The sequence below is a fragment of the Spirosoma harenae genome (assembly GCF_054776975.1).
Window position 1 is genome coordinate 230,686 of record NZ_BAAHBD010000054.1, and the last position, 115,343, is coordinate 346,028.

At 46.7% G+C, this 115,343-nt stretch carries 91 protein-coding genes and 1 tRNA gene (2 of these 92 only partly in view); 43 read left to right on the top strand and 49 right to left on the bottom strand.

The window, feature by feature from the left end; translation table 11 throughout:
- On the top strand, positions 1-363 hold the 3' portion of the coding sequence (locus ACYVE4_RS33195) for an RNA polymerase sigma factor (RefSeq protein WP_461044721.1). 210 nt of this gene lie to the left of the window's left edge; only the last 363 of its 573 coding nucleotides appear in the window; its start codon lies beyond the left edge, outside the window; its stop codon occupies positions 361-363.
- Here the strand turns inward: ACYVE4_RS33195 and ACYVE4_RS33200 are convergent.
- The 3 genes from ACYVE4_RS33200 to ACYVE4_RS33210 form a co-directional block, all read right to left on the bottom strand.
- Positions 355-1,827, bottom strand: a complete 1,473-nt coding sequence (locus ACYVE4_RS33200) for a TonB-dependent receptor (RefSeq protein WP_461044722.1) — start codon at positions 1,825-1,827, stop codon at positions 355-357. The genes ACYVE4_RS33195 and ACYVE4_RS33200 overlap by 9 nt on opposite strands.
- Positions 1,828-2,024: 197 nt before the next feature.
- The gene (locus tag ACYVE4_RS33205; protein ID WP_461044723.1) at positions 2,025-3,467 is read right to left on the bottom strand and encodes a S41 family peptidase; all 1,443 of its coding nucleotides are present in this window, start codon (positions 3,465-3,467) and stop codon (positions 2,025-2,027) included.
- 175 nt (positions 3,468-3,642) lie between these two features.
- Positions 3,643-4,017: a hypothetical protein gene (locus ACYVE4_RS33210; protein ID WP_461044724.1), complete on the bottom strand. Its 375-nt coding sequence runs from the start codon at positions 4,015-4,017 to the stop codon at positions 3,643-3,645.
- Between the two features lie 343 nt (positions 4,018-4,360).
- Between ACYVE4_RS33210 and ACYVE4_RS33215 the strand changes: the two genes are divergently transcribed.
- The gene (locus ACYVE4_RS33215) at positions 4,361-4,717 is read left to right on the top strand and encodes a nuclear transport factor 2 family protein (protein WP_461044725.1); all 357 of its coding nucleotides are present in this window, start codon (positions 4,361-4,363) and stop codon (positions 4,715-4,717) included.
- Positions 4,718-4,813: 96 nt separating this feature from the next.
- Here ACYVE4_RS33215 and ACYVE4_RS33220 read toward each other — a convergent pair whose 3' ends face one another.
- The 4 genes from ACYVE4_RS33220 to ACYVE4_RS33235 all read right to left on the bottom strand — a co-directional run bounded on the left by ACYVE4_RS33220 (position 4,814) and on the right by ACYVE4_RS33235 (position 12,813).
- A complete protein-coding gene (locus tag ACYVE4_RS33220) occupies positions 4,814-9,229 on the bottom strand; it encodes an SdrD B-like domain-containing protein (protein ID WP_461044726.1) in 4,416 nt (1,471 codons plus the stop codon).
- Positions 9,230-9,635: 406 nt separating this feature from the next.
- Positions 9,636-10,685: a sensor histidine kinase gene (locus tag ACYVE4_RS33225; RefSeq protein WP_461044727.1), complete on the bottom strand. Its 1,050-nt coding sequence runs from the start codon at positions 10,683-10,685 to the stop codon at positions 9,636-9,638.
- Entirely contained in the window at positions 10,682-11,731 is a 1,050-nt protein-coding gene (locus ACYVE4_RS33230) for a sensor histidine kinase (protein ID WP_461044728.1), read from the bottom strand. Before ACYVE4_RS33230 ends, ACYVE4_RS33225 begins: the two co-directional genes overlap by 4 nt.
- 317 nt (positions 11,732-12,048) lie before the next feature.
- The gene (locus ACYVE4_RS33235; RefSeq protein ID WP_461044729.1) at positions 12,049-12,813 is read right to left on the bottom strand and encodes a hypothetical protein; all 765 of its coding nucleotides are present in this window, start codon (positions 12,811-12,813) and stop codon (positions 12,049-12,051) included.
- Between the two features lie 578 nt (positions 12,814-13,391).
- Here ACYVE4_RS33235 and ACYVE4_RS33240 point away from each other — a divergent pair.
- From ACYVE4_RS33240 to ACYVE4_RS33255, 4 genes are all read left to right on the top strand, one after another.
- Positions 13,392-14,015, top strand: coding sequence for an RNA polymerase sigma factor (locus tag ACYVE4_RS33240; protein WP_461044730.1), 624 nt, complete (start codon positions 13,392-13,394; stop codon positions 14,013-14,015).
- A gap of 12 nt (positions 14,016-14,027) precedes the next feature.
- Positions 14,028-14,699, top strand: a complete 672-nt coding sequence (locus tag ACYVE4_RS33245) for a hypothetical protein (protein ID WP_461044731.1) — start codon at positions 14,028-14,030, stop codon at positions 14,697-14,699.
- 443 nt (positions 14,700-15,142) lie between these two features.
- The gene (locus ACYVE4_RS33250) at positions 15,143-15,601 is read left to right on the top strand and encodes a hypothetical protein (protein ID WP_461044732.1); all 459 of its coding nucleotides are present in this window, start codon (positions 15,143-15,145) and stop codon (positions 15,599-15,601) included.
- Between the two features lie 283 nt (positions 15,602-15,884).
- The gene (locus ACYVE4_RS33255) at positions 15,885-18,566 is read left to right on the top strand and encodes a CHAT domain-containing protein (protein ID WP_461044733.1); all 2,682 of its coding nucleotides are present in this window, start codon (positions 15,885-15,887) and stop codon (positions 18,564-18,566) included.
- Here ACYVE4_RS33255 and ACYVE4_RS33260 read toward each other — a convergent pair.
- Positions 18,493-19,200, bottom strand: coding sequence for a hypothetical protein (locus ACYVE4_RS33260; RefSeq protein WP_461044734.1), 708 nt, complete (start codon positions 19,198-19,200; stop codon positions 18,493-18,495). The two genes, ACYVE4_RS33255 and ACYVE4_RS33260, sit on opposite strands and share 74 nt — an antisense overlap.
- A 29-nt stretch (positions 19,201-19,229) precedes the next feature.
- On the bottom strand, positions 19,230-19,784 hold the full coding sequence (locus ACYVE4_RS33265; RefSeq protein WP_461044735.1) for an RNA polymerase sigma factor: 555 nt from the start codon (positions 19,782-19,784) through the stop codon (positions 19,230-19,232).
- A gap of 184 nt (positions 19,785-19,968) precedes the next feature.
- Between ACYVE4_RS33265 and ACYVE4_RS33270 the strand changes: the two genes are divergently transcribed.
- The 3 genes from ACYVE4_RS33270 (at position 19,969) to ACYVE4_RS33280 (ending at position 21,923) form a co-directional block, all read left to right on the top strand.
- Positions 19,969-20,166 carry a hypothetical protein gene (locus tag ACYVE4_RS33270; protein ID WP_461044736.1) on the top strand — a complete coding sequence of 66 codons (198 nt, stop codon included), beginning with the start codon at positions 19,969-19,971 and terminating at the stop codon, positions 20,164-20,166.
- Between the two features lie 126 nt (positions 20,167-20,292).
- Positions 20,293-21,219: a hypothetical protein gene (locus ACYVE4_RS33275; RefSeq protein WP_461044737.1), complete on the top strand. Its 927-nt coding sequence runs from the start codon at positions 20,293-20,295 to the stop codon at positions 21,217-21,219.
- A gap of 29 nt (positions 21,220-21,248) precedes the next feature.
- Positions 21,249-21,923, top strand: a complete 675-nt coding sequence (locus ACYVE4_RS33280) for a hypothetical protein (protein ID WP_461044738.1) — start codon at positions 21,249-21,251, stop codon at positions 21,921-21,923.
- A gap of 11 nt (positions 21,924-21,934) precedes the next feature.
- Here ACYVE4_RS33280 and ACYVE4_RS33285 read toward each other — a convergent pair whose 3' ends face one another.
- Positions 21,935-23,557: a M48 family metalloprotease gene (locus tag ACYVE4_RS33285; protein WP_461044739.1), complete on the bottom strand. Its 1,623-nt coding sequence runs from the start codon at positions 23,555-23,557 to the stop codon at positions 21,935-21,937.
- A 159-nt stretch (positions 23,558-23,716) separates the two neighbouring features.
- Here ACYVE4_RS33285 and ACYVE4_RS33290 point away from each other — a divergent pair, with 159 nt between their 5' ends.
- The 4 genes from ACYVE4_RS33290 (at position 23,717) to ACYVE4_RS33305 (ending at position 34,273) form a co-directional block, all read left to right on the top strand.
- Positions 23,717-26,944, top strand: a complete 3,228-nt coding sequence (locus tag ACYVE4_RS33290) for a tetratricopeptide repeat protein (protein WP_461044740.1) — start codon at positions 23,717-23,719, stop codon at positions 26,942-26,944.
- 331 nt (positions 26,945-27,275) lie between these two features.
- Positions 27,276-29,339, top strand: a complete 2,064-nt coding sequence (locus ACYVE4_RS33295; RefSeq protein WP_461044741.1) for a caspase family protein — start codon at positions 27,276-27,278, stop codon at positions 29,337-29,339.
- Between the two features lie 82 nt (positions 29,340-29,421).
- Complete coding sequence (locus tag ACYVE4_RS33300) at positions 29,422-31,161, top strand: OmpA family protein (RefSeq protein WP_461044742.1); 1,740 nt, start codon at positions 29,422-29,424, stop codon at positions 31,159-31,161.
- 124 nt (positions 31,162-31,285) lie between these two features.
- A complete protein-coding gene (locus tag ACYVE4_RS33305) occupies positions 31,286-34,273 on the top strand; it encodes a CHAT domain-containing tetratricopeptide repeat protein (protein WP_461044743.1) in 2,988 nt (995 codons plus the stop codon).
- 138 nt (positions 34,274-34,411) lie between these two features.
- Here ACYVE4_RS33305 and ACYVE4_RS33310 read toward each other — a convergent pair whose 3' ends face one another.
- The 9 genes from ACYVE4_RS33310 to ACYVE4_RS33350 form a co-directional block, all read right to left on the bottom strand.
- Complete coding sequence (locus tag ACYVE4_RS33310) at positions 34,412-35,146, bottom strand: hypothetical protein (RefSeq protein ID WP_461044744.1); 735 nt, start codon at positions 35,144-35,146, stop codon at positions 34,412-34,414.
- 18 nt (positions 35,147-35,164) lie between these two features.
- Positions 35,165-36,478, bottom strand: a complete 1,314-nt coding sequence (locus ACYVE4_RS33315; RefSeq protein WP_461044745.1) for an OmpA family protein — start codon at positions 36,476-36,478, stop codon at positions 35,165-35,167.
- Between the two features lie 123 nt (positions 36,479-36,601).
- On the bottom strand, positions 36,602-38,299 hold the full coding sequence (locus ACYVE4_RS33320; RefSeq protein WP_461044746.1) for a PKD domain-containing protein: 1,698 nt from the start codon (positions 38,297-38,299) through the stop codon (positions 36,602-36,604).
- Positions 38,300-38,433: 134 nt separating this feature from the next.
- Positions 38,434-38,910 carry a hypothetical protein gene (locus ACYVE4_RS33325; RefSeq protein ID WP_461044747.1) on the bottom strand — a complete coding sequence of 159 codons (477 nt, stop codon included), beginning with the start codon at positions 38,908-38,910 and terminating at the stop codon, positions 38,434-38,436.
- 93 nt (positions 38,911-39,003) lie between these two features.
- Positions 39,004-39,618, bottom strand: a complete 615-nt coding sequence (locus ACYVE4_RS33330; RefSeq protein ID WP_461044748.1) for a histidine phosphatase family protein — start codon at positions 39,616-39,618, stop codon at positions 39,004-39,006.
- Between the two features lie 46 nt (positions 39,619-39,664).
- Positions 39,665-40,105, bottom strand: a complete 441-nt coding sequence (locus ACYVE4_RS33335; RefSeq protein WP_461044749.1) for a hypothetical protein — start codon at positions 40,103-40,105, stop codon at positions 39,665-39,667.
- A 279-nt stretch (positions 40,106-40,384) separates the two neighbouring features.
- Positions 40,385-41,497, bottom strand: a complete 1,113-nt coding sequence (locus ACYVE4_RS33340; RefSeq protein ID WP_461044750.1) for a serine hydrolase domain-containing protein — start codon at positions 41,495-41,497, stop codon at positions 40,385-40,387.
- Positions 41,498-41,527: 30 nt separating this feature from the next.
- Positions 41,528-41,776 carry a helix-turn-helix domain-containing protein gene (locus tag ACYVE4_RS33345; RefSeq protein ID WP_461044751.1) on the bottom strand — a complete coding sequence of 83 codons (249 nt, stop codon included), beginning with the start codon at positions 41,774-41,776 and terminating at the stop codon, positions 41,528-41,530.
- Positions 41,777-41,779: 3 nt separating this feature from the next.
- Entirely contained in the window at positions 41,780-42,436 is a 657-nt protein-coding gene (locus ACYVE4_RS33350) for a DUF2975 domain-containing protein (protein ID WP_461044752.1), read from the bottom strand.
- 365 nt (positions 42,437-42,801) lie between these two features.
- Between ACYVE4_RS33350 and ACYVE4_RS33355 the strand changes: the two genes are divergently transcribed.
- The gene (locus ACYVE4_RS33355) at positions 42,802-43,449 is read left to right on the top strand and encodes a hypothetical protein (protein WP_461044753.1); all 648 of its coding nucleotides are present in this window, start codon (positions 42,802-42,804) and stop codon (positions 43,447-43,449) included.
- A gap of 25 nt (positions 43,450-43,474) precedes the next feature.
- Here the strand turns inward: ACYVE4_RS33355 and ACYVE4_RS33360 are convergent, their stop codons facing one another.
- Positions 43,475-44,623, bottom strand: a complete 1,149-nt coding sequence (locus tag ACYVE4_RS33360) for a glycoside hydrolase family 43 protein (protein WP_461044754.1) — start codon at positions 44,621-44,623, stop codon at positions 43,475-43,477.
- A gap of 46 nt (positions 44,624-44,669) precedes the next feature.
- On the bottom strand, positions 44,670-45,149 hold the full coding sequence (locus ACYVE4_RS33365; protein WP_461044755.1) for an FKBP-type peptidyl-prolyl cis-trans isomerase: 480 nt from the start codon (positions 45,147-45,149) through the stop codon (positions 44,670-44,672).
- 161 nt (positions 45,150-45,310) lie between these two features.
- Between ACYVE4_RS33365 and ACYVE4_RS33370 the strand changes: the two genes are divergently transcribed.
- Positions 45,311-45,673, top strand: coding sequence for a hypothetical protein (locus ACYVE4_RS33370; RefSeq protein WP_461044756.1), 363 nt, complete (start codon positions 45,311-45,313; stop codon positions 45,671-45,673).
- 394 nt (positions 45,674-46,067) lie between these two features.
- On the opposite strand, the gene ACYVE4_RS33375 is transcribed toward ACYVE4_RS33370, so the two are convergent.
- A complete protein-coding gene (locus tag ACYVE4_RS33375) occupies positions 46,068-46,340 on the bottom strand; it encodes a hypothetical protein (protein WP_461044757.1) in 273 nt (90 codons plus the stop codon).
- A 204-nt stretch (positions 46,341-46,544) separates the two neighbouring features.
- Here ACYVE4_RS33375 and ACYVE4_RS33380 point away from each other — a divergent pair, with 204 nt between their 5' ends.
- From ACYVE4_RS33380 to ACYVE4_RS33435, 12 genes are all read left to right on the top strand, one after another.
- Entirely contained in the window at positions 46,545-47,900 is a 1,356-nt protein-coding gene (locus tag ACYVE4_RS33380) for an SWIM zinc finger family protein (RefSeq protein WP_461044758.1), read from the top strand.
- Between the two features lie 9 nt (positions 47,901-47,909).
- Complete coding sequence (locus ACYVE4_RS33385) at positions 47,910-49,469, top strand: DUF5691 domain-containing protein (protein WP_461044759.1); 1,560 nt, start codon at positions 47,910-47,912, stop codon at positions 49,467-49,469.
- Between the two features lie 73 nt (positions 49,470-49,542).
- Positions 49,543-50,622, top strand: coding sequence for an ATP-binding protein (locus ACYVE4_RS33390; protein WP_461044760.1), 1,080 nt, complete (start codon positions 49,543-49,545; stop codon positions 50,620-50,622).
- Positions 50,619-52,940 carry a DUF5682 family protein gene (locus ACYVE4_RS33395; protein ID WP_461044761.1) on the top strand — a complete coding sequence of 774 codons (2,322 nt, stop codon included), beginning with the start codon at positions 50,619-50,621 and terminating at the stop codon, positions 52,938-52,940. The genes ACYVE4_RS33390 and ACYVE4_RS33395 overlap by 4 nt, the downstream gene beginning before the upstream one ends.
- Positions 52,941-52,953: 13 nt before the next feature.
- Complete coding sequence (locus ACYVE4_RS33400; RefSeq protein WP_461044762.1) at positions 52,954-55,998, top strand: DUF4132 domain-containing protein; 3,045 nt, start codon at positions 52,954-52,956, stop codon at positions 55,996-55,998.
- Positions 55,995-57,179 (top strand): VWA domain-containing protein, encoded by a 1,185-nt coding sequence (locus ACYVE4_RS33405; protein WP_461044763.1) that lies wholly within the window; start codon positions 55,995-55,997, stop codon positions 57,177-57,179. The genes ACYVE4_RS33400 and ACYVE4_RS33405 overlap by 4 nt, the downstream gene beginning before the upstream one ends.
- A gap of 670 nt (positions 57,180-57,849) precedes the next feature.
- On the top strand, positions 57,850-61,836 hold the full coding sequence (locus ACYVE4_RS33410; RefSeq protein WP_461044764.1) for a hybrid sensor histidine kinase/response regulator transcription factor: 3,987 nt from the start codon (positions 57,850-57,852) through the stop codon (positions 61,834-61,836).
- Positions 61,837-61,969: 133 nt separating this feature from the next.
- Positions 61,970-62,761: a response regulator gene (locus ACYVE4_RS33415; RefSeq protein ID WP_461044765.1), complete on the top strand. Its 792-nt coding sequence runs from the start codon at positions 61,970-61,972 to the stop codon at positions 62,759-62,761.
- A 22-nt stretch (positions 62,762-62,783) separates the two neighbouring features.
- A complete protein-coding gene (locus ACYVE4_RS33420; protein ID WP_461044766.1) occupies positions 62,784-64,646 on the top strand; it encodes a sensor histidine kinase in 1,863 nt (620 codons plus the stop codon).
- Between the two features lie 414 nt (positions 64,647-65,060).
- The gene (locus ACYVE4_RS33425) at positions 65,061-66,164 is read left to right on the top strand and encodes a shikimate dehydrogenase (protein ID WP_461044767.1); all 1,104 of its coding nucleotides are present in this window, start codon (positions 65,061-65,063) and stop codon (positions 66,162-66,164) included.
- Positions 66,161-67,525 (top strand): NAD(P)/FAD-dependent oxidoreductase, encoded by a 1,365-nt coding sequence (locus tag ACYVE4_RS33430; protein WP_461044768.1) that lies wholly within the window; start codon positions 66,161-66,163, stop codon positions 67,523-67,525. The genes ACYVE4_RS33425 and ACYVE4_RS33430 overlap by 4 nt, the downstream gene beginning before the upstream one ends.
- An 18-nt stretch (positions 67,526-67,543) precedes the next feature.
- Complete coding sequence (locus tag ACYVE4_RS33435; protein WP_461044769.1) at positions 67,544-68,782, top strand: DUF418 domain-containing protein; 1,239 nt, start codon at positions 67,544-67,546, stop codon at positions 68,780-68,782.
- 30 nt (positions 68,783-68,812) lie between these two features.
- Here ACYVE4_RS33435 and ACYVE4_RS33440 read toward each other — a convergent pair whose 3' ends face one another.
- Together ACYVE4_RS33440 and ACYVE4_RS33445 are read right to left on the bottom strand one after the other, a co-directional pair.
- A complete protein-coding gene (locus ACYVE4_RS33440) occupies positions 68,813-69,973 on the bottom strand; it encodes a hypothetical protein (RefSeq protein WP_461044770.1) in 1,161 nt (386 codons plus the stop codon).
- A 207-nt stretch (positions 69,974-70,180) separates the two neighbouring features.
- Positions 70,181-70,561 (bottom strand): hypothetical protein, encoded by a 381-nt coding sequence (locus ACYVE4_RS33445; RefSeq protein ID WP_461044771.1) that lies wholly within the window; start codon positions 70,559-70,561, stop codon positions 70,181-70,183.
- 191 nt (positions 70,562-70,752) lie between these two features.
- Here ACYVE4_RS33445 and ACYVE4_RS33450 point away from each other — a divergent pair, with 191 nt between their 5' ends.
- Positions 70,753-74,916: a hybrid sensor histidine kinase/response regulator gene (locus tag ACYVE4_RS33450; protein ID WP_461044772.1), complete on the top strand. Its 4,164-nt coding sequence runs from the start codon at positions 70,753-70,755 to the stop codon at positions 74,914-74,916.
- Between the two features lie 366 nt (positions 74,917-75,282).
- Here ACYVE4_RS33450 and ACYVE4_RS33455 read toward each other — a convergent pair whose 3' ends face one another.
- A complete protein-coding gene (locus ACYVE4_RS33455) occupies positions 75,283-75,621 on the bottom strand; it encodes a winged helix-turn-helix transcriptional regulator (RefSeq protein ID WP_461044773.1) in 339 nt (112 codons plus the stop codon).
- 100 nt (positions 75,622-75,721) lie between these two features.
- Between ACYVE4_RS33455 and ACYVE4_RS33460 the strand changes: the two genes are divergently transcribed.
- A complete protein-coding gene (locus tag ACYVE4_RS33460) occupies positions 75,722-76,465 on the top strand; it encodes an SDR family oxidoreductase (protein ID WP_461044774.1) in 744 nt (247 codons plus the stop codon).
- A 209-nt stretch (positions 76,466-76,674) separates the two neighbouring features.
- On the opposite strand, the gene ACYVE4_RS33465 is transcribed toward ACYVE4_RS33460, so the two are convergent.
- Genes ACYVE4_RS33465 through ACYVE4_RS33480 form a run of 4 tightly spaced genes read right to left on the bottom strand, consistent with a single transcriptional unit; the run spans position 76,675 to position 79,193 of the window.
- Complete coding sequence (locus ACYVE4_RS33465) at positions 76,675-77,583, bottom strand: helix-turn-helix domain-containing protein (protein ID WP_461044775.1); 909 nt, start codon at positions 77,581-77,583, stop codon at positions 76,675-76,677.
- A 16-nt stretch (positions 77,584-77,599) separates the two neighbouring features.
- Entirely contained in the window at positions 77,600-77,944 is a 345-nt protein-coding gene (locus ACYVE4_RS33470; protein ID WP_461044776.1) for a hypothetical protein, read from the bottom strand.
- A gap of 20 nt (positions 77,945-77,964) precedes the next feature.
- The gene (locus ACYVE4_RS33475; RefSeq protein WP_461044777.1) at positions 77,965-78,414 is read right to left on the bottom strand and encodes a DUF2147 domain-containing protein; all 450 of its coding nucleotides are present in this window, start codon (positions 78,412-78,414) and stop codon (positions 77,965-77,967) included.
- Complete coding sequence (locus ACYVE4_RS33480) at positions 78,411-79,193, bottom strand: SDR family oxidoreductase (RefSeq protein ID WP_461044778.1); 783 nt, start codon at positions 79,191-79,193, stop codon at positions 78,411-78,413. The genes ACYVE4_RS33475 and ACYVE4_RS33480 overlap by 4 nt, the downstream gene beginning before the upstream one ends.
- 239 nt (positions 79,194-79,432) lie before the next feature.
- On the opposite strand from ACYVE4_RS33480, the gene ACYVE4_RS33485 reads away from it, so the two are divergent.
- Positions 79,433-79,858, top strand: coding sequence for a S41 family peptidase (locus ACYVE4_RS33485; RefSeq protein ID WP_461044779.1), 426 nt, complete (start codon positions 79,433-79,435; stop codon positions 79,856-79,858).
- A 576-nt stretch (positions 79,859-80,434) separates the two neighbouring features.
- On the opposite strand, the gene ACYVE4_RS33490 is transcribed toward ACYVE4_RS33485, so the two are convergent.
- The gene (locus ACYVE4_RS33490; RefSeq protein WP_461044780.1) at positions 80,435-86,302 is read right to left on the bottom strand and encodes an amino acid adenylation domain-containing protein; all 5,868 of its coding nucleotides are present in this window, start codon (positions 86,300-86,302) and stop codon (positions 80,435-80,437) included.
- A gap of 340 nt (positions 86,303-86,642) precedes the next feature.
- Entirely contained in the window at positions 86,643-87,068 is a 426-nt protein-coding gene (locus ACYVE4_RS33495) for a YybH family protein (protein ID WP_461044781.1), read from the bottom strand.
- A 530-nt stretch (positions 87,069-87,598) separates the two neighbouring features.
- Between ACYVE4_RS33495 and ACYVE4_RS33500 the strand changes: the two genes are divergently transcribed.
- Both ACYVE4_RS33500 and ACYVE4_RS33505 read left to right on the top strand, forming a co-directional pair.
- On the top strand, positions 87,599-87,994 hold the full coding sequence (locus ACYVE4_RS33500) for a hypothetical protein (protein WP_461044782.1): 396 nt from the start codon (positions 87,599-87,601) through the stop codon (positions 87,992-87,994).
- Positions 87,991-88,221, top strand: coding sequence for a helix-turn-helix transcriptional regulator (locus ACYVE4_RS33505; protein WP_461044783.1), 231 nt, complete (start codon positions 87,991-87,993; stop codon positions 88,219-88,221). The genes ACYVE4_RS33500 and ACYVE4_RS33505 overlap by 4 nt, the downstream gene beginning before the upstream one ends.
- A gap of 218 nt (positions 88,222-88,439) precedes the next feature.
- On the opposite strand, the gene ACYVE4_RS33510 is transcribed toward ACYVE4_RS33505, so the two are convergent.
- The 3 genes from ACYVE4_RS33510 to ACYVE4_RS33520 form a co-directional block, all read right to left on the bottom strand.
- A complete protein-coding gene (locus ACYVE4_RS33510) occupies positions 88,440-89,270 on the bottom strand; it encodes an NAD-dependent epimerase/dehydratase family protein (protein ID WP_461044784.1) in 831 nt (276 codons plus the stop codon).
- A gap of 73 nt (positions 89,271-89,343) precedes the next feature.
- Complete coding sequence (locus ACYVE4_RS33515) at positions 89,344-90,198, bottom strand: AraC family transcriptional regulator (protein WP_461044785.1); 855 nt, start codon at positions 90,196-90,198, stop codon at positions 89,344-89,346.
- A 393-nt stretch (positions 90,199-90,591) separates the two neighbouring features.
- Positions 90,592-91,380: an SDR family oxidoreductase gene (locus ACYVE4_RS33520; RefSeq protein ID WP_461044786.1), complete on the bottom strand. Its 789-nt coding sequence runs from the start codon at positions 91,378-91,380 to the stop codon at positions 90,592-90,594.
- A gap of 128 nt (positions 91,381-91,508) precedes the next feature.
- Between ACYVE4_RS33520 and ACYVE4_RS33525 the strand changes: the two genes are divergently transcribed.
- The 9 genes from ACYVE4_RS33525 to ACYVE4_RS33565 all read left to right on the top strand — a co-directional run bounded on the left by ACYVE4_RS33525 (position 91,509) and on the right by ACYVE4_RS33565 (position 100,404).
- A complete protein-coding gene (locus ACYVE4_RS33525) occupies positions 91,509-91,868 on the top strand; it encodes a winged helix-turn-helix transcriptional regulator (protein ID WP_461044787.1) in 360 nt (119 codons plus the stop codon).
- 384 nt (positions 91,869-92,252) lie between these two features.
- Positions 92,253-93,287, top strand: a complete 1,035-nt coding sequence (locus ACYVE4_RS33530; RefSeq protein ID WP_461044788.1) for a CAP domain-containing protein — start codon at positions 92,253-92,255, stop codon at positions 93,285-93,287.
- Between the two features lie 178 nt (positions 93,288-93,465).
- Positions 93,466-93,762 carry an antibiotic biosynthesis monooxygenase family protein gene (locus ACYVE4_RS33535; protein ID WP_461044789.1) on the top strand — a complete coding sequence of 99 codons (297 nt, stop codon included), beginning with the start codon at positions 93,466-93,468 and terminating at the stop codon, positions 93,760-93,762.
- 592 nt (positions 93,763-94,354) lie between these two features.
- Positions 94,355-95,578, top strand: a complete 1,224-nt coding sequence (locus tag ACYVE4_RS33540) for a nucleotidyltransferase domain-containing protein (RefSeq protein ID WP_461044790.1) — start codon at positions 94,355-94,357, stop codon at positions 95,576-95,578.
- On the top strand, positions 95,571-96,026 hold the full coding sequence (locus ACYVE4_RS33545; RefSeq protein ID WP_461044791.1) for a hypothetical protein: 456 nt from the start codon (positions 95,571-95,573) through the stop codon (positions 96,024-96,026). The genes ACYVE4_RS33540 and ACYVE4_RS33545 overlap by 8 nt, the downstream gene beginning before the upstream one ends.
- A gap of 14 nt (positions 96,027-96,040) precedes the next feature.
- The gene (locus ACYVE4_RS33550) at positions 96,041-97,063 is read left to right on the top strand and encodes a CBASS cGAMP-activated phospholipase (RefSeq protein WP_461044792.1); all 1,023 of its coding nucleotides are present in this window, start codon (positions 96,041-96,043) and stop codon (positions 97,061-97,063) included.
- Between the two features lie 10 nt (positions 97,064-97,073).
- Positions 97,074-97,916 carry a GGDEF domain-containing protein gene (locus ACYVE4_RS33555; protein ID WP_461044793.1) on the top strand — a complete coding sequence of 281 codons (843 nt, stop codon included), beginning with the start codon at positions 97,074-97,076 and terminating at the stop codon, positions 97,914-97,916.
- Between the two features lie 237 nt (positions 97,917-98,153).
- A complete protein-coding gene (locus ACYVE4_RS33560) occupies positions 98,154-99,587 on the top strand; it encodes an AAA family ATPase (protein WP_461044794.1) in 1,434 nt (477 codons plus the stop codon).
- Positions 99,574-100,404, top strand: coding sequence for an HNH endonuclease (locus ACYVE4_RS33565; RefSeq protein WP_461044795.1), 831 nt, complete (start codon positions 99,574-99,576; stop codon positions 100,402-100,404). Before ACYVE4_RS33560 ends, ACYVE4_RS33565 begins: the two co-directional genes overlap by 14 nt.
- A 134-nt stretch (positions 100,405-100,538) precedes the next feature.
- Here ACYVE4_RS33565 and ACYVE4_RS33570 read toward each other — a convergent pair whose 3' ends face one another.
- From ACYVE4_RS33570 to lipB, 14 genes are all read right to left on the bottom strand, one after another.
- Positions 100,539-100,739 carry a hypothetical protein gene (locus tag ACYVE4_RS33570; RefSeq protein ID WP_461044796.1) on the bottom strand — a complete coding sequence of 67 codons (201 nt, stop codon included), beginning with the start codon at positions 100,737-100,739 and terminating at the stop codon, positions 100,539-100,541.
- Entirely contained in the window at positions 100,726-101,820 is a 1,095-nt protein-coding gene (locus tag ACYVE4_RS33575; RefSeq protein WP_461044797.1) for an ATP-grasp domain-containing protein, read from the bottom strand. Before ACYVE4_RS33575 ends, ACYVE4_RS33570 begins: the two co-directional genes overlap by 14 nt.
- A 255-nt stretch (positions 101,821-102,075) precedes the next feature.
- The gene (locus ACYVE4_RS33580; protein ID WP_461044798.1) at positions 102,076-102,348 is read right to left on the bottom strand and encodes a hypothetical protein; all 273 of its coding nucleotides are present in this window, start codon (positions 102,346-102,348) and stop codon (positions 102,076-102,078) included.
- A gap of 37 nt (positions 102,349-102,385) precedes the next feature.
- Entirely contained in the window at positions 102,386-103,177 is a 792-nt protein-coding gene (locus ACYVE4_RS33585) for a DNA-primase RepB domain-containing protein (protein ID WP_461044799.1), read from the bottom strand.
- A gap of 257 nt (positions 103,178-103,434) precedes the next feature.
- A complete protein-coding gene (locus ACYVE4_RS33590) occupies positions 103,435-104,865 on the bottom strand; it encodes a DNA primase family protein (RefSeq protein WP_461044800.1) in 1,431 nt (476 codons plus the stop codon).
- Between the two features lie 76 nt (positions 104,866-104,941).
- The gene (locus ACYVE4_RS33595; protein ID WP_461044801.1) at positions 104,942-105,247 is read right to left on the bottom strand and encodes a hypothetical protein; all 306 of its coding nucleotides are present in this window, start codon (positions 105,245-105,247) and stop codon (positions 104,942-104,944) included.
- The gene (locus ACYVE4_RS33600) at positions 105,247-105,507 is read right to left on the bottom strand and encodes a helix-turn-helix transcriptional regulator (protein ID WP_461044802.1); all 261 of its coding nucleotides are present in this window, start codon (positions 105,505-105,507) and stop codon (positions 105,247-105,249) included. Before ACYVE4_RS33600 ends, ACYVE4_RS33595 begins: the two co-directional genes overlap by 1 nt.
- A gap of 81 nt (positions 105,508-105,588) precedes the next feature.
- The gene (locus ACYVE4_RS33605; RefSeq protein WP_461044803.1) at positions 105,589-106,419 is read right to left on the bottom strand and encodes a hypothetical protein; all 831 of its coding nucleotides are present in this window, start codon (positions 106,417-106,419) and stop codon (positions 105,589-105,591) included.
- A gap of 62 nt (positions 106,420-106,481) precedes the next feature.
- Positions 106,482-107,693 carry a phage integrase SAM-like domain-containing protein gene (locus tag ACYVE4_RS33610; protein WP_461044804.1) on the bottom strand — a complete coding sequence of 404 codons (1,212 nt, stop codon included), beginning with the start codon at positions 107,691-107,693 and terminating at the stop codon, positions 106,482-106,484.
- A 201-nt stretch (positions 107,694-107,894) separates the two neighbouring features.
- Positions 107,895-107,966, bottom strand: a tRNA-Arg gene (locus ACYVE4_RS33615).
- Positions 107,967-108,047: 81 nt separating this feature from the next.
- Positions 108,048-110,516, bottom strand: coding sequence for a ribonuclease R (rnr, locus tag ACYVE4_RS33620; RefSeq protein WP_461044805.1), 2,469 nt, complete (start codon positions 110,514-110,516; stop codon positions 108,048-108,050).
- A gap of 70 nt (positions 110,517-110,586) precedes the next feature.
- A complete protein-coding gene (locus ACYVE4_RS33625; protein WP_461044806.1) occupies positions 110,587-111,324 on the bottom strand; it encodes a 3'-5' exonuclease in 738 nt (245 codons plus the stop codon).
- 20 nt (positions 111,325-111,344) lie between these two features.
- Positions 111,345-111,749 carry a hypothetical protein gene (locus ACYVE4_RS33630; RefSeq protein WP_461044807.1) on the bottom strand — a complete coding sequence of 135 codons (405 nt, stop codon included), beginning with the start codon at positions 111,747-111,749 and terminating at the stop codon, positions 111,345-111,347.
- Positions 111,750-112,505, bottom strand: coding sequence for a lipoyl(octanoyl) transferase LipB (gene lipB, locus ACYVE4_RS33635; RefSeq protein WP_461044808.1), 756 nt, complete (start codon positions 112,503-112,505; stop codon positions 111,750-111,752).
- A 95-nt stretch (positions 112,506-112,600) separates the two neighbouring features.
- Here lipB and ACYVE4_RS33640 point away from each other — a divergent pair, with 95 nt between their 5' ends.
- A complete protein-coding gene (locus ACYVE4_RS33640) occupies positions 112,601-112,954 on the top strand; it encodes a YraN family protein (RefSeq protein WP_461044809.1) in 354 nt (117 codons plus the stop codon).
- A 6-nt stretch (positions 112,955-112,960) separates the two neighbouring features.
- Here ACYVE4_RS33640 and ACYVE4_RS33645 read toward each other — a convergent pair whose 3' ends face one another.
- Positions 112,961-114,358, bottom strand: a complete 1,398-nt coding sequence (locus tag ACYVE4_RS33645) for an apiosidase-like domain-containing protein (protein ID WP_461044810.1) — start codon at positions 114,356-114,358, stop codon at positions 112,961-112,963.
- A gap of 518 nt (positions 114,359-114,876) precedes the next feature.
- Here ACYVE4_RS33645 and ACYVE4_RS33650 point away from each other — a divergent pair.
- Positions 114,877-115,343: the 5' end (the start) of a cytochrome c3 family protein gene (locus ACYVE4_RS33650; protein ID WP_461044811.1), read on the top strand. The gene runs 784 nt beyond the window's last position; 467 of the gene's 1,251 nt are visible here — the first part of the coding sequence; it begins with the start codon at positions 114,877-114,879; its stop codon lies beyond the right edge, outside the window.

A 115,343-nucleotide genomic window follows, 5' to 3' on the forward strand; every position in this document is an offset into this window, starting at 1 on the left:
CTAGACGCTTTTCAGCAACGATCAAGTTTTTCGACCTGGCTCTATGCCATTACCTTTAATTATTGCTCCAATCAACTTCGAATGTCGAAACGGTTTCGGTTTACATCGCTTGAAGACGGACTGAAACATGACATTCCTGACCCCAAAGAATCGTCGTTGCACAAAGAAACACTTCGGCTGGTGAAACGGGCTATGGAATACCTTTCGGGTGATGAGCAGCGCTTATTAGAGCTTCGGTATGAACGTGAGATGAGTATTGATGAACTCGCCCAACTCTACAACATCAAAACCGATGCGGTCAAAATGCGCCTGAAGCGAAGCCGCGCCAAAATTCGACTCTTGTATAATCAGCAATCAGCGTGACGTAGCCTGTTCCTCAACCTGCTGTTGACGAACCTGCTGGCCAATCGGTACATATTCGATTTCGCAGGGGTAACCGAATAAACAATTGGCTTTGATCTGCTCCGCAACGCGTTCTGGAACCATTTTTTCCCAACCGTCTTCGCCCTGCTGTATCATTTCCAGAACATGATCTGTAGAAATATGCAGGTTTTGTTCGTTGAAATCAGTGATGTCTTCAATCTTGTCGTTCCGAACCAGGTATTGGAATAAAGGCTCCAGCGTGGGGGGCAGTTGGAATTCATTGCACGTATAAACAGTGCCGTTTTTTAAGGTTGGGTAAACAAAAAGTTTTACTTTTCGGCTGAACAGCGTCGCAAAGGATTCCAGAATACCACCCGGCAAAAACTCATAGTGACCTTCTTCAAAAATGTACTCCAGATTGGGAATACCTACGATAAGTCCGATTTTTAGCCGCGTTAACCGAGCCAGATAGGCTACGAGTTTGTAATATTCCAGGTAATTGGAAATCATCACAGTCTGGCCCATTGAGCATAGAATATCGACCCGATCCAGGAAATCCTTCTCGTCGATTCCCTGCTCGTTCGCTTTCAGATTGTGAAGCGTTAATTCCGCCATTGAAACAACCCGATTCGCGTCAACGTCTGGCTCATCTTTGAATTGTTTCAAGCCATTTTCTATCATATCCAACTGCACGTTGGTCAATGGCCGAAGCCGTCCGCGCATAACCAGGATATGCTTTTTATACAACGCTTCGGAAGGCTGTAGTACCTGGCCATCAGGACCAAACAGGGCTGCATCCGTAAAACCGTTTTTGACCAGATGCAGGGTCATCAGCCGGTTGTCTACATCCGAAAAATCAGTCCCATTGATTCGAATCATATCGATCTGAATCCGTTCTGGCGATAAGTCGTCCATGAGCGATAAGACCAACGTTTCTGGCGATTTGGCGTAGTAATAACAGCCGTAAATCAGATTTACACCAATAATTCCAAGCGCCTGCTGTTGCAGGATATTCTCGTTGTCGAGCATCCGAACGTGAATAATCACGTCGTTAAAGCCCGCTTGCGGATTGAGCTGAAATCGGCAGCCGATCCAGCCGTGAGCTTCGTTGGTTTTCTGGTAATTAAGCGCAACAACCGTATTGGCAAACGCAAAAAACGTAGTATCCGGCCCGCGTTTTTCGGCTAATCGTTTTTCTAACAGGCTATATTCTTTCGTGAGCATTTTGACCAGCCGTGTTTCAACTACGTACCGACCACTTTCCTCAACGCCATAAATTGAATCACTAAAGGTCATGTCGTAGGCCGACATGGTTTTGGCAATCGTTCCCGACGAGCCACCGGCTTTAAAAAACATAGCCGCTGTTTCCTGCCCAGCGCCGATCTCTGCAAAAGACCCGTAAATACGCCGGTCGAGATTGATACGTAGTGCTTTCTGCTTGGTACCTATATTCTTCTCGTACATAGTGTTGGCGGATTGCTTGATGCTAAAGTTACATCTTTAGATGCCAAAAGCAGCCTTGGGAGCCGCTTTTGTTGTAAAATAATACAATTTTAATAGTACGCAGCCGACTATCATTTTTCCGAACTATTTGGTAGTTAATGGACTTACCAACACCGATCAGGCAATTGCTAAATAACATCCTGCTTTAATACTATTTGTCAATTATCCAGTGGATTAACGCTGGTAAACATATTCCCACCTCCAGCTTTCTGATCCAAGGATGAACCCAAACTTGGCTGGTCAATAGCTATTGAGGCTGCCCGACGTGCTGTGCGCGTGCCGGATATCTGATAAATAGCTTCGCCCAGGAGCGGTTCGGTCAGGTCGCCAAAGGGTTTCAATCCGGTGCTAGGCTCTTTTACCTCAACAGCTGGTTTGAATCCACTACCGTAATCTGTAAAGCCTTGCGCATTAGCTGATTTGAACGTAATCGGTTGAATACCCCATTTAATACGGCCTGAATCGTCGGAGAGCGTTATTGAGCCAACATTCTTTCCAACTGTGGTCGTACCGATAGTAGTTACGGTCATGAAAGGTCGTAAACCGTTAATAACTAATTCGCTGGCTGAAGCCGTGCTACCGCTTGTCAGAATAAAAACACGGTTTAGGTTGGCCCCTAACGCCGACGATTTAGCTAAAAAATTTTCGGTGTTCCAGCCTGCTCCATATTTCTTGTCGTACGCAGCCGTTACGATGCTGTTCCATTTTTGCGTGTAGTACACTTTAGAAGCATCAATGTTCTTGCCAATTAAACTAGCTAATACCGTCGATGAACTTACGTAGCCTCCCCGATTGTACCGAAGATCGAGAACTAGTTCATTGACACCTTTCTGTTTAAATTGGCTGAAAATCGACTCTAATTCGAGATCATACGTTTTATCTTTACCCGGTGTTTCGTCAGCTTTATATACACCCGGTATAAACTGGTTGTATACGATATAGCCAATCGTTTTACTGCCAATTGTATAAGTCGTGTCTAACAGAACAGGATCTTCCTGAAAAACAACAGCATTTACCTGTTTTGTCTGATCTGTATCTGTCGTAACACCATTCACTACCGAGGCAAAGCCAAAGGTGTAACTATCTGAATTGCTGGACAGAAGCGATTGGTAATTCGAAATAGTCAGGGCTTGTCCATTTACTTTGGAAATTATGTCTCCCCGCTTTATTCCGGCCTTCGCGGCTGGTGAGCCTGGCAACACGTAAATAATCGTTGCCGTTACAGCCGTCCGCGATTGGTCACGATAATAATAGGCGTATTGCATACCAACCGTTTTTAATTGACCACCTAAAGATGCTTTCAAGGCGTCAGCACTTTCCTGAGCCCACGAAAAACGGTCGCGCTCGGTATTGGCTGTATTGCTTCGGTCGTATAATAAGGATAGAAAAAACGGATTCGGAGCCAGTGAAGTATCTGGATTGGCAGGTAGCTTATCATTCCAGAAATAGTACGTCTTCATATTCTCCGACATCCAGGTAGCTACTTCGCCGTTGGATGTCGGTCCTGATGGAGTAACGTCTTTGTTTTTACAGGAGGTGATTAACAAGGCACCGAAAAGGAGTAAAAATAGACTGGATCGCCCGATAGGAAATACGTTCATAGGTAATTGATGATGTGTAATTTGCGTACCTACAGATAACGTAATTAGGACCTAAATAATTTACTATGCGAACCGCATCCGATCGACTTAACTCATCGCAAATAAACAAAGCCCGGCAATATGCCAGGCTTTGTGGTAGACTACTCTTAACTTAACCTATCTCGAATTCTAAGATCTACTGCATCGCGATCGTGCGGTTGGTTTTTTGAACCGGCTGAGTCGACAGATTCAATTGCTTCACAATGCTGCCTTCGCTCGATTTAACTTCCAGTTCATACGTACCATCGGCTAAATCGTCGACGTTCAATTTCATGGCGTATTTCGTTTCTTTCTTGCCGATGCTTTGTTGATAAAGTACATCATTGGCTTTGTTCCGCAGGATGACCTGTACAGGGGCATCGGCTGACTTTTGGACGGCTAACCGGATCTCGTGGTTGACCGTTACATACGCACTGGCGTCGAATGAAAGTGCTTTTGGGGTAGTAGGGTTGAAAAGGGTAGAAGCGCTCAAAAGGACAGAAGCGGCAAGGGTGTTCATTAGTGCTAACATGGTCGTAGTGTTGTTTAGTGTTCTTTTAAAGAGTGTTGTTTACTGAGTTGTTTATACTAATCCAAAGCCTGTGCCAATCTTACTAAGCGTCTATTAATCAGCGGTTTGTTGTTTGTGCCAATTTTTGTCGTTGTCCGTAAGTGGACAGGTCTTGTTCAGATGCGGACAAAATTAGGGCGGTTTGCAGGTCGCTGGAAACTATGAATTGACCAAGCGTAGAAATTAGCTAATAGAGTGTATAAAATCCCGGATAAATGGTTGTGCCGATAAAATCTCAAGACGAACTGACAAGTACCAAAACCTAAGGATCAGATCTTTACAGCGTAAACAGACACCCTTTCCTATGGTCGACCTTGAGCATCGTTCCCTATTAGTAACCGCTTATGCTGCGTTCAACGCCCGCGCTATTGATGCCGTACTGGCGACAATGCATCCTGATGTAGACTGGCCAAATGGCTGGGAGGGAGGTCGAGTGATTGGTCATGAGGCTGTCCACGATTATTGGACTCGCCAATGGGCAGAGATTGATCCACATGTTGAACCGCTTCGGTGCCATACCGACGAAACCGGGCAGGTACTTGTGGAGGTGCATCAGGTTGTTAAGGATCAATCCGGGCAGATTTTGATTGACGAAGAACTACAACACCTCTACCAGATTGAGGATAACTTGATCAAACGAATGGAAATCAGGAAGTTGTAGAGATGACCTCACCCCCGGCCCCTCTCCTAAAACAGGAGAGGGGAGAGGTTTATTCCGTTTCCATTTGAGAGGGCTGGGGTGAGGTCAATTCATTATCTACCTGGGGACTCGCTTTATGACGATTGGTACGCATTTGCCAGTTGGACAAACGCAAGCCTGTACTTCAATGGAAAGATCCGTGAAACATCCAGCTGCATTGTATACTCTGACCCAATAAGTACCTGCTACTTGTACTGGCGTAAGCGCGCCATTAACGGTTAATGGTGTTTTCCCAGTCGTTATATGCGTTCCCGTTTCGAACGAACTTCCCTGTACTAATTCGTAGCTCAGCTGAGAAGCAAAGCCAGTCAACAAAATGGTATACGCTTGGGGCCCGCTGCATAGTGCCGAAATGCCGCCGACGGTTGGTTTAGGATTCACATTTATGCTGGCAACATCCGTAGCTGTATTATTTCCGATGGTACAGGTAGCCATGTAATTCAATACAACGGGGCTGGCAATATTGACCAGATTACTAGTTGATACAGTTATTGATGTGCCCGTTGTTGTAGTCGACCCATCTGACCATTCAATGGTTCCCGTTTCGCAACCGCTGGCAGTAAGAATAACAGATTCACCTGCACAAACTACAGCATCCGTGACGGTTATGGATGGGGGAGGAGTACAAGCCTGAACTTGTATCGAATGATCGCTGTAACACCCAGCCGCATTGTATACCCTGATCCAGTAGGTTCCCGCTGCCTGTACCGGCGCGAGCGCACCCGTCGCAGCCAATGGTGTTTGTCCAGTTGTTATATGCGTACCTGTGTCAAACGAACTTCCCCGTACTAATTCATACGTTAACGGATTCGTAAAGCCATTTAACAGAATCGTATAAGATTGCGGCCAACTGCATATGGAAGAAACACCACCGATAGTCGGTTTAGGATTAACGCTTACACTGGCTACATCCGTGGCTATACTATTGCCAATGGTGCAAGTGGCTGTATAAGTCAACACGGTTGGAGTTGTGATAGTAGTTAATCCGCTAGTCGATATGGTTAGCGAATTGCCCGTCGTGGTAGTTGCGCCATCTGACCATTGAATCGTTCCCGTTTCGCAACCGCTGGCGGTAAGAACGACCGATTCGCCCGCACAAACCACGAAATCCGTAACGGTTATGGACGCAGCTGTTGTGCAACTGGCAGGAGCCGTGTAGGTTTGACTAACGGTTTGATCGGCATAGCTTACGCTAAGGGAATGAACGCCTGAGCCCGACTCCAAACCGCTTAATGAATAGGGAACAGACGTTTGTCCTACCGTTACAGAAATGGTTTCCGTGATGTTTCCATCCGTTAACGTCAGAAGATCAGTTATTGAATTGGTCAGCGAAATAACGCCGGTCAGCGTGTACTCATTCGTTAGCGTGTTACAAACGCCGGGCGTCACTGTGAGGCCGATTGACGGTACACAGGTATTTTGAGGGAGTACAGCCGATACAATCGTAAAGCAGTTGGGCCCATTGTAAACGATGACTGAATAACTCGTACCGCTTGAACTGGCTGGGTTGGGCAAATCGGTATAACTCACGCTGCCATTCACAACGGTTCGGCTTTCGCTCACCGCTGTGTAAGCAGGTGGAGTGCTGGTCGTATACAGAAAGGTTTTGTTGGCGTTCTGAATGCCGCTCAGATCGATTCGACCATCGTTATTGGCCACAATACTGCTTGGCGGACAAGTAGGAGCCGTCACAGAAACGCTGGCTACGCCTATTGTTAAGCAGTAAAAACCAACGTCGAAACTATGATCTACTGAACCGTTGTTGCCCGTTGTTACGCTGATTGCGGGAGCGGTAAACGAAGAGAAAGTTGTTACCTCAGCATCGGAGTCGTTCATATCGTTGAGATTTCCCCCCGTTTCGTTTGCCATCGTCAGTAGGTAACGCCCTTCGTCGGCAGTTAATACGTGGCCGTCAAACTGCCCTCCGGTTCCGAAGACAATCTGATAGGTAGAATTTGGCAGAAGCGCACTCGTTGTACCCGAAACGGTTGACGACGTTGGTGAATACGTAAAGTAATATTCGCCATCTGCATTGGTCGTTGTTGTCGTAACGAGCGTGCCACTCTGGTATAAAGACACATTTACATTGGCTAGTCCTTTTTCGTCGGGGTCCTGCTCGCCATCGTGATCTTCGTCTATCCAGACCCGGTTCCCGATTTGCAAGTACGTAGGCAGATCACACGCAATGCCTACTCCGCCCAATCCAGTGGCTTTTCCGAAGGTAGCACCATCTCCATCCTGCGTTCGATACACCACATAAGCGCTGGTTGCGTTATTGCCTGTGGTATAATAGCCAGTGGTATTGCTTAGAAAGCGTAATCCACCCGACCAGGCCTGATCATCCAGCGGGTCCATGGTCGAGACCACTACTTCGCCCGAACCTGGCCGAATCGCCAGCGAACCATTCGCATTTTCGGAGTGAATGAGCTGGCCACCATAATAAAAGTCGTCATTATAAAACTCGCCACCTCCAGGTCCCTGATTATTATTAGTGCTTGATCCTTTATTAGGGCCTGCCTGGCCGCTATTTTCTAAAACATAGGCTCCGTTGCTAAAAAAGGCTCGTAAAACGTCGCCACCACTAATGTTATAATAGAGCGTTGCATCGGTTTCGATTGGGCTGAAATTTTGATTGCCAAACTGCAAACCTGATCGGTCATTAAAGCCGAGCACCATAGAGCCATCGATGTCAAACTGAATATCTGCCAGAATCGGCTGTGGATGGATGATAAAATGGTCGGTACCTACTTCCTGAAAGTTGGCGAATGTATCTTCCCAGGGAAACCAGCCCCGTAAACTAAAATCAGTACGGTCGGGGGCTCCTTTGGGATAGGTTAACGGGAAGTCAAAAACGATCTTGTAAGTACCCCCACTACCTAGTGAGTTGCCTGTACCGGGTGTATACGCAAAGACCATTGCCCGCAGATCACGCTTGTCTTTGCTGACAGAAGCATCGCAAACCGCCCCTACATATATTTTACCCTGATACGCTTTTACACCCCAAATCCGACGGATACCATTCGTACATATATTATCGACTGGAAGCGGATGTACGGCCCAATCACTGGACGTCGGTACGCTATTGCCAGACAACCGTAGCGAATACAACTGTCCATCACTTAAATTAGTGAACCAAAGCATAGAACCATCTTCGGCAAGGTCCATATCGCCAATTCCAACTTTGCCAATCGCACTAAACGCATTCTCGTCATGACTTGCGGTGAATATACCCGGTTGCAGGCCACGCGCACTATTGGACGGAATAGAACCCAGGTTAATACCCAGCGTAGTTAAGTCGACGAAAAGGCTGGTATTGGCTGTACTAAGTCCCGGTCCCGACATATCTGTGAGGTAGATACCACCGATACCCCCTGGCCCTAAGCCAACGTGCCGACGCACAAAGGCACTCGTGTACAGACGTTTTGTGAATTTACTGTAGGCTGAGCCCCACACCGACCCGATCTGACTGGCTGTAGCCAGTACAGAGGTCACATTGCCCATATCTTTATTGCCGCGCAACGAATAAGGGAAAGCGACAAGTGCGTCGATAGGACCAGAATCCGAACCCACTGGAAGTGGATCACCATTGACAAAGCAAGGTATGATGAGCAACGGATCTGTTTGACAGTGCTCCTGAGCATTCAGTAAACCTAAATCGACGGCGCAATCGGGCGAATTGACAAACTGAACGGATGTGCGGCCGTTTGGGCCATTCACTGTACCATTGCCTGCGTAGCTGGGTATATTGCTAAACTCAACACGAACTGGGTAAGCGGATGGAGAAACAGCCAGTGTGTATTTACCAATCGAATCGGTTGTCGTGGTTAAAATACTACCTGTATGGCTTATCGCCCGAACGACAATATCTGGCAAACCAGTTGTTTCACCTGGTTGATGAATACCATCCGCATTAAAATCTTTAAAGACCGTTCCGCCCAAACCTGCGCAACCCAATGGTGGACAAGGATTCGGCGTTACTAAGGTGCTCGACTCTGTGCACGTCTCGTAAGTAGCCGACACCGTAACAGGAGCGCCCGTCGCATTTACTTCAAAGGCGACCATTTGTGGGCTATGCACATCCGCATCAGTTACTGTAGAAACGGCTCGTGTTGTAATCGTTTTTGTCTGTGCGCCTAACTGTACCGTGATTACGCCCCCATCTGGAATCGTTGTCCAGTTTACTTCCGCGCTCACAGTGACCTTACTGACTCCGCTCACGGAATAACAGCCTGTTGCGCGAGTAATTACAGACAGGCCGCAGGGGTTGTCGATAATGGGCAAGGAACTGATTGATGTATTGACTTTGTGATTTTCTGTTGGCTTTGGGTTAGAAAGCTGGGTACTCGACGTCGTATTTTTTGATTTCTCAACCCCGGAAGCAGATGATGGGGTTGACTTAAGCGAAGTGTCTGAGATTAGTGGATAGACAAATAGCAGTTGAGTTAGTAGGGACACAAGTAACCGTAGCATCATACCGATGGAAGTGAATTTACCAATGTTATAGAATGGATTGACGGTATGTAAAGCTCGTATAGCAGCCCGTACATTCCAGATGAGGGAATTTTGTGTTGCTGATAAAAATAATTCGACCTTTTTTCAGAACCTGTTAAAACACCCTACTACTCATTTTACAACATCTATACCATCTTGATGAATCGGTTGCCAATTACTGTTCGTAGTATTTCATTGAATTAAGGCCGTTTACAAACGATTCGAAAATAGCCTGGATTATGAGGGGGGCTTGAAGCGCGCAAAAACTGAACCAATTTGTTGATTTAACGGGAGATTTATAGTGCTGACATATTAGAAAGCCGATTAGTTGATCTGGGGGATATCTATCTGTATACGATTTTTTAGCGTATACGGGCCTTATATACGCTTATTCAATCTCTGCTAACCTTTTTTCGCTCATCAATGGTAGGCTAACGACAAACCATCCTGGTTGCTCTTCAATCATTAGTTCACCTTCATTTAATAGCTGGTAATGGGTGGCTAGATTGCCCAGTCCGGCCCCAGCTATGTCTACGCGGAGAATCTTACGCTGAAGGGTGTTGGCTACAAAGAGACGATGATCGTCTGTCGTGTAAATGCGAATATGAAGGGGCTTTTCGGGCAATAATACGTTATAGCGTACGGCGTTTTCAACCAGTACTTGAAGTGCCAACGGTGGAATGAGCCGACGCTCGGTCGACGGCTCAATGTCAATCTCCAGTCGTAAACCCGTCTGATAGCGCGTTTGTAGCAGGTGAAAATAGGAACGAATAAAATCAAGTTCGTCGTTCAGTGATACCAATTGATGATCGCTGGCTTGCAGTAAGTAGCGAAAAACCGCCGTCAGTTCGCCTAGAAACGCATCAGCCTCAACAGGATTTTCGCCAATTAGTGACGACAGTGAGTTCAGACTGTTGAACAGGAAGTGTGGATTAACTTGCTGTTGAAGCGACGTAAGCTGGCTTTGCAGCGACACTTTTTCCAACGTATTGGTTTCTATGGTTTCGCGCTGCCATTCTTTCAGGATATACAACCCTTCGTAGATAGCGAAATAAATAAAGTGGTAGAAAATCTGAATGCCAATATTTCGGCTCAGCTCAATGGCACTGGTAAAATACTGAAACGTTCCTTCGAGCAGAAAGCGGATAATATGGCGCAGAAGCCAGGCAAAACCAACCAATACGGGTAGAACGGCTAACAGCCACAATAATCGCTGACGCGTATTGGCTAAACCCGGATGGCGTTGCTGAATAGCAATAACGGCCCACCGAGCCAACTGCCAGCAGATAATACCAGCTGATAGCGCAATGACCACATTCGTAAGCAACGATCTGATTGGGAGCGTAAGGTATAAGTCGAGCCGAAAAAACAGGCTTACAAACACGTAAAGACCGATAGGGCCCAGTAGGCGAAGTCGGCTGTCATTGAACGAGTTCATAGGGTCGCTGTAGATTCAGGTTGTTCAGCCAGTAAAGGCAATATAACAACAAACAACCCATTCGTTTCCTGAATCAGAATGTCGCGTTGTTCCAGCAGCCGGTATTTAGCCGCAATATGAGCCAGACCGACTTTATGAGAAGGAACAGCGCCTGTTTTGCGTTGCAGATTATTCTGTACAATCAATCGCGAATCCTGGGTCAGAATGTCAATAACCAGTGGTCGATCAGGGAGAATAATGTTGTGTTTGACGGCATTCTCAACGAGCAGCTGCAACGTAAGTGGAGGCAGACGACGCTCCAGTTGCCAATTATCGACCGCTATGTGTAAATCGATACCGGCCCCATATCGGGTTTTCAGTAACTGAAAATAGGATTTGATAAACTGCAATTCACGACTCAACGTCGTAAGTGAGTGTTCATTGGCTCGGAGCAAATAACGATACACACTGCTGAGTTCATCAACAAATGCTTCAGCCCGGTCGGGATTTTCATAGATCAGCATCGACAGCGAATTCAGGCTGTTGAACAGAAAATGCGGATTGATCTGACTTTTCAGTGTGTCGAGCTGATGCCTCAATTTAGCCTTTTTTAAGTGTTCATTATGCTCGTAAGCCTGCTGCCAGGCCCGCAGTATATAACTGCCTTCGTAAATGATGAAGTAGACGGAATGGTAAAAAATCTGAATACCTAATGAATAAGTATAGTTAGGAAGTGTTTGGGTCGAGAAAGGAGTATTGTTGAAAGCAACATGAGCCACTTGTCGGATTAGCCAGGCAAAATTGACCAATACTGGCATGATCAGAGCCATCCAGAACAGCCGTCGGCGGGTATTGGCCAAACCCGGATATTGCTTTTGTAATTGAATCAGAACCCAGCGAACGAGATTCCAGCAGGTGTAACCCGCTGCCAGGGCAATGAAATTGGATGTCAATACGCCCTTTGTCGATAATTCCAGGTACCAGTCTAATCGAAAGAATAAAGTACCGATCAAAAACAGGATCAGCGGACCGATAACTCGTATTTTTCTATCATCGAAGCCTTTCACGAATAGGATTAGAGTCTAGGAAATAAAATCGATCAAATTGACAGATCATTGTTCGTGTAAAATTGCTAAAAGCTTTGCAAGTAAACCTACATTTTTACGCTACTCCAGTTTAATAGTACATCTGTGATAGCATAGTTCAAATAATAGAGAAATAGTGTAAAAAGCTAGTATTTAAATGACCAACGGCAAACATCCAGGTAATTATCCTGATTTGGCCCAACTCCGTAGTAAGCGGAAAAGTCGCGAAATGAACCGTATCCGATTCGTCAGCCTTGAATCTTTCGGGTTACACCGCCGATTCTAGCCAGAATTAGCTCTTATCGCCGGGCATAATCAAAGGAAATATCACCGCCGAATTCGTCCTGAAAATGGCCGGTGATTTCCTGGCAATTGTTTAGAAGTGTGAATTCGCCTGTCACATTGCCATTGAAGATAGTGAGTTTATTGCCGTTTTTACGAAGCTTGCCATTTACATCGCGAGCCTCAACCTTCCCCGTAAATTCGAAGGTATTTCCCTGTTGATTAAACAAACGCAGATAATATAATCCGTTCATGCCTGTAAATCGACTATTGTTCAGCACGTTGCAGGCATCCAAAACGAGATATCGACTAACCTGATCGTCTTCCACTTCCAGGCCTTTATTACGGGTAATAGTGCTATCGACGGCAGTAAAGGATGGTAGGCGCCCTCGTTTCTGTTCAATTTGTACGAAGTCGGATTCTGATACCTCAACCATCTTTTGTAGGCTATAACCGTAAAAAATATGTCCAGATGCAAATAGAGATATGATTACTAACCCCAGAAATGTGGCCGCTGAGCCGATCGCGTAGCGGATCAGGCCCCATCGTAAATCAGGCTGGCTATGCCAACAGGATAAGCTCAATAAGAGTATGCTGACCAATAAGGTATATCCCCAGAGCGGACCCGCCTTTAGTGGAATAAACGCATCGACGAGGGAAGCAACTAAAAAACCGGGGACAAATATCAGTCCAGTGAGGTAAGCCAGAAGAGCTAGTGTAGTACTAAGAATCCGTTTGAGTTGAAAGGGTGTGGTTTTGTTGGCAACATTTTGTTGGTTCATGGTTTCTTCTCTTTATTAACAGTTTTGTCTGTTATGCGAAAAGAGCCAAAATGTTACACGTTCAGAATCACCAACAGTTCCCAACACATCATAACCAAGGTTTTCTACTAATTCAACTGGGTTGCGCTCCGATACGTATCTGCCCAACCAGATTTAGATTGTGTTAGAATCGGGGAAGAAAACCCGTGAGTAGTAGCGAGTAGGTACTGGCAGATCGTTGGTTTCTGTATGATTTATTCCGGAAAGCTGAAAACGTAATGCATGTAGTTCAATTTTTTCGCCAACGCTGTAACGTTTGGACGAGATGACTATAAACCAGTACGATACCCCCACAGGGTCAACGGAATTTCGAAAGGAAGATGGTCGAATCCAGTTTGTTAAAAATATTTTTTCAAAATCATGTAACATAACGGCTAATCGGATATAAAGGAATACTAACGTCCACATCAGGGCCAGGAACATGGTGGAGATAATTGCTCATAAGACTCTCATTTTCTTGGTGTTTTGGTGAAGGACGGTGGACCGAAGCTAACCGGATTGTTAGAACGGCTTATTGTCAAAACCATCTTTTTATTCCTATGGCAAATACCATTTCAGGCTCCAGAAAAACAACCTGGAGCAATGAATACGAACTAATCGAGGCCCTCATTCAAGGTAACGATGCTGCCTGGAGGCAGGTTTACCTGGAGAACTGGCCATTCATAAGTAGCTATGTGCTCGGCCAGGGGGGCAGCGATGACGATGCCAGAGAAGTGCATCAGATAGCTATGGTTACACTAAGTAATAAATTGCACACCCTACAGGTTAGGATACGGACCTACGCGTTTGCCGTTGCCAAATACACTTGGTGGGATATCAATAAGAAAAGAGGAAAGAATATTCCTTATGAACCTGACCCACTGTATAATGGCGATGGGGAGGAAGAAGATGATGCACTGGATGGGCTGGGGTTTATAGGGACGGATGGCGTTGAAAACCCGTTCGATTCGAGCGAACTACCATCCATAGATGAAGTACTCGACTATATCAAAACGATGGACAATCCCTGCCGCGATTTGTTGCTGGATCACTATATGGGGCAAATCAAGTACGAGGAAATGGCAGAAGAAACCAATCAGAAAGCCGGAACCCTCCGACAGCGAGCCAAACGGTGTTTGGCGGAAGTAAAAGACTATTTTTTAAATCGAAACAAAGATCAGTAAACTACATACGTAATGAACTCACAAACACGCAAACAGCAACTGCTCCAGATGTATGCCGAGCGCACTCTACAAGGCGACGACCTGGTCGAGTTTCGCCATCTGGCTCAAACTGATCTCGAATTCCGGCGCGAAGCTGAATTGGAACGCCGAATCCGACAGGCCGTCCGACAGGGGCAGCACGAGCGACTCCGCGATAAGTTTAATCAGTATCATACCGAGATGCTGGATAAGGAAACTATTGATACCAACGAGGGGGTATTCCAGCTATTTGGCCGACCCGTACCAATGAAATGGGCAGCCGCAGCCTCCGTTGTAGCCGTACTTACGCTCAGCCTGTTAGTCTGGCAACTGAACCGAATGCCTGGCACTGACCTTGCCGACCAGGGAAAACCGGCTACCATCACGCAGCAAACCATAACACCTACTTTTGGCCTTGCTGGTGCCGACTCCGTAGAAACGTCTTCCACAACAGTACTGCTTTCACCCGGCCCTGCCAACCAACCGCAGTACCGATTCCGCAACGATACGCTGCAACTTTACGGCGATGCTTTCCGTGCCGAAGCGCTGACGCTCATTGTCCACCCATCCGCCGATTCGGCTACTATGTATCAGATACGGGTAAATGATACAGTGTATAAGCTAAATAAAAACGCGACCTCAAAAACGGATTTGATGGGAAAGTAGTTACCCCGCCAATGAATTTACACAGGCGTACCCTTATAAAAGGTACGCCTGTTTTTATGTGTGTCAGTACTGCCTGGTCTTTTGATTAAATATAGGTTTACCCTCTTCGCACTCAGGCTTTTGTTCTAATCGAGTAGGGCAAACTTGGAGACTGGATAAAAGAAACTAAGCATTTCGGCCTCATTCACACGACTGGCTGGTTATGAATAATCTACTTTGAAGAATTTATACGACAGTTGTAGGCGCTATACTAGCGCAAAAGCAGGTTTTAGTGGATTTAGTCTGGCTGGGGCAACACCACTAGTCGATACAGGAAAGACCAAAACGCTGCTGGATGAATAAAGGAAAATTTAATTGGGCGTTGATGTAACGTTTAGTGTAGCAGGGCATTAACAGATGTCAGGGAGGTTCTCTGACGGTTCTCACTAAACATTTCATTGTATATGAATCCGTCCTGTTTCTTTCGTCCGCTTGTGTTATGGGGGGCAATGATGCTCCTGATCGGTTTACTGACTCAATGCTCTACTAATAAAGAAAGTACCCCTCCTTTTAAGGGCAGTGATCGGGATGTTAACTCGTATGCCAGCCAGGTGGTGCCACAATTGATGGCCCGTTATTATCCAAACACAGGCAGTGAACCGATTTATGAGGTGCACAATTGGGAGTATGATGCTGATAGTCAGCAGTACACGATTAATATGTCGGGTTACTGGAATGGGCAAAGCTGTATGTTATGTGGCGATGCCTGTCGTGTAGGAGTACAGGGGAATCTCTCTGTAGGTGTTAATGGTGGTAAATACAACTTTGAAATAACGGGTCTAAATGATTGCACCCGTCAGCACAATCTGACCGGCCTCGTGTTGGGGACAGTACTGGAGATAGCCGCCAACAGCGAAAACTAAATGTAGATTAGCCAGACGACAGTAGGAAGGGAAGTTTTCCTTCCTACTGCTTTGTTTACCGATCAGGTGTCCGCCTTGTTTCAACAATCATTCCTTCATTAGATTTTGGTGCAATGGGCATCAGCAGGAACTCTCCCTGAGGATGGTGCCTGCCAAAGCCGTTGTGGACTGGCCCGGAATTTATTATCAGTAAGACACTTCCTCAATCTATAAAAAGTAACCGTTTTCTACGAAAAAAAATGTTTCCCTTGTACTGAAAGCTAATGGATTAGTAGCTTTGGTAATGATCTGTCGCATTATTCTTGGCATTGTATTCGTCAGTGGATTGTGGAGAAGCAACCCACTCTGGGCACAGTCTTCCAGGGCCTATCAGTTTTGGCAAAAAGCGCAGAGCATATTGAGCACAAACCCAAAAAAAGCACTTAGCCTATATCAACAGGCATACGACGAAGCTCTTCGCACCGGCCATCCTGATTATGCAGCCAGCACCTGTGTCGACATGGCTACCGTCTATTATCTCGATGATCAGTATACACCTGCCATTGCTATCTGTCGGCAGGGGCTAGGCCTGGGAGGAAGGAACAAGTCACTCTCCGATACCACTCGGTTTAAACTGCTTGCCAGCCTGGGCGAAATGTTTCATCAGACAACTAAACCTGATTCGACCCGGCGATACTGGAATTTAGCCGAAGAAATGCTGGAACAAATTCCACAGATTGCCCAGCAAACCCCACTTTATGTAGCCGCCTATTATGGAAATCGGGCTTTGTGGGCTACTGAACAGAGCGACTATGGACTTGCCGAAACCTATCTTCGAGAGCGAATCAGTTTGTTGAATAAAGCACAGTCGGTGAGGAGCCGGGCTACCGCTGAAAATCAACTCGCTTTACTGTACTGGCGGACGACCCGTTTTGCGGAAGCTGAGCGACTATTTCGAGCTTCGTTGAGTCACTATCCGGCCCGCGATATTACCCGTGGATGGCTTCTGGTAAGTGCCGCAGACTTTTACCTCAAACAACAACAACCCGACTCCGCCCAGGTCCTGCTTCAACAAGCCACTCGCATTCGCAACAACTTTGCCCAACCTAACCCCGAATTTGATCGGTACGTCTGGCAGGGGTGGGGGCAATACTATCTGCAGCGAACGCAGTGGGCTACAGCTGAAACCTATCTACGTCGAACGCTGGCACTGGGCGCAGTCACCAGCAAAACGGGTACATTGCCAGCCTACACCTGGCGCCTGTTGAGTCAGCTAGCTCTCCGTCATCGGCAAAATAGCAAAGCCCTCACGTATGCAGAGGCCGCTATTGAAGCCGTAGGCAGAGGCTTTTTAGAAGAAACGACCCGACCAGATTTAGACAAGGTAATCAACGGCCCCGGATTGATTCAGGCACTCCGTTGGAAAGCCGATTTATGGCATCAGATAGCTCTCCAGGGCGGTGGTTCTACCGCCTTGCAGCGGGCCATTCGCACCTATCAGCAAACCTTCTGGCTGACAGAACAGTGCCAGTGGGCTTTTCGGTCTGAACTATCTAAACTGTTTTTGCAGCAGGAGATTAGGCCTGCTTTTCAGGCCGGATTGGCCGCTGTTTACCGACAATGGACGCAGACCCAAAAAACAACTGATTTACGCTTGATTCTGCAGATACAGGAGCAAAGCAAAGCCGCCGTCCTGGCCGAGCAGCAATCGGTTTCTACCGGTTCGGAAAAGCTGGTAAAACCAGCGTCTCCGTTTATCGATCCGATGCAACTACGGTCCCGGTTACCAACCAACGCGGCCTTGTTGCACTACAGCCTAACCTCCAATGGGCTATTATTGACCGTGCTGCGCTCCTCAACGGTGACAGTTCTCAACCTCCCTGTTCCTCAGAATCAACTCCGCACACTATGCGATTCGTTGCAGCAGATGATTGATCGGCCATCCGATCCATTCCCATACGAGGGTAATGCGGTTGCACACCAATTATATCAAGCCCTTTTTGTACCTGCTTTGCCTACATTGACTGGCATTTCCCGATTGATAATCGTCCGCGATGGGATGTTGCATCGCCTTCCGTTTGAGGTTTTGGAGACTAGTCGCCAACCCGGTAGCTACCTGCTGCGTCGTTATAGCGTCGGCTATGCCTATTCTGGCCGTACAGCGCTTGGCCCAGAGCCATTACAGCCCCGCACAGATCCCTCAGTACTCAGTATGGCACCTTTTGCCCCTGATGCGGCATCTTTACCTACCCTTCAGCAACGAGGCTACGATCTACTCGATGCTTCACGGGCGGAGGTGAGTGTGTCTGGCGGTACCATTTCCCTCGGAGTAAATGCGAGTAAACAGGCATTTCTTGAATTGATATCGCGCCATAATCTGATCCACCTGGCCACCCATGCACAATCGAATCCTAATCCAGCCCAGTCCTATATCTCGTTCTTTCCGTCGACAAACGCCCATCGGCTTTATGCCCACGAAATTGCCCGGTTATCGCTAACCCATCTCCGTTTAGCCGTGCTGAGTGCTTGCCAGACTGGTGTCGGGCGCGTTCATGATTCAGAGGGTCAGCTGAGCCTGGCCCGCGTTTTTGCACAGGTAGGATGCCCGGCGGTACTGACCTCACTCTGGAAAGTTAACGACCTTTCGACCACGCGGTTGAGTGCTTTGTTTTACGAACGACTTCGGCAGGGACAGCCCGTTGATGTAGCCTTACAACAAGCCAAACTAGCCTTTTTGGAAAAAGAAGGCAACGTTGGAGGATTTGCACCGCCATTCTACTGGGCACATCTGATTCTGATGGGACAAAATACGCCAATCTACCCACCACCACTTGCCTTTAGTATAAACCGATGGTATGAATACCTGTTGCTTGTGTTGGGTATAGTAAGCTTGGGAGTCGTTGGCTGGGTGATTAGTCGACGAGTTTTTTCCAGCCGATTTGCCACTGTACCCTCAACCGATCAACGGTACGAAGCGGATAAATAGGTTCGCCAGAAGCGACCAGACGTTGGTAAGTTGCATAGGCATTATCAGGCTGGTTGTTCTGTAAATACGCATTAACCAACTGCCATTCCACTGCCTGACGAAAATAAGGGCGTAGGTCGGGTATGGCAAGTGTCCGTTCAAAATAAGGAATGGCCAATGCAGGCTGACCATCTGCCAGAAAAGTCTGGCCATCAAAAAAATCGCGGTAAAAAACCTGTTGCCGGGTCGTCAGAGGAGGCTGGCCACTAGCCGAATCAGGGCGCATTTGTCGGAGCAGGGTTAAATCCTGCTGATAGGTGCTAATATCTACAGCACTAAATAATACCCAACAGGCCGCAGAACAAACAACCGTGAGTGTAGCGGCTCCCAGACGGATACGCCCTCGCCATTTTAATCGGCGTGATTCCTGCTGCACCGTTTGTTTCACCAGTCGGCTCAAGGCCAGTTCGCGTAGCGTACGATCCGCTTCTCGCCAGGCTTCAGCTTCGGCCAGAAAACGAGGATCAGCAGCCATCTGTTCTTCCACACGCGCCCGCTCAGCTGCCGAGAGCGTTTTTGCGTAGTATCGTTCGATCAGTTCCCAATCTGGGAGGTTGTGCTCGTCTTCCATTGGTAATGTGCTTTCTGAGTTCATTTTTTATTGGTGTGTAGCTAATACTATATTCAGGTCAATCTATTTAGAATATCCCGTAACTGGCGTACGCATCGGTGTTTTTGTTCCTTAGTGGCTCCGTAGCTTTTGCCCACAACCTTGGCGATTTCGGTTAAATCCAGCTGCTCAAAATAAAAAGCCTCCAGAATAAATCGACAGGTCTTATCTAGTCTGGCTAAAGCCCCTTCCAGCAACTTCAGGTTGATTTCAGTAGCCGATTCTTCTTCCTGTGGAATGTCTGCCGGAAAATCCTCGGTGGTCGGCCGATTCTTGCGCTTGCGTAACTCCCGAAGCCACTGATTATGAGCAATTGTCCATATATAACCCCGTAAACTGGTATCCGATTGCTGTGTGTATTTGCCCTGACGAATCTGTTGCCAGACCAGTACAGCTACCTCCTGAAGCAAGTCTTCCGCATCGGCCGGTGATCCACTATTTTTTAACACAAACTTAAAAATAAGGGGGCGGGCAAGCTGAGTGAGCAATCGGGTTCCTTTTTCAACCTTAGCTGGCTCATCGGACCCAAGCAACGCAATAATCAGGACATCGTTTTCGGCCTGTGACATCGGAAAAGTTGGCTGTGGCGGTAGGTGCTTTATCCTTTATACCGGCTTCCTGAAAAAAGTAACAAAAATTTTCAGCCCAGCCTGTTATTTTTTTTCAAAGACTGCAATCTCTCATTGAAAGTCGGTTCCGAAGCTTTTCGGACGTCCCGGACCGGCGAATTGTCAACTTTTAATCTGCACGACGATGCGTAAGCTCATGTTTGGGTTAACGCGGGTCCGTCTGTGGTCAGGAATTGCTATGTTGACGATGAGCCTGGGAATGGGAGCATGCCACCAAATGGATGTTGCACCAACTTCTACCACCTCGTCGGATTCAACGGCGGTTCGTACCCACGGAGATGATGATCCGCCCGAAAAGCCCGGAAAACCAGGAGGCAACTAATCCGCCCGGCCACGTTACTCAGGGAGTAGCGTGGCCTTTTTGTAGCTATACGTCTGCTATTGTTTGGGTTAACCCGCAGAAATCGATTACTTTGCCTTCGGCAGCACACCCTGTCGAAGCGGTTTTATGCAACCCAACCAACCCGATAAAGAACAACGTTTACGCGAAGCGCTACTAGTTATCCGGCAAACACTCCAGAAGGAATTTGCGATGATTCCGGTGGATAACCACCTGCCTTTGCTCAAATCTACCTTAGAGGTTTTTGAACGAACGCTCCGAATTGCCCAGAAAAAAAAACTAACCCTGCCTGCTTTCGCCCGACAGATTTTCCGAGAACAAGCGCAAATCTGGTTACTCCGTAACGGACAAACCCGTGAACAAAGGGCCTCTGAACAATGGATCTGGGATAAAAATGAGACTGGCCTAAGCGCTTACCTGCGTCATTATTCCTTCCGGACAAACGATGTAGTAGCCGACGTTATTTCTCAGACCTTCCATACTTTCTTTCAGAATGTGCGCGGGGGAAAGCCGCTAATAACGCTATTGCAGGCCTATCTGGTGAAGATAGCGAAAGGGAGAGCATTGCACGAGCTGCGAGCGGAACGAAAGGCCGATAAATACGGAACGCGAGTACAACTCCAATCACTGGCGCAGACGTTTATCGATGTGGACGATGCTGAATTTGGCTCTCTGCGCGTGCCAATTCCCATGGAAAATGAGGACGAAGAAAGCATAACGCTATCGATTGAGGGAGAACTCATTTCTGTGCCGATGAAGTCCTTTTTGCAGTTTTTGCAGGAGTGTCTCGAGCAATTAGGCGCGCAACGGCAGGAGGCTATCCGATTGCGATTCCGGTTCTTGTCCGATGCCGATCTGGAAAGCATGGGCGCGGATGAAGTGACCGAGTTCATATCCGGGAAAATGAACAGCAAAGAAATTGCTGACGCTTTAGGGTATGCAAATGCGCAGGTTGTTAATACCCGGACAAACGAAAATGTCAAACGGCTTCATACCTGTATTCAGACTAAAATCCGGAATAGCGAGGGTGAGTAGCTATTAATTTTTTAACGCAATGCAATCCGATGATTACGGACGAAAATAAATACGAAGTGATCGACGCTTACCTGCTGGGGCTGCTCAACGAAGACGGCCGTCGGGAGGTGGAGCAGAAAATGGCCGACGATCCGAATTTCTATACCGAAGTAGTGCTCCAAAAAGCGCTGATGACCGAACTGGATCGGCAGGAAACGAATGAAACGAACCAACTAATTGACCAACTTCTGGCTGAAGAAACTTTACCCAATCAACTTGATAACGAGCCTGATAAGGATGTGCCAGTGATTCCAATCGGTCGGGAACAGCAACAACCTTGGTGGAAAGAACATTGGCTTGAGTTAGCAGCTAGCATAGTACTTGTTCTAGGTTTGGGTTGGTTTGGCTACCGGGTATTGGCTCCTCCGACCATTACAGCCAGTATTCCCTATCGACAGCAGGTATTTGGAGGTTTCGGCGCAGATTCACTTACCATCGCGAATCCACGTCCAGTTACATTTGTGCATAAACTATTCGGAGCGCTCGAATATGAAAACGGGCCGTCCGGTCTGCGGCTCTATCTGACCGATCCTCCTGGTGACCTGAAACAGTGGCTGCTCTCCGATGATGCCACGACGGGTGGCTTCCGACTCCGCGCTCCAGATGGGACAGTTTACAAACTCCTATCCGACACGGCTGGCGAACGCAAGTCACTAACAAAATAATTTCTACCGAACTACTGTCCTTGCTCATAAGCCAACCAGCCAATTAGTTCATCAGCGCGGTATTCGAGCCAAAGACCCGACCGGATGGTACCGTACCCTAGCCAAACCGTTTGTCTGGCACCGGCTACTTCGCGCATGGGAGGAGCAAACCGGGTCGTGAGCGTTTGTCGAGTGCTGCCAATGGGCAATCCTGGTAGCGACTGCACTGTTGAGCGGACAAGGCTGTAACGTTTTAAATCGGTGTTCACAAAACTGCTTACTTCGTACCGAGTCAGGCTGTCGGTAAGGGTGTACTGGGCAGAAGTGCCGATCAGCTTACCTAGCGATCCGACAGCTTTGCCCTGATTCCAGTTGGTGGGGGGTTGGGGTTGCCGTTTTCTGGGGTTACTCGTTGTCTGATTTGAGGATGCAAAAAGCTGCTCCAGCCGAGATACCCACTTCGGTTTAGCCATGTTCTCATTGTATGAAGCCCGATAGGCTCCCAGGCGTTTGGCTTCGTTAAAAAGCTGGAAAGCCGACAAGGAGTTATCCCTGGCAGATTCGGTAATGGCCATCATCAGCACAGCATTGGCGGGGCGTTTGCCTGAAGTGCTGAGCATGGGCTGTAGGACGGCGCGAGCCTGGTCTATATGATTCGACTCGCTACTCAGAAGTTCAACGATAGATAGGTTAATCTGAGCGGCTTCGTACTGGGGCTGACTAGTCAACGCTCCTTTAAACAAACGGCGGGCCTCGGCCAGAAGTTGCTCATACTCCTCCTTCTTGCCGCGTATTTTGCTGGTTAACAACCTGTTTTCGGTGTCATATTCTACAGGGAAAGCGAACCGTAGGAGGGGGTTGTCTTTAACGGTACCCATCAGCGCAATGGCGTGATTTAACTTCACAACCCCCAGATTATTATAGATAATGGGAGCCGGATAGCGGTTAAAGACTTCGCTGAGGGCCGCGTAAGCAGAGCGATAGTCCCGTTGAAGGTAGAAAAACTCCGTCAGTTCACACCAGTGAGCCAGTTCGCGCACACGCATTGTCGTATCGGCGATCATTTTTAATCGCTGTTTACGCGGGAGATAGCCAGCCGGCTCCCGCTTGTGCAGGAACAGGTCATAGATATCAGCATAAATGCGGGGCGCTACTGTAAACGCATCATAACCCGAAAAGTAGGCGGCAAATACCCCCGACTGATCGGCGATTGCTTCGAGATTGATGCGGTCCGTCGATTTGGCACCCTGCACGGTCAACGTGGAAAACTGAATACCTGGTTGGCCGTGATGATGGTAGTGATGCGCCATTTCGTGACCCATCAGGCAGGCCAGCGCATCGCGGGAGCGACTTCCGTAGGTCTCGCAATGGGTTACTAATTCTTCCATAACCACAATCTGCGCCTTCCCTCCCAGGGAATACGGCTGATAGTAGATGCTCCTGAGCGAATCCCCTTTGCCTTGGGGCAGAAACTGAAGCTGCAGTGGCATAGGAGTACCGCCATTAGTCAATTTGGGTTGGGAGTTACTCAGGATGCGACTTAGATGAGCCATCATCTGCCGGACCCGTTGTTCGCGGACGGCAGGAGAAGGTTTTGGCGGGGGGAGAAACGTAGGGAAGGACAGTAGGGCGTGGACGAAGAGAAAAAAAAACATAAATTTTGGGGTGGAGAATGTTACTTTTTAGTCGAAAGAGGAATAGAGTATCAAAAGGGCTTTCTGCTGTTTATATCCACACGGTTAAAAGCGCCCTTATTCCTCCGGAATTTAGGGCGCTTTATATACAAAACTACACTTTTCCAGTTCTATTCGGATATGACTACGCCTGTGAATCTGAGATGGCTACGCTCTGTAGTTGTGCTCGGAATATTGTTCCTGCCGCTCTCCACCTACGCCCAGATTGACCCAAGTCTGCTTGCCGCCATCCGCCAGAACAATCCCCAGACTGTAATTGCCGTCCTGCGTGCCGGAGTCAACCCCAATGCTACCGACTCGCTCGGCGCTACACCCCTAATGTGGGCATGCTACCAAGCCGACACGGCTGTTGTACAAACGCTTATTAAAGCTGGGGCCAAACCCGAATGCCAGGGGGTGATCCGCACGAATAGTAGCACCTACTACGGCAATCTTACTGGGCTTGCTGCAGGACTCAACAAAATCTCTCTTCTGCGTTACCTGCTCGAAACGCTCCAACTCCCCGTTAACGAGCCGGAATACAATCCGGAAACCAAACAGAACGACGGCTGGACACCTGTAGAATGGGCAGCCGCTAATGGGCACCTTGCTGTGCTAACGTACCTAGCCGAAAAGGGGGGCAATTTGACCATAGCTAACGGAAACCCGATGGTGTTAGCTATAAACAACAACCGAACCGAGATTGTCGCTATGCTAATAAGCCGAGGTTTAATGTTGGAGAAAATGCATTCTAATTACAATAACGTTGTAGTGAACTATTTTAAGCAACTCATCCCAATTGCTAAAATATTTGAAAAAAAAGGGCAATACCATCCGGCCTCTTTAGCTTTTGAACAGATCCGTATCATATACGGCGAACCTGTCGATAAGCAGGACACAACGTATGCAACCTTACTGATCAATTTAGCTGGCGTATATCAGCTAATGGGTCAGTATGAGAAGGCATTGCCTTTATATGAAGAGACCAAAGGGATTTACCAGCAAGTGCTAGGCAAACTGCATCCAGACTATGCCACTAGTCTCAATAATTTAGCCAGTTTGTACCAACAGATGGGTCAGTATGAGAAGGCACGGCCCTTGTATGAAGAAGCTAGAGGGATCTACCAGCAGGTGTTGGGTACACTGCATCCGAATTATGCCACTAGCCTAATCAATTTAGCGGGCTTGTACGAGTCGATGGGTCAGTATGAGAAGGCATTGCCTTTATATGAAGAGGCCAAAGGGATTTACCAGCAAGTGCTAGGCAAACTGCATCCGAATTACGCCACTAGTCTCAACAATTTAGCCTATTTGTACAAGTTGATGGGCCAGTATAAGAAGGCCTTACTCTTGTTTGAAGAGGCCAGAGAGATTCGTCAGCAAGTATTAGGCAAAATGCACCCTAACTATGCCGCTAGTATTAATAATTTAGCTTATTTATACCAGCAAATGGGTCAGTATGAAAAGGCACGGCCCTTGTATGAAGAAGCCAGAGAAATTTACCAGCAAGTGCTAGGCACACTACATCCGGAGTATGCTACAAGCCTTACCAATTTAGCTTATTTATATCAGCTAATGGGACAATATGAGAAGGCATTGCCCATAATACTTCAAGTCTGCCAGCAATACCGTTCTCAACTATTAAATCAGATTGGTATGCTAAATGAATCGGCTATTGGTGAGTTTCAATACGAGTTTGACCGAAGTGATTTCGTTTACTCCTTCACCTATAAAGTCAAGGGGCAGGCGTTGGCTGGACAGCATTATACCGATGCTCTACTTAGAAAAGGAGTGGGGCTGCTGGCCACCCAGCAGCTCAACGGCTTACTGAGTCAAGCTCGTGACACGATCGTGCAACGACTGGCTAGTCAACTCCATAACACACGACAGAGGATTAATCAGCAACTTAATCGGCGTCTGACAGATCAACGAAGTGTGGATTCGCTACAGCGATCGGCCACTGCATTAGAGCAACAATTAGTGCTGCGTCTGCCCGAATATAGGCAAGCGTTTGAAGGATTACGGGTGGAGTGGCCGCAAGTGCAAAAAGCGCTCAAGTCTGATGAGGCTGCTATCGAATTTGTGCAGTTTGACTACTACAACCGCCGGCTTCGTACGGTTGATGGTAAAAAGGTCTGGCAACCTGGCTGGACGGACAGCACCTTTTATGCTGCTGTGGTGCTACGTCCTGGTTGGTCGACACCCCGCTTTGTGGTCCTGGCAGAGGGGCGTGCACTGGATAAATGGATAGCCCTCAAGCCCGGAGAAGATCGACGGGCAGGCTATATAGATCGGCTTTATACAGCCCCTGACCGGGGCGGGGTGGTCAGTGCAGGCAATGGCAAACCGCAACCCAGCCTGTACGCTCTCATCTGGAAACCGCTGGACAGCCTGCTCACGGGCGCAAAGCGGGTTTACTACAGCCCGGCCGGGATGCTCCACCGCCTGAATTTGGCCGCCCTCCCCATCACGTCGGCACAACGGGTAGGCGAGAAATACCAGCTTACACTCCTGTCTAGCACCCGTCAATTGGCGTTGTCAAACTCATACCAATATGGTAATAAACGCGCTCTGTTACTGGGAGGCATCACCTACGAGCGCGATACCACTGCCTATCGGAAGGCCAATGCCCGTTTCCGGTTGGCCCAAAGTCGCGATGATGAGGTGGCTACCCGTGCCAGCGAAACGCGGGGAGCAGCCTGGAACGAATTAAAAAACACTGCACCAGAGGTTCAGGCCGTTAGGGCGCTGCTGGCAAGCAATGGCTATCAACCCGACACACTTACTGGCTTGCGCGCGTCGGAAGAAGCCTTTTACGCTATTACCCAACAACCCGAAGGCTCGCCAAGGATACTGCATCTGGCCACACACGGCTTTTTCTACGAAGCACCAAAGTCTACCACTGCCATTCAAAAAACGGATGGAGGCAGCGATACCTTCGCGCAATCGAAAGAAGCCCTGATACGGTCAGGGCTGGCCCTAGCGGGAGCTAATGCGTTCTGGCGCGATGGGCAAATCACGCCTAACACCGAAGACGGCATCCTGACAGCCAACGATGTGAGCCTGCTCCGCTTGAACCAGACCGAACTGGTGGTACTAAGCGCCTGCGAAACAGGTCTGGGTGATTTGAAAGGCAGCGAGGGGGTATATGGTCTACAACGAGCCTTTAAGATGGCTGGCGTACAAAACATTCTGATGAGTCTCTGGCAAGTACCCGACAAACCCACTCGGTTACTGATCCAAAGTTTTTACCGCGAGTATGTCAAGCCCGGACAAACCGTTCGCTCCGCCTTTGATGAGGCTGTCCGGCAACTACGCGAACAGTACGAGGAGCCGTATTTCTGGGCAGGGTTTGTCCTCGTACAGTAATCTCAGACACTCAAAAAAATAGATAGTTCTGTGTAAAGTTTGGTCTTTTCGATCATAAAGTGAATGTAGGACCGAAAAAGCCTGTATTTACATGACCTTCAACATGCATAAAGATGCGGCTTACTACGCCTGAAGATAGACTCCTGAACTATCTGGCCAGGATAGGTGAGTAGTTAAATGAATGCAACGTCATTAAAAAAAATGCATTTCCTGTTACTTTTTGCCTGTAGGTGGAATGATGGAATAAATACCATCGTCGAATGGGTAATGGGCAGAAGACTGGTCCAGCTTTCCTGCTTTTTGCGTAACTAGTACCTTTTACGACTTGTTTATGAAAGCATCTCTTCTCCTGTTGTGTTGCCTATGTTTGGCTGTCTTGGGTTGGGCCTATGCGCCACCAACCAAGCGTGCTCTTATCATAGCTATTGGTAACTATCCCCAAAAAACGGGTTGGTCAACGATCAGTTCGTCAAATGATATTGAACTGATTAAAAAAGCACTGGAACGACAAGGTTTTGGCGATAAGAATGTCGCTGTCCTTAAGGATAGTAATGCCAATCACGACAATATTGTGAAAGCCCTGAAAGAGCTGATTGACGCAGCCCAAAAAGGTGATAAAATCGTAATTCATTTCTCGTCGCACGGTCAGCAAATTACAGACGATAACAACGACGAATCGGACCGCTATGATGAAGCAATTGTTTGTTTCGGCGCCCCTGAGTCGTCCCATCACCCCTTTGAAAGCTATAAAGGAGAACAACACCTGCGCGACGATGAGTTGGGTAAATTGCTCGATGAGCTTCGCCAAAAACTAGGCTCAAGTGGTGATGTACTGTTACTGGTCGATGCCTGCCATTCAGGCACCATCACACGGGGAAGTACGGCCCGTTTGCGGGGGAGTTCACGCCCGATGCGACTGAAAGGTTACCACCCCAGGGCCAAAAAGCCTGCCAATCACGCCTTTCTGTATCAGAAGCCCGTTAGCCAGACAGGTGTAGCACCTTACGTAGCTATTTCGGCGGCCAACGCGCACGAAGCCAACTCCGAATGCTGGGTGGGTCGCACACCCTATGGCTCCCTGTCTTACGCGTTCAATCAGGCGTTGATACATGCGCAACCGGGCGAAAGCTATCGAGCCATGTTCGCCCGGATTCAGTCGGTGATGAAAGCCAGAGTACCGGGGCAAACGCCCCAAATCGAAGGTGATGTCGACCGGCGGTTGTTTGGTGGCGATGTGGTTGAACAGGCTAAATACCTAACCGTTTCGAACGTGAGCGATAACGGTAGTCGACTCCGCATCAATAGCGGACAACTGAATGGCCTTTTCGATTCTAGCCGCGTGGTCATCTGTCCGGGAGGGACACAAAGTCCGCTGGCAAGTAATATCCTGGCAACAGGAATCGTACTGAAGAGCACACCTGCTTCGGCGGAAGTGGTACTAAACCGACCCTTACCTGGGAGCAATTCTGCCAATTACTGGGTGTTTGTTACCGAATACGCATCGGCCGATTTGACGGTCAATATTCAGCTGGATAGCCTGCGCAATCCGACTCAGCGAACTCAGGTGCAAACCGAATTAAAGAAAAATAAGCTGGTACGTTTTATAGCTGGCACTGATTCGACCGGTAGAGGAGATTTGTACATAAAAGCCCTGAACGGTGGCAGCCAGGTTCAGTTTTTCCGGAACGATGGTACCCCGCTGGATGCCCCGATACCAATTACCCAACTGACGCAGCTATCCCAACAGATGCAGCGCTATGCGCAAAGTCAATATTTGCAGCAACTCAATTTGCGGGGAAATGCCAATGTTCAGTTTTCTGCCCGGTTGATTCCGTTGCGGCCCGGTGGTAAAATGCCTGAAGATACCCTTGCCGACGCATCCCGTTTCTATGTCGGATCAACGCTGAGTTTTGTGGGCAATGAACAGGAAAATTCGGCCTTCCTTTTTACGAACACCGGATCGGTAACGCTCTACTATACCGTGCTGGATATTATGCCGAATGGCAAAGTGGAGGTGCTCCTTCCTTGTCAGAACGGTCCCAATTGCCAGTCCGATCAGCCTTCTAATTATCGGGTGAATCCCGGCGAGTCTAAATTAGCAGGCCGTACCATCGCCTTTAGCCCGCCTTATGGGAAAGAGACGTTTAAAGTCTTTGTTACTACTGAGCCTGTCGATCTGCGTGATGTGGTAGGAAATAACCGTGGGGCGTCTGCCACGAGGGGATCAATGCAACGGCTCAAACGCTTATACGACGACACGAATGACATGGGGAAACTGGGCGTTGGTACGCGTGGCGGTGTATCGCAGTCAATCCCTGATGAGGCAAACATCGCTACACAGAACATTGAATTTGAGATTCTTAAGGAGCGAAGCACTAATTTACAGAAGCATTGATTCGCGCTTGTATAGTTTTGAATGAGTAGTTGGTGAGTAAAAAAAAGTATACTGTTTATTACTATTAATTGACTAATTCTTTATGAGAAAAATTTATTTAGTAGGGTTATTGATCTTCGTTTCGCTGAGTTTATGTACGTTCTCCGTCTCAGCACAACAGGCAGCTTCGTTTTTCAATGAGTTTATTCTCAACAGATGGATAAAGAATGAACCCATTACCACTAGCTTTCAGGATGCCGTTAAATACTCGGAACTGGCAGATAATTTTGGAAATGGACAAAAATTCAGAGCCATGCATCGCCAACCCCGATCGGGTACAAACGCGTTTGTACTGAGGCCTGGTTTTTATGAACTAAAAAGTAGGAGCTATTGCCTACGAGCAGGAACACACGGCCCAAGTTCGGGAGATGGTTATTTATTCGCGCCTTTGTTGGGTCGCCAGAAAGACATTGTTCAGGAAGTACTGACTCGTTCAGAAGTACATTCTGAAATTGATCAGAAAGACGTCCAGGTGCTATTGTGGGCAATTATTGCTCGGTGTGACTTCCGGTCAATGAATTCGCAAATGGTCAGTGTCGCCCAAAGATTGATGAAACCAAAACATATGGCCAGGCTGAATAAAGGAATGATCCTGGATTTGGCGTTGAGTACCATCAATTCGCCCCAGCTAACGGCCAGTGTCAGGAGCGTCTTGCAGACCGAAAATCAGATTCGTAACCTTGTTGGACAGTCTCGCTCCAGTTTTCAGGATTTGGAGCGGCTGGCTGTTCTGGCTGGCCCGGCCAGAGTTGATAATCCAGAATATCGTCGGGGCCGATGGGCTAAACACCCCGATGGTTATTATGTACGCTATTTTCCCCAGAATTATAGTCATACAATTGTTCAGGTTTACGTACCAGAATCGGTATCTAAAGTTGAATTTGATGCGACTAACGACGTAGCCGTACCAGCCAATACCGGCGCTCAACGTCTTGGGTTATCGAATGTACCGTATGATACGACCGGCTACGAACCCGAAATGCCTCCAGTCATTGCTCAGAATGATCCGGTTGAACCGCCGAAGACAAAGCCAGAGGTTAAACCAGAAGTCAAGCCCCAAACTGGTCCTTCCAAACCGACCACTTCTACAACTCCACCAACGTCAACGTCGTCAGTGCAGAAGCCTGTAACTCCGCCAGCGATGCGAAGTCTGTGTGGAAAAGTCGTTGACGTACGAACCGGAAAGGCTATTGCAGGAGCAACTATTACTACGAAAGGGCAAACCCTTACAGCCGATGACCGGGGACAATTCAGTATGCCGAATTTACGTCTGGAACAGGACTTGAGCCTGACAGCGGGCGCCGAAGCGTACGAAAACTTGACAATGGGTGTCCGAATCGAAGCTGGAAAGGACTGCCAGCCGATTACAATTTCCTTGCAGCCTATTGCCAAACCGCAATCCAGCACGGCCATTGCCCTGGAAGAAAGGACAATTCGGGAAGGAGAACGCTTTATCATGGATAATATTCACTTTGAGCAGAGTGAAAGTGAATTACTACCGGAAGGGAGAGCAGAGTTAGATAAAGTTGCGTCCTGGATGAAAAACCATGAATCCATAAAGATTGAACTTGCTGGCCATACTACAGACGAAGGTGAGCATAAACTGAATGTTGAATTATCAAAAAAGCGAGCGATTGCCTGCAAAAAATACCTGATGCAGAAAGGCGTCAAATCAAAGCGGATCAGTACGAACGGCTATGGACCAGATAAGCCAATTGTACCCCAAGGATCGGCAGAAAAAGCCCTGAATCGACGGGTAGAAATGACTATTACACAAGCCTAAATGGCATTTTTACTGATTTAAATTCACCCCTCATACCTGACAAGTATGAGGGGTGAATTTTTTCAATTTCCATATGAATGTGTCCTATTTACGATACTTAAATCGCTTTACTTCTGTCCTTATTATGCGTATACCGTTCTTTTTACTAGGCTTCCTGATTTCGATCTCTGTGCTGGCTCAACCCTCAGTTCCGGATCAGCTGATTCAGCAATTTCAGGAGCGATATAATGCCGGGGAATTTACGAAGGCTTTGAGTATTGCCCAGCGACTTGCCAGCCTCTATGAACGGAATGCAGGCAGGATGAATCCCGAGTATGCTCATGCACTTGGCTTGATGGCTAACACCTACGAAAGTCTGGGAGAGTATGACCAAGCCCTGTTGGTTTATCGGGAATGCCTCACCATTCGGGAGAAGACATTGGGTAAACAAAGTAAGGATTATATCATCACGCAGAATAATCTGGCAATGTTATTTGTCAATATGGGTCGTTATGACGAAGCCTTACCCCTTTATCAGCAGGCAAATGTGGGTATCGAGCGACTTATCGGCAAAAATAATTCTGTATACGCTATGAACCTGAATAACATTGCGGGCTTGTATCAGAAAACGGGTTTATACGATAAGGCACTCACACTATATGAGCAGGCGGCAACCAGTATTGAGCAAGCGCTTGGTAAACAAGATCCAAGCTATGCCATTTGCCTGGGCAACGTAGCCAATGTGATGGTTGAAATGGGACAATACGATCAGGCGTTGCCACGCTACCAGGAAAGCCTAAGCATTACGAAAAAAAGTCAGGGAGAAAATCATCCTGCCTATGCCTTTAGTCTCGACAATTTGGCCGGATTGTACACGAGTATGGGGCAGTATGACAATGCACTAAGGCTGTACAATCAATCCTTGCAAATTCTCGCCAGAACGCTGGGCCAGGGTCATCCCGACTATGCTCGCGGCTTAAATAATCTGGCAGACCTGTATGGCAATATGGGGCAACATGAAAAAGCCTTGCCACTTTTTCAGAAGAGCCTGACGATGACTGCTCTGACGGTTGGGAAGCAGCATCCCGACTATGCTATTGGATTAAGCAATGTTGCCAGCGCAGAAGCAAAATTAAAGGCGTTTAAGCAGGCCGTTCCCCTGCATACAGAGGCTTTGTCGCTGATGGAGACTTTGTATGGTTCTTCGAATCAATTCACGGCTTCTGTGTTGAACGATCTGGCCGTCGACTATATGTATCTGGATCAATATGAGAGCGCATTAGCGGCCTTCCAAAAGAGTTTATCCATTACCGAACGCACGATAGGCAAACAACATCCCGAGTATATCAATAGGCTGAATAATCTGGCACTTCTGTACAGTAGACATGGGCAAACCGAAAGAGCGGTTTCTTTACTTACAGATGCCAGCCGTCTCAGTAGAAATCAATACCTGCGTGACATTTCTGTGCTTAGCGAACAGGCAATTAGCCAATATCGGCAGAAGACGGATGCCAGCTACTTTAGTTATTCACTCCAAACGACCAATCCTCGACTGGCATTGGCTGGTATTAATTATAACGAGGCCTTGATTAGTAAAGGGGTGAGTTTACTGGCAACACAACAACTCCAGCAACAATTAAGCAACACCACCGATACGTCTATCAGCAAACGGTACGAAACGTTTCTGCTACTGAAAAGCCAACTAGGCGAGCTATACAGCAAAGGCACTGCCCGACGGACCTATATCGACTCACTGGAAAGGCGCATTGCTGCTCTTGATGAAGAGCTTCGGCTTAACGTGCCCGACTACAAAAAGGCCTTCGAGGCACTTCGTGTCGAATGGCCGCAGGTACAGCAAAAACTCCGGCCTGACGAAGCCGCCATCGAATTCGTTCACTTCACCTACTGGAATAAGCGCCCTACCGATAGTACCTATTATGCTGCCCTAGTGTTGCGCCCTGGCTGGAAAGCTCCTCGAATGGTGTTTCTGTGTGAAGAGCGTCAGCTCGATAAACTGCTCATGGGTAGCAGTGCTTCAGCGCCAGCTATTAACGAGTTTTACCGGGGTGGGGTGGTCGGCGTTACTAATCAACAGCAGCTCACAGGTGGGCAAGCTCTCTCGCGACTGATCTGGCAACCGCTGGCTCCGCTACTGGTGGGAGTACGTTCACTGGTGGTGTCGGCTTCAGGACGATTGCATCAAATCGCTCTGGCTGCCCTCCCCAATCTTGCCGACGCCAGTAAACGTACTTGCCTGGCAGACCGTTTCGATTTTCAGCAGGTGGGTAGTACTCGATCCATTGCTTTACGCGGCAACGAACCGGCAGCTTTACTGTCCACACGATCACTCAGCAGTAATCTCTATGGGGGTATCGTATACGATTCTGACAGCACTATGCTGACCAGGCAACCACGTGCCAATTCATTTGTGTCGCACCGGATAGGACGAGGGACAACTAATCGGCTGGAGTCGTGGATCTACTTGCCAGGTACCAAAACGGAAGTGGAAGGCCTTGGTAAGTTGCTGCCTGCTCCCCGTACAACTACTATAATGGGACTGTCGGCTACAGAAGGTAGTATAAAAGCGTTATCTGGCCATTCCCCTGCTGTATTGCACATAGCTACGCATGGGTTCTTTTTTCCTGATCTGGTAAAGTCCGAAACTGGCGGGCTGGGTGTCTCTGGTGCTGAGCGTACACCATTTGAACAGGCTGAAAACCCCTTGTTTCGGTCGGGACTAATTATGGCCGGAGCTAATTATGTCTGGAAAGGGGGAACACCCATTCAGGGCGTCGATGACGGTATTTTAACGGCCTACGAAGTGTCGGGACTTGACTTGAAGAGTACCTATTTAGTCGTACTTAGTGCCTGCGAAACGGGTCTGGGTAAGGTGCTGGAGAGTGAGGGCGTTTATGGACTGCAACGCGCTTTCCAAATTGCCGGGGCCGACAAATTACTGGTGAGTTTATGGCGTGTATCTGATGTTGAGACTGCGCAATACATGCAATTATTTTATCAACAACTATTAAAAACACGCTCGGCTCCCCAGGCCTATCGCTTCGCACAAAAGCAGATGCGGACATTGTATCCTAAGGAACCATATAAATGGGCCGCTTTTGTGCTGATTGAATAAGGACGTTATGACGAAACGAACAGCGTCGAAAAGCCCATTCACTGATTCAACAATACTTAATACTGCTTCAAAAAAGCCACCGTTCGGAAAGTGCTCCAAACGGTGGCTTTTTTAGTCTGCCAAATCAACGTTAAGGCATCACTTGACTTCACGCTGCTCATCCATCGTAGAAAACAGAAGTTGCTCAACAGCCGGATTTTGTGTGGCCATATCACGTTCTGATGCCGCTATTCGGAAATTGGTTGTGCGTTCGGAGAACCCATCGTTATCTTTAAAGGCTCGTCCGGTATTGATCGGAATCAGTTCGTTATTTGGATCGCCGTAATCCTCGAGCATGAATAAAGTGGATTGCAGGTTTCGAATGCCTGTAGCCGTTAGTTCGCCCGAATATACTTCCAGTGTCCGACTCCGGGTCGTACTATTGGTTCGTTTTGATTCCACCACGACAAACAGAGAAAAAAAGTTGCCATTTCCCGACAAAAACGTACCCGTACCAGTAGCCGTCGACAATACGTCACCTGTATTGGGGTCAATCGCTTTGGTATCCAGCGATGCTGTCAATTTAGCACTGCTCTGGCTGTAAATGCGAAGCTTAAGATCAGCAAAGCCGTCGGGCTGAACGGTCTCATTGGGAACGCTGCTTTTAGTCATGTAGTTACGAGCTATCAGATACGCTCCTTCTATGTTAGGCGGAGTGCGTCCGTCGTAAATCGTTACGCCCAGCTCACGTACCTTAGCAATCGTTTCAGCTGGTACAGCGCGTTGAATGTCCGTACTGAAGTCGTCCCCAACAGGTACGATGACCTCCCTTTTAATGGTGCACCCGGTTACTAAACCCAAGGTGATAACGGCGATAATTAGTATCTTTTTCATAATTGACAGGATATAAGGTTAAAATGAGAAGCCCAGACCTAGTTTCAAACCACTGTACTGCATGGCGGGAAGGATAGCCGATTCGCTTTTTGATAGATTTTGATAGCTCCGATAGAAAAGCCCAAAGTCCAGCCAGACAGGCTTGGTTCGATCGGTGGTGTAGCCAATCGTACCGCCGTAATGCGTTTGGAAATGAGTGGATGTCACTTGATCGCCATCAAAACCGGCCGTGAGTCGCAGTAGATTAATCCCCCCTTCCGGCATCAGATACAGGTGTGGGCCGACCTGAACTGGCAACGCAAACGTCAAGGGAATCTGGGTTGCTTTACTATAGTACTGTCGTAAGATCGGTCCATCTGACCCCGCCTTATAGTTAACCACGGTCGACCAGCGCCAGTAGCCTGTTCCGGCTTCGATGCTGATACGCCGAGACAATTTGCGCCCGATGGTCAACCCGCCCCCAAAACCCAGAACGTGTGCATACCCTTCCGTTTTGCTCGTCCAGGCAGGCCGCTGACCTATCATGTAGCCACTAGATCCGTATAGACGCAGGTAATAGGGAGACGGCTGTTTTGGAGTAACGGGTACGGAGTCTTGATGCGCAACGACTGGGCGGGTTTCCTCCGGACAATCCAGGAGTTGGGTGCTATTATCAGCGTATATAATTTTCACGATACTACCGCAGGGCAACTCAACCAAAGGGGCATTTTCGCTGGTTTTGTACAGAACAGTTCGGGAGACATTGTTTACATACACTAAAGGGGCGAGAATGACCTGTCCGTTTCGGAGGTAGATTTTCACGGTCTGCTGATCATCCAGTCCGATAAACTGCATCTCAACCCGGCGATTGAGTAAACGGCCAGCATCCGTTGCGTTGGTAGCTACTGGCTTTGATTCACCATACCCGCGAAACGTTAACCGTTTGTCTACTACGTTTCCATGCCCAACCAACTGGTTGCGTACGGCCCGCGCTCGATTTTCCGACAAAATCTGGTTGTCGTGCGCTGTTCCAACGTTATCCGTATGCCCGCCGATTTCGAGTTTTAAGGCTGGGAATTTATTCAGAACACTGGCCACCGTATCCAGGTAGGCAGCGCTCCCCGCGGTAAGATCGAACGAGTTCGTTTTGAAGTTGATGGCCCGCAGTTTGATTTTTAACCCTTTCAATTCGGGCCTTTCCCGTAGCGAGTCGAGAATCTGGTTAAGTGGATTAGCCGGTATTGCCGTCTCCGCTAAAGGAGATACCGGGGAGGGAGTTGGTGGAATACCCTGTGCGTAAGTGTATCCGGCTAGCAATACGGCCCAGAGCAGTGGCAGAAGGAATTTGTACATATGTGTAAGAGAAAAAAGGTGAACAGGCTGTAATTCAGTTAGTAAAGGAAATCGCTTGAGGAGGCTTGCCTGAGTCATGGTTTTAGGGAGATCTATTGTCCGATCTCCCTAAAACCATGATCGTTATTGCTTTTGCAGGTCGGTGAACTTACCATAGACCGACAGCTTGTACTTGCCAATACCGCTGGTGTTGCTGGCTGGCTGAACCACGATCTTATACTGACCTTTGCTGGCTCCAAGCACAATGAACTGATAATTACCCGTATACGAGTAACCCACTTGTCGACCAGTAGGATCGAAGACGGTGAACGCGCCAACAACATCGGGTGATCGTAGCGATATATCCAGCTTGGTGTTGTCAGCCGTTACATTAAGCGTGTAGGTCGTGGTGGCATTTTTGCCCCGATACTCATCGTTGAGGATCGATGAATCGAACACGTACTCTTTCAGATTTTGCACCTGTCCGAAGATGTCGAGGGTAAATTTGCCAATTACGTCCCGGGTATTCGAACCTACCCAAAGGCTATACGTGCCTTTGTTTAACTTTTCAAGCAGATGCTGCGGGGCTCCCACATAAGAGTAGCGGATTTGTTCGCCAGCCGTACCGAACAGGGTGAGCCAAACGGGGCTTTCGGGCGATTGCATATTAATATCGACCATACTATTATCCTGAGTCACCTCAAACGTGTAGTAGTGGTTACGCGGTGTAATCTCGACACCTCCACCCCCTTCTACACCGAATGACACATTAGCTGCCAGTTGGCGTAAAGCAGGTATCCGGGTAAAGTCCGTATTGAGCCCACGGCCTTTTAAGACGTAACTACCAATGTCGTAGCGTTGACCTGAGCAAACCAGCACGGTATACTTACCCGCATTCACGATGAAGTCGTCGGTCTGATTGCGACCAAAGCCACTGCCGTACCGGTCAATTACTTCGCCATTTTGGTTGTAGAGGTAAAAACCGACATTAATGTCCGATGAAGTCAGCGTCAGCGAAACGGGCTGATTGTTGCCTGTCACCTCAAAGGAATAGAAGTGGTTGCGGGGCGTATAATCGTTACCACCACCCGTACCCGTACCTGCCGTCCAGCTCCCACTTGTTTCCCGATTGGTTGGCGTGACGGCAGTGATTGACGCTTCCGACGAAACCGCAGGCCAGATTCCATCCGATACCGTTAACGACACAACGTAGGTACCCAGCGCATCGGCAGTAAACTCAGCGACTGCCTTATCTGCATTGCTGATGACAGCCAAACTACCCACCGGTTTCGATTTAAAACCCCAGCTGTAAGTCAGTTTATCCCCGTCGGGGTCGCTGGATTTGCTGCCATCCAGCGCAATCCGCTTACCGGGCTGTATCGTACCCGAAACGCCAGCGTTGGCTATAGGAGGCCGACCAGGCAAAGCTACCATGAGCGTTATCTCAACCGAAGAAGCCTGTTTATTGGCATCCGTAACGGTTAGCACCAGAATATAAGTGCCAGGTTTGTCGGGTATGAATCCCGCCGTGAGACTGTTCGGATTCGTAATTACAGCGGTGCTACCAGCAGGTTTTTCTTTGATTGTCCAACTGTAGGTCAGCGTCTTGTCTTCGAGAGTCGTTGAGCTATTGGCATCCAGAACAACCGGAGCACCAAGCGCAGCAGTACGGGTTGGGTTGTTAACTACAACAACCGGTGGAATGCCGGCTTTGGGAGCCGGGTCTGCTGGTTTTTTGCAACCAACGAACCCAATGCCCATCAGTAACAGGAACAGGGTGAATTGAACCAGTATAGCGTGCGAAAACGCAACTGATTTTTTGGGGAAACATGAGTTTTTCATGGCATCAATGAGGGGGTTGTTGTTTAGTGCCCCATTGACCCTTTATGAACTACTATCCCAAACGTTACATCAAATCAATAATTTAAATGGAATTATATTTATTCGTCTGAGTCTGTGCCAAATGCCTATCAAGGTTACCGGAAGATGGGCTTAACCACGTTTTTTTGGCTTAGTTGCTTAACGAGAGCGTTCCAAAGTAGATCGCTCCGCTGTCCGGCTTCGATGCAGGCATTAATCCGGGGCTGCTCGGTTTCAACTGTCGAGCCGTCCCGCGCTGCGTGGCAGACAACGTTTAGTTCAGACGTGCAGGCACGAGACCATACATCGGGCTTCCCCGACCACGAAGCTGTCAGGTCGATGGTATACACGTCGGTATCGGGCGCGTAATGCCATGAGTTGATGGTATAGTGTGGATTACGACCCGTACGAGGATTAAACTCGCGCATGAGCGTATGGGTATATGTACTGGCAATGGTATCGACTTCTGCTCTGTTGCCCCGAAACGTATTTTTCGGAATGGTACTACCCGTTGTTTCTGACAAAGAAGACCAGGCAAAGATTGTTAGCAGGATAGCGATAATCAGGGTGAAACCAAACGCATTGGTAGACATGGGTGATAGCGTATTAAGTGAAACATCACCCATTTATGTACAAAAGAGCCGGGCGTTACCCCGGCTCGTGTTTATCTGTTCAGTAGATGTTGTTCAAGGTAGATGAGCATAGTCATTCACTCGGTCAATAAACCATTCATTTTGCTTATATGTCAGGCTGGTCAATGAGGTATTGTGCAGCCGGATTTTATGTGTCATACCAGGTGAGAAATCCATAATACCACGCAGCAGACATTTTATCGCCATCCCATGCGTCACCAACCCCACAGTAGCCGAATCGGGTAAGTCCAGTAAAGGATTGATAAAGTCGAGCATACGGGTTTCGACCTCAAACTGAGATTCGCCATTGTGATCTTTATAACGCCATACATTCGCATTCATCAGGGCGAGCGTCTCGGGTAAATAAATAGCGGATCTGAGTTCACCTTCCCAGTCGCCCATCCATTGTTCCTGTAGCTGATTGGCAATACGAACCGCTGGCAGATTAATCGACTCGGCTATCAGTTCGGAAGTCTGTAAGGTTCTTACAGCGGGCGAAACAAACCAGTGATCGAATGATATTCCTTCGCGCTGTAATCGCTGACCAAGCAGCTTTGCCTGTTGGGTGCCAGTTGCCGATAACGAATAATGATTGGAGCGACCGCATATCAGATGTGACTGCTGATTGCCTTCACTTTCTGCATGACGAATAAAAACCAGGGTGGGCATCGATAAGAAGTATGTGATTTGAGTGGATAAGTAAAGGTACTGGGTTTTACCGAAGCTCCCAGTTGAAGTCGCTCAGAAATCGTTGTTTATCATACGTAGTTTGGAATACCCGGATCGAGGCATTTGCGGTAACACCCCGGTCGTCAATATTCGTCATGGTTAGATTGCCGTATTCATCCTGAGAAATGTAAAAATTATCAGCATTGTAAGTAGGGTAGCGCACGGTAGTACCCGGATAAACCGGATTATAACCAGTCAGGCGGTTTCCGTATCTCGTATTTTCCATTCTCATATACTGTTCTATCATAACGGGCCCTACTCCCTGTTTATAAAAGCGAACACGCATTTTACCCGTTCCATTGTCGCCCATAACCAGGGCTCCCCGGTACTGTGTTGAGCCTGCAATGAATTTTACTTCATAAATCGTTTGCCCCAAAGAGACCAATGGAAAGAGAAGGATAGCGGCAAGTAAGCGAAGCGTTTTCATGATTTCAGTTAGTTGTGTTTAACGATTGATCTGTTTCACCATTTCAAACGGTTCAGTGAAACACTACTCGTTTATGCACGATTAAGCCAAACGTTACACCTGCCAGCCTCACAGAATAAAAAATAAATCCGTGTGCGTAATGGAGTTAGACTCATTAGCCGGTGAAATCAACTCATAAAAACGGGATTACATTCGATCCTCGAATTCTGGAATTGGAAGAGAAGGTTCAAAAGCTCGTACGGAATGCGCCCTCATCGCCTTCGCGACCAAGTCGTCCAGTTATGGGCGGGCATTGTACGGCCGAACCCCAAAACAGCCAAATAATGGATCGGTATAGGTCAATCCTAATTCCACCAGCCGCTCACCTACTCGTAAGCCTTGATTGGCGATATTAACCAAGTAGATCATTGCCTTCTTTTGGCTTGGGGAGCCGATCACATACCCACTCGCCGAAGGGCTTTTGGCCCACTGACAAAATAGATCACCATGGGCCGTGTGCTGAATAGCAATGCCTAATCCCCAGGAGACTTGACCAGGCTGGCAAATATCAGTTTTCACCGGCGAACTCAGTAGGGTAGTAGATGGGTTTGTATCTCCTTCTGCCGGCATCATGGCGGCAATCACAAAGCGAGCGTAATCCTCAGCCGTCGTTCGTAACGTATGCGCTACATTGGCTGCTTCAACCTCATCGGGCACTCGCCTTCTCTCCCTATCATACGAGCGGACATAGGAAAGCGAATCCACTGGTTGATACACGTAGCTGGAATGGCTCATGCCTAAGGGCTTGAAGACCGTCTGTTGCATGAAGGTTTCAATAGGTTGTTTGACCAGATATTCGACTACCGTTTGTAGCAGGTAATAGCCTTCGCCTGAATAGCTGTAGCGGCTGCCCGGAGGAAACAGGGTGACTAAGGGCTTGCCTTCGGTCCGCCAATTGGGCAAACCGCTGGTATGATTTAATACCATACGGGCAGTAATTAAGGCGATCCGATCGTCGCTCATGGGTTCTTTTAAGAACCGGGCCTGTATATAGCCTGCTGGCACATACTTCACTAAAGGCGTATCCAACGCTAGTTTGCCCTGTTTACTTAATTGTAGGACGGCATAAGCGAATACCGGCTTGCCTAAGGATGCGGCTCGAAAAATGGTAGTTGCTGAAACAGGTTGTTGGGTAATACTGTCTTTTACGCCAAAGCCCTCCCGCCAACTAATCTGTCCATTGTCAATTACAGCAATGGATATAGCCGGAATAGCGGCACTATCCATGATAGCCGGAAGAGCTGCCTGTAATGGGTGACGATGCGATTGAGCAAATACGGGTAAGCTAATCAGTGCCAGCGAAGCTGCCAGTTGCAGACTTAGCAGACAACGTTCCATCCGAGTCTGGACCATGAGGTATCCGGGGAAAACAGGTGAGAGGAATCAGTGCAGGGCGTGTTCTTCGCGTGACTCTGAGGGGGTGGAGCTGTCGGAATCAAAATCGAGAATGTCCCCCGGCTTACAATCCAGAGCCTGACAAATGGCTTCCAGGGTGCTAAAGCGAATCGCCTTGGCTTTGCCGGTCTTCAAAATCGAGAGGTTGGCCAGCGTGAGGTCTACTTTCTGGGCTAGTTCAGAAAGCGACATCTTGCGTTTAGCCATCATCACATCCAGATTGACAATAATGGGCATGGGTTAAACAGTTAGTTCGTTTTCGAGCTGGAGTTCGATGCCTCTTCGGTAAACCTGGGCTAAGGCCAGTAAAATCAAGCCCAACAGCCAGGGACCATCCAACTGAATATCTACGCTCAGCGACGCTTGACTGGCGAGCCGAATGTGGCTGAAATAAGGCTTTGCCTGATACCAAAGTGCCAGTTTAAGGAGGGCTTCAACGGCGGTTTGTCCTAAAAATAGGAACCCCATGGTTGTAATGCGTCGGGCAATGGCCGTCTGGAAAGGGGATTGGATCTGAACCGAGCGAAAAATTTGCCGGAGTAAAAAGAACATCCAGGCTGCGGTTACCAAGCCGACCAGTCCTAGCAGACTCATCAACAGACCAGGTATTGATCGGATAGGAACCTGGAGTTGCCCGGTCTGTTTTTGAGGAACCAAAAACAACGGGGGCTGGCCAGTCGTCGCGATAGTTTTATCGCTGGCTGGTGCCCAGGCTACTGGAACCGATACATAGTTTGGGGGTTCCTGACCTAGTGGAAATGGGCCGGTTTGTGCCTGTAAAAGTTTCAGGCAACTCATGGCTGCGAATAGAATCAGAACAGCCAGCACCAGATAATAGAATAGGGTTACCAACCGCTTGACGGTGGGGAATACCCAGGAAGGTGAGTTAGTTTCCATTGTGTCGAGATTATATTGATGTCACAAAGGAAAGAATATTTATTGATTATCAATAAATATTAATCGAATAATAGAAAATATTTATTGAATAGGCATAAGAGTTCTTGCCGAAATGAGTCATTATTGCAGTTAGATTCATCAGCTTGTTGATTCAGGCATCGAACAGGGCTCATCATGATTGTTCTACCATCGGCGACACCTAAAGACAGGTTCAGATAGTGCTTGTCGCAAAAATCCTTCAGATCAGCAGGTGTGGAGATCGAGTTTCATTTCTCTCCGTTTGTTGACTGCTGCACACCAGTTGTTAATTGACGCTGGCATTGCGCCTGTCGGAAGGCATAGCTTTGGGCAAAGACAACAACTACATGCATTCACGTTTTAACCCAGTCATCGGACTGGTAGCCAGCCTGATTATGACTCAATCCTTTGCGCAACAAACGCCCCAATCAATTGCTGGAGAATACTATCTGACCGGCGTCCGCGAAGTCGGATCGGGTTTCAAATTAAATCCGGATTCCACTTTTGAATTTTTCTTTGCTTACGGAGCACTTGATCGGTTCGGGCAAGGCACCTGGAAGAAACAGGGCAATCAAATTATCCTCACTAGCCGGCCTCGTCCAGAGAAAGATTTTGCGCTGGTTAAAAGTCGTACAGTGCCAGGCGATCAGATTACTGTGCGTATTACTGATCCGAATAAGCAGTTAGTAAGGTATGTCTCTTTTGCGACTAAAAACGGTAACGATGTTCAGCGAGCAATGACCAACGCTGATGGACAGGCCCGTTTTAGTAAACAACCCATCGACGCTATTTCGCTACGATTCGAACTTTGCCCAGATCGCTACTCGGTATTTGCGATCACAAACAAAGCCCATAATGATTTCGAGTTTCGATTCGAACCCTGGATTGTTGACGTATTTTTTGAGAATGTCAGCTACACAATCAATGATGATACGCTAACAGGACCACACCCGTTATTGGAGCCGGGTAAACAGTATTCCTTCGATCGGAACTAGAGAGAAAATTGATAAAAGCTGCCCTTTATTTTGTGATTGAAGGGCGCTTTTGGGGCGAAGTGGTCGGTCCTATTACTTTGATGATACCTTGCCCTACTTGCATCCGGTCTATAAATACCATTCGCTCGTCGCCGGTTTTTGATGTTCTGGCGTGATAAACGCAGAACATTTCTTTCCCATCCGGTGAGTAAGCGATGCTATTATGCCCGGTACCCGTTACTGTTCCTCCCTGTAGCGTGTTTTTCTGTACGATTGGGTTGTTAGCCGCTTTTTTATAGGGGCCTAACGGCGAGCTGGCGGTGGCATACCCAATGGCATAATGCTGACCTCCGAAGTAATTGGCCGAATACATCATGTAGTAAATACCGTCTTTTTTAAACGTAACCGATCCTTCCGTCCAGCGCCGATTCACTTCGCGAGCCGTCACGGATCGGCTTTCCCATTCGGCTTGCTTATCGCTAAGAGTAACGGGAGGACGTAACAAGAGAACAGGTTGACCAATAACGCCCGAAAAATCAGGTTTGAGTTCGACGCCGTATACCCAACTTTCTTCAATCTGGTTGAACCAGCCTTTTTGGCGGGCTAAATCGGCCACTTCACTCTCGACCGGGTGTTTGTAGCAGCAGCGCGAATAATATAAATACGCTTTCCCATTGGTATCTATAAATACGTTGGCATCGATGATGGGATAGCCCGGATCAAAGATGGGTTTATTGGCCAGGTCAATAAACGGGCCGGTTGGTTTATCGGCCACGGCTACACCGATTCGGAAGTTTTCCTCTTCATGCGTCGGATTTACGTTCCATTGGGCACTGTAAAATAAATAAAACTTGCCCTTCACTTCATAGACCTCAGGCGCCCAATAGGCACCGCCCCATTTCGCGTTAGGGTCGCTCCAACCCTGTGGATTGTCATGAAAATAGACCTGCCCTTCGCGTTTCCAGTTCACCATATCGCTGGATGAGTACGCTACAAATCCCTTATCAGCGCCTGCACCGGTGCCATACATGTAATACATGCCATGGGTGTGCAAAACAAACGGATCGCCAAACTGAACCGGTAAGGGGTTCGTATACATGGCTTTAACCGGAGCTACACTTGGGGAAGTCTGAGCGGTTGCCTGGCACAGAAACAGGCCCGTCGAAAAGAGAAGTAAAAACAGATTTTTAAGCATAGAACTGGTTATTTCTTACGTGAGCCTGTATCCAAATGGAGATAAATTAGTGAATGGCTAGGAGATCGATCTGAAAGATCAGGATCGAATTGGCGGGAATATCCCCCTGTTCCTGATCACCATAAGCCAGCGAAGGGGGTAAATACAGTGTAATGCGTCCACCAGGTGCAATCAGGGGAATACCTTCCTGCCAACCCACGATTAATTGATTCAGGCCAAATCGGACGTCCTGCCCACTGTCAAACCGTATGCCATTGGTTAAATGACCTTCGTAATTGACACTGACGTTGGAGCAAACGGTTGGTTTTTCTCCGTTGCCCGGCGTTTGAATGGTATAATAGAACCCCCGTTTATCAGCAGTAGCCTTAATCTGACTCGATTCAATGAATTGCTTCAGCGTAGCAACCTCTTCGTCGGATGCCTTCGTCAGTACAGGTGTTGACTCGCAGGGCGTCGACTGGCAACTCGTTAGGAGCCAGAGGCTGGATAGCCCAAGTATAATAGCTTTTGATAGCATTTTTAGCATAGCTGCAAGGTAGGACTTTTCTCAAAGGAATTTTCTATGTATGTTATAACTAAAACATATTCGTAGTAAGAATATCGTCAAAATATTGATGGAAATAACAATTGCAAAAAAAACAATAACCTGACTCTCTCTGTTGTATAATACAAATAAAATATAACGTTATGAAAATTGTCGTAGAAAAAGGACAGGACAAACCCCTCCTGGCAGATGGTCGCCAACAAGTTACCATTACCCACATCGACGAAGGGAAAAGCGAACACAAAGCCATTCCCTTCTTTGCTGTACGTTTTGAAAACGAGGAGGGATATGTATCGCACCGATTTTACCAATCTCAGGCTGGTATGCCGGCCATTGTGGGCCTATTTGAAGAGGTAGGGATACCCGTTGTGGCTGGCAAGGACCTGGATACTAAACAACTACTGGGCAAACAGCTCACCATCGATGTAGGCGAACGATCTTATACCGATCCCGAAAGTGAGAATGAACGTACGCTCAAACAGGCGGTTAATTTTTTGGTCAGTTAAGAAAAACAACTGGCTGTTTGGTCGGTCAGGCAGCGCCATAATCGCTAGCCAGACCAACCAAACAGTATCAGATTCCTGGCCGGTAAAAGGCGATAAGTATAGCATTAGTGCCTTGCAGTCAGTTGGGCAACGCTCCGATCAGGAAACATTTCTATTTGTGATGTTCAGCCACTCCTTACGCTTTGCAGATGCTCAGAAACCGTGCTGTAGCTACTTTTGAACGATGAATAGCTTTGTAGTAGCCACGCGGGAATTTTGCCGCTGCCGGACCTATCCGCCTATCCGCCGACCTGAACTAAGAATCCAAAACATGGTGGTGAAGATCAAACCCTGGTCAGTTCATGACTGGTCGCTGGAATAAATTAAAGTAAGCAGTAACGATGTCAGTAAACCGTTATTTGCCTTTCGGCTCCAGTTCATTGAAGTCAAACTTTGTGCGTAGCCCTTTCCCTGGGCCGTAGACCAGGATATACTGCCCGGTTTGGGTATCAAGAATAATGGAACCTTGCGCACCCGTAACGGCCTGATAGCGTTGATGCTCGTTGGTAGTTTGATGGGCTTGTTTTGATGATGAAGGCGTGAAATTAGCGAGAAGTCCAACGCCAAATATAGTGAGAGCTCCCAGGAAAAATGAACGCAGATCAAGGGAAAAATGAATCGTTTTCATCGTTGATAAGTCAGTTAATGTGTGAATGCTTAAGGCAAATCACCATTCCGTTTACCCACTCTTGGGCTATATTGAGTTTATAAGCAGACACGGCCTAAGAGGTAGCCGTTTTCTGAAGAAAACACGGCTTAATTAGACTCCTTTTCCTTGACGACACCCCTGAATCGGTTAGTTTTGCAGCACTTGGCGTAACCAGTAAAAATCGTGGCCCATTTCACCGAAGAGCAAATTCAGTCCTTGGCTCCCGATGCTGCCTCGCTTAAAGCTGGGAAAGATCTTAGCATCAACTCGAAGAAATGGCCTACACGCGCTGTTTCTGATCGGGTACTTTGGGGAGAGGTGCAGGGTAGTGGCAAAGACCCGTACCGCACACAAATTGACCTTATCAATATTGCCTTTAAATGCTCCTGTCCGAGTCGTAAGTTTCCCTGTAAGCACGGCCTGGGGTTATTACTCCTCTACACCCGCGAACCCGATTCGTTTACACAGACATCCTCTGAACCTTCGTGGGTAAGTGATTGGATGGACAAGCGGGTAGAAAAAACGAGTAAGGTTGCCGAACCGCCCAACGAATCTGATCTGGAACCCAAACTCACGAAAACGAAAAGCCAGCAAAAACGCGCCAATGATCGGCTGGACAGCGTTAGGGCTGGCGTAGCCGATCTGTCGCGCTGGACGGAAGATCTGATCAGAACAGGTCTTTTGAGTCTGCCAGATAAAGGATCAGCGTTCTGGCAACAAACGGCTGCTCGCATGGTCGATGCCAAAGCGCCCGGTCTGGCTACTCGGGTAAAGCAACTCGGCAACCTTCCTTTTTTTGACGGTAACGGCTGGCAAAGCGAAGCCCTGCGACAAGTTGGTCAGTTATACCTGCTCATGCATGCCTTTAACCGACTCGATCAGTTACCAGCGGATTTACAGGATGATGTAAAAACATTGATTGGTCTGACCGTCAACCAAAAAGAGTTGCTTGAGTCGCCCACCGCTGATACAGTGACTGATCGTTTTTGGGTGCTGGCCCGTCAAACATCAGTTGAAGACGACCTGACCATTCAGCGGAATTATCTGTACGGACAACGGTCTGAGCGGTTCGCCTTTATCCTGAATTTCGCCTTTAGAAATACGCCCATCCAAACGATGCTCGTACCCGGAACCTCCGTCGATGCCGCTTTGGTCTTCTACCCCGGCCGCTGGCCATATCGCGCTGTATTGAAAGAGCAAAGCACTACCAAAAAAAATAGTGGTGATGAACTGCCAACCGGATGTGCCGACTGGTCGGTCGCCCAACAGGTACTAACGGACGTTGTAAGCCAATCGCCCTGGTTCGATGAGGTTCCGCAAATCGTTGGCTCTTTGACGTTGCTGACTGAAAATGGCCGTCATTACCTGCGTGACACAAATGGACTTAGCCAGCCAATTAGTCCAAACTGGTCAAGTGATTCTTATTACAAATGGCTGGCTTTGAGCGGTGGGAATCCGGTAAAAGCTTTTGTTCTGCGACTTGAATCGTCGGTTCTTCCGCTAGGCATCTGGATCAACTCTTCGTATCATCTTTTCTAACCAGCCCTGATGACGAATCCAACCTGGTGGCAAGCTTTGGTCGAAACCGCACTTTTGGGCACCGAACGTAAGTCGTTCGACCAAACTCAATTGCCTGTAGAATTACAGTTAGTTAAGGCTGACACTTCGCCTGAACAGGCTTTGCTTCAGACGGTCGCGTTAGCCGGTAACTATGTACGTGCAGGCAATGAACCGGCTGCCATAGCTATCCCTGATATTGCTATTTGTGAGCCAGAAACAAAGTCGTACGCGTCCGCTATAGCCCTGCGAGTTCTGGCAAAAATTCTGGATGAATCGACACCCAACCGGCGATTGCTGGGGTTCTGGCTAAGCCGGTGTACCGAGCTAGGCTGGTTGATTCCTCCCGACAAATTACCAGCCTTATTCAATCTATTCGCCAAACCGCTTTATAGCGATATTCGCCCTGGTCTACGAACGGTTATGGGAAATCGAGGAAACTGGCTTATTCCATTTAACCCTGATTGGCACTACCTGCTTACCCCTGACCCTGAGGTAGTTTGGCAGGAAGGGAAAAGCATTGAGCGCGTTAGCGCGTTTGGCCAGATGCGACAAGAATACCCGTTTCGGGCTTTATCCTTATTGCAAAAAAGCTGGGCAACTGAATCGGCTAAAGATCGGACTACATGGGTAAAGCTACTGGTAACCAATCCTATACCTGAGGACATTCCTTTTGCAGAAACCATTCTGGTCGAACTGGATTCCACAAAAAAACCAAATGCAGCTCACCGCGATCTTCGCGCACAGACAGTTGCGCTACTACTGGATCGGCCCGAATCGGCCTTGTTTGTTCAGACGCAAGATACATTGAGTCGATACATAACGGTGAAGCGCGAATTGCTCATCAACAAAATAAAGGTCTTGAGTCTGCCGGATCGCCCAGATGCGTTTTTTAATGACAAAACCATGGCTTCGTATGGATTTGAATCCGATCCGGCTCTTTCGGACGCGAATCAGGTCCGGCAATGGTTCTACCAGTTTCTGTCCTGTATGCATCCTTCCTGCTGGACTACGCTGTTTGGTATTGCAGACGATCAATTGATCAGTCAGCTAAAACGACAAAGCTGGTTTGAAGGAGAAGGTATGTTGTATTTCAGCCAGCCTGTTATCCGACATCAGCTTGTTGGAATAGCCAGGGAGTTAATTAGTTCGGTGCCCGCCAGCCAACGAACTCAGTTGTTGGCCATCTTGCCGCAACATATCCGCGAAGACAGGCTAATGGGTACTGATGAACTGGCTAAAAACGCGGACGCCTACAGTTATCTTATTGCTGTTGATGCCCCGGTCTGGTCGGCTGATTTCAGCGAATGGATCATTCAGGAAATGATGCAGCTGATGCGTCAACACTATCAGCTATATCCCAACCAGCGACAGTTCCTGGCCGATTCGGTGTTAGTTATTCATCCAGGAACCCGACTAGGCCATCTTGCCGAAGCTATGTCACGCAATGAAACGGCGTATCAGCAGTACCAGCAAACAACCATCCAAAACCAGATTCTTGGCCCGCTTACCCGCTGGCTAGATCTGCGCCGACGAATTAATGAATTCTGAAAACGAGCATCCAGATTCGAGAATGTCGAATCACGCGTCTCTAGTATAAACAACAAACCACAAATTAACTCGTATGAACGTCCTGCGCCAACACGCTGAGCAACAATTCGCCGAAGAACTAACTGAACTTGCCAAACAGGATAGCGCCCAACGGCCACCCAACTGGCTTCTGTCGCCCAATGCGGTTGTTACATATCTGGTGGGCGGTACCCTGAAAAACGGCTTTATTGTCTCGCCCAAGTACATTGGCAGTCGCCGTCTCATGGAAATTGCCGTGGCAACGCTGACAACCGACCGCGCCTTGTTGCTGTACGGCCTTCCCGGTACGGCTAAATCGTGGGTCGCCGAACACCTCGCGGCTGCTATCTCCGGCACTTCTACACTGCTGATTCAGGGAACAGCGGGTACTAGCGAAGAAGCCATTCGCTACGGTTGGAACTATGCCCGGTTATTAGCCGAAGGCCCTTCAGGACGCGCGCTCGTCACGACACCCATGATGACCGCCATGCAATCGGGCAAAATTGCGCGAATCGAGGAATTAACCCGTATTTCAGCTGATGTACAGGATACGTTGATTACCATTTTGTCCGAAAAAGTATTGCCGATACCCGAACTAAACACCGAAGTTCAGGCCGTAAAAGGATTCAATGTCATTGCCACGGCCAACAACCGCGACAAAGGCGTCAATGAATTATCGGGTGCGTTAAAACGGCGATTCAATACGGTAATCCTGCCCGTTCCATCAAGTATGGACGAAGAAGTTGATATTGTTCAACGGCGGGTAGCTAGTTTAGCCCGTACGCTGGAACTACCTGCCGAAGCGCCATCGATGCATGAACTTCGACGGATAGTCAGCATTTTCCGCGAACTACGGTTGGGACTTACTAATGATGGTAAAACTAAGCTCAAAACCCCTTCCGGTACGATGAGCACAGCTGAAGCTATTTCCGTTGTCAATAGTGGGTTGGCATTGGCTGCTCATTTCGGCGATGGTCAATTGCGGGCGGACGATGTAGCGGCTGGGTTGGTGGGTGCTATCGTTAAAGACCCCGTACAGGACAAAGTTGTCTGGAACGAATACCTGGAAACCGTTCTCAAAACCCGCGAAGACTGGCGCGACATGTATCGGGCCTGCAAGGAGATTAGCTTATGAACCTGACCCTTCTCGGCATTCGTCACCACGGAGTAGGCTCAGCTCGGTACGTACTGGAAGCGCTGGCTCTGATTCAGCCGGACCTGGTCCTGGTGGAAGGTCCACCAGAACTCGATACTGTACTGACTCATCTGATCAGCACCGAGTTAAAGCCCCCTGTAGCAGTTCTAGCTTACAATCCGGACGATCTGAAACAGGCTGTATACTATCCCTTTGCCCAGTTTTCGCCCGAGTGGCAAGCGCTTACATGGGCCGTTCAGCAAGATGTACCTGCCCGAATGATCGACTTGCCAGTAAGTCATTCGTTCGGAATTGAGCAGCGAAAAAAGACGGAGCTAAAAAAGGTTGACGATCAACAATCAGATGAAGACTCCGAAGCCGTCCCACTTGCCGCTGAAACGTTGGAGACAACGACACTTGATGAACCTTCCAGTGAGCCAGAGCAAACCACATCGTTGCTAAGTCTGGCGCAAGCGGATGGATACGATGATAGTGAAGCCTGGTGGGAGCAGCATGTGGAGCAGCGATACAGTAAAGGGTATGCTCTCGACCATTTCGATGCTGTCCAGCAAGCCATGACTGCCCTGCGCGACCATGCAGCACCGAATGAAGAGAATGACCTGCGGGAAGCGTACATGCGGCAGCTGATCCGTCAGGCCGAAACGGATGGCTTTGGCAATGTGGTGGTCGTATGCGGAGCCTGGCACGTACCCGGATTAACCACTTGGGCAAGCACAAAAAAAGAGGATACACGCTTGCTGAAAGGATTGCCTAAAACGGCTGTCCGCGCGACCTGGATTCCATGGACCTACGATCGATTAGGCTGGCGCAGTGGCTATGGAGCCGGGATTACGTCACCCGGTTGGTATGATCACAACTGGCACCACCCCGATGATAATGGTATCCGTTGGCTGACGCATGTAGCCCGGTTGTTCCGAAAAAACAAAATGGATACCTCCACAGCCCACGTGATTGAAGCCTATCGACTGGCCGAAACGCTGGCTGCTTTGCGTAATCTGCCAAGGGCTGGTCTATCGGAACTGAATGAAGCCACGACAACTGTGCTGTGCTTCGGTGATGGCATTCTGCTGAAGTTGGTAGAGGAGGAACTGATCGTCGGCAAAAAAATGGGGCAAGTCCCCAGCGGCACGCCAAAATTACCGTTACAGGCCGATTTTGAGGAACTTACCCGAAAACTTCGGTTGCCACAAAGCGCCGAACGGAAGGACTACGAACTCGATTTACGGAAAGACCTTGACCTAAATCGGAGCCGCTTACTCCATCGCCTTGTGGTTCTTGAAGTAAGCTGGGGCACACGAAATGCCGTACGTACCAAAGGTACCTTTAAGGAAGTATGGTCATTGACCTGGAAGCCCGAAATGGTCCTACAACTTATTGAAAAGGCGATTTTCGGCAATAGCGTTGAGAATGCGGCTACGAGTTTCCTTATAGATAAGAGCGGCCATACGAATCGGATTGGCGATCTGGCTCAATTGATGCAGCAGGCCATTCCAGCTGAACTGTTCGGCGCTATTGAACAGTTACTGGCCCGCATTGGCGAACTCGCTACCGTCTCGGCCGATGTACTTGAGTTGATGCAGGCCTTTACGCCCCTGGTTAATGTGAGTCGGTACGGTAATGTGCGTAATACTGATCTGACGGTTATTCACCAACTCATCGAAGGACTTATTACCCGCGTATGTATTGGTTTGCCCAATGCCTGCTACGGCCTTGATAACGACAGTGCCGCTTCCATGCTAAGTCAGATACGGCTCGTCAACGAGGCCACTCGCCTGCTCGAAACCGAAGCATTACGAACTCAATGGAACACGACGATGCATCAACTGCTGATTAAAGCAGAGCACTTGACTTCCGATACTTCAGCACCGGGTATCAATCCGCTGATCACGGGTGGACTTTGCCGCATTCTGTTCGATGGACAACTCCTTAGTCTCCCCGAAACAACGACCGCTTTCGGGTTGGCGCTCTCGGCTAGTCAACCGCCTGCATCCTCAGCGGCCTGGCTTGAGGGCTTTTTGTCAGGAAGTGGGCTGATTTTGCTGTATGATCAGGTGCTTTGGAATCTGCTCTATAAATGGGTAGCCGATCTTCCAACCGATCATTTTTCGGAATTGCTACCCATTCTGCGTCGAACATTCGCTCGTTTCGAACCAGCCGACCGACGGCAGCTTGGGACAAAAGCCCGTCAGGGGATTGCGACACCAGTCGTTACTGCTACCAATACCGAGGGCACTTCATTTAATGCAGAGCGAGCCAGTCAGGTGTTGGGCGTGGTGAAAGAATTATTGGGTGTTTAAATTCAGATCGATTATGGGCCTGAAACAAACGTTAGTCAACTTATTTACAAACTCGGATTCGAAACCCGAAACCCGTTCTATGCCAACTACACCGATTGACCGCGAGGCATTGTTGCAGAAGTTTAGCGACGAAGCCCGAAATCTCTCTTATTACGAAGCCTACAAAGCCGATTACAGCCAATTAATTGAGTATCTACGCGATGGCCAGGTTGCCTATCCCGTTATTCAATTTGGCTTTTACGGCCATGCCCTTTACGCTGCTTACTGGGCCATGCTTTCGGCAAACCCTCAGCAATGGGATGCGTTCGATCATCGACTGTTAGCGTTTGCTGTGGGGCAGGGAGCCAACCACTACAATTATTTATACGAGGATTTCTACGAAAACTGGCTGGCCGAACGGGTCAACACGTCGCTCAGTGCAGAAGCGGTTCATTCCCTGGTTCAGCACTTGGCCCGGCATGGCGTATCGGAAGGTGATTTTTGGTTCGCCGTGCTGGAATATATTCGGTTAGTTGATTCTAACTCTCTGTTAACCCGCTGGATGCTAGCCCGACTCGATCAGTATCACTCGTTTTCCTGGCCAAAATTATATGGGCGTCAACGACTGGATTATCTGCAACTGCTTTTAAAACAGAAACCCGAATTTGTTAAAACGCATTTGTCCGATTTCCTTCAGCTGGGCAGCTATAATGATCGATTGGGATTAGATACTGACCTTGTCAACGAATTATTGGCGTATGATGCCGCTTATTACGGTTCTCTTGTTGCCGACGTTCAGCGGGCCGTTACCGATCCGGGTACGTATCGTAGCTTGCAAAAATTGCTGGCTCAATACCTACCGAATCAGTACGAGTCAGAAACGCTGGCAGCCGCTTACGATTATCTTGAGCTGGTACGGCGCGAGATGACAGCGACGTCTCCGAAAAATTATTTCCTCAGTAGTGAGCGATCCGATCCCAAAGGTTCATACGAGCTGAGTGCCAAGATTCTTTTCGACCGAATTCTGAGTCAGGAAGAGCCGACCAAAGCACGGGAATACGTCTATAACTGGCTTAAGGTATGTCCAGCACCTGATCAACAGCTGTTCGAGTTTCTATCCGATCGCCTTGGTCAGGACAGTGTTCCCTTCCTGATTGTAGGGCTGCAGGTGGACACCAGAGGACTGTATTTTGATGAGATTCGACTCGCTAAAGCTATTTTAAAGATTCTTGCGCAATACGATTACAGCGATTACCACTCGCACGTTTGGGCATTGACTCGCCATAAATCGAAACAGATGCGCGAGATGGCTGCCGTGACGTTAGCTAAACTCGGTGAAGCAGCCATTCCCGAAGCTGAACAGCTACTCCGCGACAAGAAAGCCGATTTTCGTCAAACGGGAGCTTTGCTACTCTCGCTCATCCGTACGGACCGGGCACAGGCGTTACTGATGGATGCGCTCAATACCGAAAAGAACGACGATACCCGCGATGTGATGCTGGAGAGCCTTGACGGTTTGTTGCCTGCTCCAACAACTCAAGCCGAGGTCGCGACCGTTGTAGAAAAAGCTCGGCAACGGGGTAAGCTGGATGAACCGGTAGCAACCTATCTCGTCGAATCTAAGCTTCCCAGCCTTTATTGGCAGGTATCGGGTGAGCCATTGGATCAGGATACTGTTCGGTTTTTATTGTATCGCCAGAACCGATCAAAAGATATCCGGCCAGATCTCGAAGCCCGACCACTCTATACCCTCATCGATCGACAACGAAGTAGTTTATTTGCCCATGCTGTACTGAAAGCCTATCTGGATGCCGGGGCCGATCCGAAGGGAAAAGGCTGTCTGACCGTAGCGGCTATGCTGGGCAACGATGATGAAATTGACCTCTTAATATCAAAAGTGAATCAGTGGGCTGATGCCGGACGCGGCAAAATGGCTGAATATGCGGTACAGGCACTGGCGCTTATTGGCACCAACAAAGCGCTACGAGCCGTTGAATTTTACACGCGCAAATACAAAAACAAGAATAAAAATATTGGCGCTGCTGCAAACGAAGCCTTCACCATTGCCGCTGATACGCTTGGAATTTCGCCCTACGATCTGGCCGATTCCATCATTCCCGATTTTGGGTTCACTGGCCTCTTTCGATCGTTTCAGGTTGGCGACGAAACCTACCGGGCATTCATTGGAGCTGACTTTAAAGTGGCTTTTCTGAATGAGGATAATAAGTTCAGTAAGACATTACCGAAAGCAGCCGCTGCGGATTTAAAAGACGAATTCAAAGAAATCAGTAAGGAAATCCGGGACATTGTGAAAGCGCAGTCGGGGCGGTTGGAGCAGTATCTGGTTATCCAGCGCAAATGGCCAGCTGATAAGTGGCAACGGTTTTTTCTGGGCAATCCGGTTATGTTCGCTTACGCCATTCGGCTGATCTGGGGCGTCTTTGATGACCAGCAAAATCTGCTATTTACGTTCCAGTGTCAGGAAGATCAGACATTGCTTAACGACAAGGGCGACGAGATTGATCTACCCGATGATACGTCGATCGGCATGGTACACCCGCTAGCCTTGACCGACGAGCAACGGGATTACTGGTCGCAGCAACTCGCCGATGCGGATATAGAGCCCATTTTCCCACAACTCACTCGGTCGGTAGTTCAACTGCCTGAATTGGACCGGAATTTGACCATTGATCGGCAGTTTGAAGGAATCGAATATGGTGGCTATGGCTTTGTCAGCAAAATGGAAAAGTTAGGCTGGTTTCGGGGCTCGGTGCAGGATGCGGGTTGGATTGCCAGCTATTACAAAGATTTTACGGATCTTGGTATTACGGCCATTCTGACCCAACAGGGCAACATCTGCGTTGGCTATTACGACGAGAATGCAGCCCTTGGCGATATTATGTTCGCTCGCGCTCAGAGTGTTCAGTTTGGAAGTTACGTATATGATGAACCCAGCAAGGATACCGACCCTCGTTTAATTCGATTCGGAGAGGTGCCGCCTATTGTTTATTCAGAAGTAATGGCCGACATGCTATTTTTCAAAGAAAACGACGTTCGTTCAAAAGATAATCCATTATGAGTGATCCACTTACCCGCTGGCGACTCATTATCGGTGGTAATGAAGCCGACGGAACGGGTGCCACCTTAACCGGCCAGGAAATTCAGATCGATGCCGCGTTGGCCGCTCTATACGAGTTTGAACGACGCGGCCGGTTCGACTATGGAGCTCCCGATTCGACCTCTCGAAAAGGGGGATCAGGCGCATCGCAGCCGAGCGTGGCGCGGTGGTTGGGCGATATTCGGCAGTTTTTCCCACAGTCGGTGGTGCAGGTCATGCAGAACGATGCGCTAAAACAGGATGAATTGAAGCGAAAGCTGATGTTTGAACCCGACATTCTGGAACAGGCAACGCCTGATGTTCAGTTAGTAGCCACCCTGATGGAACTAGGGAAACTAATCCCTTCGAAAACCAAGGATACTGCCCGTCGTGTAGTGCAAAAAGTGGTGGAAGAATTGCTGCGAAAAGTCGAGCAAAAAACGATTCAGGCTATTACGGGTGCCATTAACCGGGCAGCTCGCAACCGACGCCCTCGTCACAACGAAATGGACTGGCACTCAACTATCCGAAAAAACCTGAAACACTATCAACCTGACTATAAAACGATCATCCCTGAGATTCGTATTGGGTATGGACGAAAATCGAAACGATCGCTAAAAGACATTGTCCTTTGTCTGGACCAAAGCGGTTCAATGGGTCAGTCGGTGGTTTATTCGGGAATTTTCGGGGCCGTGATGGCCAGCATACCGACGGTAACAACTCGAATGGTCGTGTTCGACACGGAAGTTGCTGATCTGACTGAAGACCTTAAAGAACCGGTCGATCTGTTGTTTGGCGTACAACTCGGTGGTGGAACCGATATCAACCGAGCCCTGACGTATTGCCAGCAACTGATTACTAAACCCGACGACACGATTCTGGTCTTGATTACTGATTTATACGAAGGAGGAAATTCGGAAAATATGCGTCGGCGGATGGCCGAACTGGTTGCTTCAGGCGTTCAATTGATCACGTTACTGGCCCTTGACGATAGTGGGGCTCCCTCATTCGATCATCAGCATGCCCGTTTTCTATCCGGATTGGGCGTACCCGTTTTTGCCTGTACCCCCGACTTATTCCCTGATCTGATGGCAGCCGCTATCAACAAACAAGATTTAACGCAATGGGCTGGTGATAACGATGTGGTTTTGAAAGGAAAATAGGTAGAAAGCCAACATATAAAAAGGGCTCGCTAATGGTGATCGAAATCAGAAATTAGACATAGAACGTGGGTTTTAGGGTTCAATAGATAACACTATTTACCTCATAGCCAGGTTACAGTTAAAAGTCGTTTCTGCGTCATTCATTGCTTACCGGAAAGGCTTAAGGCCAAATCTGTGCAGCGCTACGATTGGCAGTGTAGAAACCGACTTATGTTGGTTTCGAAAACGCGGAGCCCAACCAGATCTTCGCCGAGGCTAACCGACGGCATTAGTTTCCATTCGTATTTTTTACCCCACTGAGACAAAGCCAGTAAAATCGATAGCGATCATTTCTGTCCTGTAAAGAAATTTTCATGATTGTTTTAGTTAAAGAGCCCCGATCAACTGCTCACGTACGGGGCCGGAAGGCGAGTGCATAAGCACGTTTTATATAGGCTGAACGGTATTTAATTGCGGGGAAAGTAGACCTTTATACGTGATGGCGGTTAGCGCAAATCAGCCAGTCAGATCGTATGAATTGGCCAAAATGAGCCAGAAATGGCCTTGGTAACGTATAAGGTGTTTAATCAGTAATTTAGGATCACTAGCTTTTTTCATCCTCAGCCCACTTGGCTGATTGGAGTAATTCCTATACTTTTAATGTACTATCCTCTTTCTCTTTTAAGCATTTGTGAAGATCGGTTCGTGGCTTTCGGTTTTACTACTGCTGGCAACTCGTCAGTTGCTGGCTCAGCCATTTATAGCCCGTAATCTGGGTATTCAACACGGCCTGCCCGAGTATTACGTTTCTGGTATTGTTCAGGACAAGGCGGGCTTTATCTGGGTGGCTACTCGGGATGGGTTGGCCCGGTATGATGGGCGACAGTTCAAGGTGTTTCGACACGAGCCGTTCGGGAATCGTTCGCTGGCGAACAACGTCATTTTATCGCTGAAATCGATTTCGGATACTACCCTGCTGATTACGTTTGAAAACTACAGCGTTCAACTGCTAAACCCAGTTACCGAGCAGTTTACGGATCTGCTTTCGGAAAGCCAGCTGGAAAAGAACCAGGTTAAACTGGCCCAGGCAACCTTAACAGAAAGCGACAGACGAGTGTGGGCACGCTCCGAAACGCAGTTGCTGTCGTATGATCGCCAAACGCAGCAGTTTCAAAAATTCCCGTTTTCCCAACAGCTAGGCTCTGGCAAACTATTTCCTGGAAACTCCTTTTTTCTCGATGCGCAACAACAACTATACACAGCGTTTCCAGGAAAGTTGCTTCAATTTGATACGCGTCGTCATACGTTTACGTCCTGGCCGAATCCCTCGGTTGGCATTCCCGGAAAGGTTGAGACGTATTATGGCACGCCCATTATCCAGCGGTCCAACGGTGAGATTATTATAAGTGCTGTCCAGCAACTGTTGCTGTTCAATCCGAAAACACATCAATTCAGAACCATCCCTATTCCGTCTAATGTAAATACCCAGGTTGGACCAATTTACCAGGCCGAAGACGGGAATGTCTATTTTACTCATGCGCTGACCGTTTACCGATTGTCGCCTAAGGATCAAGTGACGCCGATCTGGACGGCTTCCAGCGCCGATTATCAGAATTACTTTCACGCACTCTTGGTCGATCGATCGGGCGTCTTATGGATTGGTACCAATGGGGATGGCATCCAGCAGATCGACTTGCGGGCGTTGCCCATTAAGGCTCATCCGTACCGCGTCAATTTTGTTCATGATGTGCTATCGGAACTAGGCATTTCAGCCCCCTCCTGGACAGAAACGAATAACCATATTTACCGCCTACGATTAGGCGGAACAGCACCCTATATTACCATTGGTTTTGATGGCGATTCGTATCAGTTGCTGCGTGGTGAATCCGCTTCCCGCCAGGTAAAGCGTGTATTGGCGGTTTCTCGAGCCGCCCCCTGGGATAAGACTCTTGCTGGAGTTGACGGCGGTAACGGGGTACGGGTATTATCGGACGGCACCGTCTGGATGTACGACCCGCACCGGGGCCTGCTCAAAGCCAGCCCGACTGGTCAGTTGCTGGATACCTTTGCCTGCCCTGTCAACTGGGTCATGTGCATTCAACCTATGGGGTCGTGGGTCTGGTTGGGTTCTGAGGAAAACGGCCTGTATGCCTACGATACAAAAGCTCGGCGCATTGTGCAGCATTTACGTTATCAGCCAGCCGATTCGACTTCGCTACCATCCAACCATGTTTCCTCGATGGTGGCTGACCCAACGAATCCGGCAGTACTTTGGGTTGGTACGCAGGAAGGTCTTGGCCGGTTAGATACGCGCACAATGCGTTTTCAAAACTGGACTGAAAAGCAGGGGTTGCCCAGCGCTACCATTAATACCTTATTGACTGACCGACAGGGAAATTTATGGTTCAGCACGGTAAAAGGAATAAGCCGCATGAATCCGCAAACAGGCCAGATGCGACACTTCTCAACTACCGACGGGTTGCAGGATATTGAGTACCGCCAAAATCACGCGGTTCAACTGCCCGACGGGCGACTGGCATTCGGTGGTGCTTCGGGCGTAACGGTATTTGATCCGCTGGCTCTGAACGAAACAGCCCAGCCGATACCCACGGTACTCACGGGTCTTCGACTGGCGAACGATCCTGTCGAACCACGGGAAAAAGGTTCTCCGCTGACGCTTCCGCTTAATGCAACGACTAGCCTGCACCTTCAACCCGACCAGAACTTTTTTACCATCGAATTTGCGGGGTTGCAATACAATAAACCGACCAGCCTGCATTACCGGTATCAGCTCATGGGCGTAGATGCCGATTGGGTCAATGCGGGGAGCCACACAGGTGCTAACTACACGCAGTTGAGGCCCGGTTCGTACGAGTTCAAAGTCAATACTGCGGATGCTAGTGGGCATTGGAGTCCACTCATCAAAACGATCCAGATTGTTATTCATCCGCCCTGGTGGAGAACCTGGTGGGCTTATGTCCTGTATGGTCTACTAGTAGTGGGGATCATTCGGGCTTATATCCGGTATCGACTCAATCGGGCGCAGCTCCATCAGGAGATGTTGTTGAAGGAACAGGAAGCTCAGTTGCTCAAAGAAAATGCCGATTGGCAAACTCGTTTCTTTACCAATATTACTCACGAATTCCGCACCCCGCTCACGCTGATCATCAATCCATTAGAGCGGCTTATCGAAACGTCGGTGATGCCATCTCGATCGAGTCTACAGCAGCAGTTTGGGGTTATGCATCGGAATGCTCGTCGATTACTCCGGCTGATCAACCAATTGCTGGATATTGCCAAGCTCGAAGCCGGGCAATTGGGTGTGATTCAATCGAGGGGCAATCTGACTACATTCTTTGCGGAACTGGTTGACTCGTTCCGATTGCGTGCCGAACGAAAAAACATTAAGTTGACCTTTGAGGCAATTGATCTGCCAGCCGATTCACTCATCGATGCTCAGAAACTGGAAACCATTGGCTACAATCTGCTGGCTAACGCCCTGAAATTTACGCCCGATGGCGGATCGATCCAGGTTATTCTTCGTCAGGAAACGTCAACGTCCGAACCCACGGTATGTTTACAAGTCATTGACTCGGGAATGGGTATTCCGGCTGAGCAACTACCGCTCATTTTTGACCGTTTTTTTCAGGGCCGTCAGGCCGAAGGCAGCGTAAGTAGTGGAACAGGAATTGGCTTGTTTCTGGTAGCTGAGTTTACCCGACTACTAGGCGGTACGGTCGCGGTGGACAGTCAACCTGGTAAGGGGACTACCTTTACGGTTAGCCTGCCGCTCAAAGATCCGTCAACGGAACTGGCGGTCTTAGAGCCCCTTCCGGCTGTCCTGCGTCCTACTGCGGTTAAGTTGATAGATGAAGCTACACCTGATACGAGGCCGGTTGCTGCCGATGCTCCGTTGATTCTGGTCGTAGAAGACAATGATGAATTGCGCGAGTTCATTGCCAGGGAGTTGGCTCGCAAATACCGGGTACTTACCGCCCCCAACGGACAGGAAGGCTGGCAGATTTGTTTGCAGGAACTCCCTGAACTTGTCATCTCAGATGTCATGATGCCGCTAATGGATGGTTTCGCCCTGGCGGAGCATATCAAGACGACTCCATTAACAGCCCACATCGCCGTGATTCTGCTGACGGCCAAAACCATGACCGATGCTCGTATTCAGGGTCTAACGATCGGAGCTAATGATTATCTGACCAAGCCGTTTAACGGACAGGAGTTGTTCTTACGAATCAAGAATCTGCTGCACCATCAACGACAACTACGTCAGAAATGGCAACAGCAGCAAGGGTCGTTAGAACGCCCCAAAGAATCCGGGTTAGAAACTACGTCATCAGATGATGATCCATTTTTGGGTAAGTTTTATGCCGTACTGGATCATGAGCTAGCCAATTCGACTTACAGCGTCGAACAGTTAGCAGATGAACTGGCCGTCAGTCAGCGGACGCTTCACCGCAAACTCAGCGCGCTGACGGGGACAAATGCCAATGAACTAATGCGGTCATACCGACTGCGCAAGGCTGCCCTATTCTTACAGGAAGGCTGTTCGGTGTCGGAAGCGGCTGAGAAAGCGGGCTTCGAAGGGCTGTCCTATTTCTCGAAATCATTTAAAGCGCAGTTTGCCATTTCCCCTTCCGCTTATCTGGAAGCTCAAAAAAACTGATTTACGGCTTTGTGATTGCCTACACTAACAAATTGGCCGATTTGTGCTAATGCATTGGCCATTCTGTGCTACCCGTACGGATGCCTCGTCCGCTACTTTTGCTTCGCAATTAATCAGGCAAAGGTCAGGAAGCATGAACACAGATACCCCAAAAAATCAGATTCATATTTTAGTCATTGAAGACGAAGCCGTGCTGGCCATGTACGTCAGTGAACTACTGGAAACGCAGGGCTATGAGGTTGTTGGAACGGCGGATAACGGTCGGGAAGCGTTGGCAATCTACCAGCAAAACCGCGTCGATCTTATTCTTTGTGACATCAATCTGAAAGGTGATTGGGATGGCATCGAAACCATTCAACGGATCGTAACCTTCAAACCCGTTCCCGTCATTTACCTGACGGCTCAAACCGATAAAGAAACCGTCGAACGGGCCAAAAATACCTACCCAGCCGCCTACCTGACCAAACCAATCCGTCCCGACAACCTTCAGATCGCCGTGGACCTGGCTATTCATACTTTCGTACTTCGAAAAGTATCGGCCAGTTTTGAACCGACACACAAACCCGCAACGACAGAAAAAGACCACCACAGCCGCGAAGCCATCCTGCGGATTGATGATAAAGTATTTATCAAACACAACTATCAGTTTGTTTCCATCAATCTGGACGACATTCTGTTTTTGGAAGCCGACAATACGTATACCACGCTGGTGACCAAATCCCAAAAATTTGCACTCCGGTTAACGCTTGGCAATGCTCTCCATCGGCTAGACTTCAACGATCTGATTCGAATACATCGCTCGTTCGTGGTCAACATTAAAAAGTTGAAGGGTTTTAACGAGCGCGAAGTGTTCATCGACTCGTTTACCATTCCTCTTAGTCAACAATACAAGGAAGATTTCATCAGCCATTTTGCCTTCCATTGATATTGTGATCAACCATCTGTTTATGAAATCATTGTTAATGCGGCTGTTGGTGAGCCTGTTGCCGCTCCATCAGTTGGCCGCTCAATCCTCTTCACCAACCACATTTCAGAGGCTGGAACGGGAAATTGCGTCGTTGTCAGATAGCGCTCGTTTCGAACGATTGGCTGCCTTTTATCAGAATAAGCTTAATCCTAATCAGTTTACCCAAGCTGCCAGTGCCATTGCCGAAATGGGCAGGATTGCCGATCGGCTCCAAAATCAAACGTTACGGGGGCGGACGTTTATGGCTAAAGGGTACTTTGAACAGGCGCTCAATAATTCGACCCAGGCAGTCCTTAATTTCCAGAAAGCATCCATTTCGTTCAATGCGCCCGCTAATGTTTCGCGCAAGATTCGGGCCTTACAACGGATAGCGGGTGTTTACATTGAACTGAAAGATCTGGAAATGGCCCAACACTATAGTGAACGGGGATTGGAGATCGCTCGTCGGGCAAATCGGAAGACGGAAATAGCGAATGTATACACGGATCTGGCGACGATTGAAGACATTCGTCAGCATCCTGCAAAAGCGCTTGAGTACAATGGTCAGGCCATTGCCATCTACAAGTTAGTCGGCGGGGATTACCTATACACGCTTTTCAACCGGGCCATTATCCTGAAAAATGCCGGTCAATACGAGGAGTCAACTGCTACCTATCGGCAATGTATGAAACAGGCGGTAGCGCAGCACGACAGCCTACTATTGGGTATGATTTACCTGAATCTACCAAATACGCTCTTGAAAATGAACCAACTGGATGAGGCCGAACAATATATTCGATTGGCAGAAAAATGGTCTCGGCAGCAATCGGAGAACCTGCTTCATCTAAGAAGCATATACGAAACCCTTACGGCTATAGCCGAAAAGCGAGGACATTATCAACAGGCGCTGGCTTATCATAAACAATGGGCTACGTACCGGGATAGTTTGTTCAATTCCGAAAAAAGCCGTCAGCTAATCGAAACGGAAACACGCTTTCAAACCCGTGAAAAACAGCTGCAGATTCAACTGTTGAATCAGGATAACCTTCGGCAGCAGCAGCAAGTAGGCTGGCTGATCGGTGGCGTTTCGCTACTGGTGATTCTGCTGGGGTTGATGGTCTGGCAATACCGAGTTCTTCGTCGAACGAATCGGGAGCTGGACGAAACGAATCATACGCTTTCGGTTGCCAACGAACGTATTCATCAACAGACAGGTCAATTGAAAGAACTCATGCGCGAATTGCACCACCGGGTCAAGAATAACCTGGCTATCGTTTCCAGTCTGTTGTATCTGCAATCGAATCGACTGGAGGATGAGAAGGCCATACAAGCCGTGCGTGAAGGTCAGCAGCGGGTCGAAGCGATGTCTTTGATTCACCAGCAATTGTACCAGACTGACAACGTCACTCGGGTAAGCTTACCCGCTTATATTGGCGATCTGGTTCGGGGCCTGATGCAATCCTTTCGCCATCAGGACAATTTTGACCTGCAACTGCACATCGAACCTATTGACGTTGATGTTGAACTAGCCGTCCCCTTAGGACTTATTCTGAATGAACTGACTACCAACGCTTTCAAGCATGCGTATCATGGCGTTGTAGACCCTCGACTGAGCATCCGTCTGTGGGAATCGGATCAATTATATCTGGAAATCAGTGATAACGGGTCGGGCATCGATCCAATCCAATGGCAGAAACCATCCCGCTCGTTCGGTAAGCGGCTAATCAATTCGCTTGTGAAACAGGCGAAGGGACAACTGACTATCGACAATCGATACGGCACCTGTTTTCAGCTCATTCTCCCCAGAACAAAAAAAACGGTTCCTACTCATAAACTCAGCATCAGTGAACCAGTAACTGCCTAATCACTGCTTCTCATTTTTGAGATTGCATCACAATCCCGAATAGCGAATCTGCCTCGCTATTCGGGATTGTTCGGTTTATTGAACAATTGTATTTTTCTCACTTACCCCAGACATAGTTTCCCTTACAAAATACGAGCATTCACTATCAGACAAACTCACTTCACTAACCATTCTCGGTTTCGAAAATCAGCTCGCCGTAATCTTGTATCGTCTTTAGAGACAGGGAAGTCCAGATAATTCTAGAAAAATTACTATTGCTCAGTAGAATGGCGGATTTGTCTTACTGAAATGGCCAATTTCTGCTAACCCATCGGGGTATCGACCTGGTACTTTTGCCACTGTCAACGCCACCGAGCCGACAGCAGAATTAATCCGCAACTCGATCATTCAACACATTCGCATATACCAGTAACCATGAAAAAATTCGCATTCCTCGTTCACGTTCGCAGCAGCTATCGCACCGATCTGGCCGCCGTCGCTAAACCATTCGGCTGGCTTCCTGAGTCCTTCTATCAATATGCTTTCCGCAACCGTCCGTTCCCACCCTTTGTCTGGAGTAATATTACCCTAACTCCGAATGCAACTGAGCCACAGGGTCACGTGATCATGCTACCGTATTCGGGTCAGCAGTTGCTGCAACAGCAAAAAGCCATGATGCCCCGTATTGAGCAGGGGCTACAGCTAGCGGCATCACTAGGAGCCGAGATTGTAGGATTGGGTGCCTTAACATCACCCGTTACGATGGGTGGCAAATTGTTAACTCAAAATCCACACGCGGCTATCACCAATGGCAATGCGTTTACAGCGGTGATTACGTATCAAAAAATAGCGCAACTGATTCAGGAATGCCCCAAACGGTATCCGGTCGTAGCTTTAGTAGGTGCAACGGGCAGCGTAGGTAGTCTGGTGAGTCAACTGCTAGCCCTTCATCAACCGAATGCTGATTATGTACTGATTGCCCGTAACGAGCGGAAATTGAGAGGGTTGGCAACCAGCATGGTTTCGCTGAATGATGACGTACTACCTGAAATTGCGCTGGGCATGGATCGAGTTAAACAGGCCGATATTGTAGTAATGCTAACCAGTTCCGCCGATGCACTGCTACACGCTGACCACTTGAAACCAGGTGCTGTGGTACTCGACGATACCGTTCCGCGTAATACCCATCCTGATCTGCTTCAGCAACGGCCTGACGTAACGATTCTGGATGGTGGCCTGGTGGCAATGCCGCATCTTCGACTGAGTCGACCTATTGGCGTACCCGATCAGACTTCCTATGCCTGTCTGGCCGAAACGATGCTATTGGCGATGGCCGGTCACGATGGACACTTTAGCATTGGCAACCCAACTTTAGAACAGGCCGAATACATCCGTGGATTGGCTCGACGGTTTGCGCATCTGGGTTTTTGTCCGGCTCCAGATTATAGTTTTGGCCAGCCTGTCAATCCGCAGCCTGCGCCTACTTACCAACCATCTTCTTTCACTACTCTTCCTTCTTTCGAACCTGCATTATCATGAAAACCCTTCCTACTCAAATCGTCCTGCTTGGGGGCGGATATGTTTCCGTCCTGGCCTATCAATCAATGGTTAAACGACTGCGTCGTCAGTTAAAACAAGGCACAGTTCAGATCACGGTTGTTTGTCCATTGCGTGACCATACTTTTCACGGCTGGACCGCCGAAACGCTCACAGGCGTTTTGCAGGCTGATAACCAATTAAGCCCTCTGGCCGAAGTGATGCCGCTAGCTAAGTTATTAGTTGCCCAGGCCGAAGCCATCGACACGGATTGGCAAACTGTAAAAATCCGGCTGGAAGATGGCGCGGAGCAGACGCTTTTTTACGATCAGCTCCTAATTGGTTACGGTTCTTTCGACAGCGAAGCCATTGAAGGAATTCGGGAATACGGTTATCAGGTAAAAGCCCGCGATGCATTTCATCAGACCAGAGACACGCTGTATGATCTGGTCCAGCAAGCAGCCCAAACCGATGCATTAACTGCTCGTCAGCTCCTGACGTTTACCGTAGCAGGCGGTGGTTTTACTGGCGTTGAATTAGCCAGTAATATTATGGAATACGTGCAGCTACTGAAAAAAAGTCATCCATCGCTGCAGACAATCGAGCCGCAGGTTTGGCTGGTTCACAGTGGCTTACACATTTTGGCTGCTTTACCGGAAGGCTGTGAACGACTGGTACAGTATGCTGAAAAAACGCTGGCTGAATCGGGTGTTGAGGTTATTGCAAACCGCCGGATTACGAAGCTGACCGAAACAGGCGTTTTTCTTAATGATGACACGTTCCTGCCAAGTCGGATGGTCATCTCGACGGTTGGTCAAAGCCGGGTACGGTTGAGTGGTACCGGACTGATGGAGCGGGACACCATCGGGCGGCTCTGCACCAATGCAAACCTGCAAATCGCGGGATACGAAAACATTTGGGGCGGTGGCGATGCCTGTCATGTCAAACGGCCTAAAACCGAAACGGCCTGTCCGGCCAATGCACTCTGGGCGATCAAACATGGCGAGCATGTCGGCCGAAATATGGCCCGCGCGGTGTTGGGTCAGAAAATCAGACCGTTTACATTCCGTGGATTGGGCGAAGCGGCCAGCCTGGGAATGGGCAAAGGTATCGGTGAACTGTATGGTATACTATTTACAGGCTGGTTGGCCTGGGTGTTGCGACTGATCTTTTTTCACTACTTCATGCCCTCGCCAACGGTACGACTGCGGGCTATGCGTGACTGGGCTTTTCTATTCTTCCGGGGCAAACGCAAAGGCGTCTGGATGATGGAGCAGAGTCGCAAAGCGCAGACGGTTTCTAGTCCAGGTTATCCTTCATCGATACAGACTGATGCTCATTATGAGCTGGCCGATATTCACTAATTGTAAGAATCGCAGTCTATGGTGTCATCGTTTGACGGATCGGATAAGCGGGTTCATAATCTGGATGTCGTTCGGGGTATAGCAATGTTGGGAATGCTGATCGTTGATTCGCAGACGTGTTCGTTGTTTGCGTTCTTCAGTCCCCAGCAGGTATACCAGCTACAGTTGGACCAATCCGAGATGTATATGCCCGTGCAGTTTTTCATCCATCTCTTCGTCAAAGGGCCTTTTGAACTAATCTACAGTTTTTTGTTTGGAATATGGTTCTATAAACGATGGGAGAGCGATAAACAGGCCGGTTTTGATCCCAGTCGCTTGGCCCAACACCGACTCGGTTTTTTGCTTATTCTGGGACTACTTCACGGCTTCGCATTTTGGTTTGGCGACATCCTGCTCCAATATGCGATCCTTGGTTTCAGTCTGCTTTACTTTATAAAACGATCGGTACGCAGTTTAGGTAGATGGATTGCAGGGTTCGTTCTGCTCGCGATTCTATTACAAGGGTTGATCCAGTCAGCAGGAGACATCGACATACTAAATAGCGATCAGCAAACGGGAAAAGCACTCAGCCGACTGATGACGGCTTGGCAGCGAGGATCAATTTGGGAAGTAATGCACGAGCAAGCTGGAGTGCTCTCGACGCGTTATCACCTATTGTTGAGGCAAGGGCTTTCGTCCTGGATTCTTCATGAAATCATGTTGATAGTAGGCTTGATCGCGGGTAAGTTAGGACTTCCTTACCGTATGGCCAGACTAAAAGTGCGGTTCTCTTTACTTCTCTTATTCTTTTTTCCCGCAGCCTTTCTAATCAAAGGCTTTTCAGTTCTTCTGGAGTTTGGATTGGTGATGTTGCCTGAAGTCGGTCAGCCCTACCAACCGCTACTTGTTTCACTTAGCACATTTATTGGTACGCTGTTACTTACGCTCGTTTATCTACTGGAGATGGGGCTACATATTCGGCTCTATTCATCGAACTGGACGGTTTGGATTGGTCGGGTCGGGCAGATGGGTTTAAGTAATTACCTGTTACAAAGCCTTCTGTGCAGCATTCTTTTTTATGGCTATGGATTGGGACTTGCTGGCCATCTGACCCTATTGGAGTCGCTTGTACCGATACCAGGTATCTATATTCTACAAATTATTTTCAGTAATATATGGCTTAGTTATTATCAACTGGGGCCAATAGAATATCTCTGGCAACGACTGATACATGGAAAGTTGGTACCATCAAACCAAACGGCCATCGTTCGTCCGTGACGGATTATAGCACTCAAGTTATCAATGGGATTACTCGCTATATAGCATAACCTGTGGAGCGTTGCCTTCTTCGACAGCATAAAACGCCGAACCGGTAAGCCAACCAAACTGCGATGACCCCCTGGTAACGGGACGTAATTTCTCACGTTGAAGATCATACCACCAAACGTGCGGTTGTCCTGAAAGGGTGGAGGAAAACAACAATTGATCACCTGAAGGAGAAAGAACTGGCCCTTGAATTGAGCCTTTAACTGGCGTCACAAAAAGGGTTTTGGTCACCGCATCTGTTTGGGAGTCGTATTGAACAATTTCCTGCGCATCAACCGAAGCGAATTTATAGCGATGAATCAGTAGCGAGCGATTGTCGCCCGTCCAAACCATTGTATAGGGCTTTGTTAGGGAGGTTTGCTTATCCGTTTTGGTCGTGGTATCGTAAATCCATACATAGCCCGTGCGTTGATAGTCTGTATAGGCTATTTTCGTTCCGTCAGGCGAAAAAGCGGCTTCCCACACATTGGCGTTGGCAGGAAGTCCAAACTCACTAAACGTAGCTTTTGCAACGTCGTAAATGATGTATTGACGGCGTTGAGTAGTCGGCGCTTCAAAAATAATCTGTTCACCCGTTCCTATCCAGCTTCTAAACAAGATGGGTGAGGAGTAGGTGAGTTTTTGCGCTTTGCCAGTCGTCAATTGGGTTAATGTAACTTCATTTGATACTTGCGTTTGTGCCAGCGCCAGGGTTCCCGAGGGTGATAGATACAGGCTGACGGTGTTGACGGTTGTCAGCAATGGTTTGATGGGTTTGACTTTATTGGGAACAATCAAAATTGGCGTACTCAATTCGGACCAATAATCCCCTTTACTACCTTTTACGGCCACATAGTATAGTTTATCAGCCTGAAGATTAGAAAGTTCGATCTGCTTTTGGTCAGTTGTCTGAACCAACGTCAAAGCCGCTGGGCTGCCCTCAGAAAGCCATACCTCAGTTTTAGAAAACTCCACGGGTTGTGGCCCCGCAGATCCGGCAAACATACTGCCAATAGACTCAATCGTTACTTTATCGTTTTCATAACTTGCCCGGGCGCTCATCAGCAAAGGATTTGCAGGAGAAGGGTCAGGCGCTTTTTTACAACCATAGGTAAAACCCAAACCGAAAAGCCAGAGCAACAGGTGAAAATGCGTCTTTTTCATATCAATTGAATCATGGTGTTTTTAGAGTTATGTTGATTTTTTAGTGAATTGATGGTCTTGTTATCAAGCTTCGGGTTGAACGATATTGACAGTTAAGGTACGTATACAGAAGAGTCCACGAAAATTAAATACCAACTTTTCCTTCGGTGAACGTCAGGCGCGTTTTCGGACTAATGGAAATAGATTCTTATTAAGGGGTTAAGGGCGTTAATTTCTTATTTTCATGTAAGTTACCTCAAATGGCAAGGGGGAAATATTCATTGTTTCTAACAGATCCGAAGTGAGAAAATAGCCACTTACAGTCACCTTTAAGCTATCTTTTTGAAAGGCTGTTCCTAAATTACAACTTCCCCAGGGCGTTCGGTCTGCTTCAGCAACGCCAGTACTAAACGAAGGAACTATCTGGAAGCTAAATTCGCCATTTTTTTGACCTTTTAAGGAAACTATTGCAGGTATATCCTGGATAAAATTCCGACGCCTAAGTCTGCCATAAGAAGACTGACAAGGGGATATTTCACTAGCTGGGTCTTCTTTTTCACAGCCTATGAAGGCTAGTAGCCAAACGAATACTATATGGTTAAAACGCATGACTTTTTAGTTTCAATCAAGATCCAGAAACTCGACGATCCGTTGGAATTGTGTGGACTCCCAAATCGCCCGTGACCTGGGTATACGAACTTTACCTTTCTGTGTTTTAGCCAGGCCATAAGATTATAGGTCAATCGGTGGGCATTTCACTTGATTTTCGCATCTTCGTTCTTTCGACCCTTCTTATGACCATGCAGCAGTCTCCAGGACTGAAGGGCTATTGCCTGATTGTCTGTTTAGTGGGTTTGTGGTATGGAACAGGGCTTTTCGCCAATGCTCAACTGCGCGTTTTACCGCAGCCTGATCGCATCACAGACCGACAGGGATTACCGCAGGCGTATGTACCTGATATCATGCAGGACCAGCAGGGCTTTATCTGGGCCGCTACCCGTGATGGCTTGTGCCGCTTCGATGGCCAGCGGTTTAAGGTGTTTCAACCCCATTCCGACGGCACGCCTTCGTTGTCATACACGGGCATTAGTCAACTTAAACCCGGCCAAAAGGGGCGTATCTGGATCGTCTCGGAACGTAATGATATCGACATCTTCAATCCACGGACTGAAACGTTTGTCAACTTCTCCCGTTTACCTGCTTATAAGCGGCATATGGCAGGAACATTTGCTACGTCGGTGTGTATCGACCAGAAGGATCAGCTATGGGTCGTGGCCAGTAACCAGTCAGACGTGTTTCGTTTTGATCCAGATGGCCGCCAATCGGTCAAATATAGTTTCAAGGCCACTGGGGCAGGTAGCAATCCGCCCAACGCTATTTTTGATATGGTGGTTACGCCCGATGGACAGCTCTGGCTGGCTACCAACCTGGGCTTGTTTGTGGCTGACGAGCGCACACACGTCTTGAAGCCTTATCAACCCGCCAGCCCCAGGCCGATTTCTCAACCATCGCCAGCAGTGATGGTTCCTATCTATAAACTCTTTGTTCGACCTGATCGGAACGGGTCAGATGGGGGAGAGCTACTTTTGTTTTCAGCGCATCAGGTAACGCGGTTTCAACCGCGGACAGGTATCACTCGTTCTTACCCATTACCCGTGTCGGTGAGTAAGCCTGACTGGGTCCAGGCCAACTGCACGGCAGATAGTCACGGGAATGTTTATTTTGTGTACGCCCAGACGCTGATGCGCTTTGCCAATCAAGCGGGCGTTGAGCAGCTGGTCAGTTATCAAAATGAGTCACCCCAAAGTCAGGGTACCCGGCTTTGGGTCGATCAGTCCGACGTACTCTGGGAAGGCACTAAAGGCGCGGGCATCCGAAAGTATGACCTGAAAGCAATGCCATTTCAGACCGCTGTCTATCGGCAGTCCTTTCATCAGGATTTACTGACCAAGCCCTGGCTGGCGATTCCTGCCAACCAGGGTCCTGTTATGCCGCCCCCACAATGGCCAACCAGCTATGACTTTCGCTACACCACCGACGGTCAGGGTAAACTCTGGTACAACACTGGCACCTCGCTGATCGCCCAAATCGACTTACAAACCAAACAAATTACATCAAGACCACTACCTGTTACGTTTCATAACCTTGAGTTTGGCCATCCCCCCTGTCCCTTGGCGACCGACCCTACGGGGCAAGTGTGGGCCCTGCGCGACTCGCTGCTCTGGCAGTATGACCCTCTACGGGCCAAATGGCAGCGCTGGCCACACCCGATTTCCCGCCGAATGACCAAAACCTGGGTTGTGCTCTTCACGGTCGATGCGACTGCTTTCTGGCTGGCTACCGAACAGAACGGGCTGTGGCGTATGGACAAAAAGACGGGGCGTCTACATCAGTACGCCAACCACCCCAACGATACAACTTCCCTAAGTAACAATGCCATTTTTTCCTTTTCCAGCGATCCTGAAGATCCCAACCGGCTCTGGATCGGTACGTTTGGTGGTGGATTATGCGCTTTTGATAAGCGAACGGGCAAATGCCGCCGAATCACGGTCGCTGATGGACTGCCCAACAACGTGATTTATTCGGTCATTCCCGATCAGTCCGGTTACCTGTGGATGGGTACCAACAAAGGGCTCTGCCGAATGAACCGCAAAACCGGACAAATCATCACCTTTACCCGCGAAGACGGTTTATTGGCCGATGAGTTCAATCGCTTTCATTATCTGTATCTGCCTGGCCATCAGAGCGATGGTCGCTCAGCGGATCGTATTCTAATGGGCGGACTGGAAGGCATCACCGCATTTTATCCGAACCAGCTCAGCCAGGACACCTACCAGCCCGCCGTTGAATTAACGGCCATGCAGGTCAATAATCAGCCGTTTATACCCGCTCACCAGCTTCCTATTCAAGCTGTTCAGGAGTTGTCTTTTCCCTATAATCAGAATTACCTTACGGTTGATTTTGCCGTCATGCAGTTCAATCAACCAACCCGCAACCGGTATCGATACCGGCTGGAAGGGCTCGACGACCGATGGACCGAAACAAGCCGACCCCAGGCTATTTATACTTCCCTACCGCCGGGCCATTATAAATTGTGGGTCAATGCGTCCAATACGTCAGGGCGCTGGAGTCGGCATGTTCGTCAATTGGCCCTAATCATTAGGCCGCCATTCTGGGCCACCTGGTGGGCTTATCTGCTGTATGGGTTGAGCCTTATTGGCCTGGTAATCGTGCTGGTGCGAGCCTATGCCAACCGAATCCGACTTCGTCAATCTTTAGCGTTGCAACAACGGGAGATGGCACTCTCTCAGCAGGAAGCAGACCAGCTACGTCAGCTCAATCAGATGAAGTCGAACTTCTTTGCCAACATTACCCACGAATTCCGCACGCCTTTAACGTTAATCCTGGGCCCGACTGAGCAGATGGCAAGCGAAGATCTAGGCTCCCGAAATCAGCGACGTCTGTCGACCATTGAACAAAATGCCCACCAGTTACTCCGGCTGATTAACCAACTGCTCGACCTATCCAAGCTGGAAGCGAATGTTATGCCGGTGCATGCATCACCGGGCGCGTTGACCGATAGTGTGGCGTACTGGCTTCAGCCCTTCATAGAACAGGCCACTCAGCAGGGCCTGACGCTTCGCTTTACTTCCGAGGTGACGGGTTCCTATTACTTTGATGCCGAAAAGCTGGAGCGCATTGTTAACAATCTGACGGCCAACGCCCTGAAATTTACACCCTCAGGCAGTATCAACATATCAATGACGAGGCTGACCGAGGGCGTTCGCCTGACAGTTGCCGACACAGGTACTGGTATTCCCGCTGAACAATTACCCCACATTTTTGACCGGTTTTATCAGGTTGCCCAACCTACCAGTCAGGCTACTCGTTTGGGAAAACAAAAAGCGCTACACGTTGGTACGGGCATTGGCCTGGCCTTAGTGAAGGAGCTGGTGAGTGTTCAGGGTGGCACGATGTCGGTCCACAGCCGGCTAGATGAAGGGACCACTTTTGTGGTGGAGCTTCCGTATCAGCAGGTGACGAATGCTCCATCAGTGCCGGGAGATGGGACGTTGATGACAATAAATGACCAGCAGGAAAATGCTGACCGCACCCGTGTAGTTGCAGATGGGCATTCCTCCGTTATCCTGGCCACTCTAGCGCATGCCACAGCCAACGAGGGAGCGTGGGATTCTTTAGAAGATAGCTCTCCTCGTATTCTGATTGTGGAAGACAATGACGAACTAGCTCATTTTATCGCCAGTAGTTTGCCGCCAACCTACCGCACTCGCCGAGCGGTGGATGGATTGGATGGCTTAGAACAAGCACTGGAACACCAGCCCGATCTGATTATCTCGGATGTATTGATGCCCCGAATGGATGGTTTTACGCTCTGCAGTCGGTTGAAAACGGATTTGCGGACCAGCCACATTCCCCTGATTTTGCTGACGGCTAAGGCGTCAAGGGAAAATCGTCTGGAAGGTCTTTCGCTAGGGGCCGACGATTATCTGACCAAGCCCTTCAACGTACAGGAACTCCAACTTCGGGTTCGCAATCAACTCGATAGCCAGCAACGCCAGCGCGACTGGGTGCGGGCCAGCCTGACACAGCCTGACCCGGTGGCTACTTCATCAGCTACTGCCTCACCTGATCCATTTCTGAGCCAACTCTACGCACTGATCGAAGCCCACCTGGATGATACAACCCTTAGCGTAGACATGATGATTACTGAACTGGGCCTAAGTCGTACCAGCCTGGTGCGAAAGGTGAGATCGCTGACAGACATGTCCCCCAATGAGCTGATCCGCAACTACCGACTGAAACAAGCCGCCCAACTCCTACGGCAGGGCCAGCCTATTACCCAAACGGCCTATCAGGTGGGCTTCGATAGCCCGGCTTATTTCTCCAAGTGCTTTCGGGATCTCTACCAGCTTACTCCCCGTGAGTTTGTCGCCCAAGTCTAATGTATAGGATCTTTATTGGCTGTCTAAAAATGGCAATTTGCCTGAAATAAGGCGCTAGTAAGTTTGTAGGAACAAACAACCACCAGTGTATTCTACCAATCGGACCAACTCCCAATGGTAAGTTAGTGAGAACTTGCTGGCTGATCGCTCCGTCGGCCCGGCCACTTATGCGCACTGATTGGGAGGGGGCCAGCCAGTTTGCCTCGGATCAGGAAGCGAGTCTAAGCAAGATACGTGCGCCAAAAAGTGATGATAAGTAGCCCTAGTACAGCCACCACCTGCGCCTTCTAACCTATATCGTTGGGACACACCATAAAACCCTAAATGTCTACTAAGAGGATTATATAAGGCATCTGTGTTTACCGGTCAGCTCATGATTACCTGACGATGGGTTGATCCCCATTTGGCTAGATCATGAATGAGGCCTTGTAAAGTCCAGCCATACTCGGTCAAACTATACTGGACTGTCACGGGCTGAGTTGCCAGGACGGTTCGTTTGATGAGTTTGTTCTGCTCCAATTCTTTAAGCTCTTTGCTTAACTGCTTATTCGAAATACCCGCCAGGTCGTTCGCTATATCGGAAAACCGTCGCGTGTCATAATAACACAGTGAGGACAGAATGGTAATCTTCCATTTCCCATTCAACACATCCATCGCGTCGTGGATCGCCAGGATGTCTGCTTTGTGGCATACTTGTTCAGCCATAAGTTACTTAGTTACCTCAAATATACTGTTACTTATGGTAACCAAGTTACTTGTGGTAATGTTCCTGGGATAGTTTTATAGTGTATTCAAAAACAGAATCATGGATTTCAAGAACAAAAATGTCGTTATAACCGGCGGAAGCCAGGGCATCGGCCTGGCAACCGCGAAAGCATTTATTCAGAAGGGGGCAACGGTGTTGATTACGGGCCGAAATGCTGATAGCCTGCAAAAAGCAGCGGATGAGATCAATAGGTCAACCTTACAAACGCTGGTGGCTGACACCTCGACCATGGCAGGAATTACGGCGCTGGAAAAGGTAGTAGCCGAAAGTGGCAAGCCCGTCGATGTACTCTACCTCAATGCCGCTATCGGGGTATTTGCCCCGATCCAATTTGTGACCGAAGCTGACTTCGATGCGCAATTCAATACCAATGTCAAGGGCCACTTCTTTACCCTTCAAAAGCTCATACCGCATTTAGCCGATGGTGCTTCCGTCATCTTTACCTCCTCTGGTGTGGTGACTGCCGCGGGTACAGCAAGCAGTGTGTACTCGGCCACTAAAGCGGCTTTGAACAAGATCGCCGATATTGCCGTCAATGAATTAGCGGAACGAAAGATTCGAGTGAATATCGTCAGCCCTGGCCCGATTCAAACCCCGGGTCTGCTTTCGGTGGCCACCGCTGAAACGCAAGCCTACCTGGCTTCCAGAAGTGCGCTTCAACGACTGGGCAATGCGGACGAAGTTGCCAATACCGTTTTGTTCCTGGCTTCTGAGGATGCTGGCTATGTGAATGGGGCTGATATTGCTGTTGACGGAGGCTCCATTCAGTATATGCTTAAATAATAATTTTTTAGCGTGAAATGGCCGGATAAGTAAGACATCCGGCCATTATAACTCTTATTAACCCCAAAATACTAATTTATTGAACGCCCATTTTAAAAGCAGATTCAGGACGATACATTGGCCTAACTTGGGAGTCTATTCTGTTACGGATCCTACACGGGTTGTGTCAAGCTAGTTTAGTGTACTATTCCCAAATGGATATTTGCTTATCAGTTAAACGAAGCCCTGAACTCCAGCGGACTCTGGTTGGTCTTGGCTTTGAAGAGTTTATTAAACGACTGTGAATGCTCGAAGCCTAACTCATAGGCAATCTCGCTGACAGATAATTCCGTAGTTGACAGGCGTTCCTTGGCTTTGGCGATCAGCTTTTCGTGGATGAGTTGTTGCGTGGTTTGGCCGGTAAGCTGCTTCAGTAGACTGCTTAAATATTTGGTAGAAACAGTCAGCGTTTCGGCAATCTGCTGAACCGTGGGCAGCCCTTTAGAAATCAAGTCATCCCCATTGAAGTAATCCGTCAGCATGTCGTCTAACCGTTCCAATAACTTACTGTTGGTTATTTTGCGGGTGATGAACTGGCGCTCGTAAAACCGCTGCGCATAGGTGAACAGCACTTCCAGGTGAGCAATGATGACGTCCTGGCTGAATTTGTCAATATTAGCATTGTACTCCTGTTTAATGGTATCGATAATGCCGTTGATAATCGTTTCTTCTTTGTCAGAAAGAAACAACGCTTCGTGGGCAGAGTAGCCAAAGTATTCGTACTGTTTTATTTTTCTGGATAAGGACGTATTCCACAAAAAGTCGGGGTGAATAAACAGCATCCAGCCTTCAAGTTGATGCGGTACACCACCCTCCTCGCCCCGCAGAATCTGGCCGGGTGCCATAAAGGCCATCAAGCCTTCGTCAAAATCGTATTTCTGCTGGCCATACAGCAGCTTATCGCAACCTCGTTTGAGCGAGACCACATACAGATCAAAAATAACGGCATTGATCGCTGGGTCTTCTTTAAGGCCTTTCAGATCGATCAGGCCAATCAGGGGATGATGAGGTTTGGGCAGCCCCATCATCCGATGGATTTGCGTAATCGATTCGATTCGATAGGGTTTCGGCGTTGCCATGGTGTAAAAGCGAGTGTTAGGATTTGAACGGATACGTCAACCAAATCAAAAGCAGCGGCATGGCGAGAAACGGAATCTCCATCAACGCCATCGTTGTATTCCCCGCTCGCAGCGACAAGGCCATAATCAGGACAATGGTTACTGCGTTCAGCACATTGCTGATGAAGAAGGTCTGCGGAAAAAGCAACATCAGGCCAATAACGATGGAGAATACGCCAAAAAACGGCATAATGGTTTTAGTGATCCCTAAATCGGTCATCATTTTGGTTTGTTCAGCATTGGCAGGCTGGAAGGCATCCCAGCCATGTTTGATACTCAGAAATGCTGAAATTAAACTAAGTACTATGCTTACGATTTTCATTGGTTAACGGGTTTTATGGTTTACTGAACTCGTTTGAATTTCATGGTCTGCCCCAGAAGGGAAATGCCTACGTAGCCGCGAAATTCCAATTGATTGACGCTTTTTAATTTTGCTTTCAGGCTGTAGGTTCTTCCATCATCCGGGTTGTATAATTTCCCGCCTGTGTATTCCCCGCCGTCCTCATACGTAAGATTGGTTACGTTAACGATATTTTGTCTGGATCGGCTACGTAGCTTGGGGTCAGGATTTTTAGTGTCTTTTTTGGCCGTTTTTCCATCGGCTTCAAACATGGTTGACGCCCACAGCAATTTTCCAAAATAATTACCTTCTGATTGGAAGATTTCAAACGTAAGCCCTACATCCGAACCCTCGCTACCCCAAACTCCGATTAGTTTATCGGCAGGTAAGCTTTGCGAAAAAGCACCAACTGACACCAATAGCAGCGCTGCTATAAAGATGACCTTTTTCATTTATTCGTTAGTTGTTTAAACTTTTCAAACTCGCGGTGTCCTAGATTTCGCTCAATAAAATCGGGCGCAATTCGACTCGCTAATTTTATCACCTTCACCGGGCCCGGCTTAATTTCTAACGTGTCATTCGTCAATCCTTTAACCGTCTCCCTTACCAGTTTGTCGGCGTCCATCATCTGGCCGGGATTGGGTTGTAACACCCAGTCATTCTGAAGGTTGGTATTAACCCCCGGCGGGATCACTTCAAATACCTTTACGTTCGTGTGTTCAAGTTGTAACCGAAGGGCTTTTGTATACGCATGAACCCCTGCTTTTGAAGCACTGTAAACAGGCGCGGGGGAGTACGCCATGAAGGCAATAGCCGAGGATACGTTGACGATGGCCGCTGAGGGCTGCTTCAATAGATGGGGCAAAAATTGATGCACCATCTGGATCGTTCCGGAAAGATTTGTATTGATCTCCCGGATTATATCATTCAGATCGTTACGTGTATCCTGTAAGTCGATCAGCCGCATCAGTCCTGCATTATTGATGATCATATTCAAGGCGGGAAACTGTTGCGTAACGGCCTTATAAAGCTGCTCGATGTCTTCCGGTTTGCTTACATCGCTTCGAAAGGTATGAACACCCGGAAATTGATCTTTTGTTTGGGTCAACGCATCCTGGTTACGGCCTGTAACAATGATGTTTGCCCCTTGTGAGCTAAGCTGTTTGACAAGCTCTAAACCAATGCCGCTGGTTCCGCCTGTAATTAGAATTGTGCTGTTTGCTATGTCCATTATTTTGTTTTTTTGTTGTTACAAAGTTCAGCAGCTCACAAAAAACGGATGTAGCCAAAAGTCGAAACGTTGTAGTCGAAAGGGAATGTGCTGATCAAAGAAGGTGAAGAGATTAATTAGGGGATAAATGCCCTTCAGCGGTTCTATCATTTTCCCTATAAAGCAGCTTTAATGAGAAAACACCTTCAGCAGCAACTCAAGCAAGGCCAATACCACAAACTGTCCACCCCGACGGGCACTTGTTTATTCGCTATGATCCCGAGTTTGCCAGGGTAGTACGCGAAGCAAATCCCGATCGGCGACGAAAGGCCGACTCGTTAGCCCTGATCGATGCGATCGACCAGAGCTTTGGTCTAAATCGGCTGGAAATTCTGGACGGTACTATTGGCTATCTGCCCATCTGTAGCTTTATCTCCTTTGTCGAACGGGCGCGTCCTGCTTTTGTGTCTGCCCTGCGATTCCTTTCCCATACCCGAGCCTTGATCCTGGATATGCGCTCTAACGGGGGCGGAAGCCCAGAAATGGTGGGTCAATTGGGTAGCTATTTCTTCCCGGTACGGACCCCCTTCACCACCATTGAAAACCGGATCAGGAATTCGACTCAACGCGATGGATCAAGCGTCAACAAATGTCCAGAAACGAAAGTTACAATGGGCTATCCATGAACTGGCTGCTCACTAACATTTGTTTGTGGTTGCCAGCGCTTCGCTAAACCGGTATATGGGCGACTTGTATGTACAGAATGGTAAATTATGGTGTAAAAACACCGGTCGTGGCGATCAGATTACAATGCTTAGTCACATTAAAGCAGACTGGTTCACCTTGAATGAGCAGGTTCATTTTCAATTTATGCAGAGGTTGCTGGTCGCATTACAGGCTTGATAATGCACTGGCGTGATGGACGGGAAATACCAGTGAGCAAAACCAAGTGAATAAGCCATTTTCTGCATTGTTGCCTATTTACTAGCGTCTTCTGAAACGCCCGATTTAAGAAGACGCTACATAAGTGTCATCACGTCTCAGATAGGAGGCTTTTGTGAAACGGCATCTTTAGACTACTTCACCCATTATATCCGAACTGCTCACTAGGGCGTTTTAATTCGGTTATAGACATTGTTTAATCGGTTCACAGTCGTATAAATAGTCGCTGGTTGAGCCCCACAGATAGGTATTCCTCACAAGAACAAACCAAGCGCTGGCAGGAATCGTACGATCATGGCTAAGACACTGATGAGACCAAATTAGCCTGTCAAATACCGTTGTATTACCTCGCTAATCTGCGTAATGGTGGCTGGCTTACTAAACAATGAGTCATGCTCACCAGACAGCTGATGAACTTCAACGCCCAGGCGAGCGTAACGCCCCCAACCAAAATCTACTTTTTTCGTACTGGCGGCAAAAGCAGTTGACGGATTAACCCGCAAAAAAACAAGTTTTCCCTCATAGGACTTAAATTCGTATCGGCTATAGGCTTCCCGGAAACGTCTAATCAGTAAATCTTCGACATCAAGCTCAGCACTAGCCTGATCCAAGGAACTAGAAGGTGATCTACTCGTTAATTTTGAGACTGACTGCCAGGTGCGTCGGAATAAATACTGACTGATCCAGGGAAGTTTCTGCCGAAGAATAGGCAACAGCACGGCAGGTTGTTTAGGCAGTGTGCGCCAAATATGATAATAATACGGGATCAGTTGATGGAGTGGGAATTTGGTATGATTATTCGCATCCGGATTGATGGGGTATGAATCAATTAAGACCAGCAAATTGACTTCTCTTCCCATTTGCTTTAGCTGACGAGCCATCTCAAAAGCAATAATGCCGCCTAGCGAGAAACCACCCAGTGAATAAGGGCCCTCTGGCTGATTCTGAACAAGTAGCTCAACATAGTAAGCGGCCATAGCCTCAATGGACTCTAGCGGATTTGTTATGCCATCGAGTCCAACCGCCCGGAGGCCATACAGTCGCTGGTTTTCCGGTAAGTAAGGCGCTAGCTGATACACATAGTTTACATCGCCTGATATGGGGTGGACCAGGTAAAGGGCGTTTCCTTCGCCGGTTGTCTTGACGCCAACCAGGGACTGCCAGGCAACATCGGACGGACTGGTTTGCAAATGAATGGCCAATCGACGAAGGGTGGGATGGGCAAAAATGCTGCTAATCGGCAGCGAATAAGTAGTCTGACGCTGAATGGCCGCCGTCAGTTGGAGGGCTAACAGGGAGTGGCCGCCCAGCATAAAGAAATCGTCATCCAAACTAACGGTTGACAAATCAAGCAACTCACACCAAATTGTTTTCAATAACCTCACCACTGACGGATTTAGAGGTTGGTCAGACCAAGCTTCCTCCAGCATAGTCGTGCTACTATTAGAGACTGCATGACTACTCAAGGGGGGCTGTTGCTGACCATATAACGCGGCCAAGGTTTGATCGGGCTGCGTTAGGAGTTGCTTAAGGACTTGGACGAATTGATCGGCCAGATTAGCTATGGATTGTTCGGTGAATAAATCAGTCCGGTATGTAAAGGTGCCCATCAACCCATCAGCCGTCTCCTGGCAGGAAAGGCTCAGGTCAAATTTAGCCCTGAGATGCTGGAAAGGCACTTGCTCAACCTGGAGAGCGTTTAGCTTCCATGCATTTGTGGTGTCTTCCTGAAAATCGAATATCACCTGTACTACCGGCGAATAGGCCCGGCTTCGGACAGGGCTAACCTCCTCCACAATCTGTTCAAAGGGGATCGTTTGATGCGCATATGCATCGAGTGCCCCTTGGCGCACCTGGCGAAGGAGGTGCCGGAACGTTAAATCGGCGGAAACATCGATGCGCAAAACAAGCGTATTAACAAAAAAGCCGATCAGCGCGTCCAGATCCGGATGGCTACGACCAGCTACGGGGATGCCAATCACGATATCCTGAGTACCGGTAATCTGGTGAAGCCAAACAGCATAAACCGTTAAAACCCGTAAAAACAGGGTTGTGCCGGGCTCATGGAAGCCTTGCCGAAGCGGTTGCCACTGTGATGTAGGCACTAAAAAACAATATTCAGCCCCCCTGAATGACTCAACGGGGGGGCGGGGTTTATCAATGGGTAGCTTTACCAGCGGGGGTGCGCCTGCCAACCGATTTCGCCAGTAGGTCCGTTGGAGGGTCATTATCTCTGGCCCATACTGTTCGGCCTGCCATCGCGCAAAATCGACATATTGACTAGGTAAGGGGGGCAGGCTAACCGGTTGATTCTGCGTCAGATCCGTATAGAGTATACTAAGTTCCCTGGCCAATACTTGCGTGGAGAGTCCATCAAAAATAAGATGATGGAAATTCAGCAGCAACACCCAGGATTGCTTACCCAGCTGAGCGACATTTACCCGTACTAAAGGGCCATTGACTAGATCAAAGGGTTCATAGGCTACCTTCTCTAGCCAAGTCGAAAGCATCTCCGGCTGAGACGGACCCGTTGCCAGCATTAGATCATGTAGGGGTATATCGATCGAGAAAGCAGGCTGAATTTTTTGGAACGCTTTCCCATGAATATGCCCAAATGTGGTCCTCAGGATTTGATGCCGGGCAATCAGGTGATTTAAACTCTGCTGCAAGATCGACAGGTCCACTGAGCCACTCAACCGAAGGACGATGGGCACGTTATACGTCCCATGCTGGGAATGCAGTTGCTCCAGAATCCATAATCGGTTCTGAGCGAACGAGAGTGGAAAATGGGCTTCATAATCCGATTCATCGGAAGTAGACTTCAGGGGGCTGGCGGCCTGCCGGGGCACTAAATCGATATACTCGCTCAGTTGGCGTAAGGTCGGGTGGTTGAATACATCATTCATACTCAAACGTACCCCAAACTGCTGCGATATAAGAGTGATTAACTGGATGGCCATGAGGGAACTCCCACCCCGATCAAAGAAATGATCGCTCCCGCCCAGATCAGGCTCTTTCAACACAGACGTCCATAAAGCGGCCATCGATTGTTCGGTGGTGGTCCGCAAGTCGTCGGAGCGATGGGACTTAGTTGAGCCGATCGTCGGTAAGTTCGCTTTATCCACTTTACCATTAGGTGTCAATGGAATGGCTTTTAGGGAGGCAAACACATTGGGAATCAAATAGTCAGGTAGACTGCCCTTTAGAAAGACCCGCAATTGGTCGATCTGGATAACTGCGCCCGATTTAGGCACAAGATAAGCCACTAAGCGCTTCATCCCCGAGCTCAGTTCATCGGCTACTACCAAAGCCTCGCCAACGGTAGGATGCTGACAAAGTGCCTGTTCGATCTCTCCTGGTTCAATGCGGAACCCCCGTATTTTTAGCTGATTGTCTAAGCGGCCCAGAAACTCAATCGTACCATCTGGTTGATACCGGGCCTGATCACCGGTTCGGTAAAGCCGACTGCCCGGCCGATCACTAAAGGGATCAGGAATGAACTTGAGTTGCGTGAGTTCAGGTTGATGCAGATACTCCCGAGCTAACCCATCTCCGCCAATGATTAACTCGCCCGGAACACCCACGGGCATGGGATTCAGGAATGAATCAACAATATAAAGCTGGGTATTGCTAAGGGGTTTACCGATCGGTACGGAACCCGTGCCCCAATGGCCTGTTGATAGGTTATAAAAACTAGCAAATGTGGTGCTTTCAGTGGGGCCATATACGTTGATGAGCGTGCAGGTTGGCAATTGATGCAGCGCCCGAATAACATGTTCTCCAGAAGCCGCTTCGCCACCAGTCGCCAGTTGAGTCAACGTTCTCAGCGACTCAATGCCGCTGTCGACTAACACATTAAACAAGGCAGCCGTAAAAAAAACGGTATTTACTGAATGGGTCTGAATCGTTTGTTTGATGGTTTCAAGCGAAGGCGGATTTTCGGTCACCAGAACCAGCCGTCCGCCATTGGCCAGGCTACCCCAAATCTCCAGCGTGGAGGCATCAAAGGCCAGCGGAGCCAGGCCCAGCATACAGACCGACTCGTCCAGTCGCATGTAGTTAGCGCCCCGCACGGTGCGTATAATGGCGCGGTGCGGAATAGCTACCCCCTTCGAACGGCCCGTTGAACCCGATGTAAACAGCACGTACGCCAGTTGGTCAGACTGGATCCGCAAATTCATATTCTGTACGCTTTGCTGGGCAATCAGAGCCTGCTCTTCGTCGATCAGGATATACGTGTTGGTGGCAGGTAGATGATACCGCCAGGTATTTCGCGTAATAATATAGTGAATACCCGTTTGAGCGACCAGTTCCATCAACCGGTTGGCTGGAAATGTAGGATCTAGAGGTACATATGCACCGCCAACCTTCAAAATAGCCAGTAAACTTACGATCATGTCGGGTGAGCGTTCCAGACAAATACCGACTAGCGCATTGGGTTTCACGCCCTGGTTTTGTAGAAACCAGGCTAGTTGATTAGCCCGCTGGTTAAGTTGCTCGTAGGTCAGAACGATGGCTCCAGCGCGTATGGCTTCGGCTTGGGGCTGGTGGAGAACCATCGCTTCAACGAGTTGGTGAACGGTTTGCGTAGCGGGATAGGGAACCTGGGTTGCATTCCAGTCAATGAGCATACGCTGCTGCTCGTCAGGCGTCAGTAGTGATACCGATCGAATCGGTTGGCTGGGTTGAACAACCAGGTCAGTTAATACCATTAGCCATCGCTCTACGACATCAGTCACCCAATGTGGTGACCAGACTGCCGGATCAAACGACACATGATGGTCCTGATCCTCTTCGAACGACAGGCTGATCCATAACGCCTTTTTTGAAAGCGAATCATCCAGGTGAACGGGCGTATGGCTAATAATAATAGGAAACAATGCCAGACCAACGTCAAGAGTTAAGGACTGTAAGTCAAGCTGTGTACTTAGTATCTCCTGGGCAAACGTAAGGTGCTTGTCTACCGTTATTACCTCCTGTTGAGTACGACTCAGTGCTTCCTCAAAGTCAGCTTCCCAGTTAAATTCGACCTCGAACGGGACGAATTCGGCAAATAAACCAGCCGTCTCAGCAGCTAGATTTGCGTTGAACTGGGATTGATACCCTACACGAACCGATTTTTGGTTGGTCAGACGAGCCAGCAATATCAGTAGAGCCGTTATTGCCTGATGCCTTACCGAAGTAGTCTGGTCGTCGATTTTGCCTTCGAGAGCCGTCTGGAGTGGTACATTGATTTGGTGACGTTTTGGCCGGTCATCCTTTTGTTTATTTGTTGGGACAGCCCATGGAAACGTTGATGGCTGGAAATGGCTAAGTTTATCTCGCCAATACGCCTGATAAACCGCGCATTGCTTATCCCCTTTTTCAATTGCCTGAATGACCTGTGGAGGGGGGGGAGTCAATACTTGCCCTTCATGGAGCGACGTCCGTTCATAAAACGTGGACATTGAGATCGGTTTGCCAGTCAGGGTCTGGATCCCAGCGACAGCCAACAAATAGTCATTGGTGGCGATCAGCAACTTGTCATCGCCTATAGATTCGATCGTTCCAGGGGGGTAAAGGGCTTCTTTCTGCGTGGCTGTTGCTTCTCCTACCAACCAGAAACACCCCCCCGCCCAAAGTTTCAGCCTACCAAACGGGTTTACCTGAAAGCCAAAATTTAGCGCCCGCTGCAACCGATCAATCGTAGCGACTGGCTGGGCAAAGTTGAGGATCAACTCTGGTCGTTTCGCCCGGCCGAAATAAGACCGGTGCGATAGGTTCTGTGGCTGGCTGGTTAACGTTCCCGCTTCGAGTTCATCGAGCAGGTCTCGAAAGCAGTCAACGGCCGCAGTATAACTTTTAATGTTTAGGCTGATCGAGGTTTCATTCTCCTGGATGGGAAATCGTTTTTGGGTTAGAATGGCCCCCGTGTCAATGCCTTTGTCCACTATGTGCCAGGTTACGCCATGGGTTTTTTCACCGTTGACTAGTGCCCAGAATGTGGCATGGACTCCTGCATACGTAGGCAGAGGCCCATCGTGATAATTAATGGCATGGAACCGGGGAAGCCGCAGTATTTCCTCGGGCAGAATATATCCGTTCGAAATACTGAATAAATAATCGAAGGGTTCCTGGTGTAAAACGGCAACAAAGTTCGACGAAGCATCAATGAACTGTAGCCCGGTATCCGTACAATGAGCACGCACCTGAGGATCTTGACTAATCACTCCCCTGACCAGAAAACCCCGCTGGCAGAGAATTGTAGAGCACTCAATTAGTAGGGTACTATCACCAATTATAAAACAACTAAGGGACATAGGTAAGGAAAGTGCGAATAACCTTAGTAGCCTCTGTGCAGGCAATCTCTCCAAGGCCAATTACTTTCCTAATATAAACTATATTCATATAAACAGAAAAATCCTGACATCCAATTAACACTAAGAGTGATACTTATGAAGTCATTGAGGCTTTTTTTTACATCCATCGTGACGAGCAATGAAGCCATCCAGTGAAACGGAGATTTCAGCGATTACTTTGCGAGAGGCCTCAAGGTTTCAAATCCGTTTTCGCTTCGCCCGTTTCGAGGTCGTAAGGATAGGAGACATGCTGATGAATCATTTGCCACTCCCCATCCCGTTTCTGAAAAATCCTCGTACCTCGCGAATAGCTATCGATTACTGAGCCATCGGGCGCTTGCACCTGCATGTGATTAAGTCCCCAACTAATGGCCAGATCATCCCGCACCAGAATTTGAAGATCAGGAATGTCCCATTGAAGCTGACCCTGCGATACATCAAAACCGTGCTGACAAACCTCTCGAACCGCCTTAATACCTACATACTGCAAGGGGGTATCATGTTCGTACGAAACCACATCAGGGGCAATGTGGGCCATGACCGCATCAATATCTTTAGCCGCCGTTCCTTGGAACCAACCCTTGTAAATTTGACGAATTTCTTCTTCGGCACTCATCGCGTTGCAGGATTATTGAGATGGATGAAAACGAATTCTGGTCAAGTTGAACCAGATAGCTGGGATCCTCTCATTCGCTCGATTATGATTGAACGAGGAGAAAAGTCTAGCAGCGAAAGGTGAGCATGAGCAACTCGTGATCGAGTTGTTTACTTTTTACAACTCATTTTCAGGCTATTTGTTAGCCAGTGGGCGGTCGGTGCAAAAGTCATCAACGGGAGACTAATTGGGGTCGTTTGCCTAAGAAGAGTACATGGTCATCCCACGAATAGAGAGTTCCCTACGAAAATACAGATCAACTAGTGATTAACGCTTGACCTATTTCCGCTCAGAATACGCGGGATACGGGTTCTAAACGAATTGTTTAACTTACAACTCCTATAATTCAATAAACTTATTAGTCCCCCTATGTTCCAAACAGGGCAGAAACGTCAGACGAAAATAGTCTATCATAATGGACTATTTGTCAATAATACTTGACATAAAGCAATGTTTGCCTATCTTTATAAAAAATCAACTAATGGAACATAATGGAACAAGCTAGAAAAACCGTAAACCTGCAATCTGTCATCTTCGCCCTCCTACATGTAGCCACTTATTTGCCCGCAGTATGGCTCCTAAAACACCGACTAGTTGGCCCGCCTGTTTCCCTAATCATTGCCATAGTGCCTATCCTTACCTTCGCCATTTTTATTTTTAAATTAATCAAAGCCTTTTCCAGCCTGGATGAAGTCAAGCAACGGGTTCAATTGGAAGCAGTAGTGATTGGTTTCTCATTGACAGCCATGTTGCTGATGCTTTTGTTTTTACTGAGCCTGTGTGATATTTTGAGTTCCGTCTGGTTTGGCTATGGGTATCTGGTAGGCTATTGCTGGGTCTTTTATTTTATTGGCTGGGCGATTTCGACTAAAAAGTACGGAGCATGAAAAACACAATTAAAGTGGAGCGGGCGAAGAAAAACTGGACCCAGGCCGACCTGGCTAAACATATCGGTATATCCCGACAGGGGTTAAATTCGATTGAAACTGGGAAATTTATCCCCTCCACTTTACTGGCCTTACGAATGGCGAAAGCCTTTAATACTACTGTCGAAGTTTTGTTTCAATTGGAAGATACAGAGGCCATGATTAGTAGCGAGTCAACAACCTCTTGATTACCTAAGATCGTCGAACAACGATAATATATTGGGCTTACCTGTCGAAGCGGTCGGATAGGCTAGTGGTGGCTCAGTTGTAGCTCTCCAGTCATTGAGGCTGGGCATGGATGAACGCTCTTTCGTCTCGGACTGGGAAGCATTTTAAGAGAAAAACAGAGTTGTCAGATAGTTATTTTAGCGCTGTTTTTCTCTTAAACCCGTTTTTTAGCGATACTCTACATTATTGCCTCCTGCATAGCCTGATACACCGTCCGGACGGTAGGTTGAAACCCCAGACGACGAGCCAGCGTACTATCGCTAAGCAGGTACCAAGGATTCTCGAGTGGCTCGCAGGAGGAGTCTAATTGCTCACCAACTAATTGGGCTAATTCGTAAATCGACGTGGGGGCTTCATCGGCAATATTGACGATGCGCTCGTCCATCGCTCCCAATAAGGCCAAATTCATCGCCGTTGCGATGTCGCGGTGGTGGATGGTACTCATCCGCATGGCGGGGTGCCAGTTGCCAGCTTTTGCATACTTCGGTAACGCTTCCAGATGACCATCCCCGTCGCCATAGACAAAGGGAAATCGAATCACTACCCAATTCAGACCACTTTCACGCAGTGCCTGCTCAGCCGCCACCTTGCTGGCTGGGTAGGCTTGCTGGGGAGTTACCTGGTCATCTTCGCGACCTGGATGTGGATTATCTGCGTTGTAGACGTTGGTCGTACTGGCCAAAATGAATCGGGCGTCCGGTGCATGCGCTTTTACCTGGCTGATCAGGTTGCGCGTCCCTTCCAGATTGCTCTTCCAAATCAGATCGGTGTCTTGCGTGCGAAATACTGCTGCCAAATGAATAATGGCGGATACACCCTTCACGGCCTCGGTGAGCGATGCAAGATCGAACAGGTCGCCTTCTACTACCGTCGCACCAGCCGGAACACTCTTTCCGGCTCGTACCAGCGCACGGCAGTCCATGCCCGCATCGACAAGACGCCGGAGCAGGCGCTCCCCAACCAAACCAGTCACGCCAGTTACCAATATTTTACCTATTTGTCTGTTCATATCCTATCTAATTTATGATAGGAACAAAGTTGGCAGGAGCGCCGTGAACAAAGCTGGATGAAAGCCGATGTGCTCAGGACAAATCCTGAAAAAACTCGGCAACCGTTTTACCAGTTACTTTTTTAAACAATCGGGAAAAGTAGTCAGGATCATTGAAACCGAGTTCAAACGCCAACTCCTTAACCGAAGTACGTTCGCCATAATACATCCGACGCCTGGCTTCCAGTATAAGACGATTCGTCACAAATTCTTTTGGTGAGAGTCCCGAATACTGTTTAACTAGCTGATATAAACTATCCGTACTGAGGGCAAGTTCCTGGGCAATATCCTTGATGGCCGGGTGATCGGTCAAGTTGTTTTCGACGAATACTTTGAACCCAATATATTTGGCAAGTCGGTCATCTGCTGGCTTTCGCTCACCGGCAAAATAAGCAGCGTTAATCTCCGTAAGGAGGCTATTTAGATGGGCTAGGATGAGTTCAGACTCTGTATCTGAAGCCATTAATAAACCTTGAAGCATGTTAAAGATCGCTTCAAGTCTATTCGCGGCAAGTGGTGAAAACCTTATTTTCTGCTGATTAAATGGATTCAGCAGAAATGGGTATTGTCTAGGTAATCGGGCTAGGCATTCGTCATCAAAGCCCAATTTATAATAATTATTTCCGTGTAGGGCGAAGGCTACCTGTTGAATCTGGTGCGGCAAGGAGAAAAGTAACTCGTACTTTCCAACGTCGATTGTTTGTCCATCAACGCCATACTGAGTAGAGCCCTCCAGGATAAACAGCAAGAAGTAGTAAGGTAAGCGGTGGGTGGGACCATATTTTTCTATAGCCTCTGGAGAGACATGGCCAAAATTCGGAGAAACGATCCGAATAGGCAGTTGGTTATTCTGGCTGAAACCTTCTGGTAACGAATCGGAACTGGGCATACTTAGTGATTGCCAACATGGATGAATCAAAACATATTTTTTTAACCCAGGAAAGGCAACCAGGGCCGGGCATCATTGGTGTAAAGTTTACCTTCAACGACATAGAATACAAATAGGGTCTCACATAGTAGTCGAAAATTGAGGTATTACCGTATCGTGAAACGCCCGAATTAACGAGCAGATGCATATTAGCCCTGGAATCTCGCCTAGGAGTATATGATGAGAATAACCAGGGAGTCATTTTAAGTGGGCATATTGCAGCTTGACCTCAAAAAGACCGCTGAAATCCAGATTTGAGTAGATTACTACGCTAGTTTCAGCCTAGTTGAGCCCCATGATGAGCAAGCTACTCTATTCACGGTAATTGGTTTCATGAACGTGTGGTAATCCTTTTTAAACTGTAGGAATTGTCCCTCCATCGATCACGTATTCGGTCCCGCTGAGATAAGAGGCCCTTGGCGAAACCAGGAAGCCAACCAATTCGGCTACTTCTTCGGGCTCCGCCGGTCTTCCGAAGGGTATTCCACCCAAAGCATCCATCACACGTTGTTGGGCCTCCTCGATAGAACTATTCGAACTCTGGGCGATCCTTTCCAACCATCCTTTGACATTTTCTGTCCTGATCCATCCTGGCGAAACCGTTAGCACGCGAACCCCTTTTGGCGTAACTTCCTTTGATAAACTTTTACTGTAATTGAGAAGGCCAGCTTTGGCTGCCGCGTAGGGGAGTGTCGAGTCGTAGAGCGGGAGCGTCGCCTGGATGGACGCGATGTGAATAATGACGCCCTCACCGCGTTCGAGCATGCCGGGCAAAAAACCACGGTCCAGCCGCACGGGGGCCAACAGATTCGTTTGAATCGTTGATTCCCAATCCTTGTCGGACAGCGCGGCAAATCCACCTGCTGGCGTTTCTGAACTCCCCATATTATTGATCAGGATATCCAGATGGCCAAACTCACGGAGTATTTGGTCGACTACTTGCTGAATTCCTTCCGGTTTGCTCAGATCAGCCGCCATGAACTGGATACGATCGATTGGCTCTTGCGGCTTGTTTCTAGCGGTAATGATCACGATGGCTCCGGCTTTTAAGAGCCGATTGGCGATGGCCCTGCCCGTGCCTTTCGTGCCTCCCGTTACCAGCGCAATCTTACCGGCTAGTTCGTTATCAAAATTGAAGTCCATACTGTAGCTTGTTTATTTAGGACAAAAATCGGCAGTATGGTAGGAGCTGACAAGTACGGACTTACGATTCAGATAGGGACAAATTTATCCCTATTGAACCGAGTGATGGCTGTGGTTATATTTGCCGTATGTACGAACGAAAGACGATGCCCGACTTGCAGTGCGGTCTGGACCTCATTGGGGAAGTGCTGTACGGAAAATGGAAGATTCGTCTTTTGTGGTTTATCCATCAGGGCTTTCAACGTCCCAGCGAGCTGCAACGCAAAATTCCGGGTGCTTCCCGCCGGGTGCTGAATGTGCAGTTGAAGGAACTGGAAAGTCACGAGCTGGTGGCCAAGGTGATTTACCCGGTCCTTCCGCCCAAAGTTGAATACTATCTGACCGACTTTGGCCAATCACTCATTCCCATCATTGGCGCGATCGGCCAGTGGGGTGACCAGCATGAGGAGCGACTTCGGACACTTATTGTAAAGAATCTGCAACCTTAGCGTTTCCTCCATGCATACAAGGCTGAGCGTACGTGAGCTGTCCACAAATACAGCTCAATATATGCCCCATTTGTAGAGATCCCAACGCTTCAGAGTATACCAGAACGGAGAAGATACCTTATAAGAGGTAAAAGTCATGAGGTGCTACTAGTTGGGGAACATGGGATTCACTCAGACGTTGGCGGATGGCTATAATCCGCATTATAATTCGACGATTTTAATGTTTAGACAGTCTCTTAGACGAATTAGGCACTAGTGGCCGATTTTTTATAGTATTTGGGCCATTTCTTATAGTCCTCAGGGATCCCTACAGACCACCTTTGTGAACGCTTCTGCGACGCTGATCAGGGTGGTCAGCGATATCTCTCAGAGGATTATTTACCCATGAAACGCACAATTTATTTACTTGTCTTAGGTAGTCTTTTCTCACTGACAGCTTGCCAGCCTGAAGGTCAACTTAGCCCTGCTATTGCCTCCGATAAGGTTACTACTGGAGCGGCTCGCGTAGCTGCCACTCGTACACCAACGTCTATAGAAATGTTCAAAGCAACCGAACTGGCAACCGCTATACTAAATAACCGTACCGTAAATAAGGTACAAACTGATCAAACCCTGAGTAATTACGCATTTAGTATGGCAATGCATTATGTCTATAATACTCCCTCTGCAAGTAATGAACCGTATGACTACCAAGGTTTCCTGCTGCTGGACACGAGAATGATTGAGTACAGAGACGCAAAGACAGGATCGCAGGTAGTGATGAAGTGGCTAACTAATTTTTACAATTTCCAAACGTTGCTAAACCCAAAGTTCACCAAGTTTGGTGTGGCTTTCCTCGACTTGGGAGACGGCTATGGCATCTGGGTAGCTGGGTTTCAGGGTGGGTCTAAAAGTAAGCTCTCATCTCCAACACTTAGTCTTCCTGCCATCCCTGCCAGTGCCTATTCGGCCCTTACTGGAGACATACAAGCGGATATGCTACAACTCATTAACAAATTACGCACCAGCGGATGTACGTGTTCTGACGGAAAATTTTATCCTTCAGTTCAACGGCTTAATGAAAATTCGTTAATGCGTAACGCGGCTGAGGAAAATTCGAAGAGCCTGGAAGCCAAGTTAGTGAGCGGTGTGAACACAAGCGAGTTACCGGCAATCAGTTCGTTTGGCTATACCGTTTCTGAGCAGAAGGCGTCCTCAGTTGCCCTAACGATAAACTCGACAGCTAGCACGGCTGGCCCGATGTCAAAAGCAGAGATCAACTATCGGACGTTCACAAAATGGAAGGAGTTGGCCTGTCCGCAAATGATGAATGCCGAATATGAAAACCTGGGAGTGGGCAATAGCGACGAGGGGTCTCTTCCCTTTACCGGCTACCTTGCTAAATCTCGCTTGTCCCCCAATCGTTACACCCATTATTAATGCATCTGGTTAGAGAACAAGCTCTGTCACTGATATACTGATCGTTTAAATTTTTGATTACCAATCAACGAGCAGCCTGATTCGGCTGTTGCCAATTGAGTCAGGCTGCTCGTCTGCAGCGTTTTATATAGGGGGAAATAACGGTCCGCGGGGCCTACCTTTTACCGTCTTTACCGTCATGTATGCACACCTGTTTGAAGGCTGCTGGCAGGCTCAGGCCCATAGTGATGCCATCCCCTATTTTCGGCTCACTATTGGACCCGCCCTACGCCAACAGTCAGGCTTTCTCAACGCTCGGTTGCTGATGAATCCTACCACGAACCAATGTATCCTATTCATCTTCTGGGAAACGGCTGCCGACCGCCAACGGGCTGATGCTGACCCTGTTTTTCAGACGCTATTGGGTCATCTGCAACCCTACTGCAGTCGCCCGTTGGTGTCTGCAGATTACGAGCTTAGTGCCCAGGTCAGTTGAGCAGGGCTGATTACGTATTGATTGCTTTGTGTTTACGTCAACTCAGGTTTCGCTCAGCGGTGGATAGCTTTTTTACCCGATCAACTTGCTTAATGAGTACGTCTGTAAAAGTAATTTTAGCTAGCTACAGTCGACCTCAAATGATTTCTGGAGCAGATCGATACCGTTTGAAGTTAGAGTTAATCATTTCAGGACTTAGGTTGATCTTTATGTCCTGATTGGAAATGGTTTTCGTGTCTCATACAGGGTTTAGTTAACACCAAGTGTGAGAAAATATACTTCAGTTGACGGTTTTAGCCGCGGTACTCTTATTATTTTCCGTAAAATACAATAAAGAAAAAAGGCTAACTCGTTGATTTTAAGCAAATGCTTATACAAACGAATTAGCCTTTATAGGTATTTTGTGCTCCCGAAGGGATTCGAACAGGTGCTTAATACTTAGTTAGTTATCCAGTATTCGTAAGGTATTGTATCAATAAGGTATATAACCTAGAAATTTGTATCTTTATAGATGTATATGTAAACTAATGATTTTAACCTACAGAATATATATACATAGTAGTGTAAAAGCAATTAAGCATATCTTATTAAAATGGAAGCAGAAATTTCTATTAGCGAAGAGATTAAAAGCCTATTTGAAGAGCTAGGCAAATCCCTTGACATAAGCAAGACTCAATATGATTTAGTTGTTGATCGATATAAATCGGTTGGAAATTATCTATCAGCAGAAGACTCAGAGCTAGCACCTTATAAGCCTGAAATTTTGCCACAAGGATCTTTCATGTTAGGAACGATGATTAAACCCATACATGAAGATGACGATTTAGATATAGATTTGGTCTGCAAGCTTGAAGGGAAAAAGCTTGAGTGGACACAGTTTGACCTAAAACAAGCTGTAGGTAATAGATTATCAAATAGCCGTATATACGCTCCTATGCTTGATGAAGAAGGCAGACGTTGTTGGACACTAAAATATGCTGAACAAGCAAATTTTCACTTAGATATCTTACCAGCAATAGTAGGAACAAATTACAAAATCATTCTAGAAAAAGCTTTTTCTCAAAATCAAGAAAAGAACATTGACGAGCTTGCTATACACATAACTGATAAAGAAAGCCATAATTATAAAATTGATAAAAATCCAGAACAATGGCTTAAAAGCAACCCATTTGGATACGCTGCATGGTTTCAAGAAAAGGCAGATATTTCATTGACCAAAGGGCAAATCCTTAGAGAGTCTGTCATGCCAGTTCCTGAATACAAAAAGGATAAATTACCTTTAATAAGAGCTGTCCAAATATTAAAGCGCCATAGAGATATCATGTTTGAGGGAGATGAGAACAAACCAATATCGATTGCGATTACCACACTTGCAGCTCTATCATACTCTAAAGAGATAAATCTAATGCAAGCCTTGGTCAATATCGTTGAAAAAATGCCAAATTTTATTGACAACAAATATGATGAAAACGCTGGTGAGCTAGTTAAATGGATTGGCAACCCAGTTAATCCAGCAGAGAATTTCGCAGACAAATGGATTGGCAACCCAGAAAAAGAGGTAAATTTTTACAATTGGTTGATTAAAGTAAGAGAAGATATTTATGAAGCAACTTCATTAAAAATTACTCCCCTCAAAGAGTCGTTAAAAAAATCATATGGTAGTGATATAATTGATGAGACTTTCAAAAACTATGGAGAAAATTTAAGATTGCGTCGCGAAAAAAGTGAATTACATATGGCTCCCAAAACAGGAATACTTGGAGCAACAGGCACTGTAGTGAGAAATCACAACTTTTTCGGAAATATCGATGGCTAGGATATCGCTTATTATTCAGGAGGGACACTTAAAAAGTGTCTTTCCCGATTCGAAGACAAACAGAAGAAAGGAAGAGTATTTATCTTGGGAACATACACTTACCCCATCAAATATTAGTAATACATACAAAGTAAAATTAAATTATAAAAGAGGTGAGGGCGTAAATTTCAAAGTATTAGAGCCTAAACTTGAACTTGCTGAAGGAAAAACTTCACTTCCGCATGTATATTCAACAGATAGACAAGAACTCTGTTTATACTATCCAAAATCTAAAGAATGGGATTCTAGTATGTTATTCACAAAAACTATAATCCCATGGGCATGCGAATGGTTATTACATTACGAAATATGGCAGATTACTGGTGAATGGCATGGAGGGGGAGTTCACTCAAATGTAGAGAATATTGAACAAGAAAAGACGGAACAACTTAATGAGATTAAAGAATAACTGATTAATATAAAATGCAAGTTGAAGCAAAAAAATTCAGAATATTATCATTAGACGGAGGAGGCATACGTGGTCTATTTTCTTTAGCCTTTTTAGTAAATATTGAAGCAGAAATGCAAAGAAAAGGAATAAATGATTGGCAAATTTATAAACACTTCGATTTAATTTGTGGTACTTCAACTGGTGGCATAATAGCCATAGCTTTGGCTTTAGGTATTCCTGCATCTGAAGTATATGAATTATATTATGACAATGCTAAAGAAATTTTTGGCAATAAGAAAGGTTTAATTAGAAGCCTATTTAGCTCTTCACACAAGAGAAATAATTTAGAAAAATTAGTAAGGGATAAATTTAAATCTATAAATAATGATGTTGATCCTAGGCTAGCTGATTGTAAAACAAATATATGTATAACGATATATGATTTATTACAAGGTAAACCATCTGTACTAAAAAATAAATACCACGCTGACTTTGTAAGAGACTACCACATTCCAGCCTACCAGGCTGCACTTGCAACATCGGCAGCTCCAACTTATTTCGATCCATATAGCTCTTCTTATACTGATTTAAAAAACGTAAAGCAAAATTTTAGTAATAAAGTAGATGGTGGCGTATTTGCAAATAATCCGACACTAATTGGAATTATTGAAGCTCAGAAAGCATTTTCAAAAAATTTAGCTGATCTAAGCGTGCTATCTATAGGAACTGGCCATATGAAGTTTTTAGATGCATGTAATAGAAAAAGATGGGGGTATATATATTGGCTGATTAATAGGCATAAAAAGAGGATTATTGAATTATTTATGCAGGGTCAATCACAGCAGGTTCAAAACCTAATCAGCTTATTACATAAAGGGATTGGCCAACGTGAGATAGAAAATTTTATATATATGCGAATCGATACTGAATTAGATGAAACCTGCAATATTGAATTAGATGAAACAGATTCTACAAAATTGAATAAGCTATCTGAAAAAGCTAATATTGAATACCAAAAATACGGAGCATTTGTTGTAGAAAAATATTTCCAATAGAGTATTAGTTATGATAGATTATATAAGAGATAATTTCAATTGGTTATTTGATGGTTTAGGAATAGCAATTATTGGAGCAATATATACCGGTTTTTTATGGTTAATACGAATTGGACTATTACCGAAGAAATTGATCTGGTTATATATAGTTGGACTAGTAGTCATTTTATTAGTCATTTTACAGTTTGATCTTTATGCTAAATTCTGGTTTACAGAGATCCCATTTTCAAGGTTTACTATGGTTTTAATACTTATAGTAACGCTTATTGTTTCTACAAGTAGTATTATTTTACTATTAAACATAAAAATAAAAAACTTAACTGCTGAATTAATTACGGCAAAAAAGAACAGCAATTTCTTAGATGATATAACAGGAATTGAAAACTACAAAGCTATTGAACACACGTTGATAGAGCGCATTGCATCTGCTAAATTAAGCGATGACTCAATCACGCTATTATTAGTTGATGTAGATGGCTTTGGAAAACTCAATTCAGAATATACAATGTCTGCTTGTGATAATATTCTCAAAGGGGTAGCACAAACTTTAAAAAGTGAAATTCGTAATACGGACGATAGAATTCTAAGATATAAAGTGGGTGATGAATTTTTAATTATTGCCTACAAGACAAATGGCAATAATGCTGTTGGTCCGTTTAGTGAAAGATTAAAAAAGGCAATTAGAGACAAGGAATTTAAAATTTCTGGATCTAATAATACAATACGGCTAACGATTAGCATTGGTGTAACAGAGTATAATTATAATAAAGAAAATAAAGAGGTTACTATTGAGCGTCTTGAGCAAGCATTAAACGAAGCAAAAGTTTACAAAAACCATGCTGTTTTAAAATAAGCTCAATTAGCATTTTTGAATCATTATATAAATTTTAATTAATAATTTATGTCTATATCAGTTTTGACCTTGCAAAACTTATTGTTATTGAATCTCGATGAGATCATAGTATATGACTGATAACCAATAACATAAATTTATATTCTGTCTGAAGTATCATTTATGTATCAAAATATAAAAAAGAATCTTTACTTAGAGTTTTTTATGATAGGTCTAATTTACAGTTAATTAAGCCTTATGGAATTTTACACAAAAGACTACAACGAGGTCATAAGTATTGATGCAGTTTTTCCATGCATATTACTTGTTACCAATAAAGGCTGGAATGATTACAACTATATTACCTCATTTAGAGTTTATTTTTGTAAAACAAATAGAACCAGGGAGGAAATTGGAGAGGTCAAAATCATTGAGAAAGGTGCAATAACCACCAACTTGCCAAAAAATTTCCAAAAACTTGATGAAAATATTTTTTGCTCACTAGGTCAGTCAGTCTCATATTATACTCAACTAAAAAATATTAATGAGTTAAATCCAATAGATATTTTAGATGCATTAAATGATATTTCATATTATTCTAGTATAAGAGATCTTTTTTCTACTGAAGATGCTTACAAGACCTCTTTATTGCGTTTCGCGGAGGCTAATAAAGCTTTAGAGGAAGGAAGGCGTATAATAGAAGGGGTTGATATAAAGAATGCTTTTCATTTTACTTTTAAATGTACTTTACCGAATGCTGTTTCAGAACACCAAGTTGATTTCGATTTTAGACCGGTTGGAAAATTACCCAACAGGCTTATAGCTATAATTGGTAAAAATGGTACAGGCAAAACACAATTCTTAGCAACTTTTGCTAATTCATTAAGTGGCCTTAAGCAATATGAAAATCATTTCGTAAATAATAAAAGACCATTATTTAGTAAAGTTATTACTGTTTCATATAGCCTTTTTGATAAATTCGAAATACCAAAAGGCTCTAAATCCTTTAGTTACATTTATTGTGGATTAAGAGATGAGAAAGGGCTAATTAATGAAGAAGAATTACTTAGAAGATATAAGATTTCAATAAGCAAAATTGCAAAAACTGGAAGAACTAGAGAATGGGAAAAATTTATTAGTAAAGCAATTGATTCAAGCGAAGTAGAAGAATTATTTCAAGAAGATATACCAAATCTGTATAATCTAAGTTCAGGCCAATCTATACTCGTTTATATTATTACTGAAATAATAGCAAACATTACAATTGAATCCCTAATTCTATATGACGAACCTGAGACACATCTGCATCCGAATGCTGTATCTCAGTTAGTTGATATATTATATAGTTTATTAAATCTTTATAATTCATATGCAGTTATTGCCACTCATTCACCTATAATAATTCAAGAAATACCTTCTCAGTACATATATGTTTTTAAGCGAGAGTTTAATCAGCCAGATATATTTAAATTAGGTATAGAGTCATTTGGTGAGAATTTGTCAGTAATTACTAGTAACATTTTTGAGAATGTCAATTACAGGGAATACTATAAAAAATATTTTGATAGACTCAGCAAGGAATATAGCTATGAAGAAGTCATAGAGATGTTTTCTACAAACGGAAAAGGTTTGGGTATGAATGCTAAAATATATTTGAAAAATTTATATAAAAATAAAGATGCACAATCTTAGACCAATTTATAACTCATTTAGGCATTTTGAGGCTATAATAGGTTCAAAGCATACCGTAACTAGATCAGTATTAAATGCTTTAAAAGCAGGTATAAAGAATCGTTTTATAGAATATGTAGGTAAGGCGAGAAGCAATCAGTTATTAACAATAAGTAATTCGACTTACATTAATTCAGATAAAAATGCTTTGATAAGCTGTTATGCTATTACAAAGCCGCTCGAAATATTAAAACAAGCTATATATAATAAACAAAAGCCGCATATAAGGCATAAATGCCCATATTGTACTATAAATGCCCCAGACACATTTGATCACTACCTTCCAAAGGAAAATTATAGTGAATTTTCTGCTTTCTCTTATAATTTGATTCCATGTTGCTCATTTTGTAATTCTAAAAAAGGTACAATATGGAAAACCGTAGCTGGAAGAAAATATATTAATTTTTATTTCGATAAAATTCCGTCAATAGTTTATATCAAGTGCTCAATTGTTTATGAAGACGATATACCTATCACTGATTTTCAACTAATTAAACCTCCAAGTATCAGTAATGAAGAATTTCGTTTAATAGAGAGTCACTATAAAAGTTTAAATTTATTTGAAAGGTTTTCGGACCAATCTAATGATTTTATTACTAATACAAAAGTAACATTATCTGCAAACATTTTTAATAGTAAAGATGATTTGAGAGATACTATTATTGCTATTGCTTCTGAAATAATGAAGCAATATGGCTATAACTATTGGCAAGCAGCTATCTTATTAGGCTTATCTAATTCCGATGAATTTTTAGATTCATTTGAAATTAATAGTTAAAAAAAATAGATTAAACTATCTGCATCGTCCTTAATATTAGTTAATAAGCATAATTCGATTTCTAATCGAGATAATACTTCATTAAAAATAGTAAAGGTCACAGATTGATATGCTAATCCAATCTGTGACCTTTACTATTCACTTCTATAAGCTTTATCCATTTCATCGTTCATCTGCCTAATCATTTCCTCGGTAGATGGACCAGTAGGATAAACCATAGTTTTTGTTCTACCTCCCTTGCTTTGGGAGTGAGTTACGTAAGGCTTTGAAGCCAACTTGCCGTGAATATGGATAGATCCATCAGGCAAATAATCGGGAATTTCATCGTTTTGCATTGAGCCGATATTTTTTGTTTTGAGCGTTGATGTATTCATAAGCTGGCGTGCGTAAAGAAACCACTAACGGGTGGTTTACTAAGTAGGTAGTATCACCTTTAATCTGAGCAATGTAGGATTTGCCATCATCGTCTAAGAAAGTATCCGTACGCTGATGAGCCCCATACCCCTCTTTAGTCTCTGAGCCGCGTTTAGTCTCCTTTTTGCAGTAGTTAATAAGATTGACAAAGAAATTAACGCCTGTGATGTCGATAATCTTGGTTCCAGGATTGCCATTTACCTCAATAATATAGCTCACTCCTTCCTTATCTTTCATTAAATCAACACCTGAGTATTCTAAGCCAACGGCTCGGCTTGCATTAATACACAGCTGTTGATCTTCATGTGAGAGTGAAATTTTACGCCCAGAACCAGATTTAGATAGATTCGCCCGGAAGTCTCCTTTGTTAGCTGTTCGCTCCATCGACGTAACAACTTCATCTCCTACTACGATTGCGCGTATATCGGTAAAGTTACCGTCGATATATCGCTGCAATTTGACGTTGATGTCATGCTTATAGAAGCTTTCCATCACGGTATTGGCCGATAATTTGGTCTCTAGGATCGAAACACCAGAACCTTGAGAACCGTATACTGATTTGACAACGGCTGGCAGACCGTCAAGAAGTTCATTGATGATATAATCCACGTGAGCAGGGCCTTTTGACCAAACCGTTTTAGGTGTTTTCAGTCCCGCCTGTGAAAGCTTAAGCGTCGTCAGAATCTTATTCGAAGCCGTTCGTAAAGGTTCTGCCTTCTGCGGTGAGTAGATGCCCAAGTTGTGGTTCAAGTGCTCAAGAATTACGGTTTTATGTTCCAATTGTCCCGAAAGACGTGGAATGATAAAATCATAGTCTTTTATTTTCATCCGAAGGGGTTTCTCTAGGTTCGGATTCCCATCATAAACGCGGTCATAGCCACTGACCAGCTCGCTGATATATAAATACAAGTCAAGCGGCTCGTAGGCTTGCAAGGTGCATTCAGTCTGCTTGGCAGCTTCAAGCAAATAGGGGCCAGCCGTCCCTAAAGTTAGAATGTGCATGGGGTGTTGGTGATTAAGTAAAACGAATAGAAAAAGATCTCCAATTCATATATGGCGCAAGGCCCCTTTTGCAATTGCAAATCGGCTCAGTGCGTGCTTTGGGGTGCTTGGAGTGGCGTGCGCACTTTTTTTGCTGTTTTTTAGGCGTAAAAACCTAAAATTCAAGTAGTTGCAAAAATCTGAATGTCAAAAATCCACTTTTTTTATAATTCGAATATGACACGCCAAATTATATAGCCTCTGATAATCAAAGCCTTATCCCTGATTTTTGCAATTCTTGACTTTAACAATCTCATAGGTTTTTGCCCGAATTCCTTCAGAATGCTCCCAAATTGCTTCTTGTTTGAGGGTAAAACCGGCCTCCGTTAGTAATTTCATTTTCAACTTAAGCGGAAATGTATGCCCGGTATTAAGCATACTTTTATAGTTGGTACGTTGGCGCATAGGGCGGCCTGTCTTACTCCATAAATCGGAGCGATCAAGAAGCAGTTTCAGTGCTTCAGTTGTTGACAATGCGGTTTTATTCATAGTAGTTACAAGTTAAAATTATGTAAGGGCTGACAGTTCAGCAGGTAGACGGTTGACTCATCTTACGGGCGTTGGTGATGGTGCGACTTAGATAATTGTCTGTGTACTTTCCTTTTCGACTTGCCAGATCAGGACTTGTAGTTAATAGGTGCTGCATGATTTCAGAGTCTGATTTACCGGCTCGAATCATGCCGCAAGCGACTCCAAAATCCTGCTCACTAAGGCTATATTCTTTAGGACTATGGCGACGCGGGGTAACAGGAGCAGAATTAGGATGATTGAGCACAGCCCCCCCACTGGGGTAAAAAGAAGAAATCCGATAAGCGGATCGGCACAATCTGACAAACGGGAATAAACCATTTGGTAAGCGGTATTTCTCTTTCCGATTGGTGAAGCCAGGTAAGCGGCCAACATGATCCGGTTCTGCGCAAGCGGGATCAGCCTTTAGCTGTATAGCCAGTTCTTGACAAATCGCTTTTGCTGTTTCCCGATTGACTGGAAGCATCGGTAGAATAAGCCAAGCTTGATAATTGGCGGGGCTGGTTTCAATCAGTAGACAGGGCTTTAGTTTAGCCAGCTCCCAAAGCGAATCAAATGACAGATCATCTAGCAGTACATACTGATAACCGACTGGCCGAACGTATATATCAAAGCCTTTCCGGTTCTTATCCCGTAGGTAACGGATCGTTTCAGGTTTTGCAAGTTGGGTGTGGCTATACTCAACCCAAAACCCTTCTTCAGTCTCCCGATTTTTCACCTGTACTTTATAGCTCGTTGCATCGAAAGCCGATAGGTATTGCTCGACTGCGGCTTGGGTTAAGTAGCTCATTTTGCTCTTCTTTTTTTACCCCTGTGGGGGGGCTGTGCTCAATCATTTTCAATAAGCCTAATCTTGGAATTTCGCCAAAAGCAAAAAAAAGTATTTAAGTTTCGCATCTACACTTTCTACACTTCCTACACGTTTTCAGATTTTGCGCATTTTTTTCAGTGTAGGAAGTGTAGAAAGTGTAGCTTCTAGAAAAAAATATATTTTTTAGGATCGCCCGCGATGGTTAATCATAACTATCTACACAACAATCACTTAACCTAAAAATAAACCTTATTCAAGTACACAACATTACCTGAATTTTGCCTAACGACCTGAATTTTATTCTTCTCAAGTCGATCTTTAAAATTTTTGAGGTTCAAAAACACGAATCCAGAAATAGTACAAAAATTTTTATACTCTAAATAGATGCTCTGTAAGGGTATATGAGCCAAGGAAGCTTTGTAGTTCTCCTCTTGAAGAAAGACGGAAACCGTATCTGATTCTGAGCGGTATTTAGCCAGGACTTGACTAGCCTTTTCGCTCTGCGTAAACTTCTTATTCTTCAGGAGTCGATTAAGCCCACTTAAGATCCAGTTAAACACGCCTGATAGCTCACCCTGTATAATCTTGGCAGGTAGTTCGGGGTCTTTCTGCTCATCGGTAATTGTCACCTCAAAGGGAATAATGAGGAAGCGACGAAAAAAAGCTTCGGAATGCTCCACTTCTTTAGGCAGCGTGTTGCAGTTGAACATGAGTTTGGCGTATTCCCGCATGATAAACGGATCTCGATAAAGCGGTTTCGCTTCGACAGGTTCACCTGAAGCCAGTTGCTTGAATACATCACTTTCTAAGCTGCCTTTGATCTCACTGCCATAGTTTAGAAGCTTGTCAGCCAGCTTTGCCCGGTACGCTTCATTTGTGAGGCTCTGTAAGGAAAAGTTCGAAACGTTTTGACCACCGAGTAAGGCATTAATCACTTCGAAAAAGACCGACTTTCCATTTGAACCCGTCCCATAGAGCAGTAACACCTTTTCTAACTTTAGATGCCGAATAAAGACGTAACCAATGTATTCAGACAGAATAGCTTGAAGGTCTGCATCCGGCAAGACTGTGTTCAAGTATTCCCGAAAAATTGGTGCAGTCGCATCAGGCTTATAGGCAAAAGGCAGTTGATAGGTAATAAAGTCCTGTTTGCCATGCGGTCTTAGGCATTGCATTTCAGGGCTAATTTCATACGTACCATTCTGAAGGTTAATCAGTACGGTTTGCTGTGATCGGGGAGCCTGAGGGAATTTACCGGACGAAAGGAACTGGCGGTAAAGCCGCTCCCGAAATTCGTAATGCCGAGAATTGAATTTATCAACCCCCATCTGCTCAGCAGTCTTACCTAGCAGTTCACGCAGTTCATCATCTTCGGCCAGTTGCCAAAAAGCGCTGTTAAAAACGTAGATCATTCCATTGCGTTTGCATAGATCGTACCCCTTGAGCTGAGCTTGTTCTAATAAGTGCTCAACTGTGCAGATTAGGTAGTGCTTTTGGGTCAGTTTACGGTCGGAATCTTCCGTAAATAATGCACCTGCTAACTGCCGAAAGTCAGCTTTGCCAATGCCGTCTAACAGCCTTGTAAATATTTGATAAGGCTCTTCGATAGCAATAGCTTTTGTATTCTCGCTCAACGGATTAGGTTGCGTGATAACGACATTATTCATATCTTTGTCGGGTCTTAGATGGCGAAAGCCAATAGTGATTAAGCCGCCTACGTGTGCGAAACGTGGGCGGCTATTTTTATGCTAGTAATTGCGAAGAGGCTGGAGAATCGTGCTTAGCTGATATCTCACTAATGGCAACGATTAAACTATGTAAGTCCTCCAGATACGTAGATAGCAGCTCTTTGGGAGGATTATTACCACGGACAAACTTTTCCCGGTACTGCATTTCAATGTTTATTAAAACCATCCTGGTGCGAGCAAACGGAATAGGCTGAATCAAGGGGTTGCGAGGCTGAGCATTGAAGCGGAAAAGTGGCTCCAAATCAATTTGCTCGCCTGTGTAGGGATTCACAACCCAGATGGGGGTAGGGGTAACTGCCATCACGATGTTTGTGGATAACCGTTACGCATAAATTTTTCAACGTCAGATCGCTTCACAAGGACAGCCCTTGTTTTCTTCTCTTCATCCACTTTAGGGCGAGAAACGGGAAAGGCCCCATCACTGACTAATTGCCAGAAGCGGGTCTTGCCAATCTTGAATAAACGCTGTACGTCGTTGGGAGTCAGCCACTCATCGGGCTGAGCGGCAAGGAGCAAATCTAACTTAGAGTTGATCTGCTCAAGGAGGGGAATGTTCAGCATAGTACGTCCGTGATAGTTCGTTTGAACTTACGGACGCAAGTACGTAAAAAAGATGTTTAAAAATAAATAAAACATCTTTTTTCAGCTAAAGTCTTTAAATCTTTCAGTTAAGCTTAAATAAATATATGAGCCTCTCACCAATTCGTTTAATTCTGTCTGGAACTCACTTACTAGAGATTCACCTCCCTCGCCTACAAAGCGGTTTTTAGCATCTGTATAGCCTATTCTATATAAACCTGTTGCAAAATCCCAGAGCCGAAAATGGTAATCTATAATCTTAACAGAATGTGACCAGGGGTAATTAACAGATATATTTTTTCGATATGCAGTATTATAACGTAGTAGTAGAAATACCTTTTCTAAAGCCTTAACCTTGTCTAGTGATACCGTAGTAATTTGCCCTATTACACGAATGAAAAGCTCTGCTAAGGATGCGGTATCCACATTACTAGAATATATTAAAGTAGTATACGACTCCAAAATATCTGTAGGGATCTTTAAATCAACTTCTAATAGTCCCACTAACCTTTTTAAAAGCTCTTGATTAACTATATCATAAATAGGTATAAGCCCTAACTCATAGACATTAGACCATGCTGTTATCCTAAAATTTGGATCATCCTCCGGTCTAAGTGCTCTTATTGACTTCTCAATTGAATCTTTTTCAGCTTCGATTATTCTGTTAACATGGGGGGACTCAGTTAATATTCGATCCAATGTTTCTTTAGTTGCATAAAGATCACACCGGCTCTTTAGAGTGGTAACCTGGTGCTTAACTCTTACAGTTACATAGACGGGAAATAACTCAACGTTATCAAATATTAATGGCTTAATACGCTGATTAACAAAGTAAGTTATTCCTACTTTGTATCCTGTTTTATGCTTTTTATACTTTCTTGTAGTTGATTCCATCTTGGCTCTAGCAATAATGATAAAAACTACACTTGCTGAACCACCAGCAAGTGTAGTCGAAGCTAACCCAGTCTATTACTAGGCCACGCAACATTTCTTAAGGCCATTTCAACTTGCTGACCTGACGTGTGAATGTAGCCCATCGTCGTTTGTATGTCTGAATGCTGCGCTAGCTCTTTGACCATTGGAGTAGGTAGTAGTGTTGATAAAAAAGTAATTCCTGAATGTCGAGCTGTATGAAACGTAACAGGCTTCACTATACCAGCTAGACGAATAATTTCTTTCAGGTACTTATTCATTTTTACGTGCGACCGTCTGAATAAGGGTTGCGAATCTGTCCGAGCATATTGCATTACGATTCGTTCCGGTTTGCTAGGGCCATCGGACGTTGGAAATAGTAATGCCAAACGGAGCTGAGCGAGCTTCTTTGACTTCTGCGTGACGATTTGTAACAAGATTCCAGCCTCCGTATGCATGATATGTTTTCGACTGATCCTAGTTATATCACTGATCCGAAGTAGCGTGTAGTAAGCAAACAGGAACGCATCCCGGTAAAAGACTAAATGTTGATTGTCACTGGTAAAAGTCAATCGCTCAATCCGCTCAATTTCCTCTGGCTGTAAAGCGACTTTATTAACCCTGGCTTTCTTCGGCTTGAAGTCATTATATGGATTTTGCTGCGGCAAAATCAGTCCCTTTCGCTCTGCATTGCTCAGGCATTTCTTAATTGCCTGATGGTATTTGTAGATATAATTAGGTCCTAACCTCTTATTTGATTTTAAGTAGAAGTCAAACCGTTCTACAAAGTCCAAGGTCATTTCCTCAAACTCGATGACCTTCCCACTACTAAACTCAAGCAATCGCTCCAAAACGAGTTGCATATGCTGATAGGCCCGGTAGCCGAGCTCAGGCTTTCGCCGTTCCATCTGTTCCCGGTAATGAGCCGAGAATGTTGGCTTTTCTTTTACTGGTTGATTAGCTGCTTTCTTCAGCAAATCAAAATCCTTCAGTGTAAAGAGACGTTTGTATTGACTTTCAAATAGCGTCTCAAAATCGCTAAGTGCTGTAATCTGATTGCGAATCTTGCTCATGTGAGCTGGATTCTTCAGCTCATTTTTGCGAGTGTCCCAATCCGTTTTCTTGACTTTGAAACCCGTTGAAAAGTACCGTCGAAGCCCGTTTTGATAAGCTTCAATAATCACCGGGGCTTTCCCCTCATTGTCAAGCTGCTTGCGACGGTTGAATACGATCCGATACCTTACTTTCTGAATCATGGCTAGACGTTTAATTAGTTCGTCTCAAACATCTATCCATTACAGAGCAATCAAATGCGTATCAAATCTGTATCAAACCCAGCGAACCATAGCGAACTTTAACGGGTTCAGCCTAGTTCGTAAAACGCTCCAATTAGGTTCAAAATCAACAAATAAGGCTTATAAATCAGTGATTTATAAGCCTTTACGAAATTTACCTAGTGCTCCCGAAGGGATTCGAACCCCTATCGATGGTACCGGAAACCATAATTCTATCCATTGAACTACGGGAGCGGTAGTCCCAAAATTTGGGACTGCAAATATAGCAGGTTGATGTTCTTTATGCAAACCTACTTTTTACGTAAAATAGGCCTTTCAACGACGCCCACGGCCTCCACGACGATTCTGACCTTTGGCGGCAGTACCTTCTTTCCGTTTAGATTTAGCCGTTTGTCTTGACCCGCTGCCTAAGTTACTTGAACGCGAGGATCGGGAGTTTTCGCGCGAGTCTGATCCAAAGTACTCTCTTGTACTACCTAAATGCCCCGCTTTATCGCTAACTAAGGCAAAATCCATACTTCGACGGGCTAGGTTCGTCTCTTTAACGCGGACAACAACGGGGTCGCCGAAGGTGTAGATTTTCTTAGTCCGCTGGCCAATGATGCGATAATTGTCTTTGTCGAACTCGTAATAATCGTCGTTCAAGTCCTGCATTCGAACCAGACCCTCACAACTGTTTTCGGAAATTTCCACGAAAATACCGAACTCGGTAACGCCTGAAATAACTCCCTCAAATACCTGATCGGGAGCCATCCGGCTCATAAACTCGACCTGTTTGTATTTGATGCTGGCACGTTCGGCTTCGGCAGCCATTCGTTCGCGTTCCGATGAGTGGCGGCACTTCTCTTCGTATTCTTCCTTATCGGCTGGTTTCCCTTTATCCAGATAATGCTGAAGCAACCGATGCGCCATCATATCCGGATAGCGACGAATGGGTGACGTAAAATGCGAGTAACGGCGAAAAGCCAATCCGAAATGGCCGATATCTTCAGTGCTGTACCGCGCCTTTGACATGGTCCGAACAGCCAGTTGCTGCAACATACCTGCTTCGGGTTTGCCTTCGATACTGCTCATGAAGTGATTCATCGAACTCGATAGATGATCTTCGTCAACGGTCAATTTATAGCCTAGACGACGAGCGAAATCGGAAAATGTACGTAGTTTTTCTTCATCCGGCCCTTCGTGAATTCGATAGACCATCGTGTTTTCTTCACCGCCCTTGTTTCGTTTCGAAAGCGAATGCACAAACTCAGCCACACGTTTGTTGGCCAACAGCATAAACTCTTCAATCAGTTTATTGGTATCCTGCCGAATTTTTGGATAAACAGCGAGTGGAACACCATTTTCATCTAGTCGAAACCGAACTTCAACTGTCTCGAAGTTTATAGCTCCGTTCTTGAACCGCTCGTCGCGTAGCTTATAAGCTAATTCGTTCAATAGGCGAAGTTCTTCCAGATAATCACCGCTATTGTTGTTCAGAATGTCCTGCGCTTCTTCGTAGGCAAATCGCCGATCCGAGTGGGTAATAGTCCGGCCAAACCATTCATTTACGATTCGGGCGTTTGGGGTTAGCTCAAAAACGGCGGAGAATGTCAATTTATCTTCGTTTGGGCGAAGGGAACACAATCCATTCGAGAGCTTTTCCGGTAGCATGGGTACCACCCGATCAACTAGGTAAACAGATGTAGCTCGCTTATACGCTTCGGCTTCCAGCTTCGAACCGGGCCGGACATAGTATGTTACGTCGGCAATGTGAACGCCAATTTCGAAATTACCATTGGCCAGCATTTGTACCGATAATGCATCATCGAAATCCTTCGCATCGACGGGGTCAATGGTGAAGGTCGTTACGTCACGCATATCGCGCCGTTTAGCAATTTCGGCTTCTGGAATTTCAGTTGGAATCGTTTCAGCTTCCTGCTCAACTTCTGCTGGAAAATGAATGGGCAGCCCAAATTCGGCCAGAATGGCGTGCATTTCGGTATTGTTCTGCCCAGCTAGGCCTAAGACCGAAAGCACTTCGCCTTCAAATTGTTGTTTATGGCTGTCAGCATCCGGGTATTTTGTCAGCCGAACGATCACTTTCTCACCATCCTTAGCACCGCCCAGTTTTTCTTTCGGAATAAAAATATCGTCGTAAATCTTTTTGCTATCGGGAACAACGAATCCATACGTTGGCCAAACTTCAATTCGTCCAACCAGCTCCGTACGACCCCGTTCGATGATGTTGGCAACCTTCCCTTCAATCCGTCTTCCTCGATTTCGGGAATCTGTAAATCGAATAACCCGAACCTTATCGCCATCAACGGCTCCGGCCAGATCATCGGTCGATACCCATATATCTTGATCCCGATCACCTCTAGTACCATCAATTGTGGAAGGAATCACAAAGGCGAAACGTGAATTGACATGATCGACAATACCCTCGATTAGATTGGCATCCGCATCGGCGCGATAGCTACCATCGGATTGACGGACAAGTGAACCTTCTTCTGTCAATTCACCAATCAGGCCATGCATGATGAGTTTCATGCGCCGGTCGTGCGTATCGAAATGTTCTAATACCTGCTCTTGGGTGAAGGATTGATTGTCATTAATCTGGAAAAACGCCATTAAGTCGTTTTTCAATTCATCCAGGAAAGAATCGGCCTGTTGAATTGGTCTTGACTTTGCAGATTTCTCCAGACCTTTTTCGCGTGGGCGCGCCGTGTACGACGACCCACTACTCGATCTGGATGATCCAGACCCAGTGTATTTATTATTTTTTGGTTTTCCGTTTCTCATACTACTTGCCTAACCAATATGGCAGGCTAAAATGTTTAAATTCAGTATTGAACGAGTACAATTACGTCGATCAATCACTTAATACAATATGCTCGTCAGCCACGAGCGGGGCGCCCACTATTTTTAAATAAACCTGCACCAGCATGACCATCGAATCGCGAGCGTATTGCTCAATACGAGGCCAGTCGTGCTCACGGTAGTAGACTTCGCTGGTTCGGTCGCCTGTCCATTCGAGCGGGCGAGTGGGAATGTTCAGGACAGCCGCTAATAAATCCAGAGGGATAAAGTGCCGTTTGTCGCCAAATTGCCAGTGCTCCATCGTATCTCGGTGCGGAATTTCCCAAGGTTTCTTACCTGAAATTTGCAAGGCTGGCGGGAGCGGCAATCCGTTAACCATCAATCGACGACACAGATACGGAAAATCAAATTCCTTCCCATTGTGTGCACAAAGCGTCAGTTCGCCGGGTGGATATTTAGAGACAATCGTCAAAAATTCCTTCAGTAGCGGCAATTCGTCGTCGTTGCTAATCAACTTGACTTTCAGATGCGGTTGATCGTCGTCATCAAAAAAGAGCCCACCTACACCAATACAGATAATTTTCCCAAATTCGGCAAAAAACGACGCCCGTCGGTCATACCAGCCAGCTGCCGAGAGTTCGTCTTCACTCCTGAAATAGCGGCTTTTTTCTTCCCACTGCCGTTGCAAACGTGGGTCAACCGCGAGTAGCGATGGTTCGCCAGCTACCGTTTTCAGATCAATAAAGAGGAGATTTTTTAGACGACGTTTCCAGGAGACGGGTTGAGGCATACAAGTCAGGATTCAAGAAATTAATCGTGCAAAATCCCTTCCAAACCCAACGCAGGTATGTTTACCAGGTGTTCTTCCACGATACTGTCTGGCACGAAGATAAACTTCTTATCAAAAATCTGATCACCAATGTAGTAGCTAACCCAATATTCATTATTCAGATGGAAAACATCCGGCATGATGGTTTCGACCACCTCGTGTGCTCCCGGCTGGATTTCTACAAAAAAATGACGCAGGGTAGACGTTTTCTGGTCTTCATCGTTTTTCTTGCCGTACCCTCTCGACGTTACGAACACCGTTTTGATCGGTACGTCATTCTGGTTTATTAAAAAAACCTGCCAATCGTAGTCGCCAGTGATGTTTTCTTTCCGGGCAATGACAATCTGTACACCCTCTACGGGCAAAAAATTGATGTCTTTTTTCATTTATACTGTAACTCTTTCTACTGCTGTCTCAACAATTTCCATGTCAAATAAATCGGCCATATGTCGTCTGACATGCCCCGTAACTTCAGTCAATGGCACTTCACGACCTAATTCAAGCGCCATCGACGTAACGGCTTTATCAGTTATACCACAGGGAACAATATGGCTAAAATAGCGTAAATCCGTATTGACGTTTAGGGCAAAACCATGCATTGTTACCCAACGGCTCGCTTTAACACCCATGGCGCAGATTTTACGGGGTGATCCTCCCGTCCCATCCTCTTCGTATCCTAGCCAAACCCCCGTTAAGCCAGCAATACGGCCTGCTTTCAATCCATAATCAGCTAAGGTTAGAATAATACTTTCTTCTAACAAGCGCATATAATGATGAATATCAGTGAAAAAATTATCCAAATCCAGAATCGGGTAGCCTACCAATTGACCAGGTCCATGATAGGTAACATCACCTCCGCGTCGAATTTTAAAGAGGGTTGCTCCAAGTTCGTTGGCCAGCCTTTCTTCATTGATCAGCAGGTTTTCCATGTGTCCACTTGTTCCTATCGTATACACGGGTGGATGTTCGCAGAACAACATGTAATTAGGGGTGAGCTGTTGTTGGTCAGTGGCAACGGTTCGGTTTTGTAATTTCTGATCAACGATCACCGAAAATAGGCGTTCCTGTTCGTCCCAGGCTGTTTTATAATCAATAATGCCTAATTCTTGAACAGCGACCTGTTTGTTAATGCGATTATTCATGGTTAGTTGAAAGCAAAAAGTTTGCTCTATTCAGTAACAGTAGGCCAATCAGGTTTCGTTCGATTTGCCTTTATTTGTAACCTTATTGTAATATAATGGCTCAACACAACGAAACTGGCAAACAGGGCGAACAGGAAGCGGCTCACTATTTACGCGAAAAAGGTTATGAAATCTTGGCTTGGAGCTATCGATATCAACATGCAGAAATTGACCTTATTGCCCAAAAAGGGAAGTTACTGGTATTTGTAGAAGTGAAAACCCGCACCAATCTCAGCTTTGGAAATCCCGAAGAATTTGTGTCCTACACCAAAGCGAAACTGGTTATGAAAACAGCCGAGCACTATATTTTTACGACTAACTGGATGCACGATATTCGCTTCGACATTATTGCTGTTACAGTATCTGGCAATGAACTACACGTGAAGCATATTGAAGATGCTTTCTGCTGAAAACAACTATTTCATTGAGAGACCAGGTGTAGGCAGTTTTAGCGAATTGTCATCGAAGACGATCACCCAGTCCTCCTCTGATGGTGGTGTAATACCAAATTTTTCACGAGTTTCGGCGACCCCAATTCGCAGCGCTTCGCCTGTCCGCGGATTGAACCAGTGGAGTTGCATTGGCTTGCCGGTCATTTTCTGGATATTCAGATAGATAGTTCGGTCCCCTTTGGAGATGTACATAATATAGCTGCTATTATCCGATGCTTTGGCTGCACAGATATAATCCAGTTCGCCAAACGTACCTCTACCCGAAAGGATAACTTCACTAGTTTGATCGGGAACCAGTTTTTCCCAGGCTCTTGATTCAAAAAGTTTGAAACAATAAGATACCTGCTTCATACCCGTAGTACTCATCAGAGGTTTCCAGTTTTTAAACCAAAAGCTGGAATTACCGATTTCCCCTGAACTAAAGGAAGTTCCTTTACAACCATCCAATAAGCCTTCATACATCTTTCTACGTATCCACTGATAGTTTTCGTTGTCAGCGTAGTGTGGATTGTCGTGTTCATAACTCTGGTCCAGTTGGATAATCATTTTACCTTTATCGTATTGAGCGAGTTCGGTTCTATACTGTGGCCCTCGTTCCATAATAATTGATTCGGTCCAGACGTATAGCCCATCAATATCCATTAACTTTCCTAAAACAGGATGGTCAGTTGACCAAATTGTACCCAGATTCATATCAAAATGGCCCGACCATAAATGCGTTGTATCAAAGGTTTTTACTCCGCGTATAAGGTTAATTTCGTGCAACAGTAAATCGCCATCGGCATTGTTATCTCCGCCTGCTATCCACATGATATTCTTAGTAGACTGATATCGCTTGCCGATAAACTCTCCGTACTGCCGCATCTTCAGCGTATCATTCTGTGAACCCTTGATTTCGTCCCACCAACCTTGTGAGGGATCAGTTCTATAGCCGAGGTATACAGGTAATGCCATCACGAAAAAGCCCTTCTGCTCGGCCATTGCAAAAAAACGGTCTACGTGCTGAAAGTAGGTTTCATTGGGCTTGGAAAAATCCCATTTCACCGTCAACGGCGATACACCCTGCCAGTAAGGCGGATTGCCACCCATTTGTGAAGGAGCATTGCTAAGAACAGATGTCAAAACAGTATTGAATCCCTTGATTTTTAGGCTATCCAGAAAAGCTGCTTCGTCTTTTTCTGATAAGGCCTGAATTAATCCCCAGGCGGAAAACTCCTTGATCAGAAACGGTTTGTTATTACTATCCACTAAATACCGCTTGTTCTCACTAAGGCGTAGCGGAAATAATGGAGTCGTTTGGGCGGTAGCGCGAATGATCGATAGAAATGCCAGAAGAATAACAAGTAGTTTTCTGCTCTTCACATGACAAGCCATTAGTCTATTTTTCAATTCTTTACAGAAAAATGATTAACCAACTTCTTATGAGAAATAAAGCTACACCCTATATAAAAGCTACTAAACTATATTGGTTCGAATCGCCTATTAGTCCTTAATTGTATCTTTTATAACCCACCGAAAGTAGCCTATGACTGCGATTAAACCTCAATTAAATCTAAGTTGAGAATCGTTTCTACAGTCCTTATTGAAGCTCGTATTGCTTTGGTGACTACAGGTTTTAGATTAACTTTTTCTTCTAATAAATACAGCTATTCTTAGTATAAATAGTCTTTTCGCTCACTATTTATGTAAACTTCAACGAATAATTTGGCTTTTACTGGTTATATAGATCAAGCTTAATTAGAAACAATATAAATAAAAAAGACTGCTCAAATAACTAAACTCCAACTTTTGCCTATACAGCAATCGTGTCGTACTTTTGGGCGCTAATAAAAAAAGCAGTAGTGATTATGTTGATTCACTCAATTAATATAGTTCATAAAATGAGTCGTTTATACAAGCTTTGCGGAGCCTTCATTCTAGCACTCATGCTATTGGTTTCCAATGGTCAGGTGAGTGCGCAAGATGCGGCCCCCGCAGGTGGTGCAGATGCTGAAAAAGGAAAGACATTATTTACAAACAACTGTCTTCAATGCCACTCTACAGGTTCAGATAAAGTTGTGGGTCCCGGTCTTAAAGGGATTGAAACTCGCGCTCCAAGTAAAGAATGGCTTCACAAATGGATTAAAAACTCATCAGCCCTTATTGCTTCGGGCGATCAGTATGCCAATCAGGTATTTAATGCCAACGGCAAAATTCAGATGTCAAGCTTCCCAAGCTTATCGGATGCTGATATCGATGGGATTTTAGCCTACATCGACGGTGCGAACAAAGCTCCAGCAGCTAAAGCAGATGGTGGTGGTGGCGATGCAGGTCCTGCTAATGCTCAAGCAGCTTCTTCTGGCCCTTC

What these genes read in the sequence shown, in the direction of transcription:
- ACYVE4_RS33200 (WP_461044722.1), bottom strand. Translation starts at nt 1,827, where the DNA reads ATGTACGAGAAGAATATAGGTACCAAGCAGAAAGCACTACGTATCAAT.
- ACYVE4_RS33205 (WP_461044723.1), bottom strand. Translation starts at nt 3,467, where the DNA reads ATGAACGTATTTCCTATCGGGCGATCCAGTCTATTTTTACTCCTTTTC.
- ACYVE4_RS33210 (WP_461044724.1), bottom strand. Translation starts at nt 4,017, where the DNA reads ATGTTAGCACTAATGAACACCCTTGCCGCTTCTGTCCTTTTGAGCGCT.
- ACYVE4_RS33215 (WP_461044725.1), top strand. Translation starts at nt 4,361, where the DNA reads ATGGTCGACCTTGAGCATCGTTCCCTATTAGTAACCGCTTATGCTGCG.
- ACYVE4_RS33220 (WP_461044726.1), bottom strand. Translation starts at nt 9,229, where the DNA reads ATGATGCTACGGTTACTTGTGTCCCTACTAACTCAACTGCTATTTGTC.
- ACYVE4_RS33225 (WP_461044727.1), bottom strand. Translation starts at nt 10,685, where the DNA reads ATGAACTCGTTCAATGACAGCCGACTTCGCCTACTGGGCCCTATCGGT.
- ACYVE4_RS33235 (WP_461044729.1), bottom strand. Translation starts at nt 12,813, where the DNA reads ATGAACCAACAAAATGTTGCCAACAAAACCACACCCTTTCAACTCAAA.
- ACYVE4_RS33240 (WP_461044730.1), top strand. Translation starts at nt 13,392, where the DNA reads ATGGCAAATACCATTTCAGGCTCCAGAAAAACAACCTGGAGCAATGAA.
- ACYVE4_RS33245 (WP_461044731.1), top strand. Translation starts at nt 14,028, where the DNA reads ATGAACTCACAAACACGCAAACAGCAACTGCTCCAGATGTATGCCGAG.
- ACYVE4_RS33250 (WP_461044732.1), top strand. Translation starts at nt 15,143, where the DNA reads ATGAATCCGTCCTGTTTCTTTCGTCCGCTTGTGTTATGGGGGGCAATG.
- ACYVE4_RS33255 (WP_461044733.1), top strand. Translation starts at nt 15,885, where the DNA reads ATGATCTGTCGCATTATTCTTGGCATTGTATTCGTCAGTGGATTGTGG.
- ACYVE4_RS33260 (WP_461044734.1), bottom strand. Translation starts at nt 19,200, where the DNA reads ATGAACTCAGAAAGCACATTACCAATGGAAGACGAGCACAACCTCCCA.
- ACYVE4_RS33265 (WP_461044735.1), bottom strand. Translation starts at nt 19,784, where the DNA reads ATGTCACAGGCCGAAAACGATGTCCTGATTATTGCGTTGCTTGGGTCC.
- ACYVE4_RS33270 (WP_461044736.1), top strand. Translation starts at nt 19,969, where the DNA reads ATGCGTAAGCTCATGTTTGGGTTAACGCGGGTCCGTCTGTGGTCAGGA.
- ACYVE4_RS33275 (WP_461044737.1), top strand. Translation starts at nt 20,293, where the DNA reads ATGCAACCCAACCAACCCGATAAAGAACAACGTTTACGCGAAGCGCTA.
- ACYVE4_RS33280 (WP_461044738.1), top strand. Translation starts at nt 21,249, where the DNA reads ATGATTACGGACGAAAATAAATACGAAGTGATCGACGCTTACCTGCTG.
- ACYVE4_RS33285 (WP_461044739.1), bottom strand. Translation starts at nt 23,557, where the DNA reads ATGTTTTTTTTTCTCTTCGTCCACGCCCTACTGTCCTTCCCTACGTTT.
- ACYVE4_RS33290 (WP_461044740.1), top strand. Translation starts at nt 23,717, where the DNA reads ATGACTACGCCTGTGAATCTGAGATGGCTACGCTCTGTAGTTGTGCTC.
- ACYVE4_RS33295 (WP_461044741.1), top strand. Translation starts at nt 27,276, where the DNA reads ATGAAAGCATCTCTTCTCCTGTTGTGTTGCCTATGTTTGGCTGTCTTG.
- ACYVE4_RS33300 (WP_461044742.1), top strand. Translation starts at nt 29,422, where the DNA reads ATGAGAAAAATTTATTTAGTAGGGTTATTGATCTTCGTTTCGCTGAGT.
- ACYVE4_RS33305 (WP_461044743.1), top strand. Translation starts at nt 31,286, where the DNA reads ATGCGTATACCGTTCTTTTTACTAGGCTTCCTGATTTCGATCTCTGTG.
- ACYVE4_RS33310 (WP_461044744.1), bottom strand. Translation starts at nt 35,146, where the DNA reads ATGAAAAAGATACTAATTATCGCCGTTATCACCTTGGGTTTAGTAACC.
- ACYVE4_RS33315 (WP_461044745.1), bottom strand. Translation starts at nt 36,478, where the DNA reads ATGTACAAATTCCTTCTGCCACTGCTCTGGGCCGTATTGCTAGCCGGA.
- ACYVE4_RS33320 (WP_461044746.1), bottom strand. Translation starts at nt 38,299, where the DNA reads ATGAAAAACTCATGTTTCCCCAAAAAATCAGTTGCGTTTTCGCACGCT.
- ACYVE4_RS33325 (WP_461044747.1), bottom strand. Translation starts at nt 38,910, where the DNA reads ATGTCTACCAATGCGTTTGGTTTCACCCTGATTATCGCTATCCTGCTA.
- ACYVE4_RS33330 (WP_461044748.1), bottom strand. Translation starts at nt 39,618, where the DNA reads ATGCCCACCCTGGTTTTTATTCGTCATGCAGAAAGTGAAGGCAATCAG.
- ACYVE4_RS33335 (WP_461044749.1), bottom strand. Translation starts at nt 40,105, where the DNA reads ATGAAAACGCTTCGCTTACTTGCCGCTATCCTTCTCTTTCCATTGGTC.
- ACYVE4_RS33340 (WP_461044750.1), bottom strand. Translation starts at nt 41,497, where the DNA reads ATGGTCCAGACTCGGATGGAACGTTGTCTGCTAAGTCTGCAACTGGCA.
- ACYVE4_RS33345 (WP_461044751.1), bottom strand. Translation starts at nt 41,776, where the DNA reads ATGCCCATTATTGTCAATCTGGATGTGATGATGGCTAAACGCAAGATG.
- ACYVE4_RS33350 (WP_461044752.1), bottom strand. Translation starts at nt 42,436, where the DNA reads ATGGAAACTAACTCACCTTCCTGGGTATTCCCCACCGTCAAGCGGTTG.
- ACYVE4_RS33355 (WP_461044753.1), top strand. Translation starts at nt 42,802, where the DNA reads ATGCATTCACGTTTTAACCCAGTCATCGGACTGGTAGCCAGCCTGATT.
- ACYVE4_RS33360 (WP_461044754.1), bottom strand. Translation starts at nt 44,623, where the DNA reads ATGCTTAAAAATCTGTTTTTACTTCTCTTTTCGACGGGCCTGTTTCTG.
- ACYVE4_RS33365 (WP_461044755.1), bottom strand. Translation starts at nt 45,149, where the DNA reads ATGCTAAAAATGCTATCAAAAGCTATTATACTTGGGCTATCCAGCCTC.
- ACYVE4_RS33370 (WP_461044756.1), top strand. Translation starts at nt 45,311, where the DNA reads ATGAAAATTGTCGTAGAAAAAGGACAGGACAAACCCCTCCTGGCAGAT.
- ACYVE4_RS33375 (WP_461044757.1), bottom strand. Translation starts at nt 46,340, where the DNA reads ATGAAAACGATTCATTTTTCCCTTGATCTGCGTTCATTTTTCCTGGGA.
- ACYVE4_RS33385 (WP_461044759.1), top strand. Translation starts at nt 47,910, where the DNA reads ATGACGAATCCAACCTGGTGGCAAGCTTTGGTCGAAACCGCACTTTTG.
- ACYVE4_RS33390 (WP_461044760.1), top strand. Translation starts at nt 49,543, where the DNA reads ATGAACGTCCTGCGCCAACACGCTGAGCAACAATTCGCCGAAGAACTA.
- ACYVE4_RS33395 (WP_461044761.1), top strand. Translation starts at nt 50,619, where the DNA reads ATGAACCTGACCCTTCTCGGCATTCGTCACCACGGAGTAGGCTCAGCT.
- ACYVE4_RS33400 (WP_461044762.1), top strand. Translation starts at nt 52,954, where the DNA reads ATGGGCCTGAAACAAACGTTAGTCAACTTATTTACAAACTCGGATTCG.
- ACYVE4_RS33405 (WP_461044763.1), top strand. Translation starts at nt 55,995, where the DNA reads ATGAGTGATCCACTTACCCGCTGGCGACTCATTATCGGTGGTAATGAA.
- ACYVE4_RS33415 (WP_461044765.1), top strand. Translation starts at nt 61,970, where the DNA reads ATGAACACAGATACCCCAAAAAATCAGATTCATATTTTAGTCATTGAA.
- ACYVE4_RS33420 (WP_461044766.1), top strand. Translation starts at nt 62,784, where the DNA reads ATGAAATCATTGTTAATGCGGCTGTTGGTGAGCCTGTTGCCGCTCCAT.
- ACYVE4_RS33425 (WP_461044767.1), top strand. Translation starts at nt 65,061, where the DNA reads ATGAAAAAATTCGCATTCCTCGTTCACGTTCGCAGCAGCTATCGCACC.
- ACYVE4_RS33430 (WP_461044768.1), top strand. Translation starts at nt 66,161, where the DNA reads ATGAAAACCCTTCCTACTCAAATCGTCCTGCTTGGGGGCGGATATGTT.
- ACYVE4_RS33435 (WP_461044769.1), top strand. Translation starts at nt 67,544, where the DNA reads ATGGTGTCATCGTTTGACGGATCGGATAAGCGGGTTCATAATCTGGAT.
- ACYVE4_RS33440 (WP_461044770.1), bottom strand. Translation starts at nt 69,973, where the DNA reads ATGAAAAAGACGCATTTTCACCTGTTGCTCTGGCTTTTCGGTTTGGGT.
- ACYVE4_RS33445 (WP_461044771.1), bottom strand. Translation starts at nt 70,561, where the DNA reads ATGCGTTTTAACCATATAGTATTCGTTTGGCTACTAGCCTTCATAGGC.
- ACYVE4_RS33450 (WP_461044772.1), top strand. Translation starts at nt 70,753, where the DNA reads ATGCAGCAGTCTCCAGGACTGAAGGGCTATTGCCTGATTGTCTGTTTA.
- ACYVE4_RS33455 (WP_461044773.1), bottom strand. Translation starts at nt 75,621, where the DNA reads ATGGCTGAACAAGTATGCCACAAAGCAGACATCCTGGCGATCCACGAC.
- ACYVE4_RS33460 (WP_461044774.1), top strand. Translation starts at nt 75,722, where the DNA reads ATGGATTTCAAGAACAAAAATGTCGTTATAACCGGCGGAAGCCAGGGC.
- ACYVE4_RS33465 (WP_461044775.1), bottom strand. Translation starts at nt 77,583, where the DNA reads ATGGCAACGCCGAAACCCTATCGAATCGAATCGATTACGCAAATCCAT.
- ACYVE4_RS33470 (WP_461044776.1), bottom strand. Translation starts at nt 77,944, where the DNA reads ATGAAAATCGTAAGCATAGTACTTAGTTTAATTTCAGCATTTCTGAGT.
- ACYVE4_RS33475 (WP_461044777.1), bottom strand. Translation starts at nt 78,414, where the DNA reads ATGAAAAAGGTCATCTTTATAGCAGCGCTGCTATTGGTGTCAGTTGGT.
- ACYVE4_RS33480 (WP_461044778.1), bottom strand. Translation starts at nt 79,193, where the DNA reads ATGGACATAGCAAACAGCACAATTCTAATTACAGGCGGAACCAGCGGC.
- ACYVE4_RS33495 (WP_461044781.1), bottom strand. Translation starts at nt 87,068, where the DNA reads ATGAGTGCCGAAGAAGAAATTCGTCAAATTTACAAGGGTTGGTTCCAA.
- ACYVE4_RS33500 (WP_461044782.1), top strand. Translation starts at nt 87,599, where the DNA reads ATGGAACAAGCTAGAAAAACCGTAAACCTGCAATCTGTCATCTTCGCC.
- ACYVE4_RS33505 (WP_461044783.1), top strand. Translation starts at nt 87,991, where the DNA reads ATGAAAAACACAATTAAAGTGGAGCGGGCGAAGAAAAACTGGACCCAG.
- ACYVE4_RS33510 (WP_461044784.1), bottom strand. Translation starts at nt 89,270, where the DNA reads ATGAACAGACAAATAGGTAAAATATTGGTAACTGGCGTGACTGGTTTG.
- ACYVE4_RS33515 (WP_461044785.1), bottom strand. Translation starts at nt 90,198, where the DNA reads ATGCCCAGTTCCGATTCGTTACCAGAAGGTTTCAGCCAGAATAACCAA.
- ACYVE4_RS33520 (WP_461044786.1), bottom strand. Translation starts at nt 91,380, where the DNA reads ATGGACTTCAATTTTGATAACGAACTAGCCGGTAAGATTGCGCTGGTA.
- ACYVE4_RS33525 (WP_461044787.1), top strand. Translation starts at nt 91,509, where the DNA reads ATGTACGAACGAAAGACGATGCCCGACTTGCAGTGCGGTCTGGACCTC.
- ACYVE4_RS33530 (WP_461044788.1), top strand. Translation starts at nt 92,253, where the DNA reads ATGAAACGCACAATTTATTTACTTGTCTTAGGTAGTCTTTTCTCACTG.
- ACYVE4_RS33535 (WP_461044789.1), top strand. Translation starts at nt 93,466, where the DNA reads ATGTATGCACACCTGTTTGAAGGCTGCTGGCAGGCTCAGGCCCATAGT.
- ACYVE4_RS33540 (WP_461044790.1), top strand. Translation starts at nt 94,355, where the DNA reads ATGGAAGCAGAAATTTCTATTAGCGAAGAGATTAAAAGCCTATTTGAA.
- ACYVE4_RS33545 (WP_461044791.1), top strand. Translation starts at nt 95,571, where the DNA reads ATGGCTAGGATATCGCTTATTATTCAGGAGGGACACTTAAAAAGTGTC.
- ACYVE4_RS33550 (WP_461044792.1), top strand. Translation starts at nt 96,041, where the DNA reads ATGCAAGTTGAAGCAAAAAAATTCAGAATATTATCATTAGACGGAGGA.
- ACYVE4_RS33555 (WP_461044793.1), top strand. Translation starts at nt 97,074, where the DNA reads ATGATAGATTATATAAGAGATAATTTCAATTGGTTATTTGATGGTTTA.
- ACYVE4_RS33560 (WP_461044794.1), top strand. Translation starts at nt 98,154, where the DNA reads ATGGAATTTTACACAAAAGACTACAACGAGGTCATAAGTATTGATGCA.
- ACYVE4_RS33565 (WP_461044795.1), top strand. Translation starts at nt 99,574, where the DNA reads ATGCACAATCTTAGACCAATTTATAACTCATTTAGGCATTTTGAGGCT.
- ACYVE4_RS33570 (WP_461044796.1), bottom strand. Translation starts at nt 100,739, where the DNA reads ATGCAAAACGATGAAATTCCCGATTATTTGCCTGATGGATCTATCCAT.
- ACYVE4_RS33575 (WP_461044797.1), bottom strand. Translation starts at nt 101,820, where the DNA reads ATGCACATTCTAACTTTAGGGACGGCTGGCCCCTATTTGCTTGAAGCT.
- ACYVE4_RS33580 (WP_461044798.1), bottom strand. Translation starts at nt 102,348, where the DNA reads ATGAATAAAACCGCATTGTCAACAACTGAAGCACTGAAACTGCTTCTT.
- ACYVE4_RS33585 (WP_461044799.1), bottom strand. Translation starts at nt 103,177, where the DNA reads ATGAGCTACTTAACCCAAGCCGCAGTCGAGCAATACCTATCGGCTTTC.
- ACYVE4_RS33590 (WP_461044800.1), bottom strand. Translation starts at nt 104,865, where the DNA reads ATGAATAATGTCGTTATCACGCAACCTAATCCGTTGAGCGAGAATACA.
- ACYVE4_RS33595 (WP_461044801.1), bottom strand. Translation starts at nt 105,247, where the DNA reads ATGGCAGTTACCCCTACCCCCATCTGGGTTGTGAATCCCTACACAGGC.
- ACYVE4_RS33600 (WP_461044802.1), bottom strand. Translation starts at nt 105,507, where the DNA reads ATGCTGAACATTCCCCTCCTTGAGCAGATCAACTCTAAGTTAGATTTG.
- ACYVE4_RS33605 (WP_461044803.1), bottom strand. Translation starts at nt 106,419, where the DNA reads ATGGAATCAACTACAAGAAAGTATAAAAAGCATAAAACAGGATACAAA.
- ACYVE4_RS33610 (WP_461044804.1), bottom strand. Translation starts at nt 107,693, where the DNA reads ATGATTCAGAAAGTAAGGTATCGGATCGTATTCAACCGTCGCAAGCAG.
- rnr (WP_461044805.1), bottom strand. Translation starts at nt 110,516, where the DNA reads ATGAGAAACGGAAAACCAAAAAATAATAAATACACTGGGTCTGGATCA.
- ACYVE4_RS33625 (WP_461044806.1), bottom strand. Translation starts at nt 111,324, where the DNA reads ATGCCTCAACCCGTCTCCTGGAAACGTCGTCTAAAAAATCTCCTCTTT.
- ACYVE4_RS33630 (WP_461044807.1), bottom strand. Translation starts at nt 111,749, where the DNA reads ATGAAAAAAGACATCAATTTTTTGCCCGTAGAGGGTGTACAGATTGTC.
- lipB (WP_461044808.1), bottom strand. Translation starts at nt 112,505, where the DNA reads ATGAATAATCGCATTAACAAACAGGTCGCTGTTCAAGAATTAGGCATT.
- ACYVE4_RS33640 (WP_461044809.1), top strand. Translation starts at nt 112,601, where the DNA reads ATGGCTCAACACAACGAAACTGGCAAACAGGGCGAACAGGAAGCGGCT.